Genomic DNA, 115,343 nt, shown 5'->3' on the forward strand with positions numbered 1-115,343 from the left:
CTTCAATAACGGCACTTCCACTGAGGCCGGTATATGGGCGGCACACAGCCGGCATGCGGCTCACGTGCGGTGGGCATGCGAGAGACACGCCGCTGTGTTGACTTTGGTTCGCGCATCCTTCTCAGCACTCTGCCTGCGGTCGCATTCCCCCATGAAGCAACGGCCAGTTAAGGAGCGTCCCGATTAAGCGCGGATTAGTCCTGGTTCACCTGATGGTGCGTCCTGCACACAATCATGGTACGCAGATTGGTGCTCGCGCTGCTTATTGGCTTCGTCTTTCTTCGCTTCCTCCTGTTTCTTTCTGGCTTCCTCCTGCTTTCTGGCCTGTTCTTCTTTTTGCTGTACCTCTTGCTGGGCGCGCCGTTGCGCTTCCTGCTCCTCCTGCAGCAACTTTTCGTCGCGCGAACTCGACACGGCACTTTCAGCCTCATCAAGATCGGTCTTCATGGCCGTGAGCTGGGCAAGGTCATCATCATTTTTGACGGCGTCGGCTTGCATGATCAACTGTTCAAGCTTGTTCCACAGGTTTTGGTCAGTCACATGCCCTTGCGCTAGCGCCAGTGTCGTCCTCGCCTTTTGCACCGACTGTGTGAGCGCATCTTGCGCATCCACAACGAGCATGGATTCGTTCGATGCTTTGACTTGCTGCACGCCATCCTGGAGACGCTTCAGTTGCGTCTCATACCATTTGGTTTGCGTGGACAAATCATCAGTCCGTTTTTCCATCGCGTCAATCGACGTGGCGTTGCAGCTGGCCAACGTGGGCTCTTCAACCTTCATCAATTTCGACAGGTTTGTGACCGTTTGCGCGTCTTGCACGTCATGGTCGGTCAGCACTGCCGCTTGAGCTGCGTCACCCGACAAATATTCTGAATATTTCTGTTGTTGCTTCTTGGCTTTCTCAAGCTGACTTGTGCACGTCTGACGTGCTGTCTCAAGGTGTTGCTCCGCATTGGAATGCACAATTGCCGCAATACCGAATGCGATGCCCACCACAGCCAGAAATGAGAGTGTACCAATAATGATCCACTTGAAATAGTTGCCGTCGAACGCTTCGTTGTTCTTATGGTTATTACGCGTCTGGCGCGTAGCCATGGCGCGCACATCATCGGGATTGATGATTTCAGTTTCACCAGCCACTGCAGCGGGTGTGCCCGGCGTTGAGAACTCATCACCAGGCAACGGTGCGGATTGTTGATCAGGAGGCACTAGCGGGGTGGCGAACGATATCGTTGACGGCCCATCATCAACGCTGGGAGCTATGGATGCCACGGCAGAGGGAGATGCCGGTGCGTCTAAAACCGATTGCGCAGGCTGAACCGTCGAAGCCTCGGCTGCTGGAACTGACGGCGCTGCTGGAACTGACGGAGCTGCTGGCGCTGTAGCCGAGGATGCCCCAGCTACAGGAGGAACGGTCATTGGACCCGGAACAATTGGCACTGGGATCCCTACGGATTCAGGCAGCTCAGGGCTTGGTTGCTGGCGCCTTGCAGAGGCGACAGTTGTTGGGATATCGACAGCCGACGGGGCTGGCGCTGTAGGCACCGTAGGAGCAGGGGCAGGCGTCGGCGCAGGAGCGCCCGGCCGTTGAACCACAGGTGGTTGAACCACAGGTGAATGGGCCACAGGAGGCTGGGCGGATGCGGATGCCGGAGCGTTGTGCAACGGCTCAGCCACTGGACTGTGGTCTCGTGCCGCAGGGTTCAACGGTTGCGCGATTGGCGCTGTGAACGCTTGTTGCGCACCACCCACAAATGGCGAACTCTGAGTGGACCATGCACTGTCAAGATCAACATCCAGCGCAGCGCCAGTACGGGGAGCATCCACTTGGGTATCCTCGGGCGCAGGCCATTGCGGCGATGCCGCTTGCCCACTATTGGCAGGGCCATTATCTGAAGCACGGTCAGTCTGGTAACCAGGGCCTTGTTCTTCCAAGGATCCATCCTCACTTCACAGGTCGTCACTGATTGAATGGTCATCGAACTGTATGCATGCTACCGTCAAGAGAATATCGATGCCATTGTCATGGTATTCCCAGTCTAATCGTTTATGGATATAACTGTTCACCCAAGTCCAGCGACGTCGCTGTATTCTCAAGAAACCCAATGCTAAAACGTTTTATTATAGCTCATTCCTGACGGGGGCGTGTCATCTTGTGCGGTGAACGCAAACCGGCCAAGACTACTAGCCTGATAGTGAAACAGGATGTGAAGGAATTGTGTAGTTCAGTTTCCCCACCTCCTGATTAGAGAAACAGAATGGAAATCCTCCTGCATCGGCAGGGTCGTGGCGATGATCGCAAGGTTGCAATCAACCGATTGCCACCGCCTTTACCGCAGGGTGGAAACTGCAGCGATGTCGCTGCACAGCATATCAAGAGGAAAGAAGGTTCCCATGTACCTCGTGGTCAATATCGTGGGCCTGCTCATATTCTTGGGGTTGGGTTGGGTGTTCTCGCACAACCGCAAGGAAATCGACTGGAAATCCGTCGGATGCATGGTGTTGCTCAATCTTGTGATTGCTTGGTTGCTCACCAGCTTTACCTGGGGACGCGCTGCCGTCCACGCCTTGGCGCAAGGCTTCACCTGGATTGTCAACGTCTCGTATCAGGGTATCAATTTCGCCATCGCCAACTGGGTTGGAGCCAATGGTGCCGACCCGGCCCCGGTGAACTTCATCACGAGCGCACTGCTGCCAATCCTGCTGATTGTCCCAATGTTCGACATCCTGACCTACATCGGATTCTTGCCTTGGTTGATTAAGTGGATTGGCCGCGGTTTGAGCTTCATTACGCGCCGCCCCAAGTTCGAAGCGTTCTTCGCTGTGGAAATGATGTTCCTGGGCAACACCGAAGCCTTGGCTATCTCGCAAATCCAGCTCAAGAAGATGAAAGCCGGCCGTGATTTGACGCTGGCCATGATGTCGATGAGCTGCATCACCGCCGCCATTGTTGGCGCATACGTACAGATGGTACCTGGTGAATTCGTCATTACCGCAATTCCTCTGAACTGCATTAACGCGTTGATTGTGGCCCATATGCTTTACCCTGTCACCGTCACGCCGGAAGAAGACAAGATTTACACGATTGCCGATTCCGCCGACGAAACCCCTGTGGAGGATGGCACTGCTGTGCAGCAGGCTGAATTGTCTACTGAAGTCAAGGAATACCAGGCGCTGCCTTGGTACAAGAAGATCATCACGCACGATCCGTCCAAGCCCAAGAAGGAACCATTCTTCTCGTTCCTGGGCGATTCGATCCTCACCTCGGGTCGTCTGATCCTGATCATTACGGCCAACGTCATCGCGTTCGTTGCGCTTGCCGGTCTGATTGACAAGGTGCTTGGCCTGATTTGGGACAAGTTGACGCTGGAAGCCATCCTTGGCGTGTTCATGTACATTCCGGCTTGGCTCATGGGCCTCGATCCCGGTACCGCATGGGATTTCTCGCAGCTGATGGGTCTCAAGCTCGTCACCAACGAATTCGTGGTCATGGGTCGCGTCACTGGAGATATCGCCAACTACGCCCCGCACTACAAGGCTGTGCTCACGGTGTTCCTGACTTCGTTCGCGAACATCTCCACGTTGGGCATGATCATCGGTACGTTCAAGGGCATGGTCAGCAAGGAGAAGAACGATCTGATCTCCAAGCAGGTTGGACGTATCCTGCTCTCGGGTGTCCTCGTCTCGCTGCTCTCCGCCGCCATGGTCGGCCTGTTCGTCTGGTGATCACAGATCACTTGATCACCTAGCGCATAGCGCCATATCACTATCAATGACATGAGGGACCTCACAAGGATTGTATTGCTCGATCCCGCGGCCCCTCATGCCATATCAATCACCACACTTGCCCGAACAGTCCTGGAATTGTTCGCCAGCAACCTGGCTCACAGTGATGTGAGCCATTCCCTACCCCACCATCGAAAGGACACACGATGACCCTCACCGTCGAGGAACTCGCCAAATACATGGACGCCACACTGCTCAAGGCCGATGCCACAGAAGAGCAAATTGATGAGCTGTGTGATGAAGCCAAGCAGTACGACACTGCATCCGTATGCGTCAACCCCTACTGGGTATCGCGCGCAGCCAAGAACCTGGCCGACACCGACGTCAAGGTGTGCACCGTAATCGGTTTCCCATTGGGAGCCAACACCACGGCCACCAAGGTCTTCGAAACGAATGACGCCATCAATAACGGCGCTGATGAAATCGATATGGTCATCAATATTGGCGAACTCAAATCTGGGCATGATCAAGTGGTGTTCGACGACATCAAGGCCGTGGCCGATGCGACCCATGCCCAACACAAACTGCTCAAAGTCATTATTGAAACCGCATTGCTCAATGATGATGAGAAAATCCGGGCCACCAAGATGACGCTGGATGCCGGTGCCGATTTCGTCAAGACGTCCACCGGTTTCTCCACTGCAGGCGCCACAGCACCCGATGTGGCATTGATGCGCGAAACCGTCGGCCCCGACTTTGGCGTCAAAGCAGCTGGTGGCATCCACTCGCTCGAAGAGGCTTACGACATGATCAATGCGGGCGCTACGCGACTTGGCGTATCCGCCCACGTGCAAATCCTTGAGGAAGCCAAGCAAAACGCCTGACTGATCCATTCACAGGCTGCGCCAGCTTAAGCATGCATTATCGCAGCATTCTTAAGCTGGCACGGCACGTGGACGCAATATCAGTAGCATCAATCGAACACCTACCAAACCTTTCCACTACTACACCACTACACCACCACAATCGGGGATTTTCACGCGCAAAGTCAGGGGATGACGTTGCACGTACCTAACCACTCTCAGCTGAGGCCTGTTCAACGGCATGGAAGCCGCATGGCCGCACACCATTGTGGACGTCCTGGTTCAACGACGAAATGGGGCATACCATCATGACCAACACCAACTATCGTTTTCCTCGCGTATTCGCCATCGCGCTTGATTCCATCGGCATCGGCGAAGCACCTGATGCAGCCAAATTCAATGATGTGGGAGCGGATACGCTCGGCCACATCGGCGCCTTCATGAAAGGCGGCCTGCACCTGCCTAACATGCAACGGCTGGGATTGGGCAATATTCGCAGCGACAATCCCATTGAAGGTGTGGAGCCAATCGAACACCCTATCGGCTGCTATGGCAAGATGACTGTCACAAGTTGGGGCAACGACTCATTGGATGGCCACTGGGAAATGATGTGCCTGCCCGTACGGTTCAACATGTCGTTCTTCCCCAACGGCTTCCCCCAACAAATCGTCGACAAGCTTGAAGCCTTCTCCGGGCGCAAAGTCATTGTCAACAAGCCCTATTCAGGCACTGAAGTCATCAAAGACTACGGTGAACACCAGATGGAAACAGGCGACCTGATTCTGTACACCTCAGGTGATTCGGTGCTGCAAATCGCGGCCCATGAGGATGTGATTCCGCTCGAAGAGCTCTACCGCATCAGCGAATATGCGCGCACATTGATCAACGGCCCTGAAATTGTGATGGGTCGCGTAATCGCGCGTCCTTATGTGGGACCCGACAAAGATCATTTCACACGCACGTCGAACCGCCATGATTACGGATTGGAGCCCACTGCTCCGACCGCATTGGACTATCTGCATGGTGCAGGTCTCGATGTGCTTGCCGTCGGCAAGACGAATGACATTTTCTCCGGCCACGGCATCGACCGCGGATGGCGCAACAAGAGCAATATGGATGGCATGGACCATGTTGACGAAGCCATGGGACTCGACTTTACGGGCCTGTGCTTTGCCAACCTCGTGGATTTTGACGCGATGTACGGTCACCGTCGCAATGCCCAAGGTGATGCTGAAGCGCTTATGGATTTCGACCGTCGTCTCGGCACCGTATTGGATGCCATGCGTCCTGATGATTTGCTGATGATTACCGCCGACCACGGCAATGATCCGACCTATACGGGCACCGACCACACCCGCGAGTTCGTGCCACTGCTCGCGTATAGCCCTACAATGCACCATCCCGGCACCTCATTGGGGGTGCGCAGCACCTGCTCGGACATGGGAGCCACGATTCTCGACAACTTCCACGTTGAGGGCAATGGCGAAGGCACCAGCTTCCTTGAAGCCATCAGCTGACGGTCACATGCGTCAAGCGCATGCCCTTTGCGCCGAGGAACACCACTCCTAAACCAATACGTCAACATCCAATTCACATCAGCACATTGCGCCGGTCTGGAACGTCTTGGCATCCCAACCCATGACACGTCCAGCCGCGAAGAAAGGAAGACCACCATGGCCACTCCACACAATGAAGCCGCACCTGGCGATTATGCTCCAATCACATTATTGCCCGGAGACCCCTTGCGTGCACAATACATCGCCGAACACTTCCTCGACGATGTTCGCCAAGTCAATGGTGTGCGCAACTGCCTCGGATTCACGGGTTCTTACCAAGGCCACCCCATTTCCGTGCAAGGCACGGGCATGGGCATTCCCAGCATGTCCATCTATGTGACCGAATTGGCGACCGTGTATGGCGTGACCACAATGTTGCGCGTCGGATCATGCGGAGGTGTCGACCCACGGGTCAATCTGCGCGACATCCTGCTCGCACAAGGTTCCTCCACGGATTCCAATGTTGTGGCAAACACGTTCCAGCCAGGCATCCACTATGCCCCGCTTGCCGACTTCGAGCTGCTGAACACAGCCTATACAAAAGCGCAAGAGCTTGGGCTGCACGTGCGCGTGGGAGACATATTCGCCGCCGACCGGTTCTACAACGATGAAATCGATATGCGCAAACTCGCCGATTATGGCGTGTTGGGCACAGAAATGGAATCCGCTGGATTCTACCTGTTGGGAGCCAAATACCACTTCCGTGCGCTGTCAATTCTGACAGTATCGGATTTGCTGCTGCGCGAAGGATCCACCACAAGCAAGGAACGCGAAACCGGATTCAACGACATGATCCATCTCGCGCTCGAAACGGCTATCGCCTGACGCAGGCAGCGGCCAGGAAGCAGCCACAGTAATACCAATACTCATTCTCTTCACCCCTACCGCCGCGCTGCCTGTCAACCTTGAACACCCTCAAATCCGGGAGACAGGCAGCCTGCGGACCATTGCCGCGGCGTAACGCGGACCACAAAGGAGGCTCCCCATGCGAATGGTGGACGTTATCGACACGAAACGCAACAACCAAGCGCTCAGTGACGAACAAATCGATTTCTTTATTGACGGATGTACGGACGGTTCGATTCCCGATTACCAGACGAGCGCACTGCTCATGGCCATTTGGCTCAACGGAATGAACCAACGTGAGATGCAGCGATTGACGATGGACATGTTGCACTCAGGCGACGAACTCGACTTGAGCGACATTGACGGCATCAAAGTCGACAAGCATTCCACCGGAGGAGTTGGCGACAAAACCAGCATCCCGTTGGCACCGCTCGTGGCGTCACTGGGCATTGTGGTGCCGATGATTTCCGGACGCGGCCTGGGACACACAGGAGGCACGCTCGACAAGCTGGAAGCCATTCCGGGGTTCCAAGTGGAAATTGATGAGGACGCATTCAAACAACAATTGCGCGACGTAGGTTGCATTATTGCAGGAGCTACTGGGAATATTGCACCTGCGGATAAGAAAATTTACGCACTGCGCGATGTTACCGACACAGTTGATTCGATTCCGCTGATTGCCGGGTCCATCATGAGCAAGAAAATCGCGAGCGGCACCGATGCGCTGGTCATGGATGTCAAAACAGGATCGGGCGCGTTCATGAAAAGCGAGGAGCAAGCGGCCGAACTGGCGCGCACGCTCGTCGACATCGGTAAAGGTGTAGGAATGAACGCGATGGCCGTCATCTCCGACATGAACCAGCCGCTCGGTAAAGCCATCGGCAACGCGTTGGAAATTCAAGAATCCATTGAACTGCTCAAAGGCAACGGACCGGCCGACCTGGAGGAGCTCGTGCTGACCATCGGCAGCCAAATGGTAGTCATGGCCGGCAAAGCCGACACACTCGACGAAGCGCGCGAACTGCTCAAAGCCCAGATTGCCAACGGCGAGGCTCTCGACACGTTCCAGCGCATGATTGAGGCACAAGGCGGTGACGGCAACGTCATCAACGACTACACACTCCTGCCGCAAGCCAAATACCATGTGCCGCTCACCGCCAAGCATGCGGGCGTCATCACGGGCATGAAAGCCGATGAGCTTGGCGTGGCATCGATGATGTTGGGCGGCGGACGCGCAGCCAAAGAGGACGAACTTGACTATGCAGTCGGCCTCGTGCTCGACAAGAAAGTCGGCGACCATGTCGACGAAGGCGAGCGCATCCTCACAATCCATACCGACCGTCCTGATGTCGACGATGTCATTGAATTGCTCGAATCCAACATCACTATTGGAGATGCCGAGGATGTGCCTTCAATGCCGCTGATTCACCGCATTATCGAATGACCGGGAATGTGCGGTTCGCACCCGCGTGGCTCCCTCCAGTCTCCAGCCTCCAGTCTCCAGCCTCCAACTAGCCACCGCATACGCCGTGCCGGCGCGTCCATGGTGGAGCTGGTGACCGATTCAAGTCGTGGTTGCCGCATCCGACGAACTATCCGACTATCCCCATTGTCGGATACGGCAACCGCCCATCTCAAGCTCAAGTCGCGTCCGCTATGCGCATCAGGCGAATCACGCGCATCAGGCCACACGCATCGTGCCACATGCCGTCGCCCTGCACGGCCATGGACGCGACCACAGCAATCATCCATCATCAACCCGCCGCCGACACACAAGGAGCCGCACCCCCTAAAGCTTTGTTGACCCACTGATCCACAACCCAACCCAGCAATGGGCGCGGTGACGAGGCGCGATCATCTCGTCACCGCGCCCACTTACTATTCCAGCCAACCAAACCAATCTCCTGAAATCCCCTAATTTATTGTGAAGAAAAGCAGTATCCCCATGACAACGAAATCCAATCCGGAGACGCAAACAGACGCGCAGGCGCGCACGGCAAACGGTTCATCCGTACGTTCCTTGGGTGCGCTACGCCCGGCAACTCAGCCTGGCACGCCGCAAACCAATGGATCCGACGCTGCCGAGGTTGCCAGGCGCGCGCGTAAAACATTGTTCCCGTTGTTGGGTATCTATCTGCTTGGCGCGCTGTGTTTGCAGGCTTTCAATATGGTGTTCGCCAAAATCGGTTCGGATTTGGGTGCCGCGACGAACGCTTCGCTGATTACAGCCATCCCTGGCGTCGTGCTTGCCATCGTGTGTTTCATTTACGGTTCACTCGGTGATTTCGCGAGCCTGAAAACAATGACCGTGTTTGGCATTGTGACGCTGGTTGTAGGGTCCGTTGGCGGATTCTTCCTGCACGGTTCGCTCGTGTTCGTCATCCTGTTCCGTATCATTCAAACGATCGGTTTTCAAACCGCCGGTTCCGTGTATCTGGTTGTTGTGGCCCGATATTTGACGGAGCGTGAGAAACTGCTGTATTTCGGCCTGTTCACGGCCGACTACCAGTTGGCTACCGCCATTGGCGTGGTGTCTGCCGGCGTGTTTTCGGCCATCGATTGGAAGTTCCTGTTCCTCATTCCGGTCATTGCTGTGGTCTTTATTGTGCCGCTGCTGAAGTATCTGCCTGGCAAAACCGGCGGCAAGACGCATATTGACGTGCCCGGTTTCGGTTTGTTTGGTGCGGCCATTTTGTTCTTGACGCTGTTCTTCTCGGTGTTGGACTGGTGGATGCTGGCTGTGAGCGCCGCGTTCCTCGTGCTGTTCGCCATATACATCACGAAGGCCGACAACCCGTTTGTCACGCCCGAGTTCTTCAAGAACACGGCCTGGCGTGAATCGGTGTTGCTGATTGTCATCTTCTATTTCATCAACTTTGCGATTACTCCGTTGTGCAATGATTTCGGCGCGGGCCTGTTCGGCATGTCGAGCACCCAGGTGTCGCTCATGCTGCTGCCCGGCTTGATTATCGCCACGATCACCGGTTGCTTCTCGGGACGTATCGTCACCAAGCTCGGCAAACGCTGGTCCATCACGCTGGGTGCCGGACTCATGGCTGTCGGTTTCATCGTCGGCGGTTTGTTGTTGCGTTTGGGCCCTGTGCTCATTGGCATTTGTGCCGCACTGATTTACGCTGGCATGGCCACGCTTTACTCCCCGACGGCCAACACGGTGCTCGGCACGCTGCCGCCTGAGCAGACAGGCCGCGGCGTGGGTATGAACGATCTGGCCATGCAGGGTTCCGGCGCCGTGGGCATCGCGCTGTTCGGCGGCCCGATCTCCACTCACGCGTTCGCTGGCAACACGATTCTCGGCCCCGAGGGCACCTACGCGAGTTCCGCCACGATGCTCATCATTTTCGGCGTCATCGTCGCCTCTGGCGTCTTGTGGCTACAACTGCACCACAAGAAGTTCTACCAAGCCTAGCCTTTCCTCCCATTCCGCCCTTCGCCCCTCTCCCCTTTCCTCATCATCCCGCACGTAAGCTAGTTGCGTTACGTGCGGGATGATTCCAGCCAGTCTCATGCAACATCTTCAGTTACATCCCACCTTCCCGCACGTAAGCCAGTTGCGTTACGTGCGGGAACATCACCGGCACTCTTTTGCAATGTTCTTAGTTACATCACATTCCCGCCTCTTCCGCACGTAAGCTAGTTGCGTTACGTGCGGGAGGGCGAACGAAATAAGAATGATAATCATTTTCAATATCATTCCCGCCTGCGGCCGCCCCTCCATGCATCATCCCGCACGTAAGCTAGTTGCGTTACGTGCGGGAACATGCGTATGAGAATTATTTTCAACATTCCTGCTCGCCCGGTTTCAGGGCACTCTTGTTCATCTTCCGTTCCGCCTTCCACTTCCCCTTTCGCTCTACTTTCCGCGCTCATTCCCATTGATTCACGCACCACCCTCCCGCACGTAAGCCAGTTGCGTTACGTGCGGGAGAGAAAAGATAGAGGGAACAGGAAGATATTGATATTGATTACCGAAACGCCCGCATGGAGTATCGTGTACCTCCATGCGGGCGCTTCCCGTATTTGTGGGTTGGCGGGAATGATAATCAGGCTTCAACTGCGCGAGCGCGCACAGCACGGCCCGACGCGAAGCGGTCGAGCGCTCCAGTGCGAGCGATGGCCATGAATAAGAACCATGTCGCCAGACCAGCGATGACCACACCGCCAATCACTTCCGTAATTATGTGCACCATGCCGCGGGGGCTGAGCAACGAAACCCCTTGGTATCGCGTGAATAACAGGAACACCCCATATTCGAGCGCAACACAGACGCCTGAAATCATCGTTATCGGCAGCGTAAAGACACGCAGTCGCGTGACATAGAACGGCAGCTCGGTGAACAAGCCCTGCAAAATGGCGGAAGCGAACGTCATCACGATGTCATATTGAGTGCCCATGACCATTTGCGCGAGTACGGTGACGACGTTGACGAACATGGCCGCGCCAGGTTTGCGCAAAATGAGCATGGCCAGCGGTCCCGAGAAATACCAGACCGCATGCATGATGCTCGTCACGCCGGGAAGGATTGCACTCAGCACTGGCGAGATGGCGGCGTATGCAAAATTGAACCCCCAGAAAATGACGCCGCATGCCACGCCTAGTGCGGCGCCAACGGCGACATCAGCGGTCCTCCAACGCATGCTCGCACGGCGCACGGCGGCTGCGGATGCTGCAGAGGAAACGCTGGAGGATGATGAAGGAACTGGTGATTGGGGACGCAAAGACATGGCTCTCCTGCCGCTCGGTGCCGCACACAGAATAATCAGAGACGTTCCTTGACCTGCGCGGCTCGGGCGGGAACGCCAAGGACACCGTAGCAGAAGAACGCGGTCGAGCGCATATGTAGCTCAACCGATGGCCCTTGGCATGCCCACACCCGAACGCCGATGGTGAACAACTTCATCAATCATCAATCACCGGTCCGTCAATCATCAGAATGTAGCTCAGTCCAATACATATTCACGGCAACGGAGGCAGCAAGAAATCAACTGGATTTTCCAAAAAATAACGCAAACCAGTCTGAGCAGCCCCCACGAGCGCCGGATGTTTCACACCCATAACTCGTTTTATTTCCACACGCACATTCTCTCTAGCCAAAATCTGTTGCTGAATATCGGTACGCAAATTATCGATATGCTCATCAAGCAATCGAGCCCATAAACCACCCAATATAACCGTAGAAGTATCCGAAATATTGATAGTGGAAGTCAGTGCAGAAACCATGGCGTGGAACGCATCGGACATCACGCGCAGCACAGCCGGATCACCATTCTTGCCACGTTTGATGAGCTCTTCAAGCGATTCAAGGCTTGCCGCCTCAGCATCGGATGCGATGCCCGAAAGCTCCACCATGGAACGTCGACCCGCATACGCTTCAAGACAGCCCAACCTGCCACACGGGCACTGCGGTCCGTTCAACGACACTGATAAATGACCAAACTCGCCGGCATACCCATGCTCTCCGGTCACCAAGTTTCCATTGCGCACCAACGCGCCGCCAATACCGATGTCAGTGGATACATAAATAAACGAGCCATTGGGAGCCGCCGGCGCGTCAGGGCTGACAGGCGTGGCATACCCGGAGATTTGGGAGATCGCAGCCATATTGGCTTCATTCGATACCTTGACATTCAAGCGCGAGATAAACGGCAGTTCGGACAAATCCAACTGCTCCCAGCCCAGATTGCGCGCCACCAACAACTTGTTGCCGTCCGCAACCAAACCCGGAAGCGCCAAACCCGCCCCGGCAATCAGATACCCCTGCTCCCGCAAAATGGCTTCCTGCTCGCTCAGCATGTCATCAATATGGGAAAAAATAATTGGGGCTTGGGCCAAATGGAAATCCCCGGCAATCCAGCGCTCAGCGATGACATTGCCATCAAGATCCATGGCCAGGATGCCGTATCCGTCCGTGTTGACTTGAATGCCAATGCCGCAAATCACACCACCGTTAATGACCAACGGCGTACTGGGTCGGCCATATACGGCCTGCATTGCCGGGAGCCCCTCCTTAAGAATGCCCCCTTCCAGCAACTTCGTCGCCAACAACGATATCGTCGCTTTGGTCAAACCGGTTTTCTTGGCGATGTCAGCACGGCTGAGCGCACGCTCCGAATGCAGAATGGTCGAAATCATCACTGACAGGTTATGGTTCCGCAAATCCTCTTGATTGATACGACGTAGAGTAGCCATGCCATCCCCTTAAGTCCTCATCCATAACGATGCCAGTGTATCGCGCTCCACACCTTATTTTTTAATGCAAGAACACGCCACGCTCACGCATACGGTCGAGCCGTCCGACAGTTACACGCCATACGCCCCGTTGGCTTGGCATCCTCGTAAGGCGCCTCAGAGGCCACCACCCCCGCAGCACCTTCCATCGGCCACGATAGCGCGAGTGCGCGATTGTACGCACCCCGCGCATCCGCTGCATTCGTGTTGAGCAAAACGAACCATCCATGATATAATTAAATCATTAAACTATTGCGTTGGGTGAAGCGGCCACACGGCCACTCGCCGCCACAGCCAGGATCAACCGGCATCCTTCCCGCACGTAAGGCAACTACGTTACGTGCGGGAAGGCGATGAGCACAGGAAGCGATGCGTAAGTATGCGTAGGCACTGAAGCCAAGCATCACACAACAAGACCGGCACCCGTGCTCGCATCCACCCCTGCGGTGACGGCCACCCAGCGCAACAGTTACAGCCCAACCACCGAACAATTCAATCAATCAAACAACTTCCCTGAAGTGCACCAATCCATCTACCAACATCCACCCACACATCTCGGCAAAGGAGACGATGATGACACAATCCACAGAACGCACACTGGTTGCCGGCGTCGACACGTCAACCCAATCCTGCAAGGTACGCGTCACCGACGCAGCCACCGGCGAGCTCGTACGCTTCGGACAGGCCAAGCATCCCGACGGCACGACAATCAACCCGGAATGCTGGTGGACCGCGTTCCAAGAGGCCGCGGCACAGGCGGGCGGCCTCGACGACGTGCAAGCCATCGCCGTGGGCGGTCAGCAGCACGGTATGGTGCTGCTCGACCAGCAAGGCAACATCATCCGCGACGCCATGCTTTGGAACGACACCAGTTCAGCCCCGCAAGCCGCCGAGCTCATCGAAAAAATGGGGTGGGCGCCGACCGCCGACGGCGAGCCTGACGATGTGCTCGCGCGCGGACGCTTCCGCTGGGTCCAGGCGGTCGGCTCGTCCCCCGTCGCCTCCTACACGTTGACCAAAGTCGCATGGGTCGCCCAACATGAGCCCGAAAATGCCGCCCGCATAGCGGCTATTTGCTTGCCGCACGACTGGCTGAGCTGGCGCATTGCCGGGTACGGGCCGGTAGCCGAAGGGGAGGATGCCCATCTTGACGCGCTCTTCACCGACCGCTCCGACGCGTCGGGCACGTCCTACTATGATGCCGCCAACAACCAGTATCGTCGGGACCTGATCGCCATGGCATTGCAATCTGACGCTACGGGAACGCCAAGCGACGCCACCACAGAAATAGCCAATTCCCTTACGCTGCCCACCGTATTGCAGCCCAACCAAGCCGCGCCCGTCAAAGCCGACCCGAACATTGCCGGACGCAACGTGCCCGGCGGCTGCCTGATCGCACCCGGAGGCGGCGACAACGCCATGGCCGCGCTCGGCTTGGGCATGACGGAAGGTGACGTGTCGATCTCACTGGGTACGTCCGGCGTGGCCGCAGCCGTGAGCGCTACTCCCGTTTACGATCCGACAGGAGCCGTGTCGGGGTTCGCCGACTGCACAGGGCACTTCCTGCCATTGGCGTGCACAATCAACGGCTCGCGAATTCTCGACGCCGCACGAATGATTCTGGACGTCGATTACGAGGGGCTCAACACGCTGGCGCTCGCTTCCAAGCCCGGCGCGTGCGGCATCACGCTCGTGCCATATTTCGACGGCGAGCGCACACCGAACCGTCCCGACGCAACGGCAACGCTGTCGGGGATGACACTACAGAACATGCATCGCGAGAATTTCGCGCGCGCTTTCGTCGAGGGGATGCTGTGCTCGCAGCGCGACTGCATGGAGCTGATTCGTTCGCTTGGCTCCCCGATCGACCGCATTCTGCTGATTGGCGGCGGCGCCAAGTCGACTGCCGTGCGCACGCTGGCCCCTTCAATTCTCGGCATGGACGTCAACATGCCCGCCACGGATGAGTATGTGGCCATCGGTGCCGCACGTCAGGCCGCTTGGGTACTGTCCGGCGAGCAGCAAGCGCCGCGCTGGGATGTGCGGATTGAATCTACACAGACCGGCAAGAGTCATCCGGCTGTGTACGAAGCGTACGCTGCCGCACGCGGCTGAGATTAGTTGACCACAAGCGCCGCACTATCTTCCGGCAGTGCGGCGCTTTTTATTGTATGGTGATATGTATTTCTGATATTGCCTCAATACCACCCGAACCGTCACCACTCTTGCCCGCGCATATATATCGCACCAATAATCATGCAAAAAATGGATCAATTTCCGGTAGTGGACGAATAATGTTGCAAGGGTTGCCCGCTGCTATCGTGTTTGCCGGAATATCGCCCACCACTACGGATCCGGCGCCAATAATCGTGTTGTCGCCCACGCTGGCTCCCGGACAGACGGTCACATTGCTGCCAAACCACACGTTATTGCCAATCACCACAGGCAACGCATGCTCCCAACCATCCAACCGATTGTGCACGTCGAGCGCATGGTTCGGCGTATTGATGGTGCACCGCGGACCAATCAGGCAGTCCTCGCCGATGGTCACGAGGCCACCGCCGCAAATCATGAAGTCTTTATTGAGAAATGTGCCACGTCCAATAGTCAGCGCCATACCGTATTCAATTTCAAAGCGCGGGGTGAACTGCACGCCCTCGCCAGCGCCTGGAACGAATTCATGAAACAGCCGGTACGCCTCATCCGGATTGTCATAGTACACCGCATTGATACGCGAGCACATGCGCGCCGCCTCAGCCACATGCCTCGGCAACGTCATCGACTTGCGATACTGCGTAGGCTCGCCTTCAAATAAGCGGCGCAAATCGTCATCATCAGGATAATTCCGCAATGCTTCCTCGACCCGTGCGTCCATGCACCCACATCCTCTCCATCGAGATATGTTAAATCATTAAACGATTATATCAGCCCTTTCATTTCCGCTCCCGTTTTCACCCTCACCCCATCCCCTCTTCCCCACCCCATCCCTTCTCCCACACACCAGCCTATCCCCCAACGCCGCCCTTCCCGCACGTAACGTAACTGGCTTACGTGCGGGAAGAATATAGGGTGAAAAGCCAACCACCCCAAGCCGCACGTAACGCAACTGGCTTACGTGCGGGAGGGAAGCCGACAAGAGGCCGCACCACATCTCAACGATAATCATTCTCACCTATCCGCACGTAACGCAACTAGCTTACGTGCGGGAAAGCTCCCTGCACTACTACCCCTCTAAACGAGTCACCCTCCCCATCCTTCCCGCACGTAACGTAACTGGCTTACGTGCGGGAAGAGATCTGGCAAGAGATGGGCCAATCGCCAAATGATAACGACGCCCACTCATTCGCGTCTAAGACAACTGGCTGACGCGCGGAATAGCGCCTCATTGACGGCAACGACCCACGAAGGCGTCCATCCGCCCTCTCACGTAACACAACTAGCTTACGTGCGGGAGAGGGCGGATGGAGGAAAGGAAGTGTAAGGGAAGGCGGGAGAAACATTAAAGCATATAACAATAGCGCACCACGACGCTGAACGTGTGGTGCGCAGGAGGGATAAATATATTCAATAATTAATCTTCTATACGTAAGCGGAACGGTGGCATGGGAGTGATGGTCGAGCCCATCACCAGACCGTCATGGGGATTCCGCGACCAGGCGTAACGCAGTTCGAGCAGATCTTCCCGATCAGCATCGGGTAGTTGCACCATGAGCTGGCCTTGATTGATGCACGCTTGCGTAGGTACCGATGTCCCGTCGCGTAGAATCCACTCGAAACCTAATGGTGCCATGCCATCTTCCGTAAAGAGCACACCCGTCCAAGGGCTGCGTGATGCGTATCCCTGATGCAATGTATCCGCTTCAACGGCAATAGGAACCCAACCATTGTCGTTCTGCTGCCAGTCAATGCCAACCGCCACCGGAGTCGGCTTGTCATCCTCGCTACCGAATACGAAGCACATCGCAGCATGGGCCAAACGCTCTGCAATTTCACGCTTATGCACGGGATGCAAATCATAGGGATCACCACAACCCAATGCGACAATGGTGGCCACATCACTTACAGCACCACTGACATCTTGCGGTTCTTGTGGCACATCATCGCCAGCACCCCCCTCATTGCCATACTCGTCACACGCATCAAGGGAATAAAGCGGCTGTCCCGTATACGCATCCATAATGCGCCATTGTGCTTCGCGCACGGTTGGCCAGCCCCCGTCATCAGCGCATTCGGTTAACAACTCGGGCAATTGCACAATAAAGAATGGCAGTCGGTCAACATTCCAATTGGCGCGCCACAACTTGATCATGGCTTCCAACATGGCTTGATACCATTTGCTATCCGGACCGGTATTCGACTCTCCTTGATACCACAACACTGCACGCACCGCATAATCAAAACAGGGCGCGAGCATGGCATTGAACAACGCCATGGGTTTCCAGTTGATAAACACTTGTTGCGGGCATGCATCAGGCATCGCGGATGACATCGCACATTGCCACGCGCCATTCAAGTTCACCACCTGCAATGATTGGGAAAAATCATGCTGAATAATACGATTCTTGGTCGGCTCTTCCAAGCCGTCCAACGGTCGACCATCCACTTCCACAATGTCGTTGCACAAATCCCACAATGCCGCATGTTCTTCACGGGCCGCTTGCTTCGCCGCTTGCCTGCGGCGGTCTGGAACGACATGCGGTACGCCCACCAGGCTCAACCGTCGAGCAAGACGCTTCGGTTCCTTGCTCTCCCAGAACTCCTCAATATCATCCACATCCACAAGCCCATCGCCAATACGCAACTCCAGCCGTTTTCCTATGGCGACGCGAGCATCATCACCCTCGATACGCAGCCGCACCTCAATCACATTGTCCCCGGCACGCAGCGTACCTGCCGGCACTTCATATGACCGTGGCGTATAGCGATCAAACGACTCCCCCACCTTCACACCATTGACATACGTCTCATCAGCATCGGTCATCGTACCCAAATCAAGCAATGCCGGCAATGTCTCATAGTCGGCCAAGGAGATACGCTCAGGCAATCGCACTATGCGCTTAAGCGTCAATTCGCCGTGGTACCCATCCAAGGCAGGAAGTTGCGATGCAAGGTCGCCCGGAAGTACCACATCATGCCACTTCAAATCCTGATCTTCTAAACGCTGCTGAACACAGTGCTGACGCCAGCGTTCCTGCTCGACGATACTGTCTTGGGCGAGCTGCTCAGCCTTGTCAGTGAAACGAAATTGCGCAATCGACTCCGCAAGGTGAGGGAACGAAGACGCGGTAGCCTTATCCATCCATGATTCCACAGGGGAACCACCCAAAGAAATATTCAACAACCCAACCGGCACGCCCAGCAACCGGCGTAGGGCACGGCCAAACCAAGCACCCACTGTAGTAAACCTGCGGCGATGCTGACCTTCATATGGCTCCCACACCACGCTACGGGGTTCCCCAAGAGGCCCCTCAAAGCAATGGTCAGGCATGATTTTGCACTGCCGCAACAACGGGTCTTCCCACTGCAACAGCGCCGGATCGTCACGCCACGTCCACGACACGGGCAACTCCATGTTCGATTGCCCAGAACACACGAACACTTCCCCAACATAACAAGTACGCTGCAACGTTTCAGTCATACACAAGCCGGCACGATGCATGGCGAGCTTGGCATTGGGCAGCAAATCCATTTTGGCCACAGCCTCACGGAACCGCCGCTCCTCCTCAACACTGTAATTCACCGGTCCCCTGCGCCGACGCTTCGACGCCTGGACTGCGGAAATATCGTCATCCCCTAACGCGCCGACGGTGGAAACGAACGATTGGGCAATCAAAGAGACACACTCATTGGCACGCAGCGGCTCAAACCAAGCTTCCCACGTACCCTCTTCCTCCACGATTACTGTCTGGCACATCGGCCCCAACGTGACTTCAATCTGGGCGCCCGGCGTGCCCCATCCCCAAATCTTGATCGGCACGTCCCGCTGCAGCACGCATCCATCGCCAAACAGTACGGGCAAACGCAACATCGCAACCTCCTCGTCGCAGTATTTCCATGGATTGACAACTATCCCCTTCACCGAGGTCGATCAAGCAGCGCTCGAACCGCCCTCAATGCACTCACCCTAGGCATAATAAGAAGCAGTATGCAAACAATCCGGCGAGTATCCGCAAAAACTCAACAATTCATAATCACAACGATTCTTCATCTACACAGCTGTATCTGCTGATTCCGCCACATTTGTACACCCGCAACCGTTTTCGAACCGTTGCGTCACCCTTCTCCACTTCCGCTTGTGCCCTACGCTCCTTCCCGCACGTAACGCAACTAGCTTACGTGCGGAAAAGGGATGAAGCGACCCCAGCCCCATCCCGCACGTAACGCAACTAGCTTACGTGCGGAAAAGGGACGAAACAATCCGGCCCCATCCCGCACGTAACGCAACTGCATACTCAGCGTCCCTTAGACCTCGTCAGCGCTATCCGCGCAGGACTCGGCAGCAGCTTCAACAGCCTGGTAATCAAACTCGGTAAACCGGGCTTGACGACCATAACGCGTCATATCAACGCAAGCCAGACCAACGAACGCTCCAGTGAAGAAACCCCAATACCTATCCGCGGCATAGTCGTCGGACAGCAGCTTCGCGTCCAGCCACACGCCGGTTTCCTGCCAGTTCTCACCGTCGAAGGAATAGTCATAGGTGTACCGTCCGGTACGCACGCGCGTGCGGAACCACACGCGCTCGCAATCCTCGGGAACTGATACAGAACCTTCAGGCAGCAGCACTGTGGTCACATAGTTGTCGCACTGGGCGATGTTGATCGTGCGGCAATCATGCTGGTCATCCCAAGTCACATAAATCCACGACCACAGCATCGACGAATAGTAATTCGTTAAACCCGCCATTTGCGTGTACCAATTCGGTTGGAATTCCACGCAGACACTCGCGTCGAATTCAAAATGACGCCAGCGACGAGCCACCATCGATTGCGCGAACCGGTCAACGAGCGATCCTTGACCGATCAACGTCAACGCACCCCCGCCAACACTGCCCATCGCATCACTGAACGGCACTCGTTGCGTATTCCAGCCGATCTCCAGTTCATCAGTACTGAAATCGTCATGGAACGTTGCAATATCGGGCACTTGCATTTCAATGGCGTCACTTGGCGCCGGCACTTCCACTTGTCCGGCAATGCCGCCAACAATGCGCGGCCAACCGTCCGCATCCCACTCGACTTTCTGCAGCGACGTCTCGCGTCCCAGCGTGCACCATCCGCGCGTGCCGTGCGCAGGTTCGTCGGCATGTCGCCATGGGCGAGACATCAACGACGCGTAGTACCACTCGCCTCCCGGCGTTTGCACGAGCGCGCCATGGCCTTGCTTTTGAATCGGAAAATCAGGCGTCGTGAAGTTGGAAATGAACGGTCCGTCGGGTTCCAGTTCGAATGTTCCGTCAATCGTCCGCGAGCGCGCCACGACCTCCTGGTGCTCCCAGCGGGTGCCCCCTTCCGCGCAGAACAGATAGTACCAGCCGTTGATTTTATAAAGATGTGGACCTTCCACCACCTTCACATCGGTGCCGTTCCACAGCCTGCGCATACTTTCCGGCTTGAGGCGTTGTTCGTCGACGTCATATTCGGTGATGGTGATGCCATTGAACGGATGGTGTCCCGGACGCCAATCGGTCGTTTGCTGCACGAGATATTTGCGTCCATCATCATCGTGGAACAGGCTGGCGTCGAAACCGACACCATTCAAGGCGATGGGTTCGCTCCACGGCCCTTCGATGCTATCAGCCGTGGTCAGATAGTTCATCATGTCGGTGAAACCGCCGTCCATGCCTTTGACATCGGTGTAGACGAGCCAGAACTTGCCGTCCGCATACGACAAATCCGGCGCCCAAATACCACCCGAAGGCGGATTGCCTTTCATGTCAAGCAATGACACACGGTTCAACGGACTTGGCAGCGGCTTCCAGTGGACCATGTCAGTCGAGGCGTGCAAGGTGACGCCGGGCCACCATTCGAATGTGGAATTGGCGATGATGTATGTGTCATTGACACGCACAATTGACGGATCGGCATAAAAACCAGGAAGCACAGGATTGGTAATGATCATTGTCATTTCTCCTTGAAAGGTTGGTATGCGTGGAATCAGCCACGCAACGGTGCGGCACGCTTCGTTGCATGCGCAGAAATATCAATATGTATTGCAGAAAAGCCGTAAACCAAGGTCCCGGTTGGACAACGAATCCAAACCGGGACCGTCAACCATAATCAGCCCTTCACAGCGCCAGTCAAGCCGCCCACAATCTTCTTCTGGAAAATCGTGAAGAAGATGAGGGCCGGAAGCATGGCGAGCGATGTGAATGCCAGTACGCGGGCCGTGTCCACGGAATGCTGCGAACTGAACATTTGCACGCCCAGAGGCAACGTGTACTTGTTTTCCTGGCTGAGCACGAACAGCGGCAGCATGTAGGAGTTCCAGCTACCCACGAACTGCAAGATGCCGCAGGTGGCGACGCCTGGCATGGCCAGCGGGATGACCATACGCCAGAAGAAACCGAGACGGGAGCAACCGTCAAGCAAGCAGGCTTCCTCAAGTTCGAGCGGGATCGACTGCAAGAACGGCACGAGAATCACGATGGTCTGTGGCAAGCCGAACGCGATCTGCGGCAGGATGATGCCGAGCAGTGAGTTGGCCATGCCCAGGTTGCGGATCATCAAGTACAACGGCGTGATGGCGACGGTCATCGGGAACATGAGGCCGGCAGTGAACAGTGCGTACATGGCCTTGGAACCCTTGAAATGGTAGCGGGCGATCACAAAGCTGACCATGATGCCGAGCACCACGACGCCAACCATCGTGCAAATGGCGACGATGAGCGAGTTGACGAGCTCACCCCAGAACCCTGCGTTCTGGATCACGTCAATGTAGTTCTGAACCTGCCAAGGATCGGGCAGACCCGCGGGATTGTTCGTGATCTGGGCGTTCGTGCGGAAACCGCCAAAGATGATGTAGAGGACGGGCACCACGCAAATCGCGACGAGAATTAATGAGAAGAAGTAGACGATCGGGTTGCCCCACGGGGTCTTCGATGACTTGCGGTAGCCGTTCTTAGCGGAGTAACGATCATTCTTCTTGCCTGCTTTGCCGGTCTTGCCAGCAAACGAAATTGATGCGGAGGTCATCTTACTTCTCCTCTCCCTCAGATGCAGCCAGCACTGCCTCGGAAGCAGCGACCTGGGTGTTCGAGGACTCATTCTTGAACTTCTTGAAGCCAAACTTCTTCTTGGCCTTGCCATCCGTAAGAGCGCCATCCAGGTCGCGGTTGAGCACGAACTTCTGGTACGTCAGGGCGATGATGAGCGAGATGACGAAGATGATCAGGGCGACGGCCGAGCCGTAACCGTAGTTGCCAGCGCCTCGTCCTTCACGAACCATGTAGGTGGCCATCGTGGAGACACCTGCCGTGGTGGACACGTAGTTGCCCCAGACGATGTACACGAGGTCGAACAGCTGCAGTGAACCGATCATGGACAGGAACGCCCAGATGCGCAGCGTCGGTGCCAGCAGCGGCAGCGTGATGTTCTTCTGCATCTGCCAGAAGCCTGCCCCATCAACCCTGGCGGCCTCGTAGAGTTCCTCGGGGATTGATTGCAAACCGGCGAGCATCAGGATGACTGCGAAACCGATATACTTCCAGCTGATAATGAGCAGCAGCGTCCAAATGGCGATCTTGGGGTTGGCGAGCCAATCCACAGCCGGCAGGCCGATGCTCGTTAAAATCTGGTTGACCGCGCCCGTCTTCTGCAGCAGCAGGCTCCAGCCCGTGCCAACGATAACTTCGGAGACCACGTATGGTACGAAAATCAGCGTACGGATCAACGCACGGCCCTTGAACTTCTGGTTGAGCAACAGGGCAAACAACACCGCGAGCGGGCCTTGGATGACCAGCGAACCAATCATGATCAACAGCGGGTGCCCGATGGCCGCCTGGAAGTTGGGGTCTTTGAGCGCGATAATGTAGTTTTGCAAGCCTACGAACTTGCCGTTCGTGGATGGGCTGCCGAAGCCCTTCCACTGATAGAGGCCGTAGTAGGCGCCCAGGATGATCGGCAGGATCACAAAACCGACGAACAAGATGATTGCAGGTGCGGAAAGCACGAGAATCTCGAGCCGGTTGCGACCTTTGCCGCTTGACTGCTTGCTGGTCTTCGTTGTCTTCATGTTGGCTTCTTTGTCGTTGTGACGCAGCCGTGCATCTGGGACGACTGCGATTCGATTCGTTGCACTCATGGCTGACCTCACATCGTTGATACGGGTTCTGACGAATCCGAGTTTTTTTGGGGGCATCTCCACCTCCTCCTGGCTTCTTGAAGGTGACGAACGGTGATGAACAGTGTCACCTGCTCACTTGCTTACCTGCTCACCTGCCATCAACGATGATGGCGATGCCTGGAAGGAGGGTTTCTTTGAAAGCTGTGCATGTGTAGCGATTGGCAAGTTTCGGCAATTTCGTAATTCCTGTGGACAGTTCCTGCGGACCTTCAACGATTCAAGGAATATGCATGAAGAGCGAGGAACGGGGAACTGGAAAGGTTGGGAAGGAACCGGAAAGAGGGAACGACTTGCCAGATCGAATACTACGTTATGGTTTTCTCGGGATGATGGTGGTTATGTAGTGGATTGTGGTTGATGTTGCGCTGATGAACGTTCAGATGGCGTAATGGGGACCCCGACCGGCCACCGGGGAGGTAAACCGGCTAACAGGAATCCGGACCGGCAATGTTCACAACAATCGCGTGGACTTTCCTGGCGAACTTACGTGTATGCGACGATATTGCGTCTGCGGGGTCACCCGAAAACGTTGATCAGGGCGATCAACGTCGTTGAGGTTCCGGCATACAGACCAGCAGTATGGGCACTGCATATTACTTCGTACTGTTATACGCTGTTATACGTATACCGCACTTGTAGTGAACTATTTTCCGTTATCCGTCCCAGTTTTGCGCTCAATTCTCGGTTCAGCTGCTGTACTAAATGCGTTGCTCCTCTCGTTTGATTGTTCAGGCTTTCTGGCTTTGATGTTTTCTGCTACGCGAATCTGCTGGCCAGGGATACTGGCTGTCAATGATGATTTGACTGGGCACCGGTGAGCGATACTGCGATTCGGGCCAGCACTTTCCAACACTTTCCTCGGCATCCCCTCCCCACCACCCCTCCCGCACGTAACGCAACTACGTTACGTGCGGGAAGTTCAGAAGGTGAGGTATGAGGTATGAGCAAGGACCGCAAATACGTTCAGCAGAAGTTAAATAGGGAAGGGCGAGGGAACTCCTGGACACCAGTCCAGCTGCATGACATGGCAATCATGTCAATCATGCCAATCGTGTCAATCGCGTAAATCATGCAGCCGGACATATGCACAGTTCAGTTCAACCTGTCAGCCCTTGGCTCCTGCATCCTGCATTGCCTTGACGATGTCTTCCGGAGTGCCATTGCCCGAGAGCATGTTTACCACTGCGGAGTTCAGAGCGTTGCCAACATTGGTGCCGAGTTCGGTATCCATCCACAGCTGCATCGACGGCGCCTTGTCGAGATACTCCAACACCTGCTTGAGGGCCGGATCGGTTACCACCGCGCGAGCCGGTTCCGACGCCGGAATCGTGGAGAAGGCCTTCGCGTAGGCTTCCTGGTTCTTCTGCTCACCAATGAAGTTCACGAACTTGACTGCATTGTCGCCTGCGGTTGCGTTCACAGAGAAGTAGGTGACGCCACCCATGAGCGCACCCTTTTCACCTTGACCGCCAGCAATGGAGGGGAATGCGAAGAAGCCCAAATCAGCCATGGCTTTGCCGTCCTCGGTCAGATCCTTGACCACGCCTGGCTCCCACGCACCCATGAGTTCCATGGCAGCCTTATGGTTCGCCAGCAAACCTGCCGACGAGTTGGCACCCTGCTGAGCCGTGGTGGTCAAGTAACCATCATTGAACACATTGAGCTTGTTAAGTTCTTCCAGCTTCTCACCTGCAGTGACCCAGCACTGATCCGAGAAGTCCTTGTCTTGCACGCTCTTTTCGTACACCGAATTGGAGCATTCGCGAAGGGCGATCCAGTAATACCAGTGCGCTGCCGGCCATGCATCCTTGGCACCCAGGGCGATAGGAGCAATACCGGCATCTTTCAGCGTTGTGGCATCCTTGAGCAGGTCTTCCCAGGTGGAAGGAGTGTCGGCAATGCCTGCCTTGGTGAACAGATCTTTGGAATACCACAGACCGCCCGGCTCAACGGAAACCGGCACGCCATATACCTTGTTGTCGTAAGTGGCGGCTTTCAGGGCCGTCTTCATATCGGTCTTCACGGTATCGGAAATCTTGTCGGTCAGATCCATAAGCTGACCGGCGTCAATCATCTCCTGGGTCTTTTCACCGCCAAGGGCCATGAACACGTCCGGCCCAGTGGACGGGTCCTGCATGGCGGTCTGAATCTTGCCCGCAAAATCCTCATTTTGGATGGCCTGGATTTCAACCTTAACTCCCGGATTTGCAGCCTCAAAGTCTTTGGCCACTTGCTCCCAGTAGGCTTTGCCGTCGCCGGCTGTGGAGTTGTGCCAGAACGTGATTGTGCTGTCGTCATTGGTGGCGCCGGAGCTGCCGCATGCGCTCATGCCAACGACCGCAGCAGCTGCCAAGGCTGCTGCTAGAACGGACTTGACCTTCATGATTCCTCCTTGAATGATGTGCAAAGCACCATTGCCTCACACTGTTCAGTCGTTCGACCTCTCCAGCTCTCCCTCATGCAGACTGCGCCAATACTTGGCATCGACATCCATTCAGGAAAACCATCGAAAACTGATGTAGGATTTTCGAAAACTACTTCGCTGTGTTTTCGTAATTCTCAGATTAGACCGACTATCCAACATTGTCAATTCAGCTTACTTAGTATGTGTCGAGATGCGTAATCCCTTATAATTAAATGGGTTCACAACTCAACAATCTGTAATTTGCTCCTGTTTTCCCTGCAAGCAAAACTACGAAAGTTTCGATATGTTGGAGGCTACGGAAGGTACAATCATGGACATAACACCCTTGGCAAAGCCGCCAGCAGCACAATCGAAGCCCTTGCTCAGCGACATCGCACGCACCACAGGCTTCTCACTGGCCACCGTTTCCAAAGTGCTCAATGGACGAGCCGACGTATCCTCACAGACACGGCAAATCATTACCCAAGCACTCAACGATGCGGGATACAGCAAACATGGACGTTCCAAAACCTCATCCTCCACACTCATCGAGGTGGTATTCCAAGATTTCAAAACCGTGTGGGCTTTGGAAGTACTGCGCGGAGTCGTACACGAATGCAGCCAACACAACCTCAGCGTAGTCACCTCGGAAATCGGACACGGCCCAACCAGCATCACCGACTGGATCGATCGCGTGGCCCAACGCGGCATCATGGGAGCCATCCTTGTCTTTTCCGAACTCAGCCAGACTGAAGAGCGCAAACTTCAGTTCCACCACATCCCCTACGTCATTTTCGACCCCTCAGGAGATCCCAAGCCCACCAAACTGTGCGTCCAGGCCGACAACTGGACCGGCGGTTTGCTGGCCACACGACATCTTCTGACACTAGGGCACCGTCGTATCGGCATCATCACCGGCCCCGATGACATGCTGTGCTCACGTGCACGCCTTGACGGGTACACCACCGCGCTTGCTGAGGAAGGCATCCTCATCGATCCAGCACTCATCACTGAAGGAGACTTCACGACGCCCGGCGGTTACGCCCAAGCCATGGAACTGCTGCTCAACCCCGAGCGCCCCACCGCCATCTTCGCAGGCAGCGACCTTCAGGCCATGGGCGTTTACGAGGCCGCGCGCCAGTGCGGTCTTCGCATTCCTGACGATTTATCCGTCGTCGGATTTGACGATGTGCAAACCGCCGCTTTTCTCGGCCCACCCCTGACCACAGTCCGCCAGCCGCTGCAGGACATGGCCGTGGAGGCGACCCGCATGATTATTGAAACCAATAAAGATTCCACTTTTCAAAAACAGGTCATCCTGCCCACCACACTGGTCGTGCGCAACAGCACCGCCGCTCCTCCACAGCCCGAATAGATTACCACCCCTCACTCTCCTCTCTCTTCCCGCACGTAAGCCAGTTACGTTACGTGCGGGACGATACTGGTAGAGCAGAGCAAGTATCTACAGCAGAAATAAATATGGAAAACCAGGGAACCAGATAAATAACGCAGGCCACTCTCCCCTTGCCGCACGTAAGGCAGTTATCTTACGTGCGGCAGAGCGACGCCTGCATTGTTCAGGAGAAGAACGTTCAGAAGGATCTGCGGCCATCACATCAGCGCGGGCCAGTATCCGGTCAGCGTATCGCAATACAGTAACGCAGCCCAGAAGCGTACGGACGCGCGGACCAGTATCCAGTTTATTGACAGCCCAAGCTCCACACGCAAGCCAATTATGTTGAACGCGCCATCTATGGTGAACATGCCATCCGTCCGCACATGCCAGCCTTCCCGCACGTAAGCCAGTTACGTTACGTGCGCGAAGAAGACGGAGAAGATACCAAAGCCAAGTCGGCCGCTGCCCATCTCCCCTCCCTTCCCGCACGTAAGCCAGTTACGTTACGTGCGGATTGATAACGTGTTTCGTTACGCACAGCTTCACCAGAAATAACTTCATGTATTTCTGCAGTTTCCCAGACCCGCCACAGCCCCGCAGCCAGCGCGTCGCTTCCACGGCACATCCAAAAACTTGGCAAAGCAGCACACGACGCGCGACCCTTCATAAAAACTCCCCACCCTCACATAACAATTCCCGCACGTAACGCAATTGCGTTACGTGCGGGAATTGGGCGCGACGACGCTGTCGCGGGCGCAGACAAGATTCCCCAGCTTGCTTTACCTGAACTAACTCAGTGCACGACCCACCAAGCAGCCCACAAAACCGCCTGACCATTCCGTGCTGAGGAATCTGGCATCGATGTCATCAAGCATGAGCACAGATTCGAGCTCTTCATCAGCCATAAGTCCCAAACCAAGACGCCCATCGGCAAAGACTGCCACCAAACAGCCCTCAGGGTTATCCGGAAGAGTCACCATTCGGTCATCAATATGGGCGCCATTGACCACTCGCCAAGTCACACATAGCGAACCGTCATCCTGCGCAACCGGAGGCTGGATGATCACATGATGCAGATTATTCTGACGCAGAGTGATGTCGCAATCCGAAGGAAGCACTATGACCGTGCGATCCGATTCCAAACGATGCCACAATACGGAATCGTCGCAACGAAGACTCATCCAGTCTGCACCACGCTGTGGCGTGATAGTCAGATCAAGAATTCGCCAAGTGTCCGGTCCTTCCTCAATCACAACATCCGCAACAGCGTCCGCATCCGTGTCAATAGTTAATGATTCGACCAAACGACCCAAATTGTACCGGCCCACCAGCCAGCCAGGATCATCAATAGTGTTGTTGTCAGATGCAACAGATGGCTGTGGATCCCTATCCCACTTCACCGGGTAGAGATAGCTTTGACGGCCAAGGAAATTCAGATGGGATCCATCCTCACACGGTGTTTGAGGCGAACCAAGCGCTACGAGCCACCAACCCAACGTAGGATGACATAACACGTCAGCGTGGCCGACACATTGCACGCGTTCATCTGACCCGAGATGACGATGGGTAAGAATCGGGTTTTTCTTGTCAGGATGGAACAAACGGTTACGATCCGTATACACCGTCCGCTCGAGGCGGCATGTATCCGCCCGCGCCCCATCTTCCGTTTCCATTTCTTCTTTTCCGTCCACATCTTCAACCGCACGTAACGTATCTGTCTTACGTGCGGGAAGGGAGGGGTCGGATGGGCGGTCAGGAGACAATGGAGAGGATGTTTGCTCAGCATCGTCTTTAATAGCGGCGCGCATGACATAGGGGGAATCCGCAGTCAGGTCGGTATCACAGGAATCAGCATGATGAGAAATCAGCCGAACTGAGGGGAACTCAGCGAGCGCGGCAGCGAAACCTTCGGGAGCGAGCGTGCGCATGAGCATCTCACTGTGATCAAAAGAAGTGCCACCTTCGGCCGTCATCAGATACACATACGGGCCGTGGCGGAATAAATGTGGTCCTTCAGCCCAAACCGCTTCAATACCAAAGCCTTCCCAAATAACAGTCCGAGAGAACGGACCGTAGTCATCGGCATCCGGCTGCAGCTGCCAGGTGACAGGATTAATTTGTTGCGTCCATACCTGAGTATTCCCTTCCCAACGCGGGTCAACAGATGGGCGCGTTTGGGTCCACCACACAGAGCCATCAATATCTTCAAATAAATCGGGATCGATGCCGTTAGCACCACGCACCCAGAAGGGGCCATGCCACGGACCTTCCAAGCGGTCGGCAGTAATCACAAAATTGCCTTCCGCTTCCATAATTTCTTCAACATCACAGCCAGCATCGCGAGCCGCTTGAAAATCGATGTTGGCGACAGTGCATGCAATGGCATAACCATTGCCAATGCGACGCAATGTGGGAGCGAAAATCCCGCCAGAATCAGGGACAAAACGCAACAGCAAACGCTCAGCCATGGCGTCGTCAATCGCGGAGCCCAGCAATTCCCAATGTTGCAAGTCCTGCGACACATGAATCGGAAGGCCTGGAGACATTTCAAAAGAGGAATTCACAAGCGCCACACGAGTATTGGGCGCATCCCAAATCCAACTGGGATCCGGGTACATACCCGCCAGCACAGGATTGTCAATGGTGAACAGCGAATCCATGAAGAGTCCTTTCACAAGGCGGATGAACGAATAATGACATCCCTAATGACGAAAACAATGGATGAATATAAACCATCGCCAATCCCTTTCCCGCACGTAACGCAACTACGTTACGTGCGGGAAAGAGAAAAAGGTCTGACCTGACGATGCCGGCAGATCAGGGAAGAATTGAATTTACTGATATTGGATAAGGCCACCAGACGTGAGTGCAGACGGCTTATCTGACAACATCACGCCCCAATGGATAGGCGAAAGCCGCCGGTGACTTAAAGCCGGCGGCTTTCGTCGAAGTTCCGCAAATCATACAACAATTGTCTGATTAGAGAACTTTATTACGGAAAGAAAGAGAAATAATCGAATGGAAACCTGCACAGCCGGTAGAGACGAGAGAAAGGAACTCCGGCTACACAGGCCGATTGAGGAAATGTATGACGGTCAGGCCTCCTTCAATGCATCAATGATGTAGTTGTTGATCGTTGCCTTGACGGACTCCAGGTGATCAGGCTTCATCGAAGCGAGAATCTCGGACTGCGGCATGTCAATCGCATAATCGTTGAGCGAGGCGAGCGTGGCGGTGCCGTCATCAATGGTCTTGCCAATGCCCGAATCGTAGGACGAGTAACGGTCGGCGACGAGGTCTTCGATGAACTTGTCCTGATGCATCTTGTCGGCAACGAGCAGGCCGGCGGCGAAAGAATCCATACCGGCGATATGGGCGCGGAACAAATCCTCAGCGGCGAAGGAAGTACGACGAGGCTTGGCATCGAAGTTCAGACCACCATGAGGGCCAATCTGGCCTTCCTCAAGGACCTCCCACATGACCGAGCTGGTCTCGTAGAGGTTGGTCGGGAACTCATCCAGATCCCAGCCAAGCAGCATGTCGCCCTGATTGGCATCGAGGGAACCGAGCACACCGTTGTCACGAGCGACGCGGATTTCGTGCTGATAGGTGTGGCCTGCCAAGTTGGCGTGGTTGCCCTCAAGATTGAGCTTGAACACGTCGATGAGGTCGTACGCACGCAAGAAATTGCAGGCTGTGGCGGCGTCAAAGTCGTACTGATGCGTCATCGGCTCCTTGGCCTTGGGCTCAATCAGGAACTGGGCATCCATACCAATTTCCTTGGCATAGTCGGCGCACATGTGGAAGAACTGGGCCATATGGTCCTGCTCGCGCTTCATGTTTGTGATCCACAGGTTCTCGTAGCCTTCACGACCACCCCAGAACACATAGTTCTCAGCACCAAGGCGCTTACCAATCTCCAAGGAGTGCTTGAGCTGTGCAGCTGCGTATGCGTAGACATTGGCGAATGGTGAAGTGGAGCCGCCCATTGCGAAACGAGGGTTCGTGAACAGTGAGGAGGTGTTCCACAGCAGCTTCTTGCCCGTGGCCTTCATGTTCTCCTCGATCTTGTCGACCACGCGATCGAGGTTCGCGTTGGTTTCACGCAATGTATCGCCTTCGGGAGCGATATCGCGATCGTGGAAGCAGAAGTAGTCGACGCCGAGCTTGTCCAGAAACTCAAAGGCGTAATCAACCTTGGCCAGGGCATTGTCCATCGGATCAGAGAACTTGCCGCCCCACGGACGCTGGGCCGTGCCATCGCCGAACGGATCGACGAGCGGAGCGTCAAACGTATGCCACCATGCCACACCGAAACGCAGCCAATCCTTCATCTTCTTGCCGGCAACAACCTTGTCGGCATCGTAGTATTGGAAGCCAAGGCCTTCGACCGGGCCGTTGCCGCGTCCAACGTATTCAATCTTGTCGATGTCCCACAGTCCCATGAGATACTCCTTTGTTGATCATCATGCGGGGTTTGCCATGAGTGCATATCTACCCGCCGTTGGGATTCATATGCGCCAACGAATGATTCGCATCACTGCGGTTTCCTTGGCTACATGACCATGGTAAAACCGTTAAACTATATTTGTCAAATCATTGAATTATACATGATCAGAACGGCGTGTTGACTGCAAATACAATGATTTCCAATGGTTATGGGGGGCGGCATGGATTACGGGAGTTCTTTCGCAGTTGCAAGTATGCACGCCCTTCGCGCTCTCTACACTCTTCGGCTCTCTACACGATTCGCACACTTCACACCGCTATCACTCGTCTTGAATCCGCTACCCACTCGCACGTAAGACAACTACATTACGTGCGAGGGGACGCGCGGCAGGAACGCGAAACCGATTGCGACATCGACAAACAAACGCAACAAACAAACACGGAACGACAGATTCGAACTACACCCAGAACTACAGCCACATGCCTGAAATGCAGGCACCACTACTCAATTGGCATATCCAGCTGATACAAAAAGGCGCATGGCACCGAAGTGCCACGCGCCCTTAGCGAATCACAGCATCCCCCGCTTTCTCAAGCGACGAAGACCGCTCTATCAACCACGGCCCTCGATGACTCACCCCCCAATTGCTCACTATAACACATATCTAAAGCGGAGACATATATTGACACCACTCTTCACACAATATACACATTTCAACACAAAAATTTCGCTTACTACAACCAACAATCAATCCAAGACACCGTCCATCATGAAAACAAAACATGAAATAAAGGCTATAAATACCTAGAAATTATGACAGAACGACGGCGAGAAAGGAGCGAGAGAAAGGAAATGAGAGTCATCCACACGTCATTTATTTATTGTCAGTTTATTGTCACCATAAGCACACGCAATCCCAACAATAACGTTTTTATAGCTTCATAAAGTCGCCCATCTGGCAACTAAATCCGCTACATCCCAGGAAATTGAATGATTCCCTACCTATTGCATGAATCGTCAAAAAACCATATGAGCAGTTATCAAATTATCTTTCCCAAGCAATGATCAACTTCATGTTGAATAATCTGCGCAGTGAACCCCTCAAACCGAGCATGCCTAGGTTTACCCTTAGTGTTGTCATAATCAACCTCAATGTATTGAGCTCTCGTTACAGCTCGCTCGCCATCCAACGACAGGCAGCCTTCAGCAGTTTCATAATACTGTTGCGCAGTAGTTATCCGCGGATTCAACATTGTGGTAATGCCGCCACCCATCTCATCATCAACAAAGACAATAATGGCCACCGGCTCGCCAATCATGTTCGCCGCCATACCCACGCACCCATCACTATGAGCTCGCAGAGTATCTTTCAAATCTTGAGCAATCTGCAAATCTTCAGGATTTGAAGGATCCGCAGGTCGCGCAGGCTTGGCGAGATTGACAATCTGAGTTTCTATGGGTTGCTGCATTCGTTCAGTGTATCGCGTCAGCGGCAGCATTCAAATTCATCGCGGCCGCCGCCTCGCCCGCACGTAAGATAGTTGGCTTACGTGCGGGAAGCAACGTTTACAGCATTCCTCAAGACATTCATCCACACATCTCTCGCACCAGAGCCTTGTTGCCGCCCACCACCTCGCCTCACCCCCGCTTGCATTTCCCAATAAATAATCCCCGCACGTAACGCAGTTGGCTTACGTGCGAGGAAAAGAAGCCAGATCCGCCGTTATCTAACACGGCAATCTGGCAACGAGGGTGCTCGTAGTCGTACTGGACTAAAGATGACGAAAGATGACGTTATATCAAGGATGAAGCTCAGTCCTTCACCGCATCCAGCGCTTGGTCCAAGTCGGCAATGATATCATCGGCATTTTCGATACCGCAGCTCAAACGCACCAAATCAATGCCCACACCAGCTTCCTCAAGCTGTTCTTCAGTGAGCTGACGATGGGTCGTTCCCGCTGGATATAGCGTACAAGAGCGCGCATCCGCCACATGCGTCGCAATAGCAATCATCTTGAGAGCATCCAGTACAGCGGATACCTTTTCACGGCCCCCTGGAACACCAAACGCGATAACACCGCACGTTCCGTTCGGCATATAACGTTGCGCAAGCTCATGATATTCGTCGCCCGGCAGCCCCGGATAATTTACCCAAGAAATACGCGGATCTTGTGCCAGCCATTCGGCAACCTTCTGTGCATTCTCGCAATGACGTTGCATGCGCACGCCCAATGACTCAAGATGGGTGCCGAGAATCCATGCGTTAATTGGCGCTGGCGTCGATCCCAAATCTCGCATGAGCTGCACGGTCGCTTTGGTAATAAACGCCGCCTTCCCGAAATCCTTGGCATACGTCACGCCGTGATAGGAATCGTCCGGCTGCGTCATTCCCGGGAACTTCTCCGCGTACTTCATCCAATCGAAGTTTCCAGAATCAATAATTGCACCTCCGACAACCGTTGCATGGCCATCCATATATTTCGTAGTGGAGTGCGTAACTATATCAACGCCAAACTCAATCGGTCGACAGTTGATTGGAGTCGGGAACGTATTATCGACAATAAGCGGCACACCATGCGAATGAGCAGCATTGACAAACTTGTCAAAATCAAGCACCTTCACTGAAGGATTCGACAGAGACTCCGCAAATACTGCTTTCGTATTAGACTGGAATGCGGCATCCAATTCTTCAGGAGTGCAATCCGGATTCACAAACGTACATTCAATACCCATTTTGCGCATGGTGACGTTAATGAGGTTATACGTGCCGCCATAGATAGCACTGGATGCCACAATGTGATCACCCGCATTGCAAATATTAAATAGCGCAAAGAAATTAGCCGCCTGTCCCGATGAAGTAAGCATGGCAGCTGCGCCGCCCTCCATCTCGCAAATCTTCTGCGCCACCGTGTCAGAGGTCGGATTCTGCAAACGAGTATAGAAATAGCCGCTTTCCGACAAATCGAACAGTCGGCTCATCTGCTCGCTGGACGTGTATTTGAACGTCGTGGAAGCGACAATCGGAGGGGTACGAGGTTCGCCATTGTTCGGCTGGTAACCGCCCTGCACACAAGTAGTGTCGACATGGTTCGACATGAATGCTCCTCTATTCATTTCCTCAGCACTGATCATGCACTACTTCCCTCGCAATATCACCAACTGTACGTTGTTCGGCGTTCTCCCAGTCAAGGACTCAGTCGCGATGGAGGTAGTAGTGCCGACCACCCTAACATTTCAACCCCTCCACCCGTTGCCATATCTCATTTTTAAGAACATAAGGGGGCTCCCCACCACACCCGGTCCTACCGCACACTCCCCTCTCCATTTCCCGCACGTAAGCCAACTACATTACGTGCGAAATATCGTATGCAGATATGCGCAACCATTCCTAGCGGTGCCGCAGATAAGACAACTACCTTATCTGCGGCAAGGCCCTCTCATGACACCCGATATTCTCTCAGACAATCCCGCACGTAAGCCAACTACGTTACGTGCGGGAAGGAGGGGCGATGCGGTGGTGAAAAAGTTGGAGAGACGCTGATGCTTGAATTGAATGAAGAGTATTTGAAGGATATTCAATATGTGTATATCACTAATATAAAAAGGCCACCCAAAAGGGTGGCCTTGGTAGGAACAAATTGGCAAAATCAACGAGTCAACTTGCGGTGCAGGCGATGCGGACGAGCAGCATCTTCACCCAAACGAGCTATTTTGTTCTCTTGATATGCCTGGAAATTACCCTCAAACCAATACCAGTTTGCAGGGTTCTCATCAGTGCCTTCCCACGCAAGAATATGCGTAGCGATGCGGTCAAGGAACCAGCGATCGTGGGAGATGACTACGGCACAGCCGGGGAACTCCAGCAAAGCGTTTTCCAATGATTCAAGCGTTTCGACATCGAGATCATTCGTAGGCTCATCAAGCAACAACAGGTTGCCGCCCTGCTTGAGGGTCAGCGCCAGGTTCAAACGATTGCGTTCACCACCCGACAGTATGCCCGTCAACTTCTGCTGGTCAGATCCCTTGAAGCCAAAGCTGGCTACATACGCGCGGGTTGGCACTTCAACCCCGCCAACTTCCATGAAGTCCAAACCATCCGAGACGGCTTCCCAGAGGTTCTTGTTAGGATCCAAGCCAGCACGGTTCTGATCGACATAGCTGATCTTGACGGTCTCACCCAGCTTGAGTGAGCCGCTTGTAGGCTCTTCAAGTCCCACAATCGTTTTGAACAACGTAGACTTGCCTACACCATTAGGACCAATCACGCCGACAATGCCGTTACGCGGCAGTGTGAAAGACAGGTCATCAATAAGCACCCGGTCACCAAACGCCTTATGGATATGTTCGGCTTCCAGCACGGTAGAGCCCAGACGCGGTCCCGGAGGAATCTGGATTTCCGAGAAATCAAGCTTCTTGGAGTTGCGTGCCTCCTGCTCCATCTGGTCGTATCGCTCCAGACGAGCCTTGTTCTTAGCCTGACGAGCTTTGGGGCTGGAACGCACCCATTCCAGCTCGTTCTTCAGACGCTTGGCGAGCTTGGCGTCCTTGGCACCCTGGATTTCCATACGCTTGGCTTTGGTCTCCAAGTAAGTGGAGTAGTTACCCTTGTATGGATACAGATGTCCTCGATCAACCTCACAAATCCACTCTGCGACGTTATCCATGAAATAACGATCGTGGGTAACAGCAATCACAGCACCCTTATATTGGTGCAAGAACTTTTCCAGCCAAAGAATGGATTCTGCGTCAAGATGGTTGGTAGGTTCGTCAAGCAGTAGTAAATCAGGAGCTTCCAGAAGCAGCTTGCACAACGCCACACGGCGACGTTCGCCGCCCGAACATACGGATACCGGCGTATCTGGATCAGGGCATTGCAACGCATCCATCGCCTGTTCCAGCTGCGAGTCAAGATCCCAACCGTCAGCGGCGTCGATTTCAGTCTGGAGCTTGCCCATCTCCTCCATCAACGAATCGAAGTCAGCATCAGGATTGGCCATTTCTTCGCCAATCTCATTGAAACGCGCAACTTTGGCAGCAATCTCACCAAATGCCATCTTGATGTTTTCACCAACGGTTTTTTCATCATCCAGGGGAGGTTCCTGCTGCAGGATACCAACTGTGAAACCAGGTGTCAGCGTAGCCTCACCATTGCTTACGGTATCGAGGCCAGCCATGATTTTCAGCAATGTTGATTTACCCATACCATTAGGGCCTACAACGCCAATTTTGGCACCAGGCAGGAAGCTCAACGTCACATCATCAAGGATCACACGATCTCCATAGGCTTTGCGTGCCTTGATCATTTGATAAATAAACTCAGCCAAACTTGATTCCAATCTGTGGTTCACTATGGTTAGCAAGCCTCATCAGGCCGCAAACCAAGCATGTCAAGTGGACACAATGCATTGTTCATTATTCCAAAAGGGTGATACATGCACTTATTCCCCGTTACTCCCTCGCCCGTACCCGGACAATTGCGTTCAAAATCGATTCAGGGCGGCATCAATTTACCATGTTCTCAGAAAACGAGATGCGAAAATGAACACAGCACATCAAAAACGGCATTATTCCGCCGAATAAGTTATCCACATCCTCAAAGTATGCACATACATGTTTTCCACATCGGTCGCCGCGGCTTGCCTGCGTGAATGGCCAGATTCTAGCGTGGAAGCATGCGGAAGAAGAATGTGCGCTTAGCAAGCTTGACCGAAAATAAACTGGCGGCAATCAGAAGAGACGCCGTCACCCTATGCCGCGCCTTGTTGCGACTGCTCAATATGCCACAGGTATTTGCATTACGCACCGCCTTGGAACTACAAGGCATTGAAGTACCACAATTACCCCGTTCATTACGCAAGTGCAGACTGATGCTCGTAGTCGATACACCAAAGAAGCGCCACTGGATGCTGGGACGTAAGTGGGTCTGCTGGAGCGGACCATGCGAAGTGGTGGATCTGGGCGAAGGGATCCAGTGCACAAATCCTGTGTGCACTTGGGCCATGTTCTCGTCATGGCTCGATCTTGGTGAACTCGTGCAACTGGGAGACGCGCTCATGAGGCGCAATCCAAGGCTGCGCAAAGTTTCCATGGCTGATTTCCATGAATACTTGCGCAAATGGGAACGCTATGTGAGCGAGTGCCGCAGTGCGGGCAGTGCACGTCGAACATTCCGTGGAATCGCCAAATGTCGACGCGCACTACGCCTCATGTGCCCTGGAACTGATTCCATGCCTGAAACAATGACGCGCTTGACGCTGCAGCGTTACGGCGTTGAACGAGCCGTCGTGAATTGGGTGGTGCGAGGCGCCGATGGGCACATCATCGCCATACTCGACAACGCCTATGTGGGCGCAAAAACCGATGTGGAATATAACGGAAATTATCATAAAAATCAACCAATTCAAGACGCAAAAAGAACCGGAAATCTCAAAGCTGCGGGATGGGAGGTCGTAACTATAACGAAAGAAGATTTAGCAAACACCAAATCGCAGTACAACATGGCGCTTCGAGTGGTTGAACTGCTCAACACAAGGGACCCCAAGTATTCATATACCGTGCGTAAGAAGCCGCTGACACTGTGGGAAGTTTCTGACGCACGCCGCACACGTTGGAAGACTGAACGCCCCAGCAATCTTTAGTAAGAACACACAGCACACTACAGTAATACGATTAGATTTTTTTTATAAATCAAAAATAGCAACCTTACATGAGGGACCGTGATAAGACGCCGGTAACGAGGCCACATCTTGAACTAAAGCATGTTCAGTTTTTCAATTCGCACAACCGTAACGTTTCGTGACATAAGTTCGTTAGACTTGCCAAGCATTAGTTATGGAGCCCTCATGTGGGGATACCAAACGGTTACCACCAGAACCATCGTTCGCCGACGCAGCCTCGACAGGCCTTGCGGAAACGGACAGAACGAAATCTGAGATAACTATGCCCATAAAATGAGAGACGCACCATACGCAAGTAACGCGATTATGCAATACCGCGGGAGCACTGCGCAATAGCAGGTCAATCACGCATCGATGATGGGCGAAGACGGGAGAATGAACATGGCCGCAGAGACAACGCCACTACAGCAATTGGTAAAAGTGCTCGAACTGGGCACCCCCTCGCAATCGCGAGGCCACACGTTCATAACCGGCGAAAGCATGTACTTCCCGACAGGTCGCGTATATGGAGGCCAAGTCATTGCACAATCTTTGATCGCAGCATCGAAGACAGTCCCCGACGAGCGTGAACCCGATTCCATTCATGGCTATTTCATCGCGCCTGGAGATATCCACCAAGATTTGCTGTTCGACGTCGAAACCCTGCGCGACGGACATTCGTTCTCTGCGCGTCGGGTCAACGTCACGCAAACGCAAGGGGCTATCCTGACCGCTATCGCCAGTTTCCAGAAGCGAGGGCAGACTGGCGTTGACTTCGCCGACTCGATGCCTCCAGATGTTCCGGCGCCCGAAACGCTCAAGAGCGCCAAAGAGCTTATGGCTCCGTATGCGGACAACAATCCGTTCGCAGATTTTTACGCTACAAAATCACCATTTGATTTGCGTCATATCAAACGCACTATTCTCCTTGGACCCGACAAAGAAAGCGCACAGAAAGATTGCGGATATCAAATGGTGTGGATGCGCGCAGAAGGAGAACTCGACGTTTCCCAGACGATGCATCGCGCCCTGCTGGCTCTTGGCTGCGATCAGATTATGCTGGAACCGATTATTCGCCGATCCGGCCTGAGTGCCCTCACCCCAGGCCTTTCGTTCGCATCAATCGACCATTCGATGTGGTGGTATCGCGATATTGATGTGACCAAGTGGCATCTGTATGTTCAAGATTCACCGACAGCCGCCCACGGTCGCGGCTTGAGCATGGCCAAAGTCTACACACAGGATGGTGAACTTGCTGCAGCGATGGTCCAGGAAGCCATGCTGCGTGCCCCACAAATCTGACATGATGTAATGTTGCAGCCCTTGGGCATTCAATGATCGCAAGAGACAAGCGGTTGACCAACGAATTCCTGATTATATATTTAGGGAGACTATTCTAGCCCTTTTTCGCTGCTCCATAAACCTATTTTGTCTTTCCCGCACGTAAGACAACTAGCTTACGTGCGGGAAAGACAAGAACAAGTGCAAGAAGCACCCCCCTGAATCAAAGACGATCCCCGCTTCTTCTTCAGTTTCAGTTCGCTATCGCCTCCCGCCGCCAAGCAATTGGGCAGAAACTTGAGCTTGCAGGGCTTCAGTTAACCAACGCCATTGCTATTCATCCCAATCGACCGCACCACACGCTGCCCAGCGCACTCCAGCGTCCCCACTGCACCCCAGCACATCCCACCCAGTGCCCACAGTACCTGACGACTCACTCCAGCAACTGCAATCGGCACAGTTCAATCATCGAAATATTTGCTCAGCAGTTCCTAACCGTCACCTTTCACGCCGAGCAAGGCTTCCCTTGTCCAGCTTGCAGACGTGTCTGAGAAGCCCGCGCGCGCTGACGCATTTTTGGATGTTCAGGACCCTCATTCGGCGGTAATTGGCAAAACCTTTCGCTAATAATTCCCAAAATCATGTCGATGAATGAAGCTCCCGCTGCAAGACCGCATTGAATCATTGCTGTCTTGTAGTAAGCAGCTTCGGCATGCCCAATGCACATAATGAGCTGCCCACAATACCATCCGAGCAATATTGATCCAGCCAATGCCAATGCTTTGGCCAATATCAACGTATTCACCGCCCGTTCCGGCGTGATGGTCTTGAGCTCCACACGTTTTCTCGCGTCGGCTTTGGCATAGCGTTGCACCTGCCAAGCGAGCGCAACCACCACAAATCCCAGCAAAACCATGATTGCCGATATGAACCATGGTGCCCCCAATACACCAAGCGCAAATTTTTCATCAATAATCTTCACTAAAATTCCGCCGACTAGACCGATTGCGACAGTCAAGACATATACCCACCAGGCAATTCTGTGTGCTCGCATGGTTATTTTCCTTCCGTGCCATCGTATGCGTTACCAGCTGCGTGTCCTTCAGCCTCGCCCAGTCGGTCATCCATTCGCGCACCAGGCTTATGCACTCCCTCCACTTTAGGAGCATCTTTGGCAAGAGTTCCAGCGCATGGCGCGTCCATTGACTGCGCAGCATTCCGCAGCAGCCAAGTGTCACTCACCATAGCCACTTGAGTCGCATCCGGAGCCATGGCGAGCAGAAACGCCAACGGATCACCATTTACTTCACCATTCGGGTCCATATCCAGCCATGGAGCCAGCACAGCCGCACGCTGTATATCCTCGCCCATTCCAGCTCCGTCGAATGATACGCAGCTCAACGACACCAATCCCTCATGCGCTACGGATAAATCCGACAGGACATGCTGCAGTGTGTCCGGTTCGAGTATCGTTCGGATTTGCACAACTGCGGTTTGCGTATCAAGCGCATCATAATGAGTGACATGGTAGAGCGGAGAAACTCCTTCAACCATATTTCCCGGGACCGCATCAATGGACACGATAGACTTGCGGAACAACGCTTCCGCGGATTGAACAGCACTCTCCATGAATATGACTGCTGTTTGCTGCACAGTGTTGCGTTCAGAGCTGTTTGATTCTTTGTTTTCACAGCTCGTCATCTGAGCATCCGAACCATTGTTTTGTTCCACATCATTGTGGTCAACCGTCACGCTCTCCCTGTTCACAGCTTGCTCAATGATGCTGGCCGGTACAGCAATGTTGAACGACGTTCCAATCTCGTCAGACGGCATTCCCGCTACATGAACCCGCATTTCCAGTCGCGCACCATGCTCATCCTGTTCCCATTCAGCTTCAATAAGGAATGGTCCCGCTTTCATTGGTTCAGCTCGTCGACGACTCATTATCGCGCCTTCCTTACTTTTCATCACACCAACAGCATGTTTTCCAGCTGCTGCCGTATTTCCTACACAGTTATATTTATTTTTTTCCTGCGCTCTTCAGTTTGCTTGAGCACATTGGGATGGTTGAGTTGCGATGCCGTTGAATTCCGACATGGACTTCCGGTAGCCGCTAAATTTCATCCTGTTCGTTCTTCATGTCCTTTCAATTCCTCCTCCTCGCACGCAAGGCAGTTGACAACACGCCTTCCCGTAGTACCTGTTGCTGGATGCTAGCGCGGGGTGTTGGGTAACGAGAAGCACCCACCACCCTTTCCCCGCACGTAAGACAGTTGCGCTACGTGCGGGAGAGAGGGGGAAGCATATGGGTATTTCTGGAATTGGTACTGTGGCTATTCCAGAAATACCAATCATTACGTTGCTCCTGCTGCACACAACGCAAGTCTTCTCCCTCCCCGTAATCTCGAACCATACAGGGCTTTACCCGATTCTTCTCCCCTCTTTCCCACCTCTTCCCCGCACGTAACGCAACTAGCTTACGTGCGGGAAGAAAAGGGAGGAGATGATGAAAAGGAGGGTAAGGGTAAGGGTAATGGGGAGGGCGAAAAATGATAATGCTAAAAACGAGGGGTGAGGGGGATGTAACAAACGAGTGAGAAGCCAAGGGCGCCCACACGGGTGAAGGCACCGAGGGAAGAGTCTCTCGGTGCCTTCGGGATGGTCACTGCTGTGCGATGCCGACAGTCTGCTTCAGGGATTCCGGAATCGGAACCGGAGGCTTGTCGGAATCGGGGCGATGCGGGTCGCTGAGCCACACCACACGTTCCGGAGCCTTCTTGATGTCCCTGAAGATGGCATTCAGTTCGGTTTCGTTCAGCGTCTGCTTCACCAGCAGCTGGCGAACGAGTTCATCGAGAATATCGCGATTCTCATTGATAATCGTCCACGCTTCAGTGTGGGCGTTCTCAATGAGGGCCAGCACTTCTTCATCCATACGCTCAGCCGTAGCATCCGAGTAATCGCGAGGACGCAGGCTATCGAGGCCGGACTGGTCTTCATCATCAGTCCATTTCACAGCGCCCAGCGCAGTGGAGAATCCATACTCTCCAATCATCTTGCGCGCGATATTGGTCGCCTTCTCGATGTCGTTGGACGCGCCAGTGGACGGATCATGGAACACGACTTCTTCAGCGGTACGACCGCCCATGGCATAAGCCATCTGGTCGAGCAGCTGATTACGGGTTTGGGAGTACCGATCTTCCGTAGGCATGACCGCGGTATAACCCAGCGCGCGGCCGCGGGGAAGAATCGTGACCTTGGTGACCGGGTCCGTGTTACGCAACGCAGCAGCCACCAGGGCATGGCCACCCTCATGATAGGCCGTGTTACGCAGCTCATCCAAAGCCATACCCTTGGAACGGCGACGCGGACCGGACATGACTCGGTCAATGGCTTCATCAATGGCGCGGTTGTCGATGAGCTGAGCACCTACACGAGCGCACAGCAACGCTGCTTCGTTGAGCACGTTGGCCAAATCGGCGCCTGTGAAGCCCGGCGTACGCACAGCGATGGAACGCAAGTCGATGTTCGGCACGAACGGCTTGCCTTTGGCATGCACCTTAAGGATCGCGTAACGGCCTTCCAAATCAGGAGCTTCCACAGCGACCTGACGGTCGAAACGGCCAGGACGCAGCAATGCGGGATCAAGCACATCAGGACGGTTCGTTGCGGCGATAATGATCAGGTTCGTGTCATTGTTGAAACCATCCATCTCGACCAGCAGCTGGTTCAATGTCTGCTCACGCTCATCATGGCCACCGCCCATGCCGGAGCCACGCTTGCGGCCCACGGCGTCAATCTCGTCGATGAAGATGATTGCCGGAGCGTTCTTCTTCGCCTCATCAAACACGTCACGCACACGGGACGCGCCAAGGCCGACGAACATTTCCACGAAGTCCGAGCCAGCCATGGAGTAGAACGGCACGCCTGCTTCACCAGCAATAGCTCGCGCCAACAGCGTCTTACCGGTGCCAGGAGGGCCATACAGCAACACGCCACGAGGGATACGGGCACCCAGCGCCTTGTATTTCGACGGGTCCTTGAGGAAGTCCTTGATTTCCTCAACTTCCTGTACGGCAGCATCTTCACCGGCCACATCAGAGAACTTGGTATGTGGGACCTGGCCATCAAGCAGCTTGCCATTGTTCTTCTTGCCGCCCATGCCCAGCATGCCGCCGGCAGAACCCATGCGGCTCATCAAGAACCATACGAGCACGAAGAAAATAATGAAAGGCAGAATCGAGGTCAGCAGATACGTCCACACACTCGTCTGCTGCATTGTGGCTGTCCAACCGTTAGCCGGATCAGCTTTCTGCACGGCTTTGACCACATCGGCGCTTTGGGCATACGTGTAGTAGAACTGCACATTTTTGCCGTAATTATGGTCTTTACCCGTATCGGGGTCCTTGGCCGTGTAATCGTCTTTCAGCTTCAGTTGCACTTGCTGGGTATTATCGACGATTTTGGCATATTGGATATTGCCCGAATCGGACTCAAGGATATTCATACCATCTTTGGTATCAATGGTCTGCGCCCCTGATCCCGAGAACATTTGGAACAGCACCACGGCAAAAACCACGATGATCGCTCCCCACAACCATGGCGAGCGCCAAAGCGAACGTGGCCCCTTGCCGTTCTGCCCGTTGCCGCCATCAGGTGAGCCGCCATTGCGGAACGGGTTGTTTGACCCGTTCGGCGGTCTGTTGCCGGGCTGCTGAGGCCCTTGTTGAAAGCTCATTGCGTAAGCGCTCCTTCATACACTTCAGGCTTCAGCACGGCGATGCAGTCCAGATTTCGATACTGCTCATCGCAATCAAGTCCGAAGCCGACGACAAACTCGTCGGGGATTTCGAATCCCTTATATTTCACATCAACATCTACCACGTGGCGAGCGGGCTTTTCCAACAGCGCGAAAATTTCTACGGAAGCCGCTCCCCTATCCTTGAGCTCCTGTACGAGCCAATTCAGGGTATAGCCCGAATCGACGATGTCCTCAACTATGAGTACATCCCTTCCCTTGACGTCTGCTGACAAATCCTGTCGAATCGTGATGGTTCCCGTCGAAGACATGCTCTTGCCGTAGCTGGAGATACTCATGAAATCCATTTCCAAAGGGCATGACATGGCTTGGGTAAACGCTGTCAGCGTGTTCACAGCACCTTTGAGCACCGCGATGACCAAAGGCACGCGACCCTCGTAATCCTTGCTGGCCTGGACTGCAACTTCTTCGATTTTTGCCATAATCTCGTCATGAGAAATCAGCTCATGATCGATGTTTTCCTGAATATCCGCGATTCGCATGCACATTATCATGACACAGACGAATGACGTGGCCATAACGTTTCAGCACATACCCTGCAGGCAACTGCACCCCCCGAGATTGTTGGTTTTCTATGAGGTTCAAGGCCGCCGTCACGTGCACGGCGGAAGCGCGAATGTTTAATTGCGCAAAGACTCGTGCAAGAACTCGCCTACGCAATGCGGGATGTGCCTCCAACAGCACGTCGCGATCAATCAGCGCGAGGGTTGTGCCGCTATCTGTCGCAACATCAGAAATACCATCAGCATTATCAACGCTCTGCGCACCGAACGAGACGGCCTGCTCGTAAACGAGCGCCGCCTGCTCCTGTAGAAAATCAACATCGTCACGATTCGCTGCCGCGAAGGAAGCAAGACGTGACACCATGTCGCCTCCCGTAAACCGGCTCAGCTGTGGCAGCAGAAGCTGTCTGATCCGCGAGCGCAACGGCAGGTGCACGGCTGATCGAGCACGCCCCTGCGCCTTTTCCTGATTGGTCCGCCCTTGCTTTTCTCTCTTTTCTTCCCCGCACGTAACGCAGTTATCTAACGTGCGGGAAGACGGGGGGAACGGGGGGCGCGAGGTGCGCTGTGCTGTTGCATAGTCCGTCACACAGTCAGTTCCATGGCTCGTTCCATGGCTCGTTCCATGGCCCGCAGACGGCTGGGAGGAGTCAGAAGAGACCGAAGATGCGTGCTGGGACGATTCATCCGACGTGTCCGTCTCACCGCAAGCGTTACGCGCGCTCAGAAACTCGCCGTTCGTAGGATCATCCCAAAACTCGAGTCCCAGCGATTCGCAGATTTGCGTGGTGTCTGCGCGCGTCAGATCAAGTAGGGGACGCAGCAAAGCAACGTCCGCAATTTGCGTGCGCTCAGGCATGCCGGCCATGCCGTCCAACCCACCCGACGTCAGCAGGTTGATGAGCACGGTTTCCGCCTGATCATTGCGCGTATGGGCAAGCAACACAGCCTCGGCGCCAGTCCGGCCGGCCACCCGAGTGATCGTCTCATACCTCATCTGACGGGCCGCAGCCTCGGAACCGCGTTGGCGCATCGTTTGCGGGTCCAGCACGATACGTTCCACGATGACTGGCTCGAGCCCCAGATCGGCGCACTGTTTAGCAGCGCGAGCAGCAACTTCCGCAGACCCCTGCTGCATGCTGTGGTCCACAATCACCGCGCCGCACCGCAGTCCCCACGAAGTACAGACCGTGCGCGCCGCCGCTGCCAACGCGAGCGAGTCGCGGCCTCCTGAACAGGCGACAAGGATGAGCGGAGCGTCTTTGTTGACCTGATGCTCGCCGTGCGTACGAAACCGCTCGTCCCAGCCGTTCAAGGTCGCGTCAAACCGTGTCAGCGATTTACGAACGGCTCCGATTGCCAGTTTCATTGGCGCGCTATAGACCATTGGGGCTCCTTCCAGCGACCATCCTAAGTCAAGGTCTCCTCTCCCCTTTCGTTCTCATTTCCAGATTCCGCTCCCCTTCTTTCCCGCACGTAACGCAACTAGCTTACGTACGGGATGATGGCGCGGAAGAATAGGGGAAACGCTGTATCGATATTTATTACAACCATCTTCACCGCACGTAAGGCAGTTGCGTTACGTGCGGGATACTATGGCGACATAGATGTATCGACAGTTGTTGCACCCACCCCCTCCCGCACGTAACGTAACTGGCTTACGTGCGGGAGGGGGAAAGCAAGTAAGTTGGGAACTGTTCTCAATTTCTATGATTGGAGGCTCCCCACGAGAAACGTAATATACCTGGCATCAAGGGCACGGCCGTCCCCGTCACTCACCCTTCCCGCACGTAACGCAACTGGTTTACGTGCGGGAAGGAAACAAGAGGAGGGACGCAAGCCGACCAGCAATACACAATGCAGTTGATAGACAGCCATCAAGGAGGCCCTACCAAGTAAGCCCCCTCCAAGGAGCTCCCCCAAACCGCCCGCTTGCATGCTTAGAGCCGTGCCAGCGACGCGGCGAAACGGTCGACGGCTTCCTTGGCCGCGTCCATATCTTGAGGATTGTTGACGACCACGCTAAACGCGACTACTCCGCCCTGCTCCCGCGAAATATTCCCCGTCAGCGACGTGACCGTGCCAAGCGAGCCGGTTTTCAGCCGCATCAGACCCGCGGCTTTCGTATCAGCAAGACGCAGCGTGACTGTGCCGTTCAGCCCTGCGACAGCCAATCCTTCCGCAGCGGCGACAGCCCCACCGACCTGCAGATTGCGCGCCTGCACGGTGACCAGCGTACGCACGCTGACGCGGCTGCCAGGCGAGAGACCAGAACAGTCCGCCATTATCAAGCCGTCCGTAGGGACACCGAGCGAGGCTACCACTGATTGCACAGTCGAACGCGCCCCGTCCGGCGTGTTGGGTGCGTGTTCGTGCAATGCCAGCAAACGTCCGAATTCTTCCGCCAACGTGTTGTCTGAGTGGCGCAGCATGAACATCATGACGGCGCTCAGCGGCGCGGATTCGACTTGCGCAATCGGCTGCGTGCCAGTTTCAGTCGTTTCATTGCCGTTCTTGACGCTGATACCCTGCGCGTTCAGCGCCGTACGGAACGTCGCCACCGCATCGGCCGCCGGATGCTGCGACAGCTGCGGGTAATCATGGAACACGTCCGGATTGGCGAGCGCGCCAGCACGCTGCCGTCCGCCATCCACGGCCATCGAGGAAACCGCCGTGTAGTACAGCTGCATTTCACCCGACATGTCAAGGTTGGCTGGGTATCGATCCTTGCCGAACAGCGAGTCATCGTAGTCGAGTGTCACTGCTGAGATACCGCGAGATTTGAGCGCGACCGCTGTCTGGCGCGCGAGTGTGCCCAGTCCCGCACGTCCGTTGATATGGTTGGGGTCGCTTTGCCCGGCTCCCAGCAGCATGTCACCGTTGCCTTTGAGCACGATACGCTGGTCACTGTCGTTCTGGTGCAGAAACACTTGCGTCGCCAGCGTCGAACCCATGTTGAGCTTGGATGCCGCGGCCAACGCCGTCACTGTTTTGAGCGTGGACGCCGGTTCACGCACCGTGTCCGGCTCATGGGCGCCCACAATTGTGCCGTCCGCCTGCGCCACCGCCACAGACGTATCACGTCCCAGACCGTTCGCGCCCATCAGTTCATCAACGAGCGCTTGCGCACGCTGAGCATCCACCGGTTTCGTCGTATCGGCATTTTTTATGATTTCCGCGGCACCGATACTATAGGCGACCTTCTCATACTCGGGTTGTTGCGCCACGTTCACGGTCAAAGGTCCTGGAAGCACATCGCTCACATCACCAATGACATATCCCACACACAATCCCAGCGTCACCAGGGCAGACAGTATGACAAGCGCCATACGGCGATGCCGCAGATGGGCGGTCATCGCCGGTATGGAACGATTCTCAAGCTGCGCGCCGCCCTCATGATCGACAGTGGCAGCACTCTGCTCATGAGACTGCGTTTCGGGAAGGCGCTCTTCATGGTTCGCCGCCATGATGCCTCCCCTCACTCATGTCACTCATGCGCTACTCATGCAACCTTGGGCGAGCATACGCGACCGCGCTCAAGGTGACGTTTATTTCTGCAGCGAGGCAAAATCCTCCAACGTGTGCAAGATTTTCAACTCGCGAGCATCGAACATTCTAGCGCCCAACCATGTACCGAGCACGAGGATGCCGATGCCATTGAGCAACGCGACTGAGGAAATGATTAACGCCCATGCCTGCCAGTGCATCAGCATGGCGATGATTGCCACGGCGATTGTAGGCACCATCGCAACCAGAGCAATCAACATATACAAAAACGGGAAGAACCCTTGTGCTGCGGCACGTCCTTGCGGAGAGGAGAACGGCTTGTCGATGGAGGCGACGGGATAGAGGAACACGGTCGAAAACCATTCGGCGACACCCAGTGCGGCGAGCGCGGTGGCGAAACCGCTGAGCGTGAACGTCAATCCCAGTGCGATGCCGTCGGCACTCTTCCAATCACCCGTCACGAGGAACGTGGCGATGCCCATGAGCACATACAGGACGGCAAGAATGACGAGATAGAGCCGCACGCGGCCGACACGATCCTGCTTTCCGGAAGTGCCCGTGATGACCTCCATGGCGAAACCGCGACCATCATACGGGAAACTATTGCTTTCCGGCATGCATAATATCCAACCAATCCAAATTAATGATTGCCAAACTATCACAGAAAAACCGTGCGATTCGAGCGCAAAAATGGCGATGAACAACACAGGGAACACAAACAGCATGCCTTGACGCGGGTCACGGCGCAACTGCGTGGCGGCGCGGGCGGTAATCGCGCCTGACGGGGAGTCTGGCACGTGCGCGAACATGCCGATACCTTTGGCGGTCTTGTAGCCTTGCGTCGGGTCGGTCAGCAAACGCTCGCGGCGGATGCACCATACCGACACCAGGAAACACAAGCAGGAGAATGCTGCGGCGATGACAATGCGCACAATCCACGCGCCCCATCTGCCGGCCTGGGCGTCGAACGGCAATTCAAATAGCGAGCCGAGCGGCAGCCAGCCCAGCACATTGGTGAGGTGTTCCACATCCGACATGCGCACGGACAGCGTGTCTTCGTTGTTCAGCACGATGCCGGGGATTTGGGCGCTCACCACAACGGCCAACGTCAATATCACATAGAAGAGGTTTCGTCCACGCTGGGAACGCACGAGCGTCGTGGACAGCGACAGCACGGCTTTACACATGCACATGAGCGTAATGATGACGAGCGGGGCCGCAATACAACCGCTGATGACCGCACCGGCACCCATCCAACGGTACCCAGGCGCCCAACACAACAACAGCAACATGCCCATGATCGCCGGCAATCCGCAGACACCGGCGACAGTGAGTCCCAGTTGCAAACGCGAGTCCGGAATACCGTATATTTCGAACTTTTTCAAGTTCATGCTGGAGCCCTCGCCGAGCAGCATGATTTGCAGCAACGCAACCAGCAAAAGCACGAACGTGCCACCGCAGACCATAACAATGCGCACAACTTGCGTCCATGTTGCGTCGTCACCGGCAAGACGCGGACCATTGCCCAAGATGAGGCCAGCCAGCAGCGCGCCGGCAACGCAGCTCAATCCCGCTACGGCGGCCAACACATAGGCGACAATCTGCCAAGGGGATGTCGAAAACCCGCGTAACGTCAATGCCCAGCGCAAGCGCGTCAATGTGGCGATCATCGCTCGCCTCCGTTCAACGAGCCGGAAGAAGAAGTGGCCGGAGAAGCCGGGAAGGCGGCCGCGCCGGATTCGATTCCGGAAACGGTATCTACCGTATTTGCGGAATCGTCGCCGCCGTCAAGCCAACTCAAATGCGCCGCACCGTGACGTCCTCCAACGAGCTGCAGGAACCGTTCTTCCAAATCTTCACCGGCAGCCACCTGGTCAACCGTGCCGGCCGCAGCCACTTGGCCATGATTAATGACGGCGACATGCGTACACATGCGTTCCACCATCGCCATGACGTGCGACGAGATGATGACCGTGCCACCCGTAGCCACATATTCCTGCAAAATATCTTTGATATTGGCACTCGAAATCGGGTCCACGGCTTCAAACGGCTCATCGAGCACCAGAATGCGAGGACTATGAATCATAGCGGTCGCCAAACAAATCTTTTTAGTCATACCAGCTGAATAATCAGACACGGATTTATTGGCCGCTTCCGTCAAATCGAATGCTGACAGTAAATCGTTGGCGCGCTTGACCACTTCAGCGCGCGGCAGCCCGCGCAACATGCCCGCATAAGTCAGCAACTGCATGCCGCTGAGCAAATCAAAAATCTGGTCAGGCTGCGGCATCAGGCCGATTTCATGCTTGGCACGATTCACGTCGCTCCACACATCGTTGCCCAGAATCATGGCCGAACCCGCATCAGGCTTGAGCAAGCCCGTCATCATGCTGATCGTAGTGGTTTTGCCGGCGCCGTTAGGGCCGACCAAACCATAGAACGAACCCACAGGGATATCCAGCGACAGGTTATTGACCGCCACTTTCTGCCCGAACTGCTTGAACAGGCCGCGCAAAGAAACAGCCGCGTCCGGATTGCCAGGTGCAGCAGACGGAAAGGCCGGCATCGGGCGCGTCGGCGCTTGGGATGGCTCGGCGGGCTGGGTAGCCTGAATCGGACGAGCCGGTTGGGTCGGATGATTGGATTGCATGCTCGGTGCCGTTGAACCATTCGGCAAGGGGGTATTACTTGTCATACTTATCCACCTTACCGGCTCAGTGCCGCGCCACACTCATGACAAAAGTAATAGACCATATCCCCCCCTTCCGTTATTGTGTTCCACCCACTCAAACCATTCATATTTGCGACCATTTCAAACACCTTCAAACACCGCACCCGCTCGTCACCCCGGCGTGTCGAACACAATCACCCCCCTCAGCTCCTCCTGACCGCCCCACCCCAGCGCTCTCTCTACCCACCCCTCTCTATCTCCACCACTAGAATCCGCCACATCCGCCTTCCCACACCATCCCTCCTCTTTCACCTTCCCGCACGTAAGCTAGTTGCCTTACGTGCGGGGAAGAAATCGCCGGGAGCGCAGAAATTGCTGATATCCCTGTCGTATCGCGCAGCACGGTAACAGCCGGGATTGCAGATCCTTCAGGTGGCTCAGCGGACCGCTCGGTCTACTAGGAAACCCTGCCGCTCGTTCCTCCCTTTATTATTTCCCCTTCCTCCCCTTTCTTCCACCCCAGCCCGCACGTAAGGCAACTGTCTTACGTGCGGGAGGAAAAAGGCACACATTCATCAAGATTCAAGGACGCCCCAAACGCGTTCTTATGCCCGTCCTTACGCAGAACAGACCCCGCTCTCTTTCCACACGTAACGTAACTGGCTTACGTGCGGGAAGAAACGAAAGACAACGTCCATAAAGATTCCGGAATATCCCGCAAACTTAATAATTATTTCCGCTATTGCGCCGCACGAACCCCACCCCACCATCCCGCACGTAACGTAACTGGCTTACGTGCGGGAGGAAGCGAAGGGTGAGAATGATTCCCATTGCCACACAACCTTAGGCAGCATTAGGCAACCTTAGGCAACCCCAGACAGTCCCAGGCGGCTCCACCCCACCAGCATCCGGCAGACATCGCGCCCAACCCTACCGCGCACGTAACGTAACTGGCTTACGTGCGGGATAAGTAGAAGCGTGAGAACGATTCCCATTACCGCGCAGCTTCAGCAAGATTCTCTCAACTGCCTCTATTTGTTACCCAACTAGCCCCCATCCCGCACGTAACGCAACTAGCTTACGTGCGGGATAGAGGATGATCAGGAGGTGAGATAGTTCGTTGGGGTATGCGCGCAATTGCTAGCATGAATGGCCATTGCACACGGTCAACGACGGCCCGTGCCATAACGCGTCAGAGACGAGCGCAGAAAGGCTTCATCGTGACTGACCAGAACAATGTCAACAATCCGCAGCAGCCGTCATATGGCAATCCACAGCCTGGCGACGAATCGGCGCCAGCTTATCCTGCGCCAACCACGGCCGGACAGGATGACGTGGTTTCCGGACCGTCATACCCGACCACATCTACACAAGATGGCAGCGTTTCCGGACCGACTTACCCCACCATGACTGGGCAAAATAGCGGCACTTCGGAATCGACATACCCCACCACACCCGCACAAGATGGCAGCGTTTCCGGACCGACGTATCCGACTACGCCCATTCCAACCATTCCTCAATCCCAAGCATCAACATCAACGTCGCCATATCAGGCCCCAACGCAGCCACCGTATCCCTCTGACAACCAGACGTCAGTTCTTGGGACTCCTGGAGCTTACGGGGACAATGCTCCCACAACAGCCATGCCAGCTTCACCGTACCAGGTCAAGATGCCAGCACAACCGCAGTATCCTGCGGATCAGCCGACGACAGCGCTGCCACCGGTATCATCCACGATGCCCGCGGCGTACCCGCCTCAACAAAGGTTACCGCAAGGACCACAAGACCCTGGCAACAAGAAGAAGCTGTCTCCTGCCGCAATTGTTGGTATTGTGGCCGGCGCGCTGGTACTCATCGCTCTTGTTGTGTGGGGCATAGTGTCAATCACGCATCGTCAAGACACACCGACTGCTTCTACGACGTCCACATCCCAAGCCACCCCATCGCCATCAGATCACAGCAAAGATAACGGCAAAGACAAAGACACCGATGACTTGGCAGATGAGCTCGATGAAGATCTTGATGATTTCAGCGATCTTGACGATTCCAATGCCACGCGCATTCCACAAGGTGAGAGCCTCGAAGAATTCCTGACGAGCACAGGGTCGCTTGACATGCTGCGCGAATCCATTGAAAGCCAGTCGAATGAGAATGCGTCCGGCACGGTGCGCGTGCAAGGCGACACGTTGATTATTGAGTTCCGTTTGAAAACGATCCGTGGGGACGCCGCCAAGGAAGTTGCAAAAGCCGATGTGTTTGATGACGACGATTCGATTCGAGAACAGCTGGAAAGCTTGCATGAGTACTTCCCGAATGCAGCAATCAAGGTGGTCGTCTATGACGCTGACGGCGCGACAGTATTGGAGCGGACCTACGAGTAATCCGTCTCGACGCTGACCTCATCACGTTGCCGGTGGGCAGCGGCACAGTTATTCATTAGCTGACTGTTCTGCGGAAATGGCCGCAGAACAGTCATACAACGTCACAGATGCCACTGCGGCGTTACGCAGCGCTTGATTTCGCATCAAACGTTCGCGACGTCACAGCAGCCTTATCATCAACGCTCGTATCATCAAGGCTTCCAGCATGTTCGGGTGCCGCCGCAGATATCGCGACAGGCACCGTTGTGCCACCGTCATCCGGCTGGGACCCTTTATGCACAATCGGTTTCCACTGCGCCTTGCTGAATACTGCTTGGAATGAAATCGGCACATAGCTGAGCATATATATCGGGAAACTCAGCACGTAGGCCACAAGTTCGCGGTTCGTCGCACCAATCTGGTCACGCTCCACCACAATCGTCAACGCGGCCAATGCCATCATGAAAATGACCGACCAGATGATGCCGCTGGCCCAATTGACCAGCGAACCGAACTGGCTGGCCCACGACACAAAACCGAATGCGGCGAACAATGCGCCCAAGCCAATGCGCAGCATGGCCAGCACGGTGAACGGACACAGCAGTAACGTAAAATCGATAGCCGAAAAATCGCGTTCTGTTACGGCGCGACGGACCAACGGCATGCCGTAATAGCGGAACACTTGCAGGAATCCCTTGCTCCAGCGCAACCGCTGACGCCAACTCTGCGCGAATGTCGTCGGCTGTTCGTCATACAGAATGGCCGATCCCACATAGCCAATGCGGTCACCATGCAACACGGAATCCATCGTGAACTCAAGGTCTTCCGTAAGCAAATGGAATTTCCAACCTTTGTTGCGCCGCATCACCGACTGGGAAAACATGAATCCCGTGCCGCCCACATGGCATGAATTGCCGAGCATCATGCGCGACGCCGACAAGAATCGTGATTCACGGATGAACCACAACGCCGATCCCGACGACACCCAATTATCCGACAGGTTCACCGAGTTGCGGTAGCTTGTCAAAATACGGAATCCCGCATGGAACGCTTTGTTCATCTCAGCGAAATAGTTGCGATCGAGACGGTTGTCGGCATCGAAAACGAAGAACGCATCGTACGGATCAGCTGCATGCGTGTCGATCATGTGGTTCAGCAAGTAGGTCAGCGCATACCCTTTGCCCACTTGTGTTTGGTCAAAACGTTCGACGACGTGACATCCCAACGCCCGCACCACTTCAGCCGTATTGTCGGTGCAGTTGTCGGCCACAAGCCAGATGTCAATCAGTTCCGCCGGGTACGACTGGTGCGTGATGTCGTGAATAAGATTGCCGATGACTTGCGCTTCGTTGCGTGCTGAAATCAGCACGGCGTAACGCTTGTCGTACGCAGCGTCCGCAAATGGCTGGGGTTTGGCGAACAACGACAGCACGATGCACAGGCCCTGATAAACCATGCCCGCACCGCCCACGATGACCAACAGCACGTCCAGCACGTTTAGCAACGCCATTATTTCCAGCTTCTCCTCGGATTGTCCTGTGAACCGGCCCCTTCAGACTGTGCGCTATCAGGGCCTGGTTCGTCTTCCCCGTCCGTCTTCGATTCTAACTGCTGGCCGTCCAATCGAGTCGAGCCGTCGGCCGATGAGTTGGTGGGCACGTCACTGTGGGTATCAGAGAAATCATTATTATTCCTGTTGGAAGCCGCAATATCGTTCGATTGCGACGCTACCGTCGCCTCACTGTCTGAACGGGACCGGTCAGCGTCATCATGTTCCAAATGCAACTTGTGCAGCAAGGAAGTGCGCCCATGGTGGGACTGGTTGCGCTGCGGAATCGCAACTGTGGGCAAGTCAGCATCCCCGGACGAATCTGTGGACGTGGGATCAATGCCATAAATCTGGTCTTGCAGCAAACGCACCTTCTCATCGAGCGGAACATACGCCGTCGAACCTTTCGCTGCACGCGGCGCATGCTTGGACACGCTATCGCTCAACGCCTCACCAGCCTGTGCGACACGGGACTTGCGTTTGGGCTCGGGATCGGACATGAGCGGCACATCCACTAGATCATATTGCTTGGTTGACACCTTGAACAGCACCTGGATGCTGGCCGTGATCGGCAACGCCAGGAACGCACCCAGCGCACCGAAAATCGAGCCAAAGAACAACACAGTCAAGAACGCGACGCACGGGTTGATATCCATTGTGCGTTCCGAAACCTTTGGCGAAAGCAGTAGATTCTCGATCTGCTGATAGACCGTGATAAACACGACAACGCCCACGGCATACCAAATGCCACGGTCACCCCAAGCAAACAGCACAGGCAGCGCGCCACCCAAATACGTACCGATTGTGGGCACAAACTGTGATACGACGCCGCTGAACAACGCGAGTGGCAACCAATACGGCACATGGATGATCATCAAGAAAATCGCCATGCAGGTGGCCGAGCAGGCGGCAAGAATCGTGCGTGAGAACAAGTAGTTCGACGTCTGGTCCTGCACCACAGTCCAAGCGAGCAGAAAACGACGCTGCGTGGACGGCGCTAACCAGTGGCACACGCTACGGCGCAAACGCGGACCGGCAATCGAAATATAGAACGCAACCATAATGGCTGTTGTCAAATTCAACACGCCACCGAGCACTTCAACAGCGGTGCTCACAGCGGTGCCGGCGAAATTCGTAATCCAGGACGACTGCACATTCTTCAGAATTTCAGGCCCGATTGCGCTGATTTCCGGCAAACGGAATTTGGTATATTGCTCGACCGTGGTGACGAGGTCGTCATACACGGCAGGCAACCCCTTCATCATCGAAATGAACTGTTGCACAAACAAGTTGCCGAACGCGGCCATCAAGCCGACAATGATCAGCAGCAAACCAACCAAACAGGTCACAGCGGCCACACCACGGCGCCAACCATGCCGAATCAGACGAAGGACAAGCGGTTCCACAGCCAGCGAAAGGAACAACGCGATGACGATATCGAGGACAATGTAAGAGATCTTGAACCAGGTTCGGTAGCAAAAATACCCTACGAATACAGCAATAACCGCATACATGAGCGCACGACTGAGCCAAAGTGGAGGTCGACGCGGATCATTTTTTGCAGGAAAAATCGAAGCCAAGTCCAGTTTGGAACGATGGTCCTGGTCATTGAGCAACTCCTTGCGGGCGCGCTGCTGGGCAATGGCCATGGTATCCATCCTGTGGGCTTGGTCACCGTCGTCTGGACCGGCTGGGGATGTGTCCCAGCCACGATGCGTAGGTTCTGCCGATGACAATGCCGAGGCTGCGACAGCGCCAAAAGCGGTGTCGCCTTGGACGTCCATGCCGGAATCGTCCGGTGATGTGGTGCTACGTTCGCTCATGGCACTGTATTGTACAGATTTCGTCGTTCACAGGTATTCGTGTACGGATGAACTCATATTCTTGTGCATATGCTGAATGTCTCGATTGTGATTCCCGCATGGAATGAGGAAGAACGCATTATCGACTGTCTGACCAATGCGACACGTCAAACGGTGATGCCACATGAAGTCATTGTTGTTGATAACCGCTCCACCGACCGTACGGTCGAGCTCGTCGAGCAGTTCATCGCCGAACATCCGCAGGCGCCCGTCAAAATCATGCATCAGGACGAGGAACAGGCGCTAATTCCCACACGCAATTACGGGTTGAATCACGCTACTGGCGATGTGCTTGGACGCATCGACGCCGATTGCATGCTCAAGCCCGATTGGGTGGAGATTGTCGCCGGCGTATTTACCGAAGACCCTGAAGCGATGGGCGCCACAGGGCCTGTGACGTATTACGACATGCCTGCACGCCGCATCAGTTTGCGCGGCGACAACCGCGTGCGTCGACATTCGTATCGCGCCGATGGTGGTCAAGTGCTGCTGTTCGGGTCGAACATGGCGCTTCGAGCCTCGGCATGGCACACCATTGCCGACGAAGTGTGTCTGGATCGCGAAGACAAAATGCACGAAGACATTGACATTTCGCTGCACCTGCTTGGCCGCGGCATGAAAACTGTCTATTCGCAGCGCATGGTCTGCGGCATTTCGGCAAGGCGCATGGACACCACATTCAAATCGTTCCGCAACTACATGCAGCGTTTCAAAAACACATTCCAGGCCCATCCGGAACATTGGCGCCGCCACAAGTCGGAGCATACGTTGTACCTCATGTATCCGTGGCTGCATGCCCTGTACCCGATCTACCAGCAGTACCTGGAAGCCAAGGACATCAATCCGGCGCTGCGCGTGTGGCTCAAAGAACAAGTCGAGCTCGCCCACAAAGACGGCGATTTGATCGATTTGCCGGAAGTCGAATCCGTGGACGACCTGGAGCCGGTCGGTACCGCGCAACATCTGGCCGCGAACGGCACGCTGCCGTTTGAAGATTTGCCAGAGCCCGAAGAGGTGCACTGAGCTGTTCGGTGCGTCGCAGTGCGGTGCGGCGCGGTTGGAACCTTATCGGTAAGCGTCACCGTCACCAGTACGAACTACCATAAATTCAGCTTCCATACATTCCACTCAAGCGTTATCTATTCTTCACTGCTTGAGTGGAATTTTTATTACTCCCTTCCCGACACGCCCACCCCATCCTCTCCCCTCTCACCTGCACACCCCCTTTATCCCGCACGTAAGCTAGTTACGTTACGTGCGGGATAAAGGGGGTGTGCAGGCCATGAGGCAAGATCGGAAATGAGAATACTGTTTTCCGTACAGCGGACCACAAAAGATGCGAAATCTGGCGGATTGCACAACATGTCCTCCCACCCCCAGCCTGGACCGGACTTCTCTTCCATCAGCGCCGCCTTGCGCATCCCCAACCATCTTCTTATCGCCATACTCGCCCCTTCCCGCACGTAACGCAATTGCCTTACGTGCGGGAGGGAAACTTTTTAATGGGACATTCAAAAACAGAACAATATCTGCTCAATAGCGCAAAATCAGGGAAGGAAAGGCTGCCGAAAGACAGCACCACGCAATCCAGATACGCAGCTGCTGTAGTAAACAAAAACCCCGCTCAAGGCGGGGTTCCATGGTGGCTCCGAGCGGCATCGATCCGCTGACCTAACGATTTTCAGTCGTTCGCTCTACCAACTGAGCTACAGAGCCGCGACCCCGGCCGGACTTGAACCGGTGACCTCCGCCGTGACAGGGCGGCGCTCTAACCAACTGAGCTACGGGGCCAAATCTGAAAGAGTCCATAAAAGGATTTTCCCAGACTCGCGACCCCGGCCGGACTTGAACCGGTGACCTCCGCCGTGACAGGGCGGCGCTCTAACCAACTGAGCTACGGGGCCGTGTGCTCTGATTTCTCAGAGGCAACAGACGTTTATCTTACACAAGTGAACAGGAATGGCAAATCGCGGCGTGTCGCCCTCAATGCCCAGCCTTTCCCCGACGGTGCGTCAAAACCCAACAGAAAAGATACGTCAAGCATGAACCAACACCAGCGCTTGATATACAGCGCGCAAGGTCGCTGCCAAACTGTCATAATCCACGACATCTTCAGGAATGGAATAATCCAATATCCAAGAGGTAATTCCAATTATAAATACAAATACATAAAACACTATCAAAATACTCAATATTGACAACGCCGCTCCAACCGAAATCCCAGCTATCGCCATCGTTTTGTTATTCTCACCGGTTTTATTGATTTGCACGAGCGCGATAATCGAGAGAACCAATCCCACCGGCGGCGCAATAAAACAAAGCACAAACCCAACGATGCATAAGGTATTCCACTGCTGTTTGACCGGTCGAGGTACGCCGTAAGACTGCGGGGGCATCATACGAACAGGCCCCTGCCCCGGCGCATACCCTCCAGGCATTTGAGGAGGAGCCTGACCGCCCTGGGAGTATTGAGGTTGCTGGGGATACTGCTGATAATTATTCATCTCCCTATTGTAGGTCCTACCATTCTTCCCTCCCGCACGTAACGCAACTGGCTTACGTGCGGAGGAGGTGACCAAAGAGCATCGACTACACCATCATCAACCACATGCACTCACCATAAGAACCATCAAGAACCTCGACAAAGTCAAGCCGTCCGGCCACTCGCCGACCTCCCGTCCCCGCACGTAACGCAACTGGCTTACGTGCGGGGACGGGAGGCTGGAGAGAAACCACCGGGACCATCACCCTCCATAAGAAATCACAACACAACGCTTCAAAACCTCAGCAAACTCGTCGCCCAATCCGCCCCCCCCTCCCGCACGTAACGCAACTGGCTTACGTGCGCGAAAGACGAGGGTACGAATGTGGAAATCATATACGAAAATCAGGAATGCAATATATACTATTTATTTCGATATAAGTAATTATTAACACCCACAAATAGTCAAACTATACAACCATATACTATTAACATTATTCACAATTTATATTGGATTGTTTTCTGCAAACTTATATTTCCCTTTACTTCACTCACCATGTGCCAATCCAAGCCATATCTAGCTGAACGTTTCATGAATCGCGCTCAGAGCACACTCTCAAGAAGATTTCAGCAACAACATTTAGCGTAAGAGCAAACGTGTCAAGCCAATACACCTACGCCCTGTAGTGACTTGACATCAAACCAACCCAGACACCCTATAGAAGAAACGAGGCCGATCATGACTGACGCCACTAAGCACCCCAACGAGTCCAAAGCCGCCGAAACGGCCGAAGACCACAAGACCGCCACACCGGAAACCGCAGCCGCTGACAACACAACCACCCAAGCCAAGCCCGCTGAGCCAAAAACGGCACATCACACATCCAAGCATCGCGGCAAGGCAGCATCCGTCACCGCAACTCCAACTGCAACTCCAGCCACAGAAGACACATCCAAGGCTGATCAAGACGACCAAGCCCAGACCACTACGCCTACTCCCTCCACGGCTGATGACCAGTCAGGCGATGAGCTCGTCTACACATCACAATCCGACACTGGCGCCCAGCTTGAGGAGCCGCAGGACAGTGACGATGACAAGAAGTCGCAGTGCAAGTGCCCGCTGCCGGTGCACACGCGTATCGTCATGATGGCCGGCGCCGTGCTCGTGATTGCCGGCATCGCACTTGGCGTTCACTTCTCCCACAAAACCAATCGCTGAATAGTGACCACTATTATGCGAGGCACCTCGCCTCATGAGGGTGAGCGGAAATAATTTTCAATATCCTTTCTGCGCCGCACGTAAGCCAACTGCGTTACGTGCGGCGGAACTCTGCGCGGCTCCGAACGTCACACGTTATCCATGTCCCTGCGCCTCGCACGTCTCTCGACAAGAACCCCACCCGTCACGAAACGCTTGAACCAAGCCCCAAAAAGAAGCAGAACACCCCCAACAGGACGTTGGGTATGAAGCACACTGAACTTCTCAAGGCCCCGAGCGCGGACGACGTTACGCACCAGCAACTTCGCGCTCCAGCAATACTGCACGCCAAGAAAACCGCTCACGTCAACGACGACGGTCACAATGACAACATGAACGAATCACGCGACCCACACTCCACGCACCCCCAAAACCCCTCACAACTATCTCCCCAGCCTCCCCAACCTCCCCAGCCTCCCCAACGTTCCAATCAACCTGGCGAGCCGGTGTCCACTTATCAGCTTCCCGGCGGACTGCAGCATTGCAGCAAACTTCAGCCCGTACTCGACGCACCCACAGCGCTGGAACGGGTCCGTCAAATCGTACGAATCTTGCATGAACCAGGCGGCTGTCCGTGGGACGGGGAACAAACCAACCGCTCGTTGATCAAGCCGCTGCTCGAAGAAACGTACGAATATATTGACGCTGTGGAGACCGACGACCGCGACAATATGCGTGAGGAACTTGGCGACATGCTGCTGCAGTCAATATTTCAAGCGCAAATTTGCTCGGAAGATTCTGCCGATCCGTTCACCCTTGATGAAGTCTGTGATCGTCTCGTCGACAAGCTCATTACACGACATCCCAACGTATTTCAAGACGACACGGCGAACAGCAATGAGAACCAGGCACTGCAAGAGGCAATCGACGCCGACACCACCTTGCAGCTGTGGGAACGCATGAAACAGCAAGAGAAGCAACGCACGTCCGTTCTCGACGGCATTGCACAGGCGCAGGGAGCGCTGCCGAGATCTGCGAAAGTGGCCGCTCGCATCCGTAAATCTGCGCAGCCCCAACGTTTTGACGAAGCGTTCCATCTGAACACCGAAAATGAGACGGAGCAACTCGCCGACGAATTGCTGGATCTGGTGCGCCGCGCCGACGCGTCCGGCATCGATATTGAGTGTGCGTTGCGCAACCGGTTACGTCAAGTTGAGCAGGCCGTACGCACCATAGAGCAGGATTCTTCAGAACAATAAGTTCAGGAGGATCAAACAACGCTCTGGCAAACCGCGATTCTATTGATTTGTGCAGCGCAATTGTATATATGCGCTGCACAACGATTTCACAGGAATTATATCTCTAAATATTAAGTTGTTATCTTTTTCAACTATTCAGACGGCAAGACTACTCAGCTGCCAGAACCCCGTCTTGAATAGGCGTGAATTCACTCGTCAATTTCCACGAATGTTCTTCGTCAATCTTGGCGGGATCATCGTAGCGCAACAGTTGGCGCGCAAACTCATCTTCCGTGATCTGCTTGGCACGCAGCTGCTCGAGCAGCGAGCGCACCACATTGCCGGGATTACTGTCGCGCAGGTCATGATCCATGACGCGCACCTGAGTCGTCTCCCCTTGGTCGTCGGCAATTGTGCCGACCCAAAAATCAACGGTGTCCCACTCGTTGGGCCCCTGATATGTATAGTTCGTCAGTTGTTGAACTTTCATTGTCCGCTCCATTCGCATCGTCGGCCGCGCTTGCCGCGGCTGTGTTGAAGTTCAGTCTAGATGCTGTACAGCGGCTCCACCGTGCGCTGAGACGGCCGCTTGCTTTGTCCTTTTTTTCTTCTCTTTGTTATTTCCGCAGTTTCCACATACATAAAGCCACGCAGCGTATCTCTCCCTCAGTGTCGAGGTGGCAACCGGAGCAGACCAATACCACAGCCACATGGCGTGACGATACCGAAGACATTGCGGGTACTGAACAATGTGACGCCCGGCAACATTGGGGTAACATGCCATTTCCTCCACGGAAACCAATGATGCAGTTGCCGGAAATGCGCGCTCCATATTGTCTGGAACATCCCGCATTTCATCATGCGATACAGGCCTTCTCAATATCAAGTTACTTGTTTGACATGAAACACAAGGTATCAATCAAGTTGCGCAATGGCCAGCATGGCGGGATTCCCGAGAGTGACAGAAGAAAACAGAAGAAGAGGTACCCCTATGCATCTTCCCGCATCATCAGGTCTTCAAACGACCAAAGCCAAGACTTGGCGCCGTATCATGGCAGCCGCAGGCGCCTTGACCTTATGCACCTCACTGGGTGTCTCAGGTATTGGAACCAACGCGGCATTTGCCGACACCTATTCCAGTTCAGCCATTGCGATGAATGCCAATGCTGTGACCAAGGGCACCATTGCCGCCGGAGAACTGGCTGTCGTCAATTTCGCACCAGTCTGGGGAGACAAGCAAGCCAACAAAGAGCACATGCTTGAAATCATGAAACAAGCAGCCGATTGCGCAGTGAAGATGATTGTCTTCCCCGAAATGGCATTGACCGGGTACGTCTCGTCCAGCGATCCTGAATCGCAGGCTTACCGGATGGCGGTCAGCCAGGCTGAAACTACGGCCAGCCCCATTACCCAGGAAATTGCACAGGCTGCCAAAGGATATGGCATGTGGGTGGTGTTCGGCACCTCTGAACGTATCCCGGGCGACGATGACCATGCCTACAATTCGGCATTCGCCATTTCCCCTGAGGGCCAAGTGAGCAGCTATCAGAAAATCGCTCCGGTTGAGGGTTCATGGGCTACGCCGGGATCCACGCCAGTAATATTGCAAACTCCGTGGGGCCTGATGGGCCTGAGCATTTGTTACGACACCTACGCCAATCCTGAGATTGAACGCTACTATGCGGCAAGCGGTGTCGGATTGCTCGTCAACCCCACGGCCACGTCACGCAGCTACACCGATATTGACAACGATGGTGTCAAGGATGGTAAAGGTTGGGAGTGGTATTACCGCAACCGCTTGGAGTCCATCTCTTCGCGTGATGGCATGGTCATTGCGAGCGCCGATCTTGTGGGGCCTGACGGTCCGACGGCTGCTGACGGTTCACGCGCCTATGATTTCCCTGGAGGGAGCGTCATTCTTACGGGCGGCACCACCTATGCGGCAGGGTTGGCTCAGGATGGCACGATTGCCGTCGGCACAGCCGGATTGCTGACGAATGACCGGGCGCTGCGTGTTTCTGTGCCGTCCACTACAAAAGTGGCCAACGATTTCCATCCTGATTATTACGCCAAGTGGTATGGCGAACTTGCCGACCGTCAAGAATCAGGTGAATCGTTACGATATTCATTCGGTTCTTCCGATGGCCCCACAGCAGCTGTGGCCAATGTCAGCGCGGTGTGGGCGGACAAGACAGCCAACACGCAGATGATGCTTGATTATGCTGATATTGCGCATGAGAAGGGTATTGATTTGCTGGTCTTCCCGGAAACCATCCTGACCGGGTACGACAGCACTGATCCCAAGGGGAGCGCTGACGCCCATTCAAGCAATGCGGAGGTCAACCGGCAGCTGGCAGCAAGCGATGATTATATGCAGGTGCTGTTGGCTGAGAAGGTTGTAGGCGCCGATGGGGATACCACGCGCGGCGAATCTGTGCAGCGTATGGCGGCGAAGGCCAAGGAACTGGGCATGTACATCGTGTTCGGCTTGGCGGAAATGCCTGAAGGCGGTCCCGTCAATGATGGCGGTACGAATAAAGTCTATAATTCCGCTGCTGTCTGTTTCCCTGACGGACACACCGAGTCGTATCAGAAGATGCATCGTGCCGGCTCTGAAGAAACAGTATGGTCGGTGCCAGGCGACACGCCTCTCATGTTCGAGATGCCACAGTGGAAGGGCAAGGACGGTTCAGCGCTCAAGGCAGGTGTGAATATCTGCAGGGATGGTCATTTTTATCCCGAACTTGGCCGATTCTACGCAGCCAGTGGTGCTGAGTTGCTGATTCATCCCACGGCCACCACGGGCAATGCATGGTATCGCGAATCACGCATCGGCAGCTACACGGACCGCGACAGCATGGCTGCGGTAACCGCCAATATCTGGGGTCCGGATGGATACCCGTTGGATGCTGAAGGACAACCCATCTACTCGGTGAATGATGCCGGCGAAACGGTGTCCAGCGACAAGCCAGTGGCGGGATATAGCTATGCTGGCGTGGGCCGCAATCCGTTCCATTCCACCAGCTTGGTGATTACCGCATGGAATCGTAAAGACGGTACACGATTCAATTACCTCACAGGCTCCGCTTTGGATACGAGCGACACTGGTGCCGGTGCCGACCTGGCAGCCACCCAGGATTGGACATTCGCACAAGGTGCGGTTGATTCCGACAATCTCGAATATCGTACGATGAACCTCTCTGCTGCGGGATTCGGCATTACGAACTTCCAGCCGCGCCTGTTCTCGAAGATGTACGACGCGCTCGCCCAACGCATGGTGCCAGAATATGCAGCGATGTACACCGCGCCTTCGGCACTTGATGCTTCCGCCTTGCAACCCTCGATTGATCAGGCTGCATCTGCATTGACCAAGACCGACACATACACGGCTGAGTCGCTGGAGGTTCTCACTAGCGCATATGAGGAAGCGCTTTCCTTGCGTGACAACACCACGTTCGGCTCGCAACAACAGCCGCTGGTCACCGCTGCCGCTGAGGAACTTGACAAAGCGCTGAGCGCTTTGCAGCTTGTTCACGCTCATGAACAGGACGCAACGGATGATGCACAGAACAATTCCGACGCATCCAGCCCCAGCGCCGGCACCGGCACCGATACCGAAAAGCAGCCATCTTCCGCGGAGTCTGCCGTTGCACCAGATACGGCTGATACGAATCAGGATGAATCTGCGACCAATGATGCGTCAGCGGATGGCGAGGACCAGGATGACAGTCCTTTGGCTTCAACGGGTTCCCCGATACTCGTCATGGCTGTACTGGCTGCGGTTGCCGCTCTGACTGCGGGTGGACTAATCCTCAAGGCAAAGCGCAGCGTATGATGACCACTGCCGCCACGCTTGGCAGCCCTTGAATGCAGCGCGGCCACATCATGCATGACGTGATGTGGCCGCGTTCTTCATACGGAGTACTCCTTGCGGCGAAGGCGCCATGGTACGGCATTTTCACATCAATGCCGTACCTTCACCCCACAAGCCACTTGGCGTTCTTAACACTGTAGAGCGGAATCAACGGGATAAGGATTGGCGTATGCGTGCTGTAATGGCGGTATGCCGGGTCCTGACCATAGTTGCGTTCCTGGCGCAGTTCCAACCGGCGAGCGCCGCCAAACATAATCCATACAATGCACACATAGCCAATGATGGCAGCAGCCCATTGCCAAAATCCGCGTAGTACGGTCACGCCGGACACGAATACACCCGTCCACGTCAATACTTCACCAAGATAATTAGGGCAACGCACGATGCGGAACACGCCCACGTCACAGAACCTGTCTGGATGATGGCGCTTGAAGCGGTTCTTCGTAAAATCGGCCACCGACTCGAGTATGATGCCGGTTCCCATAATTGCAGCACCCACAATGCCCACAGCATCCACGGGAGCATGATTACTCAAGCGGAATAACACGGGACTCGCTTCACAAGCATACAGTGCGGCGCAAGCAATCCATGTCAGCACTTTCAGCGGTAATGCCACAGTGCGTCCATGCTCAATCGCGGCTTGGCCCACATCACGGTAGGAAGCGCTACGGCTTTCACGCACAATCAGGTATGTGCCCAGCCGCAGGCCATACACTACCAGCAATGCCGACATCACAATAGTCAACGGATCAAGGCCGCCCCATATGCCGAACGCGACGAGCATTGTCACGCCAATGCCCGCGATGGAGAAGCCGTATCCCACAGAAATAAACCAGATATACCGGTAAAACCCAATGGCACTGATAATAAGTGCCACAATACATATCAAGAGAAATGCCATGGTAAAAGTGTAAACGAAGTTCAACTCCCTGACATCTTTCGCGAGGGTATGGTCTCGCCGTGGACGTATCACGCGCAATGCCGTTTACAGGGGGTAAAGGACAAAATGTGTGTCTCAACATGCTGCGAAGGCGTTGTATTTGCTGGCATGTCGCAGTGTTATTTTGGTCGTTCACTCCAAGAGTTTCAGTCACAACGACGAAGGCGCCATCCTTGCGGATGACGCCTTCTGGTTGTACCCCCTGAGAGAGTCGAACTCTCGTTGTCAGATTGAAAGTCTGGTGTCCTAACCGTTAGACGAAGGGGGCCTGACAACTCGATTAATATTACAGGAATCTCGACGTCATGCAACTTCGGCGTGTCGCGCCCATTTCTCACGATTTCACACTTCCCGTCTTGCTCCCCATCACTTCCCCGAGCCACCCCGCATCGGCAAGTATGTACCGCTTCTCCCAACCTTCCATCACCATCTCCCATCATCCTCTCTACTTCCCGCACGTAAGCCAGTTACGTTACGTGCGGGAAGTGCGGGCCCAGGACTAGGATCACGACCTTCACACCCCTACTCGTCACCACCTGCGCAGTCAACAGCATCACAGCCCAACATTCACTCGCCCGCACGTAAGCCAGTTACGTTACGTGCGGAGTTCAGGCCTAGAAAACCCTTGGTAGGCAACACAGTGATAATCATTCTCATCTTCCCGCACGTAACGCAACTGGCTTACGTGCGGCGAAGGGAGCAAAACGGGAAGGCGCATCAGCCGGGAAGGCAAGACAGGAGAGACAAGAGGACGACGGAGAGCTTGAAAAACGGAGGGTGATAGAACGTGAACAAGAAGACGACGGGAGCCAAGGGGGCAACACAAGTAAGCGGGCGACACGGCCAAGCCAGCCGCCCATGCCGAGCAGCCTCCACCGTCACCGACACTCGTCAGGCACGACGGTACGTGAAATCGTGAATGACGCGGCCTGCGTCGAGCCCCTTGCGCTCAAAGTTCGTCAGCACGCGGCCATCGAACCGTGGGGACTCCATAAAATCGGCATGTGGCAGTGCAGCCGCCTCCTCGGCGTTGCCTTTGCCCACATGTTCAGTCGGCAGTGAGACAGTCAACTCACCGACGTTGTCAAAATCATCGCGGCCGTCCATGACTTCATGCACGTGCAGCGCGTAATCTTCAATATCGGTCGCAATACGCCACACACCGCCCTCACGCAGCGCGGCATGCACGTGCGCTGCCAACTCGGGCTGCACAATGCGTCGCTTGTGATGACGCATTTTGGGCCACGGGTCGGGGAAAAACGTCCAGACTTCATCGAGCACTCCCAGCGCGCTCGCTGCAAGCAGCTCCGGAGCGTTGATTTGTGCGATCCGCAAGTTTGCGAGGTCCTGTTTGCCGGCAAGCAGCATCGTGTGCGCCACTCCCGGATCGTAGACTTCAACGGCCAGGAAATTGCGTTCCGGATGCGCCGCCGCGGCGGCGACAATGTTCTCACCTTGTCCCGTGCCGATTTCCACAGTCAGCGACGCGTCATTGCCATAATGCTCGCGGATGAACGCCTGGTCGATTCGCAAGGTTTCAGCAGCCGCCAACGACCCCTCACCTGCCGTCACATCAAGCAGGTAGCGTTCGGCATAACGGTCCCACGCTCGCTGCAGACGGTCATCAAGACGCGCCGACCTGCGCACGAATGACAGCACTTTGCGTCCGTGCAACGGGTTGCTTGCCTGCTGCTCAGCCTGCGTTTGTGGGGTACTTGGGACTAGAGTGGTTTGGGTATCCGCAGCCGCGACCGGCTCGGCAGTATTCTTCTGTTCCTGCATACCTTTATTTATAGAGGGTGCAGCCGAACTGCCGCCTTCCCCTACCGGCCTGGTGGAAGTGGATTGTTGATTTCTGTTGATACGCCGTGGGCTGCACACCTTCGTGAAGTCCCCACAGTCGCTGTCACGGAAATCAATATAACTGAAAACAACAGCAACATATGAACAAACGAAAGGTCAATCATGACTGTTCTCGTCACCGGAGGCTGCGGATATATCGGAGCGCACGTGGTCCACGCACTGCATGAGAAGGGTGAGAACGTTGTTGTCGTAGATGATTTGAGCTACGGCAAGCCAACGCGTATCGGGAATTCGCGACTGTACGGCATGGACGTGGCCGATCCGGGCGCTGCTGAACGCCTGACCCAAATCATGAAAGACGAAAACGTGGACGCCGTCATTCACTTCGCCGCACGCAAGCAGGTTGGCGAGTCCGTCGAAAAGCCGCTGTGGTATTACCAGCAGAACATCAACGGCATGCTCAACGTACTGACGGCCATGCGCGATGCCGGCGTGAAGAAACTCGTATTCTCATCATCGGCCGCAACGTACGGCGAGCCGCCTGTTGACGTGGTTCCTGAAGACGTGGTGCCGATGCTGCCGATCAATCCTTACGGACAGACGAAACTGTTCGGCGAATGGATGGCGCGCGCCTGTGAACAGCCGTTCGGCATCCGTTTCTGCGGACTGCGCTATTTCAACGTGGCCGGATGCGGTCCTGTGGAACTTGAGGATCCGGCGATCCTCAACCTGATCCCGATGCTGTTTGACCGCCTGAAGCAAGGCAAGGCGCCAGCCATTTTCGGCGACGACTACCCGACTCCGGACGGCACGTGCATCCGCGACTATATTCACGTGTCCGACCTTGCTGACGCGCATGTGGCGGCACTCGATTATCTTGACCGTGACGAACGCGAGTACGACGTGTTCAATGTGGGCACAGGCAAAGGCACTTCCGTACGCCAGATTGTTGATGAAGTCAAGAAGGTGACAGGGCTGCCGTTCACCGAAACGGTTATGGCACGCCGTGCAGGCGACCCGCCGCAGCTGATTGGTGACGCGACGCGCATCAACACGGTGATGGGCTGGCACGCCCAGTACGATGTGGACGATATTGTCAAGTCGGCATGGGAAGCCTGGCAAGCGAACCCGGAACACCATATTGATGTGGCGACGTGGACGCAGGAAGACTGAGCGAGTTCTGAACGATTGCTGAAGCGGCCTTTCCAGCTATCCCGTGAGAGCGTGCAGAGCGTAGAATGCTTTCGAAATAAATGCTTTCGAAACACACGAAATACACGGATAGCGGGAGGGCCGCTTCATATCAGATACGGTGTGGGGCCGGTAGCTGCGAAACAGCTACCGGCCCCACACCGTATCTGCGTATATGCGGACGTTTCTGCGGACGTTTATATCAGCTGTATCAGCACCGAACGAAAACCGTTGATTTGCAGGCGTCGTTCCCTAGTCCTGCTGCTCGAGTTGCTTCTGCACATAATCAGCGATGAACGGGGCGACGTGCTCAATCTGGTCGATGGCCACCTCAAAATCCTTGAGACCGCCATACCAAGGATCGACCAGGTCAATGTCGCTCTCACGGCCGCTCGACACGGCGGAAGCCAAATCGGGATCAAAGCTGCGGTACATGAACACTTCATCGCGCTTGGCGGCGGGAAGCTGACGAACCAGAGCGTTCTTGTGCGACGCGGTCATCGGCAGGAACAGATCAGTGCGCTCAATTTCATCGCGCGTGACACGATGGGCGAAATGGTGCGCGGGCAGCTCGTAACCGTGCTCACGCAGCACCTTGACAGCGCGACGGTCGATAGGATTGCCGTACTCCTCGTCGCTAACGCCGCTTGACATCACGCGGACGCGGTCAGCCAAGCCACGGCGTTCAAATTCAGCACGCAAAATGATCTCCCCCATCGGAGACCGGCAAATGTTGCCCGTACATACGGTCATCACGGTGTAGGGATGTTGCGCGTCTTTGGTTGCGTTCGCCACTGTTTCCTCATTCCTCACAGTCATAGACCAGTCATAGCCCAGTCACAGTACAGACCAAACCGGCCCATGTGCCAGTCGGCCTTCGAGACTTTCCGGCATTCATCGATTCCACTCGCCCGCAGCATTCATCATGAACCAGGCGTATCTGCGAAACCGTATATGCAGCACGGCAGCCGGCAGATCCACGAGCAGACTCACTGGCAGACTCACTGGCAGGCTTACTGGCAGGTAGTGGAATCACTCCCCTTCTTCATCACCATCGTGGTCCGCCCGCTGGTAGGTCACGAAACGGAACCGGCCAATCGGCGAGTCGGGATTTGAAGGAGTCTTCCATCCGGATCCCTCGGCCACTTCCCACAAGCCGTCCTTGACCAATGGCGATATGGCTGGCGCATACGTATCGGCATCCACAGGCATGTCGATCTCGGTGATACAAATTTTGGAAGCCAACGGCAGCAATTGTTCAAAAAGCTGCGCGCCGCCAATCACCCAGATTTCACTGCGGTCAAGCCCGTCGTCAGGAATCGCTTCCTGGCGGGCGATGTCGAGCGCGTCATCAATGTTGTCCACCACCACAGCGCCAGTGGCATCGAAATCCTTGCTGCGCGAGACCACAATATTGTCACGGTTCGGCAGCGGACGGTACTTGGGATTCAACGCTTCCCAAGTGCGACGTCCCATAATGATTGGATGGGAAACAGTCAGCTCTTTGAAATGCTTGAGATCCTCAGGCAGATGCCAAGGCATGCCACCATTGAACCCGATGGCGCCGGGGCGCCCGTCGCGATCGAAGGCCTCAGCCCAGATCATATTGAGCGAGAAAGTCTTGGGGAAATCATCACCCCAATCGTCCTCCAGCTCTTCCAGCCCGGCAAATCCGGGCACGGGTTCGTGATAGCCACTGCGGCTACTGTCATGCTCCATTTCGACTCCTTGCGTATGCGCCTAATCGGGTCACAGTCTATTCATGGCTCGCGACGGGTCGCAATGATTATGCACATATGTTTCACAGGCAGCAAGAGTGCACCAACCAGTGTGGAAAGGGGGATGGCGGTTGTTTGGCGCACTACACCCCTTTCCGGTTGGGCTCTTGGCAAGTCATGTTGCCGCTGAGCCCATACCGCCACTGGCTGGCGTCACACGGCGATCGGCGCTTTGATTGTGGGATGGTACTGGTAATTCTGAATCGTGAAATCATCCCAGTCATACTCGAACAGCGAGTCCGCCTTGCGAATCTCCAACTGCGGGTAAGGATACGGTTCTCGAGACAGTTGCTCCAACACCTGCTCCACATGGTTGTCGTAAATATGGCAGTCGCCGCCCGTCCATACGAACTCACCTGGCTCAAGCCCCGCCTGCTGGGCCATCATCATCGTGAGCATCGAATACGACGCGATATTGAACGGCACACCAAGGAACATGTCGCACGAACGCTGATACAACTGGCAACTGAGCTTGCCGTTGGCCACATAGAACTGGAACAGCGCATGGCACGGAGGCAACGCCATCTGCTCAACCTCGGCCGGGTTCCAAGCCGACACCACCATGCGGCGAGAATCAGGATTGGTGCGAATCAATTCAAGCACATTGCTGATCTGGTCAATCGTGCGATTGGGATCGTCTGCAGTTGGCGCCGGCCAGCTGCGCCACTGCACACCGTATACGGGTCCCAGATCACCGTGCTCATCGGCCCATTCATCCCAAATATGCACATTGTGCTCCTGCAGCCAGCGCACATTACTCGAACCTTTAAGGAACCACAGCAATTCATAGGTGATGCCTTTCAGGAACACGCGTTTCGTGGTCAACAGCGGGAACCCCTGGGTCAAATCAAACCGCATCTGCTGTCCAAACAGCGAGATGGTTCCCGTTCCAGTCCGATCGGATTTGAGGTTGCCTTCCATCAAAATCTTGCGCAGCAAATCTTCATATGGCATCGGAATGTCAGTCTGAGGCCGCGCCGGCACGCGCGCACGAATGGCATCGAGTTCTTCTTGAGTCAGCATATCTTCAGTCAACCATATTGCGCGGGCAATGGCACCGTCTCCTTCATATCCTCACCATTCCTCCTGCATCCTCTTACGTCCCCATACATCCCCGCAGCACCCTCTCCACCTTCCCGCACGTAAGCCAGTTACGTTACGTGCGGATTGGGACGTTGAGAACCCACGCGGGCACCACAGTGATAACCATTCTCACCTTCCCGCACGTAACGTAATTGCGTTACGTGCGGGGAAGAAAACCGGGACACACAAGTTGAGAACGATTCCCAACTTCCTCCACCACTCCACCTTCCCGCACGTAAGCCAGTTACGTTACGTGCGGGAAAGCCCCCCAAAAAAGCCCGACTCTGGACCGGCGGAAACTTGGCAGGTACGCCGCTTCGGCCACAAGATGAAGGCTGTGCGTGCGAAAACAGGCCTCAGGTCCTAGGATTGACAAGACGGGCATGGGCAGCAAGCGCACCCATGCTGAACACAGCGTCGCAGCACAATGAAGGAGTGACATGAGCGATAGAATTTGGGTGGAACGCAATAAAGACGGTTCGTGGGACGCCTTCAGCGATGACGGCGCACATATCAAATTCGGCAAAGGACGTGGACAGTTCACGCCTGGAGACCTGATGAAAATCGCGCTCGCCGGCTGCGCGGCACTCTCCAGCCAATTCGCGATCGAATCGGCACTTGGTGAGGGTCACGGCGCAACAATCGTGGTGGACGGCCGGTATGATGCCGAAACTGATTCGTACTTGAATTTTGAGGAGCACGTCCAGGTGGACGCGGTGGACGCGGGACTGTCTGACGAGGATGCCGAAAAACTCAAGAAGCGTATCACAGCCCACATCGACAAGGGCTGCACGGTCATGCATACGTACGAGCAGGAAACTCCTGTGCGCATGGACGTTACGATCCGTCACTGAAAGACTGGAATTCTGAAATACTGAAAAAATTGTGTCGGGAGCCCGCCCTCCACGTCACTTTCCCGACACACTATTGAAGAAAATTTAGTGAGGCCCTGCCGAGTGCATTTACACACTTCAGCAGGGCCTCACCTTGCCGCCGGATTCCCCATCACGCACCGGCGGCCGTCTTTATTCTTGTGATTATTAGTATTTCTGTGGTTGCAATTTAGCGGTCGTTGCCAGTATCCGACGCGTTTGGATCAATGGCTTGCTCCAATTCACGCGTTGCCTGATCGCTGGCACGTTCCACGGGAACTTCCTGAATGAGCTCATCAATGGAGACGGTTTCAACGACCTCTTCGACCACTTCAACGCTGGCAGCACGCGCTTCATCAGCTTCAACGTACTTGCGAGGCACCACATACACGGGAGATGCTGAATGCTGCAGCAGCCCCTGGCTTGTGGAATTGAGCAGCAACCCAGTGAATCCTCCGCGACCGCAGGAGCCGACAACCACGATATCGTGATTGCGGCTAGCCTTCGTCAGCGTGGCGACGGCATTGCCAGGAATAATGGACTTACGGATCTTCAAATCCGGATATTTCGCCATGATTGGGGCGATACGTTCGTCGAGTTCAGCTGTATACTTGGCGATCGTCTCAGCATCATCAGCATTTTTATTGGCTGGAACCGCGTAAATGACGTCGAGCTCAGCATCCCACTGATCAGAGAATGAAGCGGCAATATCAAGCGCCTTGATACCCCACTTGGTGTTGTCGGAACCCACGGCGACACGAGTGATGTAATTGTTCAAGTGCAGCAGATTGCCCTCGTCATCGGTGTAGGGCACCACCACAATCGGGCAGTACGCATAAGCCGGCAAGCTCGAGCTCGTCGTACCCAGCAAACGCTCAGCCAAACCGCCCTTGCCGCGGTTGCCAATCACAATGAGATTGTAGTTGCGTGACAACTCCACAAACACCGAAGACGGATCGCCCGTCACAATGAGCGTTTGTGCATCCACACCCTGCTCGTTTGCGATGGCCTTGGCTTTCGACAGAATCTCCTGCGCGTCGTGATGCGCGGCATGATCGTCACCGACCGCCGTATACGAGGAGTCAAAAGAAACGGCAGCATAGCTGGGCAGGGAGTATGCACACACAATTTGCAGGGAGTACCCAGCATGCTTGGCATAGTTGGCGGCCCACCACGTAGCTTTGTAACTCGCGTGAGAACCATCGACTCCAACCAGAATCGTCTTGTCATTCACCATGAGGACCTCCTAGACTGTGAGGCGCTTCAGCGCGCCACCTTCCTTAAGAATACATGCCTTCAACCATGAGGACCCGCGAGTCTGGCGGGAAAAACCCAAATATCAGCTCATGGTTTCAAGCTCACTAGGCACTATCAATAGCACAGCGGAACCTGAAGCATCAAGCATGCTTACAACATATGCGCAATTTTGAGTGCCAATATCCGGCGCAAAGCGCGGTCGTGAGCATAACGAGAAAAACCCGCCCCCAAAGGGCGGGTCAATCGTTATCAGCACAGAAAAACCTGTGCAGCAGCCTCAATAATAGCTCACGGCTTACCGGGGCTGGTATGCATCACAGCACGCGACGAATGGCAAAGCCTCCATTGAACACGGCAGTGCTGGTTACCTGAGTGCCTTGCGCAGGATTCAGCGCGTTAATCACCATGCCGTTGCCGATATAAATAGCCGCATGGCTACCGTTGGCAATAATATCGCCCGGTTGAGCCTGAGCCAGGCTCGGCACAGCGGTGCCGACGCCCATCTGGGCACCCGAGGAATGCGGCAGGCTCACACCAAATTGGCTATACACCCACATCACAAAGCCGGAGCAATCCCAGCCTGCAGGAGTGGTGCCACCATAGACATACGGGGCGCCTTGGTACTGCATGGCCAAGCTCGCCACAGCAGCACCGTTACCACTGGTAGGAACAGCCGGAGCGGCTACGGCAGCCGGAGCTGGTTCAGCGGCAGGAGCCTGCTGAGTTTGCTCGGGTTGCTGGTTCAGCGATTCACGGGCCTGTGCGCGAGAAGCCGCGGCAGCAGCCTCTTCCTGGGCCTTGCGTTCCGCTTCAGCCTGAGCAGCAGCTGCGGCTGCAGCAGCCTCAGCTTCCTTCTCGGCCGTGGACTTGGTTTGAGGCACGTCGAGCTTTTCCACGCCACCCCAGTTTGAATCTTCATCAACACTGGTGGAGGAAGCCTCAACGTACAGATTCTTCTTGACGGTGTTTACCTTGGGGAACGAACGTGCCGAGGTAATCATTGACTCGGCATCATTTGCAGAGTCACTGGCAAATGCCGCAGGAACCGCTGCCGACGAAAGCGTCAGCGCAGCTGCACAAGCGGCAATCAGGGCAGAAAAACGTTTCTTGGTATTCATCAGTGCACCACCATACCACGGACCTGTATCAAGGGGGTGGTCATCTTCTCATTTCACCCCGGTCCGAATGACATCGACACGTCAGTTGTCGAGTTTGCAATTACGTTCCCTTAGCGCCCGTCATATCGGAGACGGTACGGGGTCCGCAGCGTCAGTTTCGTTGATTTTTCTTGTATTTCCGACGATGCGACATGGCCCGAATACCCTCGCAGGCACCACCACGGGTGCCTGCGCGTTTTCGAGATCAGTAGTGAATGTAAGAGAATTGTGCAGCTTCTTCGGCTGTGAACGTACGGTCGGAAATCACGCCAAGTCCCTTGACGTTCGATTCAGAAATCTTGATCGATCCGTCCTTATGCACTTCTTCCACCACAGCCACATGACCGTAGTATCCCGAAGCTCCAGCTTGTCCTGGTCCGAATACGACCACATCGCCCTGTGCACGAGGCGTGCTGTCCACCCAATAGCCAAGAGCCTTGGCGGAGCTGCTCCACATGCGGGCATCACCAAAACCGGATCCGGTAGGCAGACCCAGCTGTGCACGACGCGTATACGCCCACCACGTGCATTGTCCGTAAGGATAGGAACGCGACGGGGTGTTGCCTGTCTCATGGTTCGGATTGAAGCCTTCCGGCAGCACGTCACGGTCTTGGTCCATGCGCTGGGCGACCACAGGATTGTTGGCCTGCGACTTGGAAAGATTGTCAAGCTCGGTCACTTCGTTGGACGAGCCAAGATTCCAATCAGCATTGTCTCCCTCGTCAGATGCTGAAGCGGATGGCACCGTGGAACTCAATGATTCACGGAATTCCGAACGAGACGCGGCATCAGAGCCGATACGTGTGATTTGTGTTGTGGTGGTCGGATCATCGGCCAAAGGAAGCTGGTTGGCACGATTGGCGTTCGTCAACGCCAACGCGGTAGCCGCAGTGCCGACCAGTGCGGCAAGGGCCGTGGACGACAGCATCACGGTACGACGCTGGTTCGCCTTGGCCTGCAAGCGCAGGGCACGACGCGTCATCGGCGCAACTTCATTGAGTTTGGCGGCAAGAGCCACATTTACTTCGGGCAATACCGCTGCAACCATTGAGTCAGCGGCTTCCGGGCGCGCCACATGGCGTCCGGTTTTGGTTGGCCGCGCCACATGCATAGCTTTGGCGGAATGCGCTCCATGCGTCCCAGATCGGCTGATAGCGGCAGAACCACGACGGGCTTTGCTTGCTGCATGCCTCATAAAGAACTACTACTCCTCAAACGACAATAAAAACCGTAATCCACACCTCACTAACTCGCCTGGTTCTCGAGGTGCACGACCACTAGCTGAACACACTACCCCATCGCCTTGAACGTGCCAACATCACAACGCCACATTCACAGACATCTCACACACCTGTGTTCGACCCTCCACACATCCCAATACCATGGAAATAACGGCATTCCCCCATGCTTTTCTCAGGTTGGCTACGCTATTGCCGAACGTATCTTACGCATCCATCACACTTCGGCGTGTCACATGCCATCACCCCCCACCACAAAAATCATCATTCTCCTCTCCCCGCACGTAAGCCAGTTACGTTACGTGCGGGGAAGAAGAGGACAAGAAACCAGCGGAGAACTCAACGACGAAAAACGAACTCAACCTCCCTCTTTCCTTCCCGCACGTAAGCCAGTTACGTTACGTGCGGGCGGATAGCGCCCTTCCCCTGCCTGGAAACTCGCCAAATCCCCATCCCTCCCCGCACGTAAGGCAATTGCATTACGTGCGGACAGACACCAGCCCTCTCTATTCCCCTATCCCAGCAATTCCAGCAATCACCTTCCCTCCCGCACGTAAGCCAGTTACGTTACGTGCGGGAGGGGAGCTGGCAATAAGAAGGCCAAGAGGCAGAAACGAAAATAAGATCAGCCCATCCCTTCCCTACCGCCCCGCACGTAAGCCAGTTGCGTTACGTGCGGATAGACGGGGGTATGTTCTCGAAAAATAGAGAGACGACTCCATAGCGGCACACGTGCAGCGACCACCCACCTCTATATATTCACCCCTTATATAAAGGAGTTCTCAACTAGATATACGGCTGAATTTCAGCCGCCCCATCGCCCCAGAACCAACTCACCGCACACCCTGCGACCAGATGGAGTTCTTGAATCAAGAAAATTGCGCCTTCAACTTTTCTTGTTGAAGCACGGCAATAACACCATTTTGGTCAACGTCACGCAATGATAACGGATCCTGACTAAGGTGAGAGCATGTCCAATATTCAGATTCCGCAATCCATGCTCCCTGAAGACGGCCGTTTCGGCTCGGGCCCCACGAAGATTCGTGAGGCGCAAATGCAAGCGCTTAATGACGCCTTCCCGAGCGTCATCGGCACGTCTCATCGCCAAAGTCCCGTGAAACTCATCGTCGCGTCACTGCGTGAAGGCCTGCCTCAGTTCTTCTCACTGCCCGACGGATACGAAATCGCGCTTGGTAACGGCGGAGCTTCAGCGTTCTGGGAAATTGCCTGCGCCAATCTCATCTCGCGCAAGGCAGCGTGCGGTGTCTACGGCTCGTTCACCAAGAAGTTCGCAAAGTCGATCGAGACCGCACCATTTTTGGAGAAGCCGGCTATTTTCGAGTGCGAACCAGGCGACTACCGCTTGCCTGAGTTCACCGAATATGCCGACAGCTATTGCTGGGCACACAACGAAACGTCAACAGGCGTCGCGGCTCCCGTCCAACGCGTGGAGGGTAGCGAGCGCCAGAATGCGTTGACAATCATCGACGCCACGAGCGGCGCCGGCGCGTTGCCGATTGACATTTCCCAGACGGACGCCTACTACTTCTCCCCTCAGAAAGCGTTTGGCGCCGAGGGAGGCCTGTGGGTTTCAGTGCTGTCACCGGCTGCGATTGAGCGCGCCTACCATATTGAGGAAAGCGCAAGTCTTCCGGGAGCCGCGCGCTGGATTCCCCCATTCCTGTCGCTGACTTCAGCGCTGGAGAACTCACGCAAGAACCAGACGCTGAACACGCCTGCTTTGGCCACGCTTATTCTCATGGACAACCAGGTCAAGTATCTCAATGAGCAGGGCGGCTTGCAGTGGGCGACGGAACGGTGCAAGCGTAGCGCTTCGATTCTGTATCGTTGGGCTGAGCAGAGCGAGTATGCAAGTCCGTTTGTCACGAATCCTGAGGCTCGGTCGAACGCTGTGGTCACTGTTGATTTGGATGAATCCGTTTCCGACAACGCTGTGCTCGCCGCTCTGCGCGACAACGGCATTGTGGATGTCAACAGCTACCGCAAGTTGGGTCGTAACCAGTTGCGTATCGGCGTGTTCCCGTCCGTCGAACCGTCCGACGTGCGCGCGCTGACCGAGTGCATTGATTACGTTGTTGAGCATCTGTAAAGTGACGCTGTTCTGTAGCCGGCGCAGTGCGGTTGTGTGAACCGCTAGCTTAACAGCTGGAATGCAATCGACAAAGGCCGTGGGTTCATATAACCTGCGGCCTTTGTCATGCCCAGTACCGTCACCGGCCTCCCGCACAACTCTCGCCCCCATCCTCCCTTCCTCCCGCACGTAAGCTAGTTGCGTTACGTGCGGTCAAGAGGAGGGCAAGTCAGTGAAGTCCCCCAAACCACACCGCCCCCTTCTCTCTTCCCTTCCCGCACGTAAGACAGTTACGTTACGTGCGGGAAGATGAGAATGATTATCACTGTGATACTTCCCGCAGGATCCCCTCCCCGTTTCCCCGCACGTAACGTAACTGGCTTACGTGCGGGAGAGAAAATCGTTGAGGACAAGTGAGAACGATTCTCATCCTCTTTTCTGTCAACTCGAAGCCCCCTTGTCCCGCACGTAACGCAATTGCCTTACGTGCGGAAAGATGAGAATGATTATCACCGTGATACTCCCAGTAGGTTGCCTACCCCGCTTCCCCGCACGTAACGTAACTGGCTTACGTGCGGGAGGAAAAGAGGGGGGAACGGGAATTCAGACGGTGGAGAGTAAACGGGGTGAATAAATAGATATAGATAATATGGACACAACCAATACGAACCACGAACAATCAGATCCAGGCAGCGGTGCTGATTATCCATACGCAGCGTTGATTCAGCCAAATGAGATAGCGGTGACGCGCGGTGGTTGCGGAGCCAACGTCTGATCAGAATGGCGTGGACGCGATGACATATGAACCGGTGGAGCTTGCCGAGCCGTCGGTGACGGGATTGACAGCCGCCCAGCCATCGCTTGCGGGAACGAAGACGGCTTGACCACGATGAAGCACACGGGACTCGCGTTCCGTGTCGCATCGCACAGCGCCTTTGGTGCATACCACTATGCGCGGTCCCAGATGTGGTAGACGTGTGTGTCCTCCGACCTGCTGAATCAACGCATCATACCGTTTTGCCAAGGAGTCCATGACAGGCCATGAGGTGTGGGCCGCATCGACATGGCCATAAATGAGCATGAATTCGTTGACGCCAGGCCGGTACAACACCATGTCACGCGTCAACAGTCGTCCTATTCTCGTGTCGGACGGATCAATCGGGGATGCGGGCTTGCAATCCAAACAGTTCAACAGATGTGGCACATCCTTGTGTTTCACTGTCAATCCTGCGCGCAATACGTTGTCGGAGTTGGTCATGATTTCCGCGCCAGTGCCATGAATGTATGCGTGAGGCGTGCCCGTGGGAATGAATACGCTCTCGCCTTCCTGCAAACTCACGGGATTCATCATCAGCAACGCCAATGCGCTCACATCCCCAGGGAATGCTTGCGCGGCGCGTATGGCGTAGTCAAAAGCCAGGCGTTGCTTGGCATTGGATGCGTGGCCACGGGCTTGGCGGAGCGCATCGAGCAGCATGGCATCATGTTCTGCAGGCGCAGTGATGGCGGCATGAAACGCCCGGAAAATCCGCTTGGTACCAAGGTGCCAGACTGCCGACGCCACTGGCATCAACACGTCGGCATCACGGAAATCAAAGAAAGAAGCGGTGCTTGAGCTCGACGCGCCGCGAGAATCCCCACCTGATTCGGCAGGGTTGCCTGTCGCCAGATGCCGCTGCTGCGGAAGTGACTTGTCTGACCGAGACGAGGAAGCAGCCTGCAGGAACCTCTCCTTCTTCAGCGAGGGCTCCAACACGTCAAAACCGGCATGCCCAGCGTTATCCGACTGCAGTGCCGCCACCATGCGGACGGCCACAGGATGCTCGACCAACGTAAGATTGCGCAGTGCAGTGGCACGCGGCGCAAACCCGACCACTGCCTCAAACGGCTCGAGCGCCACGACCATCTCATTTTTTGCGTTCGTGTCTTTGAACGAACGCGTCGGATCTGTCAGCGCAATGCCTTTGGCATTCTCTTCGTTGAAACCGGCGCGCGCCTCGAAATCAACGGGATGAACCTGCAAGGACAACGGTTCATTGGCCGAAATGATTTTGAACAAGTACGGCAGCACGGGACCGAATTCATCCGATGAACGTCGCCCAACCATGCCGAGCGGATTACCGACGATGGCATCGGGCACTGTCAGAAACGACTGGTGCTCAGTTTCGGCAGGCAATTCAAGTACGGACGCCGAACCGCTGTGACCGCTGAACCACATTTCAGCCACCGGCCCTTGCCCTTCCTGCTCACTCATATTGAACAGTTGTTGCAATCGGTCCGGGGAGCCCCAAGCGTACCGTTTGGGCACGGGATGAATCACATACATCCTTGTGGCTCCTTTCCATATCGCATTTCCATGCCATGCGTAATGTCATTAGCCTACCGGAAAACTCCAAAACGCACGCATGCCGACCCGATTCATCCGCAATACTGCGCCGTCAGCGAGCGCGGGAATACCCCCGGCTATGGTGGTTGTCATGAAATTCGCACCACTCTATGATCCCAACGCGCGTAAGGAGAGCCCCAAACCCGTCCAGGTCGACTTGCGGAAAGTCTTTGGTATTGGTTTAGCGTTATGGATTATTGCTTTTGTAGTGGTACTCGTGATGATGGCCATGGGTCAACCCCATATGCATAATGCTTTCGTCATCACGCTTTCCGGTGTGATTATTGGCATTTGTCTGCTGATTTGGGAATTTTTTGACCGCTCCGATTACCGTCGACTCGGCGCGGACTGACACCGCTGGTCAATATTTCTCATCAACACTTCGCTACTTCGCAGCAATATCAACTCACGCCAGCGGTAGCAACAAGGTAAAGGTGCTGCCCTGCCCCGGTCTGCTCCACACGCCGACGCTGCCATGATGCGTCAATGCCACATGCTTGACAATCGCAAGTCCCAAGCCCACACCGTCATCATTGCGCCCATTATGCTCGGCACCGCGGTAGAACCGCTCAAAAATACGCGACTGGTCTTTGAGTGGAATGCCACTGCCGCGGTCGACGACTCGCACGGAGGCTTCACGGCCATCTCGCGTGCGCGATACTATCACATTGACCACGCCTCCTTGCGGCGAATACTCCATGGCGTTTTCCACCAGTTTCGTAATTGCCGACCGCAACTGGCCGGACTCACCATGCACTTGTACGGCATCGCGCACGCTGACTTGCACATCAACCTCCAGCTCCTGCGCCATAGGCTGCAACGTAGCCACAGTTTGCTGCACTTCAGCGCCCAAATCGATCAGGTTGGCGCTTGAAGGTTTCACAGGTTCCTGCGCTTTGATCAACAGCAGCAAATCGGAGACCATATGATCCACATGATTGCTGGAAATACGTACACGCCGCGCATCTTGGGCCAGTTGGTCCCGACTGGTTTCCCCACGTTCCAGCGAATCCGCGAGCGCACGTAATTCTTGGCCCGGTTTGAGCAATTGCTCGCTGACATTGACAATAAAATCGTCGCGCACTTGGTTGAACCGTATTTGCTCGCTCACGTCTTCAATAAGGATCACCACGAATTGCGCATCGATCCGTCCGATACGCACTTTGAGCCAATTGGGCCGGCTCACTTCACTGCCGACCGCATCCTCGGAGTCGGATGGGTCAGCCGTAACGGTGCCGCCCGCGGCATCCAATGCTTGCTGATGGGCGAATGTTTGCTCAAATAGGCTGGCGGTTTGCGTGGTGACATCCAACAGCATTCTCCCGCCCGTTTCACGCACTTGTTTCACAGCTTGGGCAATGTGCGGCTCCACAACCGCATCGTTCGCGACAATACCCAACCGGTAGGCTTCCGGATTCGAGCGAATCACTTCGCCATCCTCGTCCACTACAATCGCCGCCGCTGGCAATAACGTCAACAGTGAGGCGAGGGCTGCGTCGATATCATCGTCGTCATCGTCGCTATCCCGGGAATCATCATGACGAAACGTGCGCCACCAGTCACCGACCCGTTCACGCACCGGCACACCGCCCGAGGCACGCTCCAGCAGCGGCGCCAACAGACCGTACGCCAGCACGCACAGGCCGAGCAGGGCGGCGATGCCCAGCAGCACAAACGCCACAAAGATGAACGTCGATCCGTCAAGATGTTGCATGTGCCCATTCTTTCACACCCAGTCCCAGTTTTTCAGCCCACCGACATACCACACCTCCTCCCCCTCTCGTTCTTTACTCCCCGCACGTAAGCCAGTTGCGTTACGTGCGGAATGGAACGCGAGCCGCCTCTCCACCTCCCCGCACGTAAGCCAGTTACGTTACGTGCGGAATGGAACGCGAGCCGCCTCTCCACCTCCCCGCACGTAAGCCAGTTGCATTACGTGCGGGGAGGAACGGGAGCGCAAAGATACGACCGCGAGGACAGCAGGGATAGAGAGGCAGCGATATAAGGAGACCCAAAGCGGCAAAGAGAACAGAAGTTCTCGAATTACGCCCCCGCAACAGCATCCCTCAAGATCCGCTAATCATCGCACCGACGCGACGAAACATGAATGATTGGCGAATTCTCCGCTGAATTCTCCCCTAACGCGGCACGTGCGAAACGTCATCCTCTAGACTGTGAAGAGAATACAGACAACGTTTGCTCGCGTCAACCAACCGAAAGCGCCGAACAGCCAGGCTCTTTCGGCAACAATCATTGACGTCATCGTAGAGAAATCGTATGGAGGAGGCAGCCGATGCGCGTGCTGTTTAACGAAGAGCTCAAGGCCGTGGCCGACGATCTGGATCACCTGGTCCGCAATGTGCGCGACGCCATCCATGATGCCGGCCGGGCACTGCTACAGCAGGATTTGGACGTCGCCCAGCAGGTCATCGACATGGACGTCGAGACTGATACACTATCCGCTTCCGTCGTCGACCAGTGCGTTCGGTTGTTGGCTCGCCAAAATCCCGTGGCCACCGACCTTCGTGTCATCGTCGCCACACTGCGTTTGGCTATCACATTCGAACGCATGGGAGATTTGGCCCGTCATATCGCCGAGGCGGCGCGCCGCACCTATCCGCAATCCCCACTTCCCGCCGCCGCGCAGCCGTTATTCGCCAAAATGCAGGATTTTCTGGACATTACAGCCGACCGTCTCGTCATCATGCTGGCCGATCGCGACACGGAAGTCGCCGAGCAGATCATCCGCGACGACGACCAGCTCGACAACATCCACAAGCAGACATTCGAACTCGCGCTCGCCGAGGATTGGGAGGGCACACGCCAACAGGTTGTTGACATTGTGTTGATCGGCCGGTTCATGGAGCGTCTCGGCGACCACGCCGTTTCGGCTTCGCGCCGTGTGGTTTATATCGTGTCCGGTTTCGATCCGAGCAAGGAGCCGTCGCGCGATGAGGGCACCGACATCGACTGAACCACGCTCTGCGCACAGCTTTGTTATCTGCCGCAATTTTCAGAAATAAAGAAACAAGAAAGTGGGTCACTCCTTCAGCGAGTGGCCCACTTTCTTGTTATCTATTTCCGTTACTGCAACAGATTGCAGCACAACCGGCAATCACTGTGCGATACTGACAACGAGTTTGCCAATGTTCTCATGATTCTTCAACATGCGCAGCCCATCAATCAAACGGTCGAACGGCAGAATCTCGCCGAGCAGAGGATCGACTTTGCCGTCGGAGACAAGCTCGAGCACCTCAGCGTTCATGCGACCCAAATCGCGCTTCTGTTCCGGATTTCCTGACTCGTGAGCCCCACCCAAATTGACCACAGCCATTGAGAAAGCGTTTGCAAACATTCGATTGGAATCTACTGGCGGCACACCCACAATGGTGACAAGCTGACCGTTGTAAGCCAACATGTCGAAATCGCTCTCAGCCTCAGCTCCACTAACCGGATCAATGATGAGATCCACGCCATGACCGTCAGTAAATTCCTCCACTTCTTGCGCAACATTTTGCGTCTTGTAATCAATAATAAGATCCGCACCCGTGCGTGACGTGAAATCAACCTTGCCCGTCGAACAAGTCGTGGCCACACGCAAGCCGTGCAGTTTGGCGAACTGAACAGCCAAGGATCCCACAGAACCCGAACCAGCCTGGACGAGCACCGTATGCACGTTGTTCAGGTTCGGCTTGCGGTTGATTGTTTGATACGCCGTCAACGCGCCGCACAACATGGCAGCCGCCTGCTCATACGACACATTCTCCGGAATCTGGGCCAGTTCATAAGTCGGCACACTTACATATTCAGCAAAGCAGCCATTTTTCGTCAGATTCAGATGGCCCGACACGCGCATGCCCGTCGACCAATCCGTGACCCCCTCACCAAGCTCGACAATCTCGCCGGCCATATCAAGGCCGAGCACATGCGGATACGCCCACGAGGAATTGCCCCCCTCCACGAGCTTGTAATCCACAGGATTGAGCCCCGTCGCATGCACTTTGACCAGCACTTCCCCCACAGCCAGCCGCGGCTTGTCCAGTTCGACAAGCTTGACCTGATCAAGTGAATCAACAGTAGCGTTTTCAACAACATACGCTTTCATGTTCCACTTCTTTCATTGGTGAAGAATAGAAAAACAAAAGTTGCTACCCACGATAACGGCTTCACTGCCGGGTTCCGTTGACGGCATACCCAGGAATATTTCCGTTCGCCCTCCCTCGCCGCCCGCGCTATTGTCTCCTCTCATCCCGCACGTAAGCCAGTTGCGTTACGTGCGGAAAGAGCGGGAAGGCCCTGCTTCAGATTCCCGCACGTAAGCCAGTTACGTTACGTGCGGAAGAGTCCGAGATGGGTACCACTCCCCTCCCGCACGTAAGGCAATTGCGTTACGTGCGGGACAGGACGCGATTGATGCCTCTCATCTCCCGCACGTAAGCCAGTTACGTTACGTGTGGAATACAACCGAAAGCGAGTCACCCCTTCCCCGCACGTAACGCAACTAGCTTACGTGCGGGAGGAAAAAATAAAGGAACCCACCAGGGAGGTGGGTTCCTTCAGCGTTGATCACTCAAGTGAGTTGGCCACTCAAGTGATGGGTGACCTAAGCCAGCAGTCAGCAGTCAATCACTGAGATTCACTTGGACTGGCCCTGGGCTGCGACAGCGGCAGCGCCGGCGGCGGCAGCCTCAGGATCGAGGTACTCGCCACCCTTCTTGATCGGCTTCATATCATCATCAAGCTCGTACACGAGCGGCATGGCCGTCGGGATGTTGACCTTGGCGATCTCTTCTTCACTCAGGCCGTCGAGCATCTTGACGATGGCGCGCAACGAGTTGCCGTGAGCGGCAATCATCACGGTCTTGCCGGACTTGAGTTCCGGCACAATTTCAGCTTCCCAGTAGGGGGTCACGCGAGCGACAACGTCGGCCAGGCACTCGGCTTCCGGCACCGGATCGCCCGCGTAACGCGGATCGTTGTTCTGGGCGTACTGGTCGTTCGGATCGATCTCCGGCGGCGGCGTGCCGTAGGAGCGGCGCCACAGCATGAACTTCTCATCGCCGTATTCCTCGCGGATTTCAGTCTTGTTCTTGCCCTGCAGAGCGCCGTAGTGACGCTCGTTGAGACGCCAATCGCGCTTCACGGGGATCCACAGACGGTCAGCTTCATCAAGAGCGATGTTGGCCGTGTTGATGGAGCGGCGCAGCAGCGACGTGAAAACGATGTCTGGCAAGACATCCTTTTCCTTGAGCAGGCGGCCGCCGTTCTTGGCTTCCTCAACGCCCTTCTCGGTCAGCGGGACGTCGACCCAGCCAGTGAACTGGTTTGTTTTATTCCATGCGCTCTGACCATGTCGGAGCAGAATCAATTTATACGTCATGGCTCCACAGTCTACCGTCACGGCCGCACAAACCTTGCGAAACATGCGGCAACCACTCATGTTGCGTCCGTTATGCGATGTTTATATTTCCGCATAACGCGCACATGGCATGCTCAGATTCCATTACGCGCACCCCACTGCGACGGTTCACAGCACAATGCATGAAAGACATACGTACGTGGCTGCAAACACCAAACTCATGCCTGAGCACATCATCAACGCACGGCCAAAGCGGCCATGCACGACTTGCCGAGTGACAATCGCAGCCATGGCTACCGTACCCACTGTGCCAACGCAGGCTCCTATTGCCAATGGCATGCCGTACGGTATCACTTCAATCGAGCGCACTGCGTCAATCCAAGGAATAATCAGCAACAGCACGTACACCGCCAGCATCGTGCACAACGCCACAGCGCCACGTTCAGTGCCAAACATGACCATCCAGGTACGTTTGCCACTGCTCGTGTCGGATTGCACATCACGCAAATTGTTGACCGACAGCACAGCCATCGAGTTCAACCCCATGGCCACCGCCCCGACCACGCCAAACTGGGATATTGCCCCACACATGGCATACTGCGTACCAAGCACCGCGACCGGGCCAAAAAACAGGAATGCAGCAGGCTCACCCCAGCCCATGTACCCATAAGGATGACGACCGCCCACATACCACCATGCGGCTGCGATTGACAGCACACCAATCGCGAGCAACACCCACCGTTGGGTAAGCGCGATGACGCCCAGACCGCATAAACACGCCAATGCCACCGACACCAACGCCGCCGCCAACACTTGGCGTGCCGGCACACCGGATGCCACAAGCCGTGCAGGAGCGTTGGCATCACGATGCTCATCCGTGCCACGGATGCCATCCGAGTAATCATTCATGTAATTGGCCGCAATCTGGAGGAATACAGCGACGCCCAGACACAGAAGAAATACCCAAACCATGCTGCGCCACGCCACCAGAACGCTGTCTGGCACATTGTTGAACAGCAGCACGCGCCCCTGCCAGTTGACTGCGCAACCCGCACCAGTCACCACGGCGGCAACTGATAACGGTAACGTGCGCAAGCGCGCGCCACGCACAATATCAGTGGGTGCCATATGGATGCGATACTCCAGCTGCACCATCGGCAGGATTGCCACCAGGCTGCATTGCAGAAGGCGCCGGCATAGGCATGGCTGAACCGGGAGCAGCAGCGGGTGCAGCCGGAGCCGGCTGCGCAGATGGCGGTGCCGGGAACGCTGGCGGAGCTGACATGGCTTGAGGTGGCATAGCGGGAGCAGGGCCTGGCCCACCCGGCTGTACCGGCGCAGCCAGCGGCGACGCCACCGGTGATACACCAGCAGGAGCGGATGGTCGGGAGACCGGAGTTGCCTGTTTACCACGCTTCATCTGCGCCAAGAACTGCATAATGCCGCTAAATAAAGGAACGACTGCCGCAGGAATCAAGAGCCAGGCACCAATGCCACGGCCGCTGTTGCCGACCGTGGGCAACGCCAGCATCAGTATGACCGACAGCGTCAGCACTGCGGAAACCACAAGGTTGCCGAAAGCCTGCTTGGCAGCTGAGGCGAGTACCGCCGCACCAATTGCCATAAGCAACAGCATGTATCCCATAACGCTTTGAATCAGCGTCACATTCACGCTGAGGTATGCCGCACTCAAGAAAGGCAGGCATACGGCAACCAGCATGATCAGCACGCCGAGATAGGAAATCAGCGAATTGTAGGTGATCCGAATCGCCTTGTTCTCCACGAACGGTGTTTCCATCACGTCCACAAATGTTTTCCGCTGTGCACCAGGTGCAGCGGCCGTGGCGGCCATGGGCGGCTGAGCGGCCCGGTACTGTTGTGCCGGCGCAGGATTAGGCTGCGGCGGAAACTGCGGCTGCTGCATAGGCGCGCCAGGCTGGGGATTCGGGTTCATCATCGTCCTCTCTGAGCGTCCATGGGGTGTCATCAATCATTGATTAACGTCCGGTGATGCTTCATTCCCTACCCAAACATATGCGGTGACACTTCGTCAACACAGACACCCCGCATTAGGATACCAATTCGGGCGTGTCGCGCATTTGTGGTTGCCGCAGCTTACGCCCATCGCCGCATCGTATATCGCATGCCTCGCATACATCGCATGCAAAAAGAGGGCAGGAAGCATTGCCTTCCTGCCCTCTGAGAGGTTTGCGGGATTCACATCCTTCAACTGCGCTTATTTGCCGTACTCACTGCTCAGGCTGATTTGGCATGCCCTGTCCAGTGGCAGCGGGCGCAGCGGGTGCAGCCGGAGCCGCGGGCACCACCGGAGCTGCCGGGGCTTGCGCGTCGACCGGCATGTCCTGTGCAGGCTCAGCCGGAGCCGCAGAGCCCACGTAGTACGCGCTAACCGAAGCGGCATAGGCATCGTTCGGGCCTTGGGCAGCCGCTGTGTTCACGGGTACATTGTTGTAATAATTGCTCACGGACTGTGCAAAAGCATCGTTGACAGCCGCTGCACCCGTACCGGCAGCCGCCGCTGCAGCCTTGGCCGCATTCTTACGGTTGAGCTGGTTGTAGAACATGATGAAGGTGCCGATGATCATCACGATGACACCGATGATCAGCAGCCAGGGTGCCGCGCCATAACGCGCCGACATGTATGCGTTCTGATTCGTCACATTCGCCATTGACGACGCGTTGGCCACCACGAACACTACAAACACCGCCAGATTGGCGTTCAAAATCAACGCAGCGAACCCTTCCTTGCACGCGGAAAGAATCACCACTTCCACAAGCACAATAAGAATGACCCAAGCCACCGTGGTGGAGATGTCCATGAGAGACGCCCACTGAGTCTGTCGCAAGAAACTCACGCCCACATACGGCACAAACACGCCGATGAGCGCCAGAATCGCACCCGCCAACGTGATCAGGAACGACACTTCAAACGCCACGCGACCCACTTTGACCGAGCGCACTGCGGATGCCGCCAATCCTTGCGATTGGGGTGTTTGTGGCATCTGCTGCATTTGCGCAGCCGGCTGCGGTTGTGCGGGTTGCGCAGCTGCTGGAGCCGGCGCGCCCTGCGCACTTGCGCTAGGGGCAAAAGCGGCGTCCGCAGCCGTATACGTCGCCTGCTGCGGCGTTGACGGCCCGCTAGCGGGCTGACCAGCGGCGGCTTGCGTTGTCACTGCCGGGTTTGCTTGAAAGGGCTGTTGTTCGCGCGGTCCTTCCACAGGGGCTTGGGAAGCCTCATCATCAATCGGATGGCTCGCCTGTGCCGTTTCGAATGCAGTCGTACCGTATTCGGCGATTGGTGGTTCAAATCCCGGAAGACCTTGGTCCACGCCTGGGAACTGCGTTTCAATCGGCGGCATCAGTGGCGGTCCAGGCTGGCCCATGAGTGGAGCCTCGTCAATCTGCGCACGTTGCTGCTCGTTGATCACCGGCTGGCGCACGCCATCCACAATGTTGGGTTGGGTAGCTGTGGCGGCCTGCTGGGAATTGGCAACATCGCGCGGCGCCCCACCGGTTGTTGCATTGGTCTCGTTGGATGTCTGATCCATGGGTCCCTCCTTGACATACGACGAAATATGACCGGTTCTTACGTCACCATCGAGTGCGCGCCACGCCGGCTTGGAATCCGTCTCACAATCTATGTGCCACTGTAGTGCGCTGACGGTTGGAAAGGCGGCGAATCGGCTCACTCTTTGCCACAAGGATAGGAAGAGTCTCCTGAAAGCTTGCTGAACATCGTTGTTCTTCCGCGCGGCGACACTTCCGTCAGCAGTGTTCTTGATATTTCTGCCAAGCTACGCTACGCAGCCACCTTCGAAGGCACCACCTCACATACGAAAAGGTGGCACTCCCGACAGCTAGGAATGCCACCTTACAGGTTCTGCGGAAATACAGAACAATAAATAAACAGCTCAGCCTTGCGAAATTGCTGTACCCGCAAGGTTATAAAATCAGCCCACCAACGGCTTGACGAGCGGGAACGTGATCGTCTCGCGGATTGTGGCGCCTGTCAGCGCAATCAGCAGACGGTCGATACCCATGCCCATGCCACCTGCGGGCGGCATGCCCACGCCGAGCGCCTCCAGAAAGTCCTCGTCGATATCGCACGCTTCCTCGTCGCCCGCCAACGCAGCCTTAGCCTGCTCAACAAAACGTTCACGCTGCACAATCGGATCATTGAGCTCGGAGTAACCCGTGGCCAGCTCGAAGCCGCGCACATACAGATCCCACTTCTCCACCACGCCTGGCTTGGTTCGGTGCCCCTTGACGAGCGGCGACGTCTCCACAGGGAAGTCGCGCACGAACGTGGGCTCATAAAGCTTGTCTTCGTAGAAATGCTCCCACAAATGTTCCACGAGCTTGCCGCGGTTCTCCACCTCATCGCGCTCCACGCCAAGCTTGTCAGCGAACTTGGCGAGCGTTTCCATCGATGTTTCCGGCGTGATCTGCTCACCCAACGCTTCGGACAGCGAATCATACATGCTGATTTGCTTCCATTCGCCACCGAAATCGTATTCAGTGCCGTCCAGCAGCGTCACCGTGAGCGAACCGAACACGTCCATGGCCGTCTTCTGAATCAGCTCCTTCGTAAGCTTGGCAATGGTGTCATAGTTGCCATATGCCTCGTAGGCTTCCACCATGGTGAACTCGGGAGCGTGCGTGGCATCCACACCTTCATTACGGAAATCGCGGTTAATCTCGAACACGCGGTCAATGCCGCCGACCAGGCAACGCTTCAAGAACAATTCAGGGGCGATGCGCATGTACAGGTCCAGGTCAAACGCGTTCATATGCGTCGTGAACGGACGGGCGGCAGCACCACCATGAATCGTCTGCAACATCGGCGTTTCCACCTCAAGGAAGCCGTGCTCCTCAAACGTGTGACGCAACGACGACACAGCCTTGGAACGGTTACGCACCATGTTGCGAATGTTCTCATCAGCAATCATGCCGATATACGGCTTGCGCGTGCGCGTATCCTCGTTGAGCTCCTTATGCAGGGCTGGCAACGGTTGCAAAGCCTTCGCCGCAATGGCCCATTCGGTGGCGAAAATGGAGAGCTCACCCGTCTTGGATGCGATGACACGGCCCTTGAGATACAGATGGTCACCCAGATCGACAAGCTGCTTGAACCGCTTGAGCGAATCGGCACCAAGCTCCTTCTTCGACAGCATGCCCTGGATCTTCGTGCCGTCACCAGCCGACAGCTGTACGAAGCACAAGCCACCCGCGTTACGGATGAACAGCACACGACCGGCAACGCCAACGATGTCGTCCGTCTCCTGACCGGCCTCAAGCTTGCCGTCATACTTCTTGCGCACGTCCTCAATCGTGTCCGTCACATCGAGCGTCACAGGATACGGGTTCTCACCATCCTTGAGCATCATCGCGCGCTTGGCCACACGCATCTGCACCTGCTCGGGGTGGCCCATCGGACCAAACTCGCTGTTGGACGGGTCAACCGCTTCGTCCAGCGTGGCGCCGGCTTCAATACGCTCGCGGATCGCCTCGTCTTGCGCCAGCAGCAGTTCCGCGCGCTCCACAGTCGTCATGACCGGCACGCTCTGCTCACCTTCAGCATTTGCAGGTTCTGTTGTCATTCCATTGATTTCATTGATTTCTGTGGTTGCTTCGCTATCCTTCGCACCACACACATGCTCACTGTTCTCAGCCATGCGGTTCAGTCTACCGCCGGCGTGCGAACAGCTAGGCAAGTCGCAACACGCCGTATTTGCACTTCCTCCACAAAAGCGTAATATATGCAACGTTGCCTATGAGGCATTCGGGCTGTGGCGCAGCTTGGTAGCGCGCTTCGTTCGGGACGAAGAGGCCGCGAGTTCAAATCTCGCCAGCCCGACCCATCAAAACCGGAAACCAACAAGGTTTCCGGTTTTTTGTTGTGTACGATCTTCTCGATCCCTTCCCAAACGCCACCCATCTTCTTGACGCCCCAGAGACACGCTCCCAACTTCCATAAGTGTTACCCGGGCGGTCAGCGACAGTCAGCGTCACACGCCTCTCTCCATATTCGGCCGCCACTCCCCATCCCTCATTCCCGCACGTAAGCCAGTTACATTACGTGCGGGGAAGAGATGAAAAGAGAAGAAAGCCTTATTTTCCAAGGCCTGACGAGTAACTCGCTTATGTGCGGGGAAGGACGACCTCCCGCACGTAACGCAACTGGCTTACGTGCGAGAAGGAAAGTGGTATAAGCAAATTGGGAATCGTTCTCAACTATCCATACACCCCGCACGTAATGTAATTCGCTTACGTGCGAAAAAGAGAAGAATCCTCCATTCCCCAAGACTTGGCAGACAACTCACTTACATGCGAAGAAGGAGAGGAAAGGGAAAGAAAACCCTTATTCCACAAGGCCTGACAGGTAACTCGCTTACGTGCGGGAAGAAGATGGTCTCCCGCACGTAACGTAACTCGCTTACGTGCGAAGAAGGAAAGGAAAGGGAAAGAAAACCCTTATTCCACAAGGCCTGACAGGTAACTCGCTTACGTGCGGCGAAGGACGGTCTCCCGCACGTAACGCAACTGGCTTACGTGCGGGAGGGAGAAATGGTGTGGGCAAATTGGGAATAGTTCTTAACTACCTATATGGCGGCTTTTACCCTCGTGAAACGCAACTCGCTTACGTGCGGGAAAAACAGAGGAGAAGAAAAGCCTTGTCGCACAAGGCCTGACAGGTAACTCGCTTACGTGCGGAACGAATGGACCGCCCTATCCTCCCGCACGTAACGTAACTCGCTTACGTGCGGGAGAGGGACGCCAGAAGGACGCGAGTCGGGCGAGAGGAAGCGAAGAGATGGGACGAGCAGAGAAGAGCAGAAAAAGGCAGAGATGAGACGTTACTTGCTCTGCTTCTTGGCGGAGGCGCCGTCAGTGCCATGCTCAAGCAGTTGTTGGTGAGTGGCTTTGCGGAACATCGAGCCGATGGTCTTGAAACTCAGCGCAGGAGCAGGAGGTGGCACCAGGTACCGGTCATACGAGGTGAAGCAGCGCTTGTACACGAGCAACAGGATGATCGCGTCGGCCACGAGCGTGAGCGCTGCGATGGCCGTCAACAGTACGAACTGGTATTTCGCGGCGTCAAACGGGTTTTCACCGGAGATAATCTGACCTGACATCATGCCAGGAATCGTGACGATACCCGACGTCTCCAGTTTTGCGATGGAAGGCAACAGACCAAGTTTGACTGAATTGCGGATTGACGGACGCGCCGCTTCCCATGGGGACGCCCCCAAAGCCAACATCGTTTGCACATCGTCCGCCCGTTCACGCATCGAGTCGAAGAACCGGCTCAATCCCAGCGCCAGAGCAGACACGGCATTGCCCAGCAGCATGCCTGTCAACGGAATGATCAGGCTTGGTTCAGCCCAGTTCTTCGGGCGAATAATGACCTCGGCCACCAACGTCAACATCAACAGCATCGTGATGGCCAGCGAAAGCAGCACAATACCGGCCATGCCGCTTGGCACACCCTTGGCACGGTTCATCGTGATTTCCGTTGCGGCTAGCACCATCAAGCAAATCAGGCCAATCGTGACCCAAGCGTTGTCGAGTTTGATCACATAGGCAATCACAATGGCCATGGCCAGCAATTGCACGATCGAACGCACGGAGTTCCATACGAGCGAGCGCCCCACACCAAGTTTCATGGCCATCGAAATGCCTGCGGCCACGCAGACCATCAGCATGGCGAACACTAGTCCCCATACGTCAATTTGTGTATATGCGGTACCGCTCATGCCTCGCCCCCTTGCGCCGCGTCCGCGGCTGAAATTTGCTGCAACGCACCATTGGCAAGCTCATACATGCGCGAGGCCCGGTGGTCGGTGGCCCGGTGACGGATGCGCACGATGCCCATGCCAGTTTTGGCGGCTTTCGCCATGATTTCCCCCACCAGATTCGCGTTATCGGGGTCGAGCCCCGCGTCCACTTCATCCGCCAGCAGCACCTTGGGATTCGTCAACAACGTGCGTACGAGCGACACGCGCGCCGCTTGGCCGCCCGAAAGGTCACGCGGGTTGCGCGTCAGATCAATGTCAGAGCAGCCGACGGAATCCAACGTGGCACGGATTTTGGCATCCGGCAGTTTCTCCTGCGCGCTACCGGTTCCCGAGGCGCGAACTTTGAACGTGAAGGGCAGACGGATGGCTTGCGCCACGTTCTCCCCCATCAGCGTGGAGGTTTGCGGCAAGTACGACACTTGTTCACGCCATTGCTCGGGTGACATCGTTGTCGAATCGATGCCGTCAATAAGGAACGTGCCGTCTGTATGCACGTTAAGTCGCGCAAACGCTGTCAATAGCGTGGATTTGCCGGCTCCCGAGGCTCCGGTGATATCAACAATCTCGCCACCGTCAAGGTAAAACGACAGGTTTTCAAAGATCACGCGGGGACCGTCCGGCGAGGGCATGCGGCCGCTCACATTGTTGGCCTCGAACAGATGCGTGGCCTGGGGGTTGACTTGAGTGGTCATAGGCTCACTCTAACGCTGTTATACATAGCGCGAGACCGTCTTTCAGCGCCTGCGAACACAGTGCTGAAAGACGCTCCTGACATCAGTATGAAGTCGCGCGGCGAGTCTCGCGGGTTAACGGTTGGCTGGGTTCGTTTCCGCATCGGCACGCTCACGCATACCATGGGTGATGGCAACGGCAATGGCTCCAATGATCAGTATGACGCCCAGTCCAGCCAGCATCCATACACCCAAATGGTCAATATTGCCAATCCAATTCACACCGCTCGGGAATTGCACGGCCACCCAAACACCCAATCCACCGATGACGAGCATGATGATGGCCAGCACAATCGTTCCCGCGCTCGCCCCTTGGGGCTGAATAACACGCGGTTCCTGCTGTGGCGCGGCCACTTGGTAGACGGGTACGCTCTGCGCCGGCTGCGTCTGCCAAGTAGGAGGCGCAGACGGTTGTGTTGGCTGCGCTTCAGCCTGAGCACCCTGGTTGTGAGCTTCCGCTTGGACGCTCTGGCCTTGCGGTTCGCAAGCTTCCGGCTGGATGGTTGACGTTTCGTCCACACCCATGAGTTGCGTGGTCTGCTCACCATCGTTGCCATCCGCTTGCTCAAGCGGTTCTGTCACGATGGTTGTTTCCATAATGATTTCCGTGTCTGCGTCAGTGGCGTCACCGTTGTCAATAATCATCATCGTTTCTGTTTCGACGGTATCGTTTTCCAATGCCTCATTGCGAACAATGTCATTGTGAGTGTTCTGGTTCATGGCCGAGTCTTTCGATTGGTCGGATGGTATGGTAAGGGATTCTTGAGATGAGGACGTTTGCGCATCGATTGCCGCTTCACGCTGTTCGTTGTTGGAATCGACCATGGCGATCACTCATCCTCGTCCTCAATGTCGAAATCGAATTCTTCATCTTCGTCGTCATCGTCATCGTCGTCATGTGCTCCCTGGATGCCGATCATGCCGGCATTGGGCACGCTTGAGCGCGGATATCCGTCGATTTGCACAGCGACCGAGGCGTGGGACAAGGCGGCAACGGCAATCGTGAGTTCAGGTGAGGAGGATGCCTGATCGGCCTCAACTGCGCAAGGCCACATGATGCCTTGGCGCACATCCTTGGCCATGGATTTGTTGGCGACCGTGCTATCGATGTGTACTTTTTCAGCACTATCGGTAGTGATGCCCGTACAGAGCGCTTGTGTATACGCATCCGATCCCACGGTCCAACCGGTGCCCCCATCAGGAGTACCCCAGTGCACGCTCAATCCTGGCACCTGCATGGCCAGCGTGTCGAAACCCTCATTGCTGACCACTGTGACTGTGCCATTCATCGCATACGCGGCCTCAATATGGGCGCCACCAATGGAATCCACCACAACCTCATAATCGTCTTCGACGGCTCCCAGTTGCGTGAACTTCGTGGCACACCCTTGAGGCACCGTAACCACGACTTGCACTTTGGAAGCGGCCATCTTCAACGCGCCAGTGGGGCAGGTCGACGTGGCTTCTTTGCCATTGTTCAACGTCACCGTATGCTTGGTGCCCTTGAGCTTTGTCAAGTCCACATTGATGGAACTCTTGTCATACCCTTGGCCTTTGAAGTTGATGCCATGTTCCAGTTTGCGCAGCCCGGCCTGATCAACCACCCAATGCTCATCACCTTCAACGGTGCGCGAGGCATAGGCTTTCATTTGCATATCCAGCACTCCGTTCACTCCGTTGGTATAGGCATTCACATAGGAGAATCCCCAACAAGTAACGGTCAGCACGAATGAAGTGATCATCGCAATCCACACAAACGGATGCAGTCCGCCAGTGCGACGACCCATGCAGCCGAGCACAAGCATGATTGCGCCAAGGATGCAGCAGCACAATGCCAGAGCCAATGTCCAGCCTCGCAACGCTCCCATTGGTTCCCACGATTCGCCAATCATGGCCGACACGGCTGCGCCGACAAACATCAGGCCCACAGCAATCAGCACAACAATCGGGCCGGCCGGCTTACGGCGCTTACGGATGACTTGCGGTTTGCGCGGACGAACATAGCCATTCGGCGTACCAGGCTGCTGGGCTGGGGTTTGCTGCACTGGTGGTTGCTGCGGGAACGGCTGTTGCGGCCCGGGCTGTGCGGTTGGCGGCATGGCCGCCGCGTAACCGCCAGCTGGCACACGCTGCTGGTATCCCGAGACATACGGTTGTTGTTGTGCTGAAGCAGCGGGGCCTTGCGATGTGCGGCCCGCGCCTGAGGCGCCTGCAGATGAAGGAGGAACAGGCATGGATGGAGCTCCTGAAGCTGTAGAGATTGGATGGGACTGCGGCGATGCAGGTTGTGGACATGGTTGAGCGGCTTGCGGCTGCGGTTGTGACTGCGGTTGCGGACCGGCTGCAGCATATGCGGTCTGCGCGTATGCTTGCGCGCCTGATGCTCCTGCATTTGGCACATGGTTCGTAGTCATCAGGTTCACACCGCGTTCCACAAGCAGGTAGAACAGCAGTGACGCCACCAGAAGCGCGGTAAGGTTCAGCCCCCACCCTAGCCCGAAGATGAAGAGTGATCCAGAGAACATGGTGCCGACCGCCAGCAGCAAGCAGATGCCCACACCGATGTATTGCCAATCCCAACGGCCTGCAATCATCTCTTCGAGCAAAATGCTGCCATCACTGTCATCAGGCAGCAGTAACCAGCCCAACGCATAGAACACCAGGCCAAGGCCTCCGATGAACGAGGTCACAATCATGAGGACTCGCACGAGCGTCACGCTCCAACCCAGTTCACGGGCCACAGCTCCACATACACCCGCGACCCAGCGGTCACGCGGACGCACCAGTCCGCTGGAACGAATCCATGAGAAGAACTTTGACGACGTTGGCGGTTCGGATTGTTGAGGATTGTAGTTGTAGACAGGCGCAGGGCCCGACTGCCCGGAGTATTGTGGACCGCCAGCGTTGCCCTGTGGTGGAACCGTTGTATTGCTCATAGTCTTATTGCACCATCCCCGAGATGGAATATGGGTCGGGGAACACCCTGTCTTTTCCCTGATTTGTACGCATGCCCCCGAACGCGACCCCCTACGGTGAACACCAACCATCCGTAGCGGCTACACTCCCCAAGCACCCTGACCATGATGGCAAAAGGTGATATTGCACGCTACCGACTGCTCAAAGAAACTGCAAGAATATGGGATATGACTACCGCCGCACCATATCAACCCGAGACTGGCCGCGAATATGCCCAACAGGCCGCACCAGACTCGACTGCCACATCCAACGACCCCACTTGGCATCCTGATCCACGCACGGCAGCCAAACTACCGCTGTTGCGTCCGTTGCGAGGTCGCTGGATTGCAGGTGTGTGCCGTGGTGTCTCCTTGCATCTTGGCGTGCCCGTGGCATGGATTCGTGTAATTGCGCTGGCATTATGCGCATTCACCGGTGCCGGGGCCATCGGCTATGTGCTGTTGTGGATTTTAGTGCCTACTGGCAATCCTGAAGAACAAGCGCAACGCCTCAATACCTACCAATCCCAATCCCCAGTTTCCACCCAAACGCCGCTGTCGCGAGGCAACCGACCGTATACTGCACCCCAGTCAGCGCAGGCGAGAGCTTCTTCACCCGGCAACCCCACGTATCAGACCGCTGGCGCAGGCATCAGCACTGCGACAACGCCCGATTACACCGAAATCACGGCCTATACCGATAACGCACCACATGGATCGGCGTCGCAAACCTTGTCCGACGCGTTCCGCCACGCGTCCAAACCTGCGACGATTGCCGCCATTGGTGTGGGATGCCTGTTCGTGGCATTGCTGCTGTGGTCGGCCGGAGGCAATCTCGTGCCCGTGCTGTGTGTGGTGCTCTCACTGGCCGGCATTGCTATTCCCTGGATGCGCTTGCGTCAAGCGGGCGGCCATTTGGCCACCACCGTAATCGGCATGGCGTTGGTATTTCTCGGTTATGCACTCGTCATGGTCGAATCGGCACTGACCACAGGAACCGTGCCGCTGTTACGCAGCGTAATCACCGGATTGGCACTCGTGTTGTGCGTGGCAGCGGCAGTAATCCCTTGGGTGTCATCGCTCATACGCGATTTGGGTGAGGAACGCGCGTTGAAAGAACGTGAAGAGGAACGCGCCGACATGACAGCGCATCTGCACGACGGTGTGTTGCAAACGCTCGTGCTCATCCAATCGCATGCCGATGACGCGGGATACGTGGCATCCTTGGCCCGATCCCAAGAACGTGAATTGCGTAACTGGCTATATCAGGAACGTGTCACTTCCGACCGTTCCGTGAGTGCCGGATTACGTGAAGTGGCGGCTGAAGCCGAAGACACGCATGGCGTTGCCGTGGATGTGGTCACTGTGGGAGATGCACAACCTAGCGAGCAGACTGATGCGCTGCTTGATGCCGCCGCACAAGCCATTGTCAACGCGCTCACGCATGGCAAACCACCGATTGCCGTGTATTGCGAAGCCAGCGAAAACCTTGTGGAAATCGACGTGCGCGACCATGGTGACGGTTTCGATCCGCAACATATTCCTGAAGGTCGTTTGGGCATTCGAGAATCCATCATCGGCCGCGTGCAACGCCGCGGCGGCAATGTGACAATCGTTTCACGTCCCGAATGGGGTACCGAGGTGCGCATGACGATGCCGATGACCACGCAACATGACGCAGCCCAAGAACCACATGCTGCTCAGGGCAGCCATAACGAGGCGCCGAGTAATGGCGAGCCGCTTACAGCAGAACGAGCAACACGAGGCACACCAGAATGACGATGATGGCGCCCCCAATGAACAGCATGCGGTGGATGCGCATCTTGCGCTCGCGAGCCGCCACCTCTTCACGTTCCTGCTGCAACAGATGCTCAGGCATGCGCATGACCGAAGAATCCACATCCATCAGCGAGCGCCGCGGCGACGCGGCTTGCGCGTTGGTGTTCGGGGCGTCAGAAGTGTGAGTTTCGTGCGATTCCTGCATATCCATGCTTTTGACACTACCATTGGGGCATTATGGGCGAACAAGGCTTAGGCATTCATGTTCAAACAGTATCGCGGTGCCATGGGAGTTGGGACGCGATGCTAGTGTGCGAGTAATCAAAAATCGTTTGCACAGCAGCAAACGTGATGGGAGAACGGCTATGACTGGCGTGAGTGAACATCCGGATACGAACCATATTCGAGTGGCGGTTGTGGATGACCATGAAATGTTCCGGGCCGGCGTCATTGCCACGTTGCAGCCGGCGTTCACGATTGTGGGGCAGGCGGGTGACGTGGATTCGTCAGTGGCCATGATTGCGCAAACCAAACCGGATGTGGTGCTGCTTGACGTGCACGTGCCTGGCGGTGAGGGCGGTGGCGGCACGGAGATACTGACGAAAGCGTTGTCATACTCGCCGAACACGGCGTTCCTCGCGCTGTCAGTTTCTGATTCAGCACAAGATGTGGGAGCCGTAATCCGTGCCGGAGCGCGAGGATACGTGACCAAAACAATCAATGCCACCGATCTGGTCGCGGCCATTCACCAGGTCAGTGAAGGGTACGCCGTGTTTTCTCCGAAGCTGGCCGGGTTCGTACTTTCAGCGTTCCAAGGGGCCCCTGCTGCCGGCGCGGACAACGATGTCAATGCGGATGAGGAGCTTGATCGACTCTCGTCACGTGAGCAGGAGGTCATGCGATTGATTGCACGCGGCTACACCTATCGTGAGGTGGCGGCGGAACTGTTCATTTCGGTCAAAACGGTGGAAACGCACATGAGTGCCGTGCTGCGCAAACTGCAGCTGTCGAACCGTTCGGAACTGACTCGTTGGGCCACGGTGCGGCGCATTATCTGAACCCGAAATATCCGTATTTTGGCCGCGAACACAGCTGCGAGCGCTACTGCAAACGCAATCATTGCGCGAATGCCAGCCGACGGCGCCCAGCAACCCACCAACCTGTACCATGCCGACCAAAGGAGGCTTCATATGGCAGCAACGAACGAATGGGATGCGCTGCGCTCCTGGTGTGACGGGAACGAGGAGCATGCTGAGAACGATGCGCACGCGGACAACGATGAGCACGCTGAGAACGATGCGCATAACACCGAACGTCCTACCACGTCCAACCTGTTTGATGCCGAACGCTTCACCACTCAATTGGATGACCTGTTTGCCCGGCACGCCTCACCTGAACAGGTGGACGACTTTCTGCAGCAATCGATGATTGATGCTGAGAACGCTGGCGATCAAGCGGGATTGCTGAGCGTGCTCAACGAAACGATGGGGTTTTACCGTTCGCAGGAACGTCACGAGGATAATCAGTGGGTCGTGCAGCGCGCAATCGAACTGGCTGTACGCATGGGGTTGCTGGGCACGGCTGCTTGGGCCACCACACTCGTGAATGCCGCGACGGCCATGCGCGCCGCCAAACACTACGACCAAGCGGAAGATCTTTATAATCAGGCCCTTGACGCGGCCAAACAAGCTTACGGGCCTACGGACCGCAACCTTGCGGCGCTGCATAACAACCGTTCGATGCTGTTCATGGAAACCGGGAGTCCGGTCCAGGCTCGCGATGAACTCGAGCAGGCGTTGCAAATCATGCGGCAGTGCTCTCCAAATCCATCAACGGATTTGGACATCGCTTCAACGCTGACCAATTTGGCGCAAACCTGGCAGGCCATTGCTACGCAAGAAGACGTTCACGAAGACGCTCAAGATACGACTCGGCAGCCTGCGTCCACGCCGCCCGAAGAGGAAGCACAACCGATCGCGCAGATAAAGGAAAGGGCTGATGCGAGCGCTGCAACCGGAACGAGCGCTGCGGCTCAGACCAACACCGGTCCTCAAGCGAGCGCCGATTTTCAGACAAGCGCCGACCCTCAGGCGAGCGTACCGGCTGAGACGACTGGTAAAGCTGCAGCTGGCGTCGACGAAAATAATAATGCTGCCAAAAATAATGCTGTCAACTCCGCAAATAATTGCGCACATACCCCACCATTGCGTCGCGCACTCGAGTATGCACGCCAGGCACTTGACATCTATGAGCGTTCCGGTCATGGCGACGACGGTCATGCGGCGGCCGCGCTGATTGCCTACGCTAATATTGAAGTAGCACTGGGTCAGGCGAGGGAAGCTGTGGAGCCGCTCAAGCATGCCGTGCGGATTCTCGCACTGAATTATGGTGAGCACTCGCCGCGCACGCAAGAGTTTCGCGATTACGTGCAGCAGATTGAACAGTTGGCGGTCCAGCAGTCCCGTCTCGATTCCAGAAAACCGGATGAGCAAGCAGCTGCGGTATCGGGTGAGGAATCGGCAGAGTCGTCAAACGAGCTGCCGAATGCCGCTTCGGACGACGTAGAGTCAGCAACTCAAACGACACCCCCGCGTCGCGCCGCGCAGACGGCCCAGACATCACAGGGAACACAAGGAACACAGGAAACACCGGAAACGCAAACAACACAGGCCACTCAAGTCCCGCAGACACCCCCAGTAACGTCCGCAGCACGAGCGTTCCAGTCAGTGGCAGATACATCCGCTTCATCGCAACCTGCAGCGAGTTCCCCGTTGGGGCGCCTCTCTGAGTCCTCGTCATCGCAGCCACGGGAACGGCGCACCGGCATGGAACTGGCGCACGCGTTTTGGACCGAAGCCGTCAAACCGATGATCGCTAGCGAGTTTCCCGAGTTGCTGCCGCGTGTTGCCGCCGGTCTCGTTGGACACGGTTCCGAATGTTACGGATTCGACGACGCGATTTCCGAAGACCACGATTTCTTCGCGCGCGTCTGCCTGTGGCTCACCCCCGACGATTACGCCCAATACGGCAGTCAGCTGCAAACCGCATACGGACGCTGCCAACTCGCCTATCTGCAATCCCAACACCCTTCCCCGCACGTAAGCCAGTTGCGTTACGTGCGGGAGGAAAATCAGGAAGATTCCAACGCCGAGCCCGCAACTTCCCCGACCCCAACCTCTTCGCACGTAAGCCAGTTGCGTTACGTGCGGGAGGAGAATCTGCAGGGCGCGTTGCCGGATAACTCGCTGAAAGAGCTGAAAGAGCTGAAATCCGAGGAGGAGCTTGGCATGGTGCGCTCGATTCGTGCGCGCGGTGAGCAGCGGCGCGATGGTGTGTTTTCGGTGCCGCGGTTCTTCGAGTCGATCACGGGCTTGCCGCAGGCGCCAGGCGCTCACGAGCCGCACTTGTGGCTCATGCTTGACGAGCCGACATTGGCCGCCGCCACGAACGGTCGAGTGTTCGCCGATCCGCTCGGCTTGTTTTCCAAGACGCGCCAAGGGTTCCTGCTCATGCCGGATGACGTGCGGCTTTCGCTTGTTTCACGCCGGCTTGGCATGGCGGGTCAGGCCGGTCAGGCCAATCTGACTCGCATATGGGCCCGTGAGGATGCGGCCGCTGCAATGTTGTGCATCACCGAGTTTGTCAACGCCGTCTGTTCGCTTGTGTTTTTGCTTAACGAACCCATTCGTGCGGGTTACATGCCGTATTACAAATGGCAGTTTGCGGCGCTGCGTCGTTTGAGCCGTCGCCCCGCGATGGTGCTTGACGACGTGTGTGCGGATCTTGAAGAGCTGCTCGCGCTGGCGTCCCCAGCGTGCGGCACGTCCAACAAGACCGCCCGTTCCCGCGTCGCCGAGCTCGTTGACACGATTTGCAGCCACGTCACGCGGGCGTTGCTTGCACTTGGGTTGACGTCAAGTTCACACACGTTCCTGGAATGGCAACGTCCGTATGTTGAGGAGCATATCGGTTCGTCCGATTCCTCACTACACAGCATCCACAATACTCGTTGATATTTTTTGATTTTTGTGCACCACAGAAATCACAATAAACCTGATGAAGGGAGCACGATGGCACGCGAGCAAACGCAGCAGCGCATCATTGATACGGAATGGCAGATGTTCCAGCGCACGCAAGGGCGTGAGGGGCGGGCGCAATGCCAGAATGACCGTCCTCAGTTCGAGCTCATGCGCTTGAGCCAGTTCATGACGTGGCCTGAGCCGTTGCTTGATTCCTACTTGACGGACCTGGAACAAGCGCAACGCGAGGGGCGCAATCTCGTGACCGAAAAATACGCGCGCATGATGGCGTCCACTGATCGGGAAATCTATGAGCGCGAAATCAAGCCGTTCCTGCAACCGTTGTCTGAGGAACGTCAAGCTACGCAGGAACATGTGATTGCCGTACAAGTAGCATGGGCACGGCAATTTCGCAAGCAATACCCGAATCTTGGCAACGCCATGCGCGTGTTGACAACGGACGAAGATAGCGCTGCCGGAACATCGTTTGAAACATACTTGCGTGGCGAACTCAGCACATATAGTCCACGAACAATTGATCGTTATGCTCATTTTGTGGACACCTTGCAGAGCGATCATAAGAATTTGACCGAAATGACGATCCGCAACACTGTGCAGCTTTCCGGATATGACGACCTCCCCGACGCGGAAGCCGCGCAACAGCAATGACGACACGCGACACCGGCCCCATCCTCTAGCCATGGCGGCGGGCAGCGAAAGTATACGCAACTGTTCGGGGGCATCGGGGCAGATACCCCCGAAATAACGGCGTTGATAACCCCGAACTCGAAGCGCTACCCCCCTGTGAAAACGCGAACAGTCACGCGATTGGAGTATCGCCGTTCTTTCTGTGTTCGCGGACTGCTTTATCTTGGCGCACTATCCTTTACACTCGAACCATAACCCAACTTTTTGCCGTAACCGTTCCCCACGTTGCGCACTGTTTCGTGTGCGCCGACGGAATCCAGCGGAATCTGGGAGCGGCAAACCATATGGACATATAGATAGGTCGTCGAGTGAGTACTTCCCAAAACAGGTTGAAGCCTTTCGCGTGCGCTGTGGGACTCGCCATTGTGCTGTTCGCAGTACTGAGCGTGCTATCTGCGGCGATGACGCCTCCTTGGAAAGTGCAGCCACTAGCCACCCACCTGTCGGTGACGGACCGCGACACGGCGATTCGCGCGAAGAACCTGAATACACCTCAGGAAGGAACCTATCAAGTCAAGACCACGAAGCTGAAACTGACCGTATCGGGAGGCGAGCGCGTCACGGCGATTGTGCGCGAACCTATCGGTGCACCCCAAGGCAGGCCGGCCGTGGAATTCGTGCACGGCGCGGGAACCGGAAAAGCCGAGGAAGTCTATGCCGACTTGGCCAACGCGATGGCGTCGGCCGGTATCACGACACTCGTGCAAGACAAAGCACTTGACAATTACACGCCATTGCACCGTGACTATACGGCCATGGCCCATGATTATTTGACGGGCGTCAACCATTTGCGCACGGTGGCGGGAGTTGACAAAAATAAGGTCGGTGTCTACGCCGAATCGGAAGGCACCTGGATTACGTCAGTCATGGCGTCCATCGACCCGTCACTTGCGTTCGCAGTGCTGACCTCCCCACCCGTGGTGTCTCCGCGCCAACAAATAGCCATGGCCGCCACGGCTTATTTGCATATCGCCGGCGCACCTTCCGCCGTAATCGGTGTGGTGCCCAAAGTAACGAGCATGAATTTCGGCATGCTTGACTTGAACTACGCAAATTTTGATGCCAAAAAATACCTGCCATACTTAACGATGCCGTTGCTGGTGAACTATGGCACCAAAGATCCCGCCATGCCGGTGGAACAGGGCGCGGAGAAGCTGCTGTTCAACGGCGAAAAAATCGGCAACCGCAACATTCTCGTACGCTATTATCCGACCAATCATCAGATGCGTACCGGATCGATGCTGTCCAAACCGGGACTGCCACTTGAGCAGCATTACACGCACAATCTTGAGGACTGGGTGAATGCCGTGGCAGCAGGCACCACGGCTGACGATTGGGCAACACCACAGATTGCAGGCGTCCAACCGTTCCAGGAGTGGGCCGCCCCATCATCAACCAAGCCGGGCTTGATCACGTCACTCAACGTGATTCTGATTCTTGGTGCGCTTGAACTGATCCTGTGCGCATGCTCGCTGGTGTCGTGGATTATTGGCGGCATCGTCAACGCCGTTCGTATCCGCAAGATCCGTCAAGTGGAACGCCAGCTCGTGGAAGGCCGTTGGGCGACAGACGTTGAGGATGCCCCAGGCGTCAGCACTGCCGCATCCAACACTAGCGCAGACGCCAAGGCAGCGAACAAACCTTGCAAGAAAGTGCATGTTCCCTCACTCAAGCGACCCCGGCGTGTTTCGGGATCTACCAAAGCCTTGGTCATGACTACCATGCTGCTCTCCGTCATGCTGACGGTAGGGTTCATCGCATACTTCGCGTTCGCCATGGACAGTGCGCTCAACTTGCAAGACCATGTCGATCAGCTGCATATCTGGTGGGGGGTGCTGCAAGTCATCACGATATTGACCATTCTTGTGTTCTCGTTCATGGTCATGCGCATCCTGCTGCATAAGACGACATTCCATCTGCCGGGTGAGCCCGCACACCATGCGAAGCACATTCTGAGCACGCATTGGTTCATCATTTGCTCGGTCATCCTGTGTGCGCTGATCATGATGTTCATGGCGGCGTTCTTTGGATTGCTGACGTTCTAGGACGTTCCCGATGATTGCCGCCACACGGCGGTCTACGGGCGAGGCGGCGCCTCGCAGAGCTTCTTTCTGCGGAGCGTTACTCGGTGAAACTCCGTCTCTGCCTTACGTGACTACCCGTGCCGTTTGCCAATCCAGCGCAACAATCGCGATGAAACAAAGAATGTGGCCGCAGCGCCCAGCACGGCACGCACTTTGGCATTGCGCAACCAATTGCCGATAGAACTCAAATCAGCGACCATGGTTTCGCCAAACAGCACGCGCATCGGCCTGGTAGGCATATGTCCAACCAAATCACCATAGGTGAGCAACTTCGTCTCATAGTTGGCCGGATTGTGTTCATGGAACACGAACAGACGCAAGGCTCGGTCGGCGGCTTTGGGACCATATGAAGTGAATCCGGCAGTCGGCGCATATCCGAGCTCAAAATTGCCAATATCACCAATAAACGTATTGGAATGGTCATGACCGGCAAACAGCGCAAAATAACCGCCAGCCTGACGCATCGCCTGCACTTCGCCCGTGTTGGTTTCGCCGCAGCATGGCCGCTCCGACATCGTCGATCCAGGACGGCACAACCGTCGGTTCACCACAAACACACGGTCAGAAAACTTGCGATACCCACGGATACCGTTTGCAGTGAATCGTGAAACCGGTTTCAAACAGTCATAAATTTCCGGCGCCGGAATATGCTGAAATGCAATCGCTGGCAACCGGCCGGGGCGATTGTGGGACAAAGCATCCATTGCCGAACCCAACCAGGCCACCGCACCCTGTGAAGGTGACCCATAGCCGCCACCCGGTTCATAATCACCCGAATTGACAAGCACCACGGCCATCGCGTGGCCGTCACCTCGTGAGGCTTCAATCGGCACGGCAAACGTACCTGATTCATAGCTCAGCGGATCGCCCTCGTGCTGCCCCGTAAGCCGGTTCCATTGATGCACGACTTGCTGGTTGACTTTGCGTCTCAATGAAGAAAAACGCGAAACAGCAGCATGCGCCAACCATGTGCCCATAGTGCCCATAGTCGAGCGATCAATACGGCGAGGCACTGCATGGCTCCCGTCATCCCCACGCGTTTCCCGCGAGGGCGAATCCTCAGCATTCGGCGGCGCAGCCGCCACGGGCGTGGGCGGATTCATACATCCCTCATACGAACGATATATCGCATCCTGCTCGTCAAGTGTCAATCCGCATTGGAAATCATGATTGCCGTAGGTCACGGCGAACGGTATGCCGCGTCGCACAATCGGTTCAAGAAATGCGTCAATCGTGGCCCGCACCTTTTGCGTCGCGCGGTCATGCGCATCCTGGCCATCGGCATCGGGCACATTCACACGCCGCCACCATTGCGTGCGCACGTCGCCATATCCGCGCGTCAACCATCGTTCAATCCGCGAGCCCACCGGCTGCGCGGTGCCCGGCGTATCCCCTTGCCGGTTCACATAATATTCAGCAAACGCCGGATCGTATCCGCGAATCTGATCTCCAGTCAGCACCACCAGATCAGGATCCGCTTGTGCAATGGCTTCATCAATCAGGCGGATTGTATCTGGGCTGACCACCGGACCATCCTGGATATCGGCCAGCTGCAACACCCTAAACGTCCCATCCTTGCGGAACCGCAATGTTCGTCCCACCGGACCTCCTCTTGACTGTGCCTCAGTTCCCACTCATCTCTCCCCAAATACAACCATGCTAGCAATGCCGCTTCAAGAGGGATATGCCCCTCATCCTCTCTACGCGCAATCCTCACCTTTACCATCGCCGGTTTCTCCAGTCGCGTTCAAATCCCCGGCATACCCACGAGGCACATGACAGCTATTCATGGAAAAGCAGAAATAATAATCCTTATATATTTCACAATTCTATAGTGATATTCCACACCCCTCACTCCCCCACCCAACATCCACCTCTCCCCACCCCTCTCCCGCACGTAACGCAACTAGCTTACGTGCGGGAAGAAAAGTCGGGCACCCTCCCGCACGTAAGCGAGTTACTGTGTATCCCTTGGAAATAAAGGAATTTACCCCGCCTTCCCGCACGTAAGCCAGTTACGTTACGTGCCGGAGGAAGAATCAGGCCACCCATCCCGCACGTAAGCGAGTTATGGTACACTCCTTGGAAATAAAGGGATTCACGTTGCCTTTCCCCGCACGTAACGCAACTGGCTTACGTGCGGGAGGCTGGAAGGGAGAGCTCGACAATTCATCCTAGCCCTCGGCACAGGACTCCATCATCCCAGGCGTCACCCTGCTGCACGTCACGCAACTAGCTTAGATGCGGGAGTAGAAAATATCAGAGAATATAGAAATAATTTCCGTCACCTATCTGCGCGAAGACCCCTTGCCGCACGTAACGTAATTGCGTTACGTGCGGGAGGATAAGAATGATTTTCATCACGGACCTTCTCAGGATTCCAGCAGGATTCCAGCTACCGCCCTCCCCGCACATAACGTAACTGGCTTACGTGCGGGAGAAAGAAGCGACTGCCATCCCGCACGTAAGCGAGTTACAGCGCACCCCTTGAAAATAAAGGGATTCACGTTGCCTTTCCCCGCACGTAACGTAACTGGCTTACGTGCGGGAGATGGGAGGAGACAGGGGGACAGCGGGTGGGAACGCGTCAGGGTCGGGCGCTGTTTTGGTGGCGGACAGGCGCAGGTAGCCCGAGTGGTGCATCGTGACGCGTACGCGGTCGGCGCGGTAGATATCACTCGCCCGTTCGAGTGGCGTGCCATCGGGCGCGTAGGCGAGTCGATGGATTTTCAGCAGGCAGGTACCTGGAGTCACGTTGAGCAGCTTCGACTCGCGCGCGCCAGCCGTCACGCATTCGAGCGTTTCGTCCACGGCGTGCACACGCAGGCCGTAGTGTTCGGCAAACAGCGCGTAGAACGGCCGCGTCAAATCAAGTTGGGCAAAGCCTGGAAACAGTTGCGCCGGCAGGTGGTTTTCCTCAACGCTCAACGGTTCGCCATCGAGCAGCCGCAGACGCGTCATCGACAGCACCGTGTGCCGCCCATCACCCAACCGCAACAGCCGCACATCCGACTGGTCAGCGGCAATCAGCGCCGAGGTGAGCGGCTTGGACGTCAGCATCCATCCTTGTCGACGCGCGATTTCGGGTAGCGATTCAGCCGTGTTGAGGTTGCGTTCGAGCTTGCCGTCGGCCACTACGATGCCGCCGCCACGTCCGATGCGCCGCACAATCTCACGTTGTGATTCGAGCACGGCCAACGCGCGACGTAGTTGGGCTCTTGAAATGCCGTAACGCTCAGCCAGTGCCCGTTCAGAACTCACTTTTTCACCGGGCATGAATCCGTTGTCACGAATGTGCGCGCGCAGTCGCCGCACGAGTTCATCCGTGCGCGCTTCTTGCGGTTGTTGCGCGGCTCCATCGTTGTCACTCATACCCGTCACCTCCGTAGTTCCTCTATTGTGCTTTTGATATTTCTGCAATCATGTACATGGCATTGCATAGCAACCTGATGTTCGCGTTTCTGGCACGTCCAGCGGCATGGCAATGCCGCCTGCAGCATGGTCGATGCTAGAAAGACCATGTTGCAGGCGGTGGCGCATGATGTTACGAAACCGATACCTCACCGTTGGCGTGGCCATGAGGCAGCCACAGAAATCAACAGGAATATTGCGCGGGGACGCGGCGTCACAAGCCCAACTCGAGCAGCACGGATTCAAAACCTTCAAGGAAGAAGTTGCCGTCGTCCTCAGTGAAGACGAGCGGCGGACGCAACTTGAGAATGTTGCCAAAGCGTCCGCAGACCGATGTCAAAATGTGGCGGTCGCGCAACAGTTCAAGCATGTCAAGCGCAGCCTTCTGATCAGGCTCCTTCGTGCCAGGCTTGACAATCTCGCAGCCAATATACAAACCAGCACCGCGCACGTCGCCAATGCAAGCGTGGGCAGGCTGCAATGCGATGACGCCTTCCTTGAACAGACGGCCCACATGCTTGGCATTGCCTTGCGTGTCGTCGTCACGCATCACGTTGAGCGTGGCCTGGGCGGCGCCCATGCACACGGGGTTACCACCGAACGTATTGAAATACGGAATCGAACCTGCAAACGGTTCCAATACTTCATGACGGGCCGCCATAAGCGAGGTCGGCAGGCCGTTGGCCATGGGCTTTCCCGACGTAACGAGATCGGGCACGATGCCTTGGCGTTCAAAGCCCCAGAACGCATCGCCTGTACGCGTGAACCCAGGCTGCACTTCGTCGGCGATCCAAACTCCGCCAAGCTCATGGACCGTGTCAATGACGGGCTTGAGGAAACCAACAGGATCCGGGTACACGCCGTCGGACGAGAAGATCGAGTCGGCGAGCAAGCCGGCAAACTTGATGCCGTGGCGGTTCATGTCGGCGACAGCACGATGCACTTCACCAGCCATCCAGTTGCCGAACTGTTCGGCGCTGGCTTCGCCGGCACGGATCAGCGCGCCAGATTCCAAACCGGCCTGCATCGCGGCGAGCGCGGCCGCATCCGTGTCGATGCCTTCCGAATAGGCGATGCCCGTGTTGATTGTCGGGGCGAGCGTGTCGGACACGGGAATCACGAGGCGGTAGGTGTCTGGCGTTGGAATCATACGCATTGTGGGGCCGACGGGCTGAGCCGTACCCAAGGCCGGCGACAGTGCGGAAGTCAGTTCGGTGTTGCCGTGGTAGGCTTCGGCAGTCACGATGATGCCTTCGCCGCCCGTGTAGGTTTGGGCCACGCGAACTGCGAGATCATTGGCTTCCGAGCCTGTGCACTGGAACATGATGCGGTCGATTTCTTCCGGCATCGTGGACAGGATGTCTTCGGCGTAATGCAGCACGTTTTCATGCAGGTAGCGCGTGTGCGTGTTGAGTTGCGAAGCCTGGTCGGTGATGGCCTGCACGACGCGTTCGTTGGCATGGCCGACTGAGGCCACATTGTTGTAGACGTCCAGATATTCGGTGCCGTCGGCGTCCCACAGGCGTGCGCCGCGACCTTTGACGAGGTGCACGGGCGTGCGGTAGAACAAGCGGTATGCGGGACCGAGCACTTCGCGTTCTTCCGTGAGTTTGCGCGTTTGCTCATCGAGCGCGTCCGCCATGTCCGGACGGAAGCTGTTGGTGTCCATGATTGTGGATCGCGTGGCCATGAGGGGCTCCTTGGTGTTTAATTCGTAGGTGGGGGAAATGACAATCACACGGTTGGGTGGCCGTAGTGGCACCGTCAATGCGGTTCCGCGTTTGCAACTGTTTGCCATGCACATGGCATGAAGGCCGGAACATATGCTGTGGCCACTGGTGAACGTGCCAACGTGTGCAGTGTGGCAGCTGCCGTCAGCGTGTGGGAGACCAGGGAACGGCTGATGTGGTGAACAGCTCACCGTCAGCCGTTTCCACAGTTGCGGGGCCGCTGCAGCTAGCGGTCATGCATGACGGGTAGGTGACGGCGTGTATGCCGCGCCGTCACCACTCGTTTGACTGTTGGGTTTGGGCAGTTGGTTTGCAGGTTGCGTCTACTGCTCACTCGTGCGTCTTGTATTCGACGGTGCCGCCGGACGCGGCGAACTCCTCTTCCGGGGAGAGCACAAGATGCTTGCGGCCGTAGACTGCGAAGAACACCGAGGCTGCCAGATAGATGCCGACCATGACGTAGACGGCCAGGCGGTAATCGGGGTTGAGCAGCACGGCCACGAAGATTGCAAACGAGAGCAAACCGGCGATCACAGCGCCAGGAATGCCGAACTTTGACACAAACGGACGCTTGATGTTCGGCATGCGCTTGCGCAACAGCACGTATGACACCATTTGCAGTAGGTAAGCGAGCACTGCGCCCCACACGGCGATGTTCAGCACGACCGAACCGGCTCCCTCACCGCCGTAAGCGATGATGAACAGGGCCGCGAAACCGATGACGGCACCGACGATCAGACCCCAGTATGGCGTCTTCTTCTTGCCTGTCAGCGACAGGAACGCCGGATAGTAACCCGCGCGGCTCAGCGAGTAGAGGTTGCGGCCGTAGGCGAACGTGATGCCTTGCACCGAGGCCAGCAGGCCGATCAACGCGAAGGCTGACAGCACTGCGGCCAGGTTGCCGGGCAGCACGGCGCGGAAACCGTCGAGCAGCGGCTCATCCGATCCGGATAGTGCGGCGGCGCCCATGACGGACGGGTTGAGCAGCACCACGAGCACGCCCGTGATGCCGAGCGTGGCGATGCACAGGCGCGAAGCCTTGGGAATGTTGCGTTCAGGTTCACGCACTTCTTCAGCGGCGAGCGGCAACTGTTCGATGCCGAGGAAGAGCCACATGGCGAATGGCATCGCGAAGAAAATCGCGCCGATACCGAACGGCAGGAACGAGCTGTTGCCAGCGGTAGGCGTGATGTTGAACAGTGAAGTCAAGTCGATTTTGCCGCTGAACAGCGCACTGACCACAAAGAATGCGAGCACGGCCAACGCGGCAATCGACACGACTTGGGCGAATCGGAACGACGTTTCGGCGCCCACCCAGTTGAGCGTGACGAACGCCACGTAGATGACGAGCCACCACACCCACTGGTATCCGGCCTCGTTGAGTGAGAATCCGCTGATATCAGACAGGATCGCGTCCGCGTAAGCCGAGGAGAAGTAGACAATCGTTGCGGCCGTCATCACATATTCGACCGTTTCGGCAAGACCCGTGAAAAATCCGCCCCACGGTCCCATGGCCGCTCGCGCGAACGAGTAGGCGCCTCCCGTATGCGGCATGGCTGATGCCATCTCAGAAATGGAGTTCAACATGAGCACATACATCGTGTACACCACGGCTGCCGCAATGATCATGCCACCCCAACCGGCTTGGGCGATACCGCCGTTCCAGCCGGAAAAATCACCGGAGATGACTGCTGACACGCCCATCGCCCACAGGCCGAACGCTCCGGCCGTGCGCTTGAGTTGGCGCTTCTTGAAATAGTCGGTGCCGGTTTGTCGATAGGTCACGGCGCCGAGGCCCGCGCCTCGCACCCTGGTTACTTCTGGACTGGTCATGATGGGTTCCTCTCTCCCGTTGTTTGTGAACGCTATTGGTTCTGTTCAGTCACCTTCCGATGTGGTTGGTTGGGTGTGTGGTGTGGTATTTCCGAGGTCGCGGCAGTGGCTGCCGTAGCCCCAGACCGCCACGAAACGGTGTGCCATGGCCGGTTGGAAATGCCATATGTTGCGTGGCGGAAGTCAATATCAATCAGTGGAGTAACCACTGTGAATCCGCGAGATACCGGTGTGCGCACAGCACACTGCCGAGAGCTTGTGCGGCGGCTAACCCGTCGGGAAGCGCGTCCTCACGGTGGTTGGTGGTCCAGCCGAGCATTTGCAGGCGACGGATCATTGACAAAGCCGACATGATTTCACGCTGCTCATCGGTGAACTCGCCGGCTACGGACTCGTAGCCGCGTACCCACGCCTTGGCGAGGTCGGAAGCGTAAGATTCGTGTTCAATGAAACTCAAAGAAGACGCGTAATCGTAGAGATACCAGCTGTATCCGGCGTCGTCGAAATCGATGACGGTCAACTCGCCGTTGTCGGCACGAATAATGTTGCTCGGACGCAGGTCAGCGTGAATCAAACCCCACGAGTCCGGCGTGCGCGGCGCTTGCATCATGACGGACAGGGCTTTCCACAAAGCCTTCTCGCAGATTTCCTTATCAATGTCCGATAATCCGGCCGTTTCCCAACGTCCCCAACGCGGAGCCGGACCAACCATGTCGGCGATATCCCAGTGGAAGCGACGGAAACCGAACGGCGCTGTCCAAGAACGCGACTGGTCGTGGAACTTGGCGGCCCACTGGCCGATCGTTTCATAATACGGAGCCGGATTGTCCAAATCTTCAAGCACAGTGCCCTCGACGAACTTCGTGGACACGACCGTCCAACCCACGCCGTTCGTGTCGCGGATTTTGGTGACGAATGTGCCGCGCACGGTGGGCACAGGCTTAATCAGGCGTACGCCTTGCACATCGTGCAGGGCAGCGAGCCAGCAGATTTCGGACGCCACAGCGTCAGCGCCACCCACGTAACCGGGTTGCGACACGCGTACGACGCCCGCCTCCTTGCCATCGAGCAGCAGCACGAACGTGGCGTTTTCAGAAACGGTAATCAGGTTGAGTTGCGCGCGCTCAGGCTCGATACCCCACGCGCCGCACACGCCTTGGAACAGCCAGTAGGGTGCCGGACTGCCTTTGGCCAAGTCGCTGAACGTGTCGAGTGAGAGTACGTCGACGGGATTGTCGAGCAGACTCATGATGGCTTGCGGCATGGTGACCTCGATTCCCCGCGCGG

General features: G+C 55.8%; 77 protein-coding genes and 5 tRNA genes. 26 read left to right on the top strand and 56 right to left on the bottom strand.

The genetic code is table 11. The features are described from left to right. Window positions 1-183 precede the first annotated feature (183 nt). Window positions 184-1,140, bottom strand: coding sequence for a hypothetical protein (locus BGLCM_RS01340; protein WP_006295095.1), 957 nt, complete (start codon window positions 1,138-1,140; stop codon window positions 184-186). Window positions 1,141-2,394: 1,254 nt separating this feature from the next. Between BGLCM_RS01340 and BGLCM_RS01345 the strand changes: the two genes are divergently transcribed. From BGLCM_RS01345 to BGLCM_RS01370, 6 genes are all read left to right on the top strand, one after another. Further along, complete coding sequence (locus BGLCM_RS01345) at window positions 2,395-3,726, top strand: NupC/NupG family nucleoside CNT transporter (RefSeq protein WP_044084466.1); 1,332 nt, start codon at window positions 2,395-2,397, stop codon at window positions 3,724-3,726. A 206-nt stretch (window positions 3,727-3,932) separates the two neighbouring features. Continuing rightward, window positions 3,933-4,610 carry a deoxyribose-phosphate aldolase gene (gene deoC, locus BGLCM_RS01350; protein WP_006295100.1) on the top strand — a complete coding sequence of 226 codons (678 nt, stop codon included), beginning with the start codon at window positions 3,933-3,935 and terminating at the stop codon, window positions 4,608-4,610. A 287-nt stretch (window positions 4,611-4,897) separates the two neighbouring features. Continuing rightward, window positions 4,898-6,106 (top strand): phosphopentomutase, encoded by a 1,209-nt coding sequence (locus BGLCM_RS01355; protein WP_044084554.1) that lies wholly within the window; start codon window positions 4,898-4,900, stop codon window positions 6,104-6,106. Window positions 6,107-6,262: 156 nt separating this feature from the next. Next, window positions 6,263-6,970 carry a purine-nucleoside phosphorylase gene (deoD, locus tag BGLCM_RS01360; protein WP_006295102.1) on the top strand — a complete coding sequence of 236 codons (708 nt, stop codon included), beginning with the start codon at window positions 6,263-6,265 and terminating at the stop codon, window positions 6,968-6,970. A gap of 160 nt (window positions 6,971-7,130) precedes the next feature. Further along, window positions 7,131-8,435 carry a pyrimidine-nucleoside phosphorylase gene (locus tag BGLCM_RS01365; protein ID WP_044084468.1) on the top strand — a complete coding sequence of 435 codons (1,305 nt, stop codon included), beginning with the start codon at window positions 7,131-7,133 and terminating at the stop codon, window positions 8,433-8,435. 501 nt (window positions 8,436-8,936) lie between these two features. Then, window positions 8,937-10,418 carry an MFS transporter gene (locus BGLCM_RS01370; RefSeq protein WP_006295105.1) on the top strand — a complete coding sequence of 494 codons (1,482 nt, stop codon included), beginning with the start codon at window positions 8,937-8,939 and terminating at the stop codon, window positions 10,416-10,418. A 634-nt stretch (window positions 10,419-11,052) separates the two neighbouring features. On the opposite strand, the gene BGLCM_RS01380 is transcribed toward BGLCM_RS01370, so the two are convergent. Both BGLCM_RS01380 and BGLCM_RS01385 read right to left on the bottom strand, forming a co-directional pair. Beyond that, window positions 11,053-11,733 (bottom strand): ECF transporter S component, encoded by a 681-nt coding sequence (locus BGLCM_RS01380; protein ID WP_081450398.1) that lies wholly within the window; start codon window positions 11,731-11,733, stop codon window positions 11,053-11,055. Window positions 11,734-11,965: 232 nt separating this feature from the next. Beyond that, a complete protein-coding gene (locus tag BGLCM_RS01385) occupies window positions 11,966-13,198 on the bottom strand; it encodes an ROK family transcriptional regulator (protein ID WP_006295110.1) in 1,233 nt (410 codons plus the stop codon). A 609-nt stretch (window positions 13,199-13,807) separates the two neighbouring features. Between BGLCM_RS01385 and BGLCM_RS01390 the strand changes: the two genes are divergently transcribed. Continuing rightward, window positions 13,808-15,352, top strand: coding sequence for a xylulokinase (locus BGLCM_RS01390; protein ID WP_006295111.1), 1,545 nt, complete (start codon window positions 13,808-13,810; stop codon window positions 15,350-15,352). Between the two features lie 139 nt (window positions 15,353-15,491). Here BGLCM_RS01390 and BGLCM_RS01395 read toward each other — a convergent pair whose 3' ends face one another. The 6 genes from BGLCM_RS01395 to BGLCM_RS01420 all read right to left on the bottom strand — a co-directional run bounded on the left by BGLCM_RS01395 (window position 15,492) and on the right by BGLCM_RS01420 (window position 25,964). Continuing rightward, a complete protein-coding gene (locus BGLCM_RS01395; RefSeq protein WP_006295112.1) occupies window positions 15,492-16,112 on the bottom strand; it encodes a sugar O-acetyltransferase in 621 nt (206 codons plus the stop codon). 696 nt (window positions 16,113-16,808) lie between these two features. Further along, entirely contained in the window at window positions 16,809-19,265 is a 2,457-nt protein-coding gene (locus tag BGLCM_RS07910) for a sialate O-acetylesterase (protein ID WP_052295111.1), read from the bottom strand. Window positions 19,266-19,699: 434 nt separating this feature from the next. Further along, entirely contained in the window at window positions 19,700-21,358 is a 1,659-nt protein-coding gene (locus tag BGLCM_RS01405; RefSeq protein WP_044084473.1) for a glycoside hydrolase family 43 protein, read from the bottom strand. A gap of 158 nt (window positions 21,359-21,516) precedes the next feature. After that, window positions 21,517-22,431, bottom strand: a complete 915-nt coding sequence (locus tag BGLCM_RS01410) for a carbohydrate ABC transporter permease (RefSeq protein WP_006295116.1) — start codon at window positions 22,429-22,431, stop codon at window positions 21,517-21,519. Window position 22,432: 1 nt separating this feature from the next. Further along, window positions 22,433-23,470, bottom strand: coding sequence for a carbohydrate ABC transporter permease (locus BGLCM_RS01415; RefSeq protein ID WP_044084475.1), 1,038 nt, complete (start codon window positions 23,468-23,470; stop codon window positions 22,433-22,435). A gap of 1,216 nt (window positions 23,471-24,686) precedes the next feature. After that, window positions 24,687-25,964: an extracellular solute-binding protein gene (locus BGLCM_RS01420; protein ID WP_006295121.1), complete on the bottom strand. Its 1,278-nt coding sequence runs from the start codon at window positions 25,962-25,964 to the stop codon at window positions 24,687-24,689. A 352-nt stretch (window positions 25,965-26,316) separates the two neighbouring features. Between BGLCM_RS01420 and BGLCM_RS01425 the strand changes: the two genes are divergently transcribed. Further along, complete coding sequence (locus BGLCM_RS01425) at window positions 26,317-27,360, top strand: LacI family DNA-binding transcriptional regulator (protein ID WP_044084558.1); 1,044 nt, start codon at window positions 26,317-26,319, stop codon at window positions 27,358-27,360. 809 nt (window positions 27,361-28,169) lie between these two features. On the opposite strand, the gene BGLCM_RS01430 is transcribed toward BGLCM_RS01425, so the two are convergent. The 5 genes from BGLCM_RS01430 to ettA form a co-directional block, all read right to left on the bottom strand. After that, window positions 28,170-30,041 (bottom strand): family 43 glycosylhydrolase, encoded by a 1,872-nt coding sequence (locus BGLCM_RS01430; protein WP_006295127.1) that lies wholly within the window; start codon window positions 30,039-30,041, stop codon window positions 28,170-28,172. A 435-nt stretch (window positions 30,042-30,476) separates the two neighbouring features. Continuing rightward, complete coding sequence (gene xylA, locus BGLCM_RS01435; RefSeq protein WP_006295129.1) at window positions 30,477-31,826, bottom strand: xylose isomerase; 1,350 nt, start codon at window positions 31,824-31,826, stop codon at window positions 30,477-30,479. Between the two features lie 1,045 nt (window positions 31,827-32,871). Then, a complete protein-coding gene (locus BGLCM_RS01440; RefSeq protein WP_044084559.1) occupies window positions 32,872-33,300 on the bottom strand; it encodes a peptide deformylase in 429 nt (142 codons plus the stop codon). Between the two features lie 343 nt (window positions 33,301-33,643). Beyond that, window positions 33,644-34,927, bottom strand: coding sequence for an O-acetylhomoserine aminocarboxypropyltransferase/cysteine synthase family protein (locus BGLCM_RS01445; protein WP_044084478.1), 1,284 nt, complete (start codon window positions 34,925-34,927; stop codon window positions 33,644-33,646). Window positions 34,928-35,478: 551 nt separating this feature from the next. After that, window positions 35,479-37,155, bottom strand: coding sequence for an energy-dependent translational throttle protein EttA (ettA, locus tag BGLCM_RS01450; protein WP_044084479.1), 1,677 nt, complete (start codon window positions 37,153-37,155; stop codon window positions 35,479-35,481). Window positions 37,156-37,503: 348 nt separating this feature from the next. On the opposite strand from ettA, the gene BGLCM_RS01455 reads away from it, so the two are divergent. Beyond that, window positions 37,504-38,469, top strand: coding sequence for a DUF559 domain-containing protein (locus BGLCM_RS01455; RefSeq protein WP_006295137.1), 966 nt, complete (start codon window positions 37,504-37,506; stop codon window positions 38,467-38,469). 420 nt (window positions 38,470-38,889) lie between these two features. Beyond that, the gene (locus BGLCM_RS01460) at window positions 38,890-39,789 is read left to right on the top strand and encodes an acyl-CoA thioesterase (RefSeq protein WP_148401458.1); all 900 of its coding nucleotides are present in this window, start codon (window positions 38,890-38,892) and stop codon (window positions 39,787-39,789) included. A 484-nt stretch (window positions 39,790-40,273) separates the two neighbouring features. Here BGLCM_RS01460 and BGLCM_RS01465 read toward each other — a convergent pair whose 3' ends face one another. The 8 genes from BGLCM_RS01465 to BGLCM_RS01500 all read right to left on the bottom strand — a co-directional run bounded on the left by BGLCM_RS01465 (window position 40,274) and on the right by BGLCM_RS01500 (window position 51,163). After that, on the bottom strand, window positions 40,274-40,822 hold the full coding sequence (locus tag BGLCM_RS01465) for a DUF3180 domain-containing protein (protein ID WP_006295139.1): 549 nt from the start codon (window positions 40,820-40,822) through the stop codon (window positions 40,274-40,276). Window positions 40,823-40,824: 2 nt separating this feature from the next. Next, on the bottom strand, window positions 40,825-41,739 hold the full coding sequence (locus BGLCM_RS07915) for a hypothetical protein (protein ID WP_148401446.1): 915 nt from the start codon (window positions 41,737-41,739) through the stop codon (window positions 40,825-40,827). 691 nt (window positions 41,740-42,430) lie between these two features. Continuing rightward, a complete protein-coding gene (gene ftsH / locus BGLCM_RS01475) occupies window positions 42,431-44,506 on the bottom strand; it encodes an ATP-dependent zinc metalloprotease FtsH (RefSeq protein WP_006295141.1) in 2,076 nt (691 codons plus the stop codon). After that, a complete protein-coding gene (hpt, locus tag BGLCM_RS01480; RefSeq protein WP_044084481.1) occupies window positions 44,503-45,069 on the bottom strand; it encodes a hypoxanthine phosphoribosyltransferase in 567 nt (188 codons plus the stop codon). The genes ftsH and hpt overlap by 4 nt, the downstream gene beginning before the upstream one ends. Continuing rightward, entirely contained in the window at window positions 45,032-46,477 is a 1,446-nt protein-coding gene (gene tilS, locus BGLCM_RS07920; RefSeq protein ID WP_052380766.1) for a tRNA lysidine(34) synthetase TilS, read from the bottom strand. Before tilS ends, hpt begins: the two co-directional genes overlap by 38 nt. Window positions 46,478-47,030: 553 nt before the next feature. Beyond that, window positions 47,031-48,557 carry a D-alanyl-D-alanine carboxypeptidase/D-alanyl-D-alanine endopeptidase gene (dacB, locus tag BGLCM_RS01490; RefSeq protein ID WP_006295145.1) on the bottom strand — a complete coding sequence of 509 codons (1,527 nt, stop codon included), beginning with the start codon at window positions 48,555-48,557 and terminating at the stop codon, window positions 47,031-47,033. Window positions 48,558-48,638: 81 nt separating this feature from the next. Then, window positions 48,639-50,267 (bottom strand): hypothetical protein, encoded by a 1,629-nt coding sequence (locus tag BGLCM_RS01495; protein ID WP_006295146.1) that lies wholly within the window; start codon window positions 50,265-50,267, stop codon window positions 48,639-48,641. After that, window positions 50,264-51,163, bottom strand: coding sequence for an ABC transporter ATP-binding protein (locus tag BGLCM_RS01500; protein ID WP_006295147.1), 900 nt, complete (start codon window positions 51,161-51,163; stop codon window positions 50,264-50,266). The genes BGLCM_RS01495 and BGLCM_RS01500 overlap by 4 nt, the downstream gene beginning before the upstream one ends. Window positions 51,164-52,911: 1,748 nt before the next feature. Between BGLCM_RS01500 and BGLCM_RS01505 the strand changes: the two genes are divergently transcribed. After that, a complete protein-coding gene (locus BGLCM_RS01505) occupies window positions 52,912-53,649 on the top strand; it encodes a hypothetical protein (protein WP_044084482.1) in 738 nt (245 codons plus the stop codon). Between the two features lie 121 nt (window positions 53,650-53,770). Here BGLCM_RS01505 and BGLCM_RS01510 read toward each other — a convergent pair whose 3' ends face one another. After that, window positions 53,771-55,138 (bottom strand): glycosyltransferase family 2 protein, encoded by a 1,368-nt coding sequence (locus BGLCM_RS01510; protein WP_006295151.1) that lies wholly within the window; start codon window positions 55,136-55,138, stop codon window positions 53,771-53,773. Continuing rightward, a complete protein-coding gene (locus BGLCM_RS01515) occupies window positions 55,138-56,826 on the bottom strand; it encodes an AI-2E family transporter (RefSeq protein ID WP_148401459.1) in 1,689 nt (562 codons plus the stop codon). The genes BGLCM_RS01510 and BGLCM_RS01515 overlap by 1 nt, the downstream gene beginning before the upstream one ends. Window positions 56,827-57,069: 243 nt before the next feature. Between BGLCM_RS01515 and BGLCM_RS01520 the strand changes: the two genes are divergently transcribed. Continuing rightward, complete coding sequence (locus tag BGLCM_RS01520) at window positions 57,070-58,062, top strand: glycosyltransferase family 2 protein (protein WP_006295153.1); 993 nt, start codon at window positions 57,070-57,072, stop codon at window positions 58,060-58,062. A gap of 617 nt (window positions 58,063-58,679) precedes the next feature. Here the strand turns inward: BGLCM_RS01520 and BGLCM_RS01525 are convergent. The 4 genes from BGLCM_RS01525 to BGLCM_RS07925 form a co-directional block, all read right to left on the bottom strand. Beyond that, window positions 58,680-58,755, bottom strand: a tRNA-Phe gene (locus BGLCM_RS01525). 1 nt (window position 58,756) lies between these two features. Then, window positions 58,757-58,830 (bottom strand) — tRNA-Asp (locus BGLCM_RS01530). A 39-nt stretch (window positions 58,831-58,869) separates the two neighbouring features. Continuing rightward, a tRNA-Asp gene (locus tag BGLCM_RS01535) sits at window positions 58,870-58,943 on the bottom strand. Between the two features lie 132 nt (window positions 58,944-59,075). After that, window positions 59,076-59,543 (bottom strand): DUF4190 domain-containing protein, encoded by a 468-nt coding sequence (locus BGLCM_RS07925; RefSeq protein ID WP_006295155.1) that lies wholly within the window; start codon window positions 59,541-59,543, stop codon window positions 59,076-59,078. A 717-nt stretch (window positions 59,544-60,260) separates the two neighbouring features. Between BGLCM_RS07925 and BGLCM_RS01545 the strand changes: the two genes are divergently transcribed. Further along, window positions 60,261-60,740, top strand: a complete 480-nt coding sequence (locus tag BGLCM_RS01545; protein ID WP_006295157.1) for a prolipoprotein diacylglyceryl transferase — start codon at window positions 60,261-60,263, stop codon at window positions 60,738-60,740. Between the two features lie 371 nt (window positions 60,741-61,111). Then, window positions 61,112-61,978, top strand: coding sequence for a nucleoside triphosphate pyrophosphohydrolase (locus BGLCM_RS01555; protein WP_081450406.1), 867 nt, complete (start codon window positions 61,112-61,114; stop codon window positions 61,976-61,978). A gap of 148 nt (window positions 61,979-62,126) precedes the next feature. Here the strand turns inward: BGLCM_RS01555 and BGLCM_RS01560 are convergent, their stop codons facing one another. After that, window positions 62,127-62,447 (bottom strand): hypothetical protein, encoded by a 321-nt coding sequence (locus tag BGLCM_RS01560; RefSeq protein ID WP_044084484.1) that lies wholly within the window; start codon window positions 62,445-62,447, stop codon window positions 62,127-62,129. Window positions 62,448-63,008: 561 nt separating this feature from the next. On the opposite strand from BGLCM_RS01560, the gene BGLCM_RS07930 reads away from it, so the two are divergent. After that, window positions 63,009-65,792, top strand: coding sequence for a carbon-nitrogen hydrolase family protein (locus BGLCM_RS07930; protein WP_006295163.1), 2,784 nt, complete (start codon window positions 63,009-63,011; stop codon window positions 65,790-65,792). A 142-nt stretch (window positions 65,793-65,934) separates the two neighbouring features. Here BGLCM_RS07930 and BGLCM_RS01570 read toward each other — a convergent pair whose 3' ends face one another. The 3 genes from BGLCM_RS01570 to trmB form a co-directional block, all read right to left on the bottom strand. After that, window positions 65,935-66,708, bottom strand: a complete 774-nt coding sequence (locus tag BGLCM_RS01570) for a DUF1295 domain-containing protein (RefSeq protein ID WP_238548607.1) — start codon at window positions 66,706-66,708, stop codon at window positions 65,935-65,937. A 259-nt stretch (window positions 66,709-66,967) separates the two neighbouring features. Continuing rightward, window positions 66,968-67,039: transfer RNA gene (locus tag BGLCM_RS01575), tRNA-Glu, on the bottom strand. Window positions 67,040-67,662: 623 nt separating this feature from the next. Then, window positions 67,663-68,553, bottom strand: coding sequence for a tRNA (guanosine(46)-N7)-methyltransferase TrmB (trmB, locus tag BGLCM_RS01580; RefSeq protein ID WP_006295167.1), 891 nt, complete (start codon window positions 68,551-68,553; stop codon window positions 67,663-67,665). Between the two features lie 183 nt (window positions 68,554-68,736). Between trmB and galE the strand changes: the two genes are divergently transcribed. Further along, a complete protein-coding gene (galE, locus tag BGLCM_RS01585; protein ID WP_006295168.1) occupies window positions 68,737-69,747 on the top strand; it encodes a UDP-glucose 4-epimerase GalE in 1,011 nt (336 codons plus the stop codon). A 270-nt stretch (window positions 69,748-70,017) separates the two neighbouring features. On the opposite strand, the gene BGLCM_RS01590 is transcribed toward galE, so the two are convergent. The 3 genes from BGLCM_RS01590 to BGLCM_RS01600 form a co-directional block, all read right to left on the bottom strand. Continuing rightward, window positions 70,018-70,584, bottom strand: coding sequence for a low molecular weight protein-tyrosine-phosphatase (locus BGLCM_RS01590; RefSeq protein ID WP_006295170.1), 567 nt, complete (start codon window positions 70,582-70,584; stop codon window positions 70,018-70,020). Window positions 70,585-70,797: 213 nt separating this feature from the next. Further along, entirely contained in the window at window positions 70,798-71,484 is a 687-nt protein-coding gene (locus BGLCM_RS01595) for a dihydrofolate reductase (RefSeq protein WP_044084486.1), read from the bottom strand. A gap of 212 nt (window positions 71,485-71,696) precedes the next feature. After that, window positions 71,697-72,566, bottom strand: coding sequence for a thymidylate synthase (locus BGLCM_RS01600; RefSeq protein WP_006295173.1), 870 nt, complete (start codon window positions 72,564-72,566; stop codon window positions 71,697-71,699). Between the two features lie 500 nt (window positions 72,567-73,066). Between BGLCM_RS01600 and BGLCM_RS01605 the strand changes: the two genes are divergently transcribed. Then, entirely contained in the window at window positions 73,067-73,480 is a 414-nt protein-coding gene (locus BGLCM_RS01605; RefSeq protein WP_006295174.1) for an OsmC family protein, read from the top strand. A 208-nt stretch (window positions 73,481-73,688) separates the two neighbouring features. Here BGLCM_RS01605 and BGLCM_RS01610 read toward each other — a convergent pair whose 3' ends face one another. The 3 genes from BGLCM_RS01610 to BGLCM_RS01620 form a co-directional block, all read right to left on the bottom strand. Further along, window positions 73,689-74,735: a universal stress protein gene (locus BGLCM_RS01610; protein WP_006295175.1), complete on the bottom strand. Its 1,047-nt coding sequence runs from the start codon at window positions 74,733-74,735 to the stop codon at window positions 73,689-73,691. Between the two features lie 334 nt (window positions 74,736-75,069). Then, a complete protein-coding gene (locus BGLCM_RS01615; protein WP_006295177.1) occupies window positions 75,070-75,873 on the bottom strand; it encodes a C40 family peptidase in 804 nt (267 codons plus the stop codon). 244 nt (window positions 75,874-76,117) lie between these two features. Beyond that, window positions 76,118-77,107, bottom strand: coding sequence for a CHAP domain-containing protein (locus BGLCM_RS01620; RefSeq protein WP_044084487.1), 990 nt, complete (start codon window positions 77,105-77,107; stop codon window positions 76,118-76,120). Window positions 77,108-78,120: 1,013 nt separating this feature from the next. Here BGLCM_RS01620 and serC point away from each other — a divergent pair. Beyond that, a complete protein-coding gene (serC, locus tag BGLCM_RS01625; protein ID WP_006295182.1) occupies window positions 78,121-79,260 on the top strand; it encodes a phosphoserine transaminase in 1,140 nt (379 codons plus the stop codon). A gap of 757 nt (window positions 79,261-80,017) precedes the next feature. On the opposite strand, the gene BGLCM_RS01630 is transcribed toward serC, so the two are convergent. Beyond that, a complete protein-coding gene (locus tag BGLCM_RS01630) occupies window positions 80,018-81,568 on the bottom strand; it encodes a type I phosphomannose isomerase catalytic subunit (protein ID WP_006295184.1) in 1,551 nt (516 codons plus the stop codon). 151 nt (window positions 81,569-81,719) lie between these two features. Here BGLCM_RS01630 and BGLCM_RS01635 point away from each other — a divergent pair, with 151 nt between their 5' ends. Continuing rightward, window positions 81,720-81,980, top strand: a complete 261-nt coding sequence (locus tag BGLCM_RS01635) for a DUF2530 domain-containing protein (protein ID WP_044084488.1) — start codon at window positions 81,720-81,722, stop codon at window positions 81,978-81,980. A 54-nt stretch (window positions 81,981-82,034) separates the two neighbouring features. On the opposite strand, the gene BGLCM_RS01640 is transcribed toward BGLCM_RS01635, so the two are convergent. Next, window positions 82,035-83,342 (bottom strand): sensor histidine kinase, encoded by a 1,308-nt coding sequence (locus BGLCM_RS01640; protein ID WP_006295189.1) that lies wholly within the window; start codon window positions 83,340-83,342, stop codon window positions 82,035-82,037. Window positions 83,343-83,921: 579 nt separating this feature from the next. Here BGLCM_RS01640 and phoU point away from each other — a divergent pair. After that, window positions 83,922-84,602 (top strand): phosphate signaling complex protein PhoU, encoded by a 681-nt coding sequence (gene phoU, locus BGLCM_RS01645; RefSeq protein WP_006295191.1) that lies wholly within the window; start codon window positions 83,922-83,924, stop codon window positions 84,600-84,602. Between the two features lie 141 nt (window positions 84,603-84,743). Here phoU and BGLCM_RS01650 read toward each other — a convergent pair whose 3' ends face one another. The 6 genes from BGLCM_RS01650 to lysS form a co-directional block, all read right to left on the bottom strand. Beyond that, a complete protein-coding gene (locus tag BGLCM_RS01650; protein WP_006295193.1) occupies window positions 84,744-85,733 on the bottom strand; it encodes a zinc-binding dehydrogenase in 990 nt (329 codons plus the stop codon). A 531-nt stretch (window positions 85,734-86,264) separates the two neighbouring features. Then, window positions 86,265-87,008: a phosphoglyceromutase gene (locus BGLCM_RS01655; RefSeq protein WP_044084489.1), complete on the bottom strand. Its 744-nt coding sequence runs from the start codon at window positions 87,006-87,008 to the stop codon at window positions 86,265-86,267. Window positions 87,009-87,155: 147 nt separating this feature from the next. Next, window positions 87,156-88,115 carry a 1,4-dihydroxy-2-naphthoate octaprenyltransferase gene (menA, locus tag BGLCM_RS01660; protein ID WP_006295195.1) on the bottom strand — a complete coding sequence of 320 codons (960 nt, stop codon included), beginning with the start codon at window positions 88,113-88,115 and terminating at the stop codon, window positions 87,156-87,158. Next, window positions 88,102-88,944: a hypothetical protein gene (locus BGLCM_RS01665; protein ID WP_006295196.1), complete on the bottom strand. Its 843-nt coding sequence runs from the start codon at window positions 88,942-88,944 to the stop codon at window positions 88,102-88,104. Before BGLCM_RS01665 ends, menA begins: the two co-directional genes overlap by 14 nt. A gap of 292 nt (window positions 88,945-89,236) precedes the next feature. Beyond that, entirely contained in the window at window positions 89,237-90,556 is a 1,320-nt protein-coding gene (locus BGLCM_RS01670; RefSeq protein WP_006295197.1) for a hypothetical protein, read from the bottom strand. A 402-nt stretch (window positions 90,557-90,958) separates the two neighbouring features. Then, the gene (gene lysS, locus BGLCM_RS01675) at window positions 90,959-92,608 is read right to left on the bottom strand and encodes a lysine--tRNA ligase (RefSeq protein WP_044084576.1); all 1,650 of its coding nucleotides are present in this window, start codon (window positions 92,606-92,608) and stop codon (window positions 90,959-90,961) included. Window positions 92,609-92,791: 183 nt separating this feature from the next. Here lysS and BGLCM_RS01680 point away from each other — a divergent pair. Then, window positions 92,792-92,865: transfer RNA gene (locus BGLCM_RS01680), tRNA-Pro, on the top strand. A 1,000-nt stretch (window positions 92,866-93,865) separates the two neighbouring features. Here the strand turns inward: BGLCM_RS01680 and BGLCM_RS01685 are convergent. The 4 genes from BGLCM_RS01685 to BGLCM_RS01700 form a co-directional block, all read right to left on the bottom strand. Further along, complete coding sequence (locus tag BGLCM_RS01685) at window positions 93,866-94,765, bottom strand: ABC transporter permease (RefSeq protein WP_006295199.1); 900 nt, start codon at window positions 94,763-94,765, stop codon at window positions 93,866-93,868. Further along, window positions 94,762-95,499 (bottom strand): ATP-binding cassette domain-containing protein, encoded by a 738-nt coding sequence (locus BGLCM_RS01690; protein ID WP_006295200.1) that lies wholly within the window; start codon window positions 95,497-95,499, stop codon window positions 94,762-94,764. Before BGLCM_RS01690 ends, BGLCM_RS01685 begins: the two co-directional genes overlap by 4 nt. A gap of 114 nt (window positions 95,500-95,613) precedes the next feature. Further along, window positions 95,614-96,363, bottom strand: coding sequence for a hypothetical protein (locus BGLCM_RS01695; RefSeq protein WP_148401448.1), 750 nt, complete (start codon window positions 96,361-96,363; stop codon window positions 95,614-95,616). A 5-nt stretch (window positions 96,364-96,368) separates the two neighbouring features. Beyond that, window positions 96,369-98,474: a PspC domain-containing protein gene (locus BGLCM_RS01700; protein ID WP_044084490.1), complete on the bottom strand. Its 2,106-nt coding sequence runs from the start codon at window positions 98,472-98,474 to the stop codon at window positions 96,369-96,371. Between the two features lie 207 nt (window positions 98,475-98,681). On the opposite strand from BGLCM_RS01700, the gene BGLCM_RS01705 reads away from it, so the two are divergent. Next, complete coding sequence (locus tag BGLCM_RS01705) at window positions 98,682-100,271, top strand: ATP-binding protein (RefSeq protein WP_148401449.1); 1,590 nt, start codon at window positions 98,682-98,684, stop codon at window positions 100,269-100,271. Here BGLCM_RS01705 and BGLCM_RS01710 read toward each other — a convergent pair. Then, window positions 100,234-100,482, bottom strand: coding sequence for a hypothetical protein (locus BGLCM_RS01710; RefSeq protein WP_006295204.1), 249 nt, complete (start codon window positions 100,480-100,482; stop codon window positions 100,234-100,236). The two genes, BGLCM_RS01705 and BGLCM_RS01710, sit on opposite strands and share 38 nt — an antisense overlap. Before the next feature lie 154 nt (window positions 100,483-100,636). Between BGLCM_RS01710 and BGLCM_RS01715 the strand changes: the two genes are divergently transcribed. The 4 genes from BGLCM_RS01715 (at window position 100,637) to BGLCM_RS01730 (ending at window position 107,043) form a co-directional block, all read left to right on the top strand. After that, window positions 100,637-101,329 carry a LuxR C-terminal-related transcriptional regulator gene (locus tag BGLCM_RS01715; RefSeq protein WP_006295205.1) on the top strand — a complete coding sequence of 231 codons (693 nt, stop codon included), beginning with the start codon at window positions 100,637-100,639 and terminating at the stop codon, window positions 101,327-101,329. A 132-nt stretch (window positions 101,330-101,461) separates the two neighbouring features. Further along, window positions 101,462-104,284 carry a DUF4037 domain-containing protein gene (locus tag BGLCM_RS08600; protein ID WP_052295113.1) on the top strand — a complete coding sequence of 941 codons (2,823 nt, stop codon included), beginning with the start codon at window positions 101,462-101,464 and terminating at the stop codon, window positions 104,282-104,284. Between the two features lie 57 nt (window positions 104,285-104,341). Further along, window positions 104,342-104,959 (top strand): DUF4125 family protein, encoded by a 618-nt coding sequence (locus tag BGLCM_RS01725; RefSeq protein ID WP_006295208.1) that lies wholly within the window; start codon window positions 104,342-104,344, stop codon window positions 104,957-104,959. A 347-nt stretch (window positions 104,960-105,306) separates the two neighbouring features. Then, window positions 105,307-107,043 (top strand): alpha/beta hydrolase, encoded by a 1,737-nt coding sequence (locus BGLCM_RS01730; protein ID WP_238548608.1) that lies wholly within the window; start codon window positions 105,307-105,309, stop codon window positions 107,041-107,043. 110 nt (window positions 107,044-107,153) lie between these two features. On the opposite strand, the gene BGLCM_RS01735 is transcribed toward BGLCM_RS01730, so the two are convergent. The 5 genes from BGLCM_RS01735 to BGLCM_RS01755 form a co-directional block, all read right to left on the bottom strand. Then, entirely contained in the window at window positions 107,154-108,683 is a 1,530-nt protein-coding gene (locus BGLCM_RS01735) for a metallophosphoesterase (RefSeq protein WP_044084491.1), read from the bottom strand. 937 nt (window positions 108,684-109,620) lie between these two features. Continuing rightward, window positions 109,621-110,454 (bottom strand): GntR family transcriptional regulator, encoded by an 834-nt coding sequence (locus tag BGLCM_RS01740; protein WP_006295212.1) that lies wholly within the window; start codon window positions 110,452-110,454, stop codon window positions 109,621-109,623. Between the two features lie 253 nt (window positions 110,455-110,707). Beyond that, entirely contained in the window at window positions 110,708-112,183 is a 1,476-nt protein-coding gene (locus tag BGLCM_RS01745) for an aspartate aminotransferase family protein (RefSeq protein ID WP_044084492.1), read from the bottom strand. 370 nt (window positions 112,184-112,553) lie between these two features. Further along, a complete protein-coding gene (locus BGLCM_RS01750) occupies window positions 112,554-114,056 on the bottom strand; it encodes an amino acid permease (protein WP_006295215.1) in 1,503 nt (500 codons plus the stop codon). Window positions 114,057-114,249: 193 nt separating this feature from the next. Beyond that, complete coding sequence (locus BGLCM_RS01755) at window positions 114,250-115,320, bottom strand: phosphotransferase enzyme family protein (RefSeq protein ID WP_006295216.1); 1,071 nt, start codon at window positions 115,318-115,320, stop codon at window positions 114,250-114,252. Between the last annotated feature and the right edge of the window lie 23 nt (window positions 115,321-115,343).

Source organism: Bifidobacterium gallicum DSM 20093 = LMG 11596 (assembly GCF_000741205.1).
GTDB classification, from domain to species: domain Bacteria; phylum Actinomycetota; class Actinomycetes; order Actinomycetales; family Bifidobacteriaceae; genus Bifidobacterium; species Bifidobacterium gallicum.

Bases quoted from the DNA above. Each gene is read 5' to 3' on its own strand.
- BGLCM_RS01345 (WP_044084466.1), top strand. From the start codon at position 2,395: ATGTACCTCGTGGTCAATATCGTGGGCCTGCTCATATTCTTGGGGTTG.
- deoC (WP_006295100.1), top strand. From the start codon at position 3,933: ATGACCCTCACCGTCGAGGAACTCGCCAAATACATGGACGCCACACTG.
- BGLCM_RS01355 (WP_044084554.1), top strand. From the start codon at position 4,898: ATGACCAACACCAACTATCGTTTTCCTCGCGTATTCGCCATCGCGCTT.
- deoD (WP_006295102.1), top strand. From the start codon at position 6,263: ATGGCCACTCCACACAATGAAGCCGCACCTGGCGATTATGCTCCAATC.
- BGLCM_RS01365 (WP_044084468.1), top strand. From the start codon at position 7,131: ATGCGAATGGTGGACGTTATCGACACGAAACGCAACAACCAAGCGCTC.
- BGLCM_RS01370 (WP_006295105.1), top strand. From the start codon at position 8,937: ATGACAACGAAATCCAATCCGGAGACGCAAACAGACGCGCAGGCGCGC.
- BGLCM_RS01380 (WP_081450398.1), bottom strand. From the start codon at position 11,733: ATGTCTTTGCGTCCCCAATCACCAGTTCCTTCATCATCCTCCAGCGTT.
- BGLCM_RS01385 (WP_006295110.1), bottom strand. From the start codon at position 13,198: ATGGCTACTCTACGTCGTATCAATCAAGAGGATTTGCGGAACCATAAC.
- BGLCM_RS01390 (WP_006295111.1), top strand. From the start codon at position 13,808: ATGATGACACAATCCACAGAACGCACACTGGTTGCCGGCGTCGACACG.
- BGLCM_RS01395 (WP_006295112.1), bottom strand. From the start codon at position 16,112: ATGGACGCACGGGTCGAGGAAGCATTGCGGAATTATCCTGATGATGAC.
- BGLCM_RS07910 (WP_052295111.1), bottom strand. From the start codon at position 19,265: ATGTTGCGTTTGCCCGTACTGTTTGGCGATGGATGCGTGCTGCAGCGG.
- BGLCM_RS01405 (WP_044084473.1), bottom strand. From the start codon at position 21,358: ATGATCATTACCAATCCTGTGCTTCCTGGTTTTTATGCCGATCCGTCA.
- BGLCM_RS01410 (WP_006295116.1), bottom strand. From the start codon at position 22,431: ATGACCTCCGCATCAATTTCGTTTGCTGGCAAGACCGGCAAAGCAGGC.
- BGLCM_RS01415 (WP_044084475.1), bottom strand. From the start codon at position 23,470: ATGAAGACAACGAAGACCAGCAAGCAGTCAAGCGGCAAAGGTCGCAAC.
- BGLCM_RS01420 (WP_006295121.1), bottom strand. From the start codon at position 25,964: ATGAAGGTCAAGTCCGTTCTAGCAGCAGCCTTGGCAGCTGCTGCGGTC.
- BGLCM_RS01425 (WP_044084558.1), top strand. From the start codon at position 26,317: ATGGACATAACACCCTTGGCAAAGCCGCCAGCAGCACAATCGAAGCCC.
- BGLCM_RS01430 (WP_006295127.1), bottom strand. From the start codon at position 30,041: ATGGATTCGCTGTTCACCATTGACAATCCTGTGCTGGCGGGTATGTAC.
- xylA (WP_006295129.1), bottom strand. From the start codon at position 31,826: ATGGGACTGTGGGACATCGACAAGATTGAATACGTTGGACGCGGCAAC.
- BGLCM_RS01440 (WP_044084559.1), bottom strand. From the start codon at position 33,300: ATGCAGCAACCCATAGAAACTCAGATTGTCAATCTCGCCAAGCCTGCG.
- BGLCM_RS01445 (WP_044084478.1), bottom strand. From the start codon at position 34,927: ATGTCGAACCATGTCGACACTACTTGTGTGCAGGGCGGTTACCAGCCG.
- BGLCM_RS01455 (WP_006295137.1), top strand. From the start codon at position 37,504: ATGCGGAAGAAGAATGTGCGCTTAGCAAGCTTGACCGAAAATAAACTG.
- BGLCM_RS01460 (WP_148401458.1), top strand. From the start codon at position 38,890: ATGGCCGCAGAGACAACGCCACTACAGCAATTGGTAAAAGTGCTCGAA.
- BGLCM_RS01465 (WP_006295139.1), bottom strand. From the start codon at position 40,822: ATGCGAGCACACAGAATTGCCTGGTGGGTATATGTCTTGACTGTCGCA.
- ftsH (WP_006295141.1), bottom strand. From the start codon at position 44,506: ATGAGCTTTCAACAAGGGCCTCAGCAGCCCGGCAACAGACCGCCGAAC.
- hpt (WP_044084481.1), bottom strand. From the start codon at position 45,069: ATGCGAATCGCGGATATTCAGGAAAACATCGATCATGAGCTGATTTCT.
- tilS (WP_052380766.1), bottom strand. From the start codon at position 46,477: ATGGTCTATAGCGCGCCAATGAAACTGGCAATCGGAGCCGTTCGTAAA.
- dacB (WP_006295145.1), bottom strand. From the start codon at position 48,557: ATGGCGGCGAACCATGAAGAGCGCCTTCCCGAAACGCAGTCTCATGAG.
- BGLCM_RS01495 (WP_006295146.1), bottom strand. From the start codon at position 50,267: ATGATCGCCACATTGACGCGCTTGCGCTGGGCATTGACGTTACGCGGG.
- BGLCM_RS01500 (WP_006295147.1), bottom strand. From the start codon at position 51,163: ATGCCGGCCTTTCCGTCTGCTGCACCTGGCAATCCGGACGCGGCTGTT.
- BGLCM_RS01505 (WP_044084482.1), top strand. From the start codon at position 52,912: ATGCCAGCTTCACCGTACCAGGTCAAGATGCCAGCACAACCGCAGTAT.
- BGLCM_RS01510 (WP_006295151.1), bottom strand. From the start codon at position 55,138: ATGGCGTTGCTAAACGTGCTGGACGTGCTGTTGGTCATCGTGGGCGGT.
- BGLCM_RS01515 (WP_148401459.1), bottom strand. From the start codon at position 56,826: ATGGCCATTGCCCAGCAGCGCGCCCGCAAGGAGTTGCTCAATGACCAG.
- BGLCM_RS01520 (WP_006295153.1), top strand. From the start codon at position 57,070: ATGCTGAATGTCTCGATTGTGATTCCCGCATGGAATGAGGAAGAACGC.
- BGLCM_RS07925 (WP_006295155.1), bottom strand. From the start codon at position 59,543: ATGAATAATTATCAGCAGTATCCCCAGCAACCTCAATACTCCCAGGGC.
- BGLCM_RS01545 (WP_006295157.1), top strand. From the start codon at position 60,261: ATGACTGACGCCACTAAGCACCCCAACGAGTCCAAAGCCGCCGAAACG.
- BGLCM_RS01555 (WP_081450406.1), top strand. From the start codon at position 61,112: ATGAACGAATCACGCGACCCACACTCCACGCACCCCCAAAACCCCTCA.
- BGLCM_RS01560 (WP_044084484.1), bottom strand. From the start codon at position 62,447: ATGAAAGTTCAACAACTGACGAACTATACATATCAGGGGCCCAACGAG.
- BGLCM_RS07930 (WP_006295163.1), top strand. From the start codon at position 63,009: ATGGCAGCCGCAGGCGCCTTGACCTTATGCACCTCACTGGGTGTCTCA.
- trmB (WP_006295167.1), bottom strand. From the start codon at position 68,553: ATGCAGGAACAGAAGAATACTGCCGAGCCGGTCGCGGCTGCGGATACC.
- galE (WP_006295168.1), top strand. From the start codon at position 68,737: ATGACTGTTCTCGTCACCGGAGGCTGCGGATATATCGGAGCGCACGTG.
- BGLCM_RS01590 (WP_006295170.1), bottom strand. From the start codon at position 70,584: ATGACTGTGAGGAATGAGGAAACAGTGGCGAACGCAACCAAAGACGCG.
- BGLCM_RS01595 (WP_044084486.1), bottom strand. From the start codon at position 71,484: ATGGAGCATGACAGTAGCCGCAGTGGCTATCACGAACCCGTGCCCGGA.
- BGLCM_RS01600 (WP_006295173.1), bottom strand. From the start codon at position 72,566: ATGCTGACTCAAGAAGAACTCGATGCCATTCGTGCGCGCGTGCCGGCG.
- BGLCM_RS01605 (WP_006295174.1), top strand. From the start codon at position 73,067: ATGAGCGATAGAATTTGGGTGGAACGCAATAAAGACGGTTCGTGGGAC.
- BGLCM_RS01610 (WP_006295175.1), bottom strand. From the start codon at position 74,735: ATGGTGAATGACAAGACGATTCTGGTTGGAGTCGATGGTTCTCACGCG.
- BGLCM_RS01615 (WP_006295177.1), bottom strand. From the start codon at position 75,873: ATGAATACCAAGAAACGTTTTTCTGCCCTGATTGCCGCTTGTGCAGCT.
- BGLCM_RS01620 (WP_044084487.1), bottom strand. From the start codon at position 77,107: ATGAGGCATGCAGCAAGCAAAGCCCGTCGTGGTTCTGCCGCTATCAGC.
- serC (WP_006295182.1), top strand. From the start codon at position 78,121: ATGTCCAATATTCAGATTCCGCAATCCATGCTCCCTGAAGACGGCCGT.
- BGLCM_RS01630 (WP_006295184.1), bottom strand. From the start codon at position 81,568: ATGTATGTGATTCATCCCGTGCCCAAACGGTACGCTTGGGGCTCCCCG.
- BGLCM_RS01635 (WP_044084488.1), top strand. From the start codon at position 81,720: ATGAAATTCGCACCACTCTATGATCCCAACGCGCGTAAGGAGAGCCCC.
- BGLCM_RS01640 (WP_006295189.1), bottom strand. From the start codon at position 83,342: ATGCAACATCTTGACGGATCGACGTTCATCTTTGTGGCGTTTGTGCTG.
- phoU (WP_006295191.1), top strand. From the start codon at position 83,922: ATGCGCGTGCTGTTTAACGAAGAGCTCAAGGCCGTGGCCGACGATCTG.
- BGLCM_RS01650 (WP_006295193.1), bottom strand. From the start codon at position 85,733: ATGAAAGCGTATGTTGTTGAAAACGCTACTGTTGATTCACTTGATCAG.
- BGLCM_RS01655 (WP_044084489.1), bottom strand. From the start codon at position 87,008: ATGACGTATAAATTGATTCTGCTCCGACATGGTCAGAGCGCATGGAAT.
- menA (WP_006295195.1), bottom strand. From the start codon at position 88,115: ATGGCACCCACTGATATTGTGCGTGGCGCGCGCTTGCGCACGTTACCG.
- BGLCM_RS01665 (WP_006295196.1), bottom strand. From the start codon at position 88,944: ATGATGAACCCGAATCCCCAGCCTGGCGCGCCTATGCAGCAGCCGCAG.
- BGLCM_RS01670 (WP_006295197.1), bottom strand. From the start codon at position 90,556: ATGGATCAGACATCCAACGAGACCAATGCAACAACCGGTGGGGCGCCG.
- lysS (WP_044084576.1), bottom strand. From the start codon at position 92,608: ATGACAACAGAACCTGCAAATGCTGAAGGTGAGCAGAGCGTGCCGGTC.
- BGLCM_RS01685 (WP_006295199.1), bottom strand. From the start codon at position 94,765: ATGAGCGGTACCGCATATACACAAATTGACGTATGGGGACTAGTGTTC.
- BGLCM_RS01690 (WP_006295200.1), bottom strand. From the start codon at position 95,499: ATGACCACTCAAGTCAACCCCCAGGCCACGCATCTGTTCGAGGCCAAC.
- BGLCM_RS01695 (WP_148401448.1), bottom strand. From the start codon at position 96,363: ATGGTCGATTCCAACAACGAACAGCGTGAAGCGGCAATCGATGCGCAA.
- BGLCM_RS01700 (WP_044084490.1), bottom strand. From the start codon at position 98,474: ATGAGCAATACAACGGTTCCACCACAGGGCAACGCTGGCGGTCCACAA.
- BGLCM_RS01705 (WP_148401449.1), top strand. From the start codon at position 98,682: ATGACTACCGCCGCACCATATCAACCCGAGACTGGCCGCGAATATGCC.
- BGLCM_RS01710 (WP_006295204.1), bottom strand. From the start codon at position 100,482: ATGGATATGCAGGAATCGCACGAAACTCACACTTCTGACGCCCCGAAC.
- BGLCM_RS01715 (WP_006295205.1), top strand. From the start codon at position 100,637: ATGACTGGCGTGAGTGAACATCCGGATACGAACCATATTCGAGTGGCG.
- BGLCM_RS08600 (WP_052295113.1), top strand. From the start codon at position 101,462: ATGGCAGCAACGAACGAATGGGATGCGCTGCGCTCCTGGTGTGACGGG.
- BGLCM_RS01725 (WP_006295208.1), top strand. From the start codon at position 104,342: ATGGCACGCGAGCAAACGCAGCAGCGCATCATTGATACGGAATGGCAG.
- BGLCM_RS01740 (WP_006295212.1), bottom strand. From the start codon at position 110,454: ATGAGTGACAACGATGGAGCCGCGCAACAACCGCAAGAAGCGCGCACG.
- BGLCM_RS01745 (WP_044084492.1), bottom strand. From the start codon at position 112,183: ATGGCCACGCGATCCACAATCATGGACACCAACAGCTTCCGTCCGGAC.
- BGLCM_RS01750 (WP_006295215.1), bottom strand. From the start codon at position 114,056: ATGACCAGTCCAGAAGTAACCAGGGTGCGAGGCGCGGGCCTCGGCGCC.
- BGLCM_RS01755 (WP_006295216.1), bottom strand. From the start codon at position 115,320: ATGCCGCAAGCCATCATGAGTCTGCTCGACAATCCCGTCGACGTACTC.